At 62.0% G+C, this 112,643-nt stretch carries 111 protein-coding genes and 1 tRNA gene (2 of these 112 cut by a window edge); 51 read left to right on the top strand and 61 right to left on the bottom strand.

Annotated features, from left to right (window positions below; all coding sequences use genetic code 11):
* A protein-coding gene (locus GH983_RS03175; protein WP_153761593.1) for a 4-(cytidine 5'-diphospho)-2-C-methyl-D-erythritol kinase crosses the window boundary here: on the top strand, window positions 1-769 show its 3' portion. The gene continues 131 nt to the left of window position 1, outside the view; only the last 769 of its 900 coding nucleotides appear in the window; the start codon falls outside the window, past its left edge; its stop codon occupies window positions 767-769.
* Window positions 766-1,314, top strand: a complete 549-nt coding sequence (gene moaB / locus GH983_RS03170) for a molybdenum cofactor biosynthesis protein B (RefSeq protein ID WP_153761592.1) — start codon at window positions 766-768, stop codon at window positions 1,312-1,314. Before GH983_RS03175 ends, moaB begins: the two co-directional genes overlap by 4 nt.
* Here moaB and GH983_RS03165 read toward each other — a convergent pair whose 3' ends face one another.
* Complete coding sequence (locus GH983_RS03165) at window positions 1,315-1,836, bottom strand: glycosyl transferase (protein WP_153761591.1); 522 nt, start codon at window positions 1,834-1,836, stop codon at window positions 1,315-1,317. It abuts the gene before it with no gap.
* 131 nt (window positions 1,837-1,967) lie between these two features.
* Here GH983_RS03165 and GH983_RS03160 point away from each other — a divergent pair, with 131 nt between their 5' ends.
* Both GH983_RS03160 and GH983_RS03155 read left to right on the top strand, forming a co-directional pair.
* Window positions 1,968-3,125, top strand: a complete 1,158-nt coding sequence (locus GH983_RS03160; RefSeq protein ID WP_153761590.1) for a PA0069 family radical SAM protein — start codon at window positions 1,968-1,970, stop codon at window positions 3,123-3,125.
* 141 nt (window positions 3,126-3,266) lie between these two features.
* Window positions 3,267-3,944 carry a ribonuclease HII gene (locus GH983_RS03155; RefSeq protein WP_153761589.1) on the top strand — a complete coding sequence of 226 codons (678 nt, stop codon included), beginning with the start codon at window positions 3,267-3,269 and terminating at the stop codon, window positions 3,942-3,944.
* A gap of 173 nt (window positions 3,945-4,117) precedes the next feature.
* Here GH983_RS03155 and GH983_RS03150 read toward each other — a convergent pair whose 3' ends face one another.
* The 5 genes from GH983_RS03150 to GH983_RS03130 all read right to left on the bottom strand — a co-directional run bounded on the left by GH983_RS03150 (window position 4,118) and on the right by GH983_RS03130 (window position 6,744).
* The gene (locus GH983_RS03150) at window positions 4,118-4,597 is read right to left on the bottom strand and encodes a F0F1 ATP synthase subunit B (protein WP_054148837.1); all 480 of its coding nucleotides are present in this window, start codon (window positions 4,595-4,597) and stop codon (window positions 4,118-4,120) included.
* 5 nt (window positions 4,598-4,602) lie between these two features.
* Entirely contained in the window at window positions 4,603-5,193 is a 591-nt protein-coding gene (locus GH983_RS03145; RefSeq protein ID WP_054148836.1) for a F0F1 ATP synthase subunit B, read from the bottom strand.
* Between the two features lie 81 nt (window positions 5,194-5,274).
* Window positions 5,275-5,502, bottom strand: a complete 228-nt coding sequence (locus tag GH983_RS03140) for a F0F1 ATP synthase subunit C (RefSeq protein WP_006726635.1) — start codon at window positions 5,500-5,502, stop codon at window positions 5,275-5,277.
* A 72-nt stretch (window positions 5,503-5,574) separates the two neighbouring features.
* Window positions 5,575-6,324, bottom strand: coding sequence for a F0F1 ATP synthase subunit A (locus GH983_RS03135; protein ID WP_153763538.1), 750 nt, complete (start codon window positions 6,322-6,324; stop codon window positions 5,575-5,577).
* Window positions 6,325-6,381: 57 nt separating this feature from the next.
* Window positions 6,382-6,744 (bottom strand): AtpZ/AtpI family protein, encoded by a 363-nt coding sequence (locus GH983_RS03130; protein WP_054148835.1) that lies wholly within the window; start codon window positions 6,742-6,744, stop codon window positions 6,382-6,384.
* 381 nt (window positions 6,745-7,125) lie between these two features.
* Between GH983_RS03130 and GH983_RS03125 the strand changes: the two genes are divergently transcribed.
* Window positions 7,126-7,320, top strand: a complete 195-nt coding sequence (locus GH983_RS03125) for a hypothetical protein (protein WP_069042037.1) — start codon at window positions 7,126-7,128, stop codon at window positions 7,318-7,320.
* Window positions 7,321-7,325: 5 nt separating this feature from the next.
* Here GH983_RS03125 and GH983_RS03120 read toward each other — a convergent pair whose 3' ends face one another.
* The 5 genes from GH983_RS03120 to GH983_RS03100 form a co-directional block, all read right to left on the bottom strand.
* The gene (locus tag GH983_RS03120) at window positions 7,326-8,501 is read right to left on the bottom strand and encodes a cell wall hydrolase (RefSeq protein ID WP_153761588.1); all 1,176 of its coding nucleotides are present in this window, start codon (window positions 8,499-8,501) and stop codon (window positions 7,326-7,328) included.
* 192 nt (window positions 8,502-8,693) lie between these two features.
* Window positions 8,694-10,595 carry a potassium transporter Kup gene (locus tag GH983_RS03115; RefSeq protein WP_153761587.1) on the bottom strand — a complete coding sequence of 634 codons (1,902 nt, stop codon included), beginning with the start codon at window positions 10,593-10,595 and terminating at the stop codon, window positions 8,694-8,696.
* Window positions 10,596-10,610: 15 nt separating this feature from the next.
* On the bottom strand, window positions 10,611-11,588 hold the full coding sequence (locus GH983_RS03110; protein WP_069042040.1) for a magnesium transporter CorA family protein: 978 nt from the start codon (window positions 11,586-11,588) through the stop codon (window positions 10,611-10,613).
* A 155-nt stretch (window positions 11,589-11,743) separates the two neighbouring features.
* Entirely contained in the window at window positions 11,744-12,898 is a 1,155-nt protein-coding gene (apbC, locus tag GH983_RS03105) for an iron-sulfur cluster carrier protein ApbC (RefSeq protein ID WP_069042041.1), read from the bottom strand.
* A 345-nt stretch (window positions 12,899-13,243) separates the two neighbouring features.
* The gene (locus GH983_RS03100) at window positions 13,244-13,981 is read right to left on the bottom strand and encodes an autoinducer binding domain-containing protein (RefSeq protein ID WP_082347605.1); all 738 of its coding nucleotides are present in this window, start codon (window positions 13,979-13,981) and stop codon (window positions 13,244-13,246) included.
* Between the two features lie 395 nt (window positions 13,982-14,376).
* Between GH983_RS03100 and GH983_RS03095 the strand changes: the two genes are divergently transcribed.
* Both GH983_RS03095 and GH983_RS03090 read left to right on the top strand, forming a co-directional pair.
* Complete coding sequence (locus GH983_RS03095; RefSeq protein ID WP_153763537.1) at window positions 14,377-15,213, top strand: SMP-30/gluconolactonase/LRE family protein; 837 nt, start codon at window positions 14,377-14,379, stop codon at window positions 15,211-15,213.
* Window positions 15,214-15,421: 208 nt separating this feature from the next.
* Window positions 15,422-16,099 (top strand): PRC-barrel domain-containing protein, encoded by a 678-nt coding sequence (locus GH983_RS03090; protein ID WP_054148829.1) that lies wholly within the window; start codon window positions 15,422-15,424, stop codon window positions 16,097-16,099.
* Window positions 16,100-16,164: 65 nt separating this feature from the next.
* Here GH983_RS03090 and GH983_RS03085 read toward each other — a convergent pair whose 3' ends face one another.
* Entirely contained in the window at window positions 16,165-18,207 is a 2,043-nt protein-coding gene (locus tag GH983_RS03085) for an NADH:flavin oxidoreductase (protein ID WP_153761586.1), read from the bottom strand.
* Between the two features lie 17 nt (window positions 18,208-18,224).
* Window positions 18,225-19,766, bottom strand: coding sequence for a trimethylamine methyltransferase family protein (locus GH983_RS03080; protein ID WP_153761585.1), 1,542 nt, complete (start codon window positions 19,764-19,766; stop codon window positions 18,225-18,227).
* 88 nt (window positions 19,767-19,854) lie between these two features.
* Here GH983_RS03080 and GH983_RS03075 point away from each other — a divergent pair, with 88 nt between their 5' ends.
* Entirely contained in the window at window positions 19,855-20,757 is a 903-nt protein-coding gene (locus tag GH983_RS03075; RefSeq protein ID WP_153761584.1) for a LysR substrate-binding domain-containing protein, read from the top strand.
* A 12-nt stretch (window positions 20,758-20,769) separates the two neighbouring features.
* Here GH983_RS03075 and GH983_RS03070 read toward each other — a convergent pair whose 3' ends face one another.
* The gene (locus GH983_RS03070) at window positions 20,770-22,131 is read right to left on the bottom strand and encodes a bifunctional diguanylate cyclase/phosphodiesterase (protein WP_054148825.1); all 1,362 of its coding nucleotides are present in this window, start codon (window positions 22,129-22,131) and stop codon (window positions 20,770-20,772) included.
* Between the two features lie 116 nt (window positions 22,132-22,247).
* Window positions 22,248-23,993: a response regulator gene (locus GH983_RS03065; protein ID WP_153761583.1), complete on the bottom strand. Its 1,746-nt coding sequence runs from the start codon at window positions 23,991-23,993 to the stop codon at window positions 22,248-22,250.
* A 279-nt stretch (window positions 23,994-24,272) separates the two neighbouring features.
* Here GH983_RS03065 and mutL point away from each other — a divergent pair, with 279 nt between their 5' ends.
* Window positions 24,273-26,123: a DNA mismatch repair endonuclease MutL gene (gene mutL / locus GH983_RS03060; RefSeq protein ID WP_153761582.1), complete on the top strand. Its 1,851-nt coding sequence runs from the start codon at window positions 24,273-24,275 to the stop codon at window positions 26,121-26,123.
* 96 nt (window positions 26,124-26,219) lie between these two features.
* Window positions 26,220-26,450 carry a DUF2093 domain-containing protein gene (locus GH983_RS03055; protein ID WP_054148822.1) on the top strand — a complete coding sequence of 77 codons (231 nt, stop codon included), beginning with the start codon at window positions 26,220-26,222 and terminating at the stop codon, window positions 26,448-26,450.
* 3 nt (window positions 26,451-26,453) lie between these two features.
* Here the strand turns inward: GH983_RS03055 and lpxK are convergent, their stop codons facing one another.
* From lpxK to GH983_RS03025, 6 genes are all read right to left on the bottom strand, one after another.
* Window positions 26,454-27,488 carry a tetraacyldisaccharide 4'-kinase gene (lpxK, locus tag GH983_RS03050; RefSeq protein ID WP_054148821.1) on the bottom strand — a complete coding sequence of 345 codons (1,035 nt, stop codon included), beginning with the start codon at window positions 27,486-27,488 and terminating at the stop codon, window positions 26,454-26,456.
* A gap of 113 nt (window positions 27,489-27,601) precedes the next feature.
* The gene (locus tag GH983_RS03045) at window positions 27,602-28,309 is read right to left on the bottom strand and encodes an HAD family hydrolase (protein ID WP_153761581.1); all 708 of its coding nucleotides are present in this window, start codon (window positions 28,307-28,309) and stop codon (window positions 27,602-27,604) included.
* Window positions 28,310-28,331: 22 nt separating this feature from the next.
* Window positions 28,332-29,651 carry a lipid IV(A) 3-deoxy-D-manno-octulosonic acid transferase gene (gene waaA, locus GH983_RS03040; protein ID WP_194842823.1) on the bottom strand — a complete coding sequence of 440 codons (1,320 nt, stop codon included), beginning with the start codon at window positions 29,649-29,651 and terminating at the stop codon, window positions 28,332-28,334.
* 155 nt (window positions 29,652-29,806) lie between these two features.
* Window positions 29,807-30,043: a DUF4170 domain-containing protein gene (locus GH983_RS03035; RefSeq protein WP_153761579.1), complete on the bottom strand. Its 237-nt coding sequence runs from the start codon at window positions 30,041-30,043 to the stop codon at window positions 29,807-29,809.
* A gap of 63 nt (window positions 30,044-30,106) precedes the next feature.
* The gene (locus GH983_RS03030; RefSeq protein WP_194842822.1) at window positions 30,107-30,907 is read right to left on the bottom strand and encodes a 3'(2'),5'-bisphosphate nucleotidase CysQ; all 801 of its coding nucleotides are present in this window, start codon (window positions 30,905-30,907) and stop codon (window positions 30,107-30,109) included.
* Between the two features lie 16 nt (window positions 30,908-30,923).
* On the bottom strand, window positions 30,924-32,270 hold the full coding sequence (locus tag GH983_RS03025; protein WP_153761577.1) for a TldD/PmbA family protein: 1,347 nt from the start codon (window positions 32,268-32,270) through the stop codon (window positions 30,924-30,926).
* Between the two features lie 136 nt (window positions 32,271-32,406).
* Here GH983_RS03025 and GH983_RS03020 point away from each other — a divergent pair, with 136 nt between their 5' ends.
* Entirely contained in the window at window positions 32,407-34,215 is a 1,809-nt protein-coding gene (locus GH983_RS03020; RefSeq protein ID WP_153761576.1) for a monovalent cation:proton antiporter-2 (CPA2) family protein, read from the top strand.
* A 3-nt stretch (window positions 34,216-34,218) separates the two neighbouring features.
* On the opposite strand, the gene GH983_RS03015 is transcribed toward GH983_RS03020, so the two are convergent.
* Genes GH983_RS03015 through GH983_RS03005 form a run of 3 tightly spaced genes read right to left on the bottom strand, consistent with a single transcriptional unit; the run spans window position 34,219 to window position 37,725 of the window.
* On the bottom strand, window positions 34,219-35,094 hold the full coding sequence (locus GH983_RS03015) for a patatin-like phospholipase family protein (RefSeq protein ID WP_153761575.1): 876 nt from the start codon (window positions 35,092-35,094) through the stop codon (window positions 34,219-34,221).
* Window positions 35,095-35,121: 27 nt separating this feature from the next.
* A complete protein-coding gene (gene rsmD / locus GH983_RS03010) occupies window positions 35,122-35,682 on the bottom strand; it encodes a 16S rRNA (guanine(966)-N(2))-methyltransferase RsmD (RefSeq protein WP_153761574.1) in 561 nt (186 codons plus the stop codon).
* Between the two features lie 6 nt (window positions 35,683-35,688).
* Window positions 35,689-37,725 carry a pseudouridine synthase gene (locus GH983_RS03005; RefSeq protein WP_153761573.1) on the bottom strand — a complete coding sequence of 679 codons (2,037 nt, stop codon included), beginning with the start codon at window positions 37,723-37,725 and terminating at the stop codon, window positions 35,689-35,691.
* 69 nt (window positions 37,726-37,794) lie between these two features.
* On the opposite strand from GH983_RS03005, the gene GH983_RS03000 reads away from it, so the two are divergent.
* Both GH983_RS03000 and GH983_RS02995 read left to right on the top strand, forming a co-directional pair.
* Window positions 37,795-38,247 carry a nucleoside deaminase gene (locus tag GH983_RS03000; RefSeq protein WP_153761572.1) on the top strand — a complete coding sequence of 151 codons (453 nt, stop codon included), beginning with the start codon at window positions 37,795-37,797 and terminating at the stop codon, window positions 38,245-38,247.
* Window positions 38,247-38,567 (top strand): hypothetical protein, encoded by a 321-nt coding sequence (locus GH983_RS02995; RefSeq protein ID WP_153761571.1) that lies wholly within the window; start codon window positions 38,247-38,249, stop codon window positions 38,565-38,567. The genes GH983_RS03000 and GH983_RS02995 overlap by 1 nt, the downstream gene beginning before the upstream one ends.
* A 7-nt stretch (window positions 38,568-38,574) precedes the next feature.
* Here GH983_RS02995 and GH983_RS02990 read toward each other — a convergent pair whose 3' ends face one another.
* From GH983_RS02990 to ileS, 3 genes are all read right to left on the bottom strand, one after another.
* Window positions 38,575-39,057: a GNAT family N-acetyltransferase gene (locus GH983_RS02990; RefSeq protein WP_153761570.1), complete on the bottom strand. Its 483-nt coding sequence runs from the start codon at window positions 39,055-39,057 to the stop codon at window positions 38,575-38,577.
* Window positions 39,058-39,125: 68 nt separating this feature from the next.
* Window positions 39,126-39,758 (bottom strand): hypothetical protein, encoded by a 633-nt coding sequence (locus GH983_RS02985; protein WP_069042053.1) that lies wholly within the window; start codon window positions 39,756-39,758, stop codon window positions 39,126-39,128.
* A 147-nt stretch (window positions 39,759-39,905) separates the two neighbouring features.
* Window positions 39,906-42,812 carry an isoleucine--tRNA ligase gene (gene ileS / locus GH983_RS02980; RefSeq protein ID WP_153761569.1) on the bottom strand — a complete coding sequence of 969 codons (2,907 nt, stop codon included), beginning with the start codon at window positions 42,810-42,812 and terminating at the stop codon, window positions 39,906-39,908.
* 317 nt (window positions 42,813-43,129) lie between these two features.
* Here ileS and GH983_RS02975 point away from each other — a divergent pair, with 317 nt between their 5' ends.
* Window positions 43,130-43,414, top strand: coding sequence for a hypothetical protein (locus tag GH983_RS02975; RefSeq protein WP_153761568.1), 285 nt, complete (start codon window positions 43,130-43,132; stop codon window positions 43,412-43,414).
* A complete protein-coding gene (locus tag GH983_RS02970; protein ID WP_069042056.1) occupies window positions 43,411-43,698 on the top strand; it encodes a type II toxin-antitoxin system RelE/ParE family toxin in 288 nt (95 codons plus the stop codon). The genes GH983_RS02975 and GH983_RS02970 overlap by 4 nt, the downstream gene beginning before the upstream one ends.
* 15 nt (window positions 43,699-43,713) lie before the next feature.
* On the opposite strand, the gene GH983_RS02965 is transcribed toward GH983_RS02970, so the two are convergent.
* From GH983_RS02965 to chrA, 6 genes are all read right to left on the bottom strand, one after another.
* Window positions 43,714-43,953 carry a BrnA antitoxin family protein gene (locus GH983_RS02965; RefSeq protein ID WP_054148807.1) on the bottom strand — a complete coding sequence of 80 codons (240 nt, stop codon included), beginning with the start codon at window positions 43,951-43,953 and terminating at the stop codon, window positions 43,714-43,716.
* 101 nt (window positions 43,954-44,054) lie between these two features.
* Complete coding sequence (locus tag GH983_RS02960) at window positions 44,055-44,501, bottom strand: DUF6691 family protein (RefSeq protein WP_153761567.1); 447 nt, start codon at window positions 44,499-44,501, stop codon at window positions 44,055-44,057.
* The gene (locus GH983_RS02955; RefSeq protein WP_054148976.1) at window positions 44,501-44,929 is read right to left on the bottom strand and encodes a YeeE/YedE family protein; all 429 of its coding nucleotides are present in this window, start codon (window positions 44,927-44,929) and stop codon (window positions 44,501-44,503) included. Before GH983_RS02955 ends, GH983_RS02960 begins: the two co-directional genes overlap by 1 nt.
* A gap of 106 nt (window positions 44,930-45,035) precedes the next feature.
* A complete protein-coding gene (locus tag GH983_RS02950; protein ID WP_153761566.1) occupies window positions 45,036-46,016 on the bottom strand; it encodes a bifunctional riboflavin kinase/FAD synthetase in 981 nt (326 codons plus the stop codon).
* Window positions 46,017-46,029: 13 nt separating this feature from the next.
* Window positions 46,030-46,878, bottom strand: coding sequence for a TIGR01459 family HAD-type hydrolase (locus GH983_RS02945; protein WP_153761565.1), 849 nt, complete (start codon window positions 46,876-46,878; stop codon window positions 46,030-46,032).
* A 109-nt stretch (window positions 46,879-46,987) separates the two neighbouring features.
* The gene (gene chrA / locus GH983_RS02940; RefSeq protein WP_069042061.1) at window positions 46,988-48,343 is read right to left on the bottom strand and encodes a chromate efflux transporter; all 1,356 of its coding nucleotides are present in this window, start codon (window positions 48,341-48,343) and stop codon (window positions 46,988-46,990) included.
* A 151-nt stretch (window positions 48,344-48,494) separates the two neighbouring features.
* Between chrA and groES the strand changes: the two genes are divergently transcribed.
* From groES to GH983_RS02925, 3 genes are all read left to right on the top strand, one after another.
* A complete protein-coding gene (gene groES / locus GH983_RS02935) occupies window positions 48,495-48,791 on the top strand; it encodes a co-chaperone GroES (protein ID WP_054148802.1) in 297 nt (98 codons plus the stop codon).
* Between the two features lie 69 nt (window positions 48,792-48,860).
* Entirely contained in the window at window positions 48,861-50,501 is a 1,641-nt protein-coding gene (gene groL, locus GH983_RS02930) for a chaperonin GroEL (RefSeq protein WP_054148801.1), read from the top strand.
* Between the two features lie 793 nt (window positions 50,502-51,294).
* A complete protein-coding gene (locus GH983_RS02925; RefSeq protein ID WP_082347604.1) occupies window positions 51,295-51,735 on the top strand; it encodes a hypothetical protein in 441 nt (146 codons plus the stop codon).
* A gap of 54 nt (window positions 51,736-51,789) precedes the next feature.
* On the opposite strand, the gene GH983_RS02920 is transcribed toward GH983_RS02925, so the two are convergent.
* Window positions 51,790-52,497, bottom strand: a complete 708-nt coding sequence (locus GH983_RS02920; protein WP_069042063.1) for a glutathione binding-like protein — start codon at window positions 52,495-52,497, stop codon at window positions 51,790-51,792.
* 223 nt (window positions 52,498-52,720) lie between these two features.
* On the opposite strand from GH983_RS02920, the gene GH983_RS02915 reads away from it, so the two are divergent.
* Window positions 52,721-53,170, top strand: coding sequence for a DoxX family protein (locus tag GH983_RS02915; RefSeq protein ID WP_069042064.1), 450 nt, complete (start codon window positions 52,721-52,723; stop codon window positions 53,168-53,170).
* A 74-nt stretch (window positions 53,171-53,244) separates the two neighbouring features.
* Here the strand turns inward: GH983_RS02915 and GH983_RS02910 are convergent, their stop codons facing one another.
* The 4 genes from GH983_RS02910 to hisS form a co-directional block, all read right to left on the bottom strand.
* Window positions 53,245-53,784 (bottom strand): trans-aconitate 2-methyltransferase, encoded by a 540-nt coding sequence (locus GH983_RS02910; RefSeq protein WP_371418418.1) that lies wholly within the window; start codon window positions 53,782-53,784, stop codon window positions 53,245-53,247.
* 67 nt (window positions 53,785-53,851) lie between these two features.
* On the bottom strand, window positions 53,852-54,547 hold the full coding sequence (hisG, locus tag GH983_RS02905) for an ATP phosphoribosyltransferase (protein ID WP_069042066.1): 696 nt from the start codon (window positions 54,545-54,547) through the stop codon (window positions 53,852-53,854).
* Window positions 54,544-55,665, bottom strand: coding sequence for an ATP phosphoribosyltransferase regulatory subunit (locus GH983_RS02900; protein WP_153761563.1), 1,122 nt, complete (start codon window positions 55,663-55,665; stop codon window positions 54,544-54,546). Before GH983_RS02900 ends, hisG begins: the two co-directional genes overlap by 4 nt.
* 205 nt (window positions 55,666-55,870) lie before the next feature.
* Window positions 55,871-57,388: a histidine--tRNA ligase gene (gene hisS, locus GH983_RS02895; protein ID WP_153761562.1), complete on the bottom strand. Its 1,518-nt coding sequence runs from the start codon at window positions 57,386-57,388 to the stop codon at window positions 55,871-55,873.
* 154 nt (window positions 57,389-57,542) lie between these two features.
* On the opposite strand from hisS, the gene GH983_RS02890 reads away from it, so the two are divergent.
* The 6 genes from GH983_RS02890 (at window position 57,543) to GH983_RS02865 (ending at window position 60,457) form a co-directional block, all read left to right on the top strand.
* The gene (locus GH983_RS02890; RefSeq protein WP_153761561.1) at window positions 57,543-57,713 is read left to right on the top strand and encodes a hypothetical protein; all 171 of its coding nucleotides are present in this window, start codon (window positions 57,543-57,545) and stop codon (window positions 57,711-57,713) included.
* Window positions 57,714-57,731: 18 nt separating this feature from the next.
* Window positions 57,732-58,001, top strand: coding sequence for a type II toxin-antitoxin system RelE/ParE family toxin (locus GH983_RS02885; RefSeq protein ID WP_153761560.1), 270 nt, complete (start codon window positions 57,732-57,734; stop codon window positions 57,999-58,001).
* A gap of 3 nt (window positions 58,002-58,004) precedes the next feature.
* Complete coding sequence (locus GH983_RS02880; RefSeq protein WP_153761559.1) at window positions 58,005-58,751, top strand: hypothetical protein; 747 nt, start codon at window positions 58,005-58,007, stop codon at window positions 58,749-58,751.
* On the top strand, window positions 58,748-59,200 hold the full coding sequence (locus GH983_RS02875; protein WP_153761558.1) for a hypothetical protein: 453 nt from the start codon (window positions 58,748-58,750) through the stop codon (window positions 59,198-59,200). The genes GH983_RS02880 and GH983_RS02875 overlap by 4 nt, the downstream gene beginning before the upstream one ends.
* A gap of 66 nt (window positions 59,201-59,266) precedes the next feature.
* Window positions 59,267-59,650, top strand: coding sequence for a DUF305 domain-containing protein (locus GH983_RS02870; protein ID WP_153761557.1), 384 nt, complete (start codon window positions 59,267-59,269; stop codon window positions 59,648-59,650).
* 102 nt (window positions 59,651-59,752) lie between these two features.
* A complete protein-coding gene (locus tag GH983_RS02865) occupies window positions 59,753-60,457 on the top strand; it encodes an HAD family hydrolase (protein WP_153761556.1) in 705 nt (234 codons plus the stop codon).
* Here the strand turns inward: GH983_RS02865 and GH983_RS02860 are convergent, their stop codons facing one another.
* The gene (locus GH983_RS02860; RefSeq protein WP_054148975.1) at window positions 60,458-61,087 is read right to left on the bottom strand and encodes a DNA-3-methyladenine glycosylase I; all 630 of its coding nucleotides are present in this window, start codon (window positions 61,085-61,087) and stop codon (window positions 60,458-60,460) included.
* Between the two features lie 211 nt (window positions 61,088-61,298).
* On the opposite strand from GH983_RS02860, the gene GH983_RS02855 reads away from it, so the two are divergent.
* Complete coding sequence (locus tag GH983_RS02855; protein WP_153761555.1) at window positions 61,299-62,120, top strand: L,D-transpeptidase; 822 nt, start codon at window positions 61,299-61,301, stop codon at window positions 62,118-62,120.
* A gap of 91 nt (window positions 62,121-62,211) precedes the next feature.
* Window positions 62,212-62,898: a L,D-transpeptidase gene (locus tag GH983_RS02850; protein ID WP_069042075.1), complete on the top strand. Its 687-nt coding sequence runs from the start codon at window positions 62,212-62,214 to the stop codon at window positions 62,896-62,898.
* Window positions 62,899-62,976: 78 nt separating this feature from the next.
* Here GH983_RS02850 and GH983_RS02845 read toward each other — a convergent pair whose 3' ends face one another.
* From GH983_RS02845 to GH983_RS02825, 5 genes are all read right to left on the bottom strand, one after another.
* Window positions 62,977-63,450 carry a hypothetical protein gene (locus GH983_RS02845; protein ID WP_153761554.1) on the bottom strand — a complete coding sequence of 158 codons (474 nt, stop codon included), beginning with the start codon at window positions 63,448-63,450 and terminating at the stop codon, window positions 62,977-62,979.
* Between the two features lie 61 nt (window positions 63,451-63,511).
* Window positions 63,512-64,825, bottom strand: coding sequence for a glycolate oxidase subunit GlcF (gene glcF / locus GH983_RS02840; RefSeq protein ID WP_153761553.1), 1,314 nt, complete (start codon window positions 64,823-64,825; stop codon window positions 63,512-63,514).
* A gap of 49 nt (window positions 64,826-64,874) precedes the next feature.
* Complete coding sequence (locus GH983_RS02835) at window positions 64,875-65,252, bottom strand: DUF4870 domain-containing protein (protein ID WP_054148783.1); 378 nt, start codon at window positions 65,250-65,252, stop codon at window positions 64,875-64,877.
* 12 nt (window positions 65,253-65,264) lie between these two features.
* Window positions 65,265-66,458: a glycolate oxidase subunit GlcE gene (glcE, locus tag GH983_RS02830; protein ID WP_069043912.1), complete on the bottom strand. Its 1,194-nt coding sequence runs from the start codon at window positions 66,456-66,458 to the stop codon at window positions 65,265-65,267.
* Window positions 66,459-66,466: 8 nt separating this feature from the next.
* Window positions 66,467-67,900: an FAD-linked oxidase C-terminal domain-containing protein gene (locus tag GH983_RS02825; RefSeq protein ID WP_069042077.1), complete on the bottom strand. Its 1,434-nt coding sequence runs from the start codon at window positions 67,898-67,900 to the stop codon at window positions 66,467-66,469.
* A 137-nt stretch (window positions 67,901-68,037) separates the two neighbouring features.
* Here GH983_RS02825 and GH983_RS02820 point away from each other — a divergent pair, with 137 nt between their 5' ends.
* The gene (locus GH983_RS02820) at window positions 68,038-68,934 is read left to right on the top strand and encodes a LysR family transcriptional regulator (RefSeq protein ID WP_054148781.1); all 897 of its coding nucleotides are present in this window, start codon (window positions 68,038-68,040) and stop codon (window positions 68,932-68,934) included.
* Window positions 68,935-68,936: 2 nt separating this feature from the next.
* Here GH983_RS02820 and GH983_RS02815 read toward each other — a convergent pair whose 3' ends face one another.
* Complete coding sequence (locus GH983_RS02815) at window positions 68,937-70,349, bottom strand: DUF6880 family protein (protein WP_153761552.1); 1,413 nt, start codon at window positions 70,347-70,349, stop codon at window positions 68,937-68,939.
* Between the two features lie 67 nt (window positions 70,350-70,416).
* Window positions 70,417-71,688: a DUF3422 family protein gene (locus tag GH983_RS02810; RefSeq protein WP_054148779.1), complete on the bottom strand. Its 1,272-nt coding sequence runs from the start codon at window positions 71,686-71,688 to the stop codon at window positions 70,417-70,419.
* A 163-nt stretch (window positions 71,689-71,851) separates the two neighbouring features.
* Between GH983_RS02810 and GH983_RS02805 the strand changes: the two genes are divergently transcribed.
* The 11 genes from GH983_RS02805 to GH983_RS02755 all read left to right on the top strand — a co-directional run bounded on the left by GH983_RS02805 (window position 71,852) and on the right by GH983_RS02755 (window position 83,472).
* Complete coding sequence (locus tag GH983_RS02805) at window positions 71,852-72,682, top strand: FadR/GntR family transcriptional regulator (RefSeq protein ID WP_054148778.1); 831 nt, start codon at window positions 71,852-71,854, stop codon at window positions 72,680-72,682.
* Window positions 72,679-73,452 carry a (Fe-S)-binding protein gene (locus GH983_RS02800; protein ID WP_069042080.1) on the top strand — a complete coding sequence of 258 codons (774 nt, stop codon included), beginning with the start codon at window positions 72,679-72,681 and terminating at the stop codon, window positions 73,450-73,452. The genes GH983_RS02805 and GH983_RS02800 overlap by 4 nt, the downstream gene beginning before the upstream one ends.
* Window positions 73,453-73,476: 24 nt before the next feature.
* Window positions 73,477-74,901 (top strand): LutB/LldF family L-lactate oxidation iron-sulfur protein, encoded by a 1,425-nt coding sequence (locus GH983_RS02795; RefSeq protein ID WP_153761551.1) that lies wholly within the window; start codon window positions 73,477-73,479, stop codon window positions 74,899-74,901.
* 3 nt (window positions 74,902-74,904) lie between these two features.
* Window positions 74,905-75,582, top strand: a complete 678-nt coding sequence (locus GH983_RS02790; RefSeq protein WP_153761550.1) for an LUD domain-containing protein — start codon at window positions 74,905-74,907, stop codon at window positions 75,580-75,582.
* Between the two features lie 131 nt (window positions 75,583-75,713).
* Window positions 75,714-77,051 (top strand): glycosyltransferase family 1 protein, encoded by a 1,338-nt coding sequence (locus tag GH983_RS02785; protein ID WP_153761549.1) that lies wholly within the window; start codon window positions 75,714-75,716, stop codon window positions 77,049-77,051.
* On the top strand, window positions 77,048-77,806 hold the full coding sequence (locus tag GH983_RS02780) for an HAD-IIB family hydrolase (RefSeq protein ID WP_153763536.1): 759 nt from the start codon (window positions 77,048-77,050) through the stop codon (window positions 77,804-77,806). Before GH983_RS02785 ends, GH983_RS02780 begins: the two co-directional genes overlap by 4 nt.
* Before the next feature lie 174 nt (window positions 77,807-77,980).
* Window positions 77,981-78,490 carry an NUDIX hydrolase gene (locus tag GH983_RS02775; RefSeq protein ID WP_194842775.1) on the top strand — a complete coding sequence of 170 codons (510 nt, stop codon included), beginning with the start codon at window positions 77,981-77,983 and terminating at the stop codon, window positions 78,488-78,490.
* Between the two features lie 177 nt (window positions 78,491-78,667).
* Window positions 78,668-80,173, top strand: a complete 1,506-nt coding sequence (locus GH983_RS02770) for an inorganic phosphate transporter (protein ID WP_054148772.1) — start codon at window positions 78,668-78,670, stop codon at window positions 80,171-80,173.
* Between the two features lie 19 nt (window positions 80,174-80,192).
* Window positions 80,193-80,930: a 16S rRNA (uracil(1498)-N(3))-methyltransferase gene (locus GH983_RS02765; RefSeq protein WP_054148771.1), complete on the top strand. Its 738-nt coding sequence runs from the start codon at window positions 80,193-80,195 to the stop codon at window positions 80,928-80,930.
* A gap of 142 nt (window positions 80,931-81,072) precedes the next feature.
* The gene (locus GH983_RS02760; protein ID WP_153761548.1) at window positions 81,073-82,446 is read left to right on the top strand and encodes a glutamate--cysteine ligase; all 1,374 of its coding nucleotides are present in this window, start codon (window positions 81,073-81,075) and stop codon (window positions 82,444-82,446) included.
* Between the two features lie 111 nt (window positions 82,447-82,557).
* A complete protein-coding gene (locus GH983_RS02755; RefSeq protein WP_153761547.1) occupies window positions 82,558-83,472 on the top strand; it encodes a DUF937 domain-containing protein in 915 nt (304 codons plus the stop codon).
* A 75-nt stretch (window positions 83,473-83,547) separates the two neighbouring features.
* Here the strand turns inward: GH983_RS02755 and GH983_RS02750 are convergent, their stop codons facing one another.
* Entirely contained in the window at window positions 83,548-86,055 is a 2,508-nt protein-coding gene (locus GH983_RS02750) for a methyl-accepting chemotaxis protein (protein WP_054148768.1), read from the bottom strand.
* A gap of 209 nt (window positions 86,056-86,264) precedes the next feature.
* Window positions 86,265-86,576, bottom strand: coding sequence for a DUF1127 domain-containing protein (locus GH983_RS02745; RefSeq protein WP_153761546.1), 312 nt, complete (start codon window positions 86,574-86,576; stop codon window positions 86,265-86,267).
* A 194-nt stretch (window positions 86,577-86,770) separates the two neighbouring features.
* On the opposite strand from GH983_RS02745, the gene GH983_RS02740 reads away from it, so the two are divergent.
* A complete protein-coding gene (locus GH983_RS02740) occupies window positions 86,771-87,724 on the top strand; it encodes a LysR substrate-binding domain-containing protein (protein ID WP_054148766.1) in 954 nt (317 codons plus the stop codon).
* A 6-nt stretch (window positions 87,725-87,730) separates the two neighbouring features.
* Here GH983_RS02740 and GH983_RS02735 read toward each other — a convergent pair whose 3' ends face one another.
* Window positions 87,731-88,360: a TetR/AcrR family transcriptional regulator gene (locus GH983_RS02735; protein ID WP_153761545.1), complete on the bottom strand. Its 630-nt coding sequence runs from the start codon at window positions 88,358-88,360 to the stop codon at window positions 87,731-87,733.
* Window positions 88,361-88,494: 134 nt separating this feature from the next.
* Window positions 88,495-89,634 carry a patatin-like phospholipase family protein gene (locus GH983_RS02730; protein WP_153761544.1) on the bottom strand — a complete coding sequence of 380 codons (1,140 nt, stop codon included), beginning with the start codon at window positions 89,632-89,634 and terminating at the stop codon, window positions 88,495-88,497.
* 186 nt (window positions 89,635-89,820) lie between these two features.
* Between GH983_RS02730 and GH983_RS02725 the strand changes: the two genes are divergently transcribed.
* Window positions 89,821-90,276, top strand: a complete 456-nt coding sequence (locus GH983_RS02725) for a hypothetical protein (RefSeq protein ID WP_153761543.1) — start codon at window positions 89,821-89,823, stop codon at window positions 90,274-90,276.
* Window positions 90,277-90,345: 69 nt separating this feature from the next.
* Here GH983_RS02725 and adhP read toward each other — a convergent pair whose 3' ends face one another.
* The 5 genes from adhP to guaB form a co-directional block, all read right to left on the bottom strand.
* Window positions 90,346-91,374 (bottom strand): alcohol dehydrogenase AdhP, encoded by a 1,029-nt coding sequence (adhP, locus tag GH983_RS02720; RefSeq protein ID WP_153761542.1) that lies wholly within the window; start codon window positions 91,372-91,374, stop codon window positions 90,346-90,348.
* A gap of 158 nt (window positions 91,375-91,532) precedes the next feature.
* Window positions 91,533-92,408 (bottom strand): dienelactone hydrolase family protein, encoded by an 876-nt coding sequence (locus GH983_RS02715; RefSeq protein WP_153761541.1) that lies wholly within the window; start codon window positions 92,406-92,408, stop codon window positions 91,533-91,535.
* Between the two features lie 91 nt (window positions 92,409-92,499).
* Entirely contained in the window at window positions 92,500-92,913 is a 414-nt protein-coding gene (locus tag GH983_RS02710; protein WP_054148760.1) for an MAPEG family protein, read from the bottom strand.
* Between the two features lie 36 nt (window positions 92,914-92,949).
* Window positions 92,950-93,519: a hypothetical protein gene (locus GH983_RS02705; RefSeq protein WP_153761540.1), complete on the bottom strand. Its 570-nt coding sequence runs from the start codon at window positions 93,517-93,519 to the stop codon at window positions 92,950-92,952.
* Entirely contained in the window at window positions 93,516-95,006 is a 1,491-nt protein-coding gene (gene guaB, locus GH983_RS02700) for an IMP dehydrogenase (RefSeq protein ID WP_054148758.1), read from the bottom strand. The genes GH983_RS02705 and guaB overlap by 4 nt, the downstream gene beginning before the upstream one ends.
* Before the next feature lie 301 nt (window positions 95,007-95,307).
* On the opposite strand from guaB, the gene GH983_RS02695 reads away from it, so the two are divergent.
* Complete coding sequence (locus GH983_RS02695) at window positions 95,308-95,619, top strand: ATPase inhibitor subunit zeta (RefSeq protein WP_153761539.1); 312 nt, start codon at window positions 95,308-95,310, stop codon at window positions 95,617-95,619.
* A gap of 46 nt (window positions 95,620-95,665) precedes the next feature.
* On the opposite strand, the gene GH983_RS02690 is transcribed toward GH983_RS02695, so the two are convergent.
* The gene (locus GH983_RS02690; RefSeq protein WP_153761538.1) at window positions 95,666-96,655 is read right to left on the bottom strand and encodes an MBL fold metallo-hydrolase; all 990 of its coding nucleotides are present in this window, start codon (window positions 96,653-96,655) and stop codon (window positions 95,666-95,668) included.
* Window positions 96,656-96,889: 234 nt separating this feature from the next.
* On the opposite strand from GH983_RS02690, the gene GH983_RS02685 reads away from it, so the two are divergent.
* Window positions 96,890-98,296, top strand: coding sequence for a DHA2 family efflux MFS transporter permease subunit (locus GH983_RS02685; protein WP_153761537.1), 1,407 nt, complete (start codon window positions 96,890-96,892; stop codon window positions 98,294-98,296).
* Here GH983_RS02685 and GH983_RS02680 read toward each other — a convergent pair whose 3' ends face one another.
* From GH983_RS02680 to GH983_RS02670, 3 genes are read right to left on the bottom strand one after another with little or no spacing between them, the layout of a single operon-like run.
* Complete coding sequence (locus GH983_RS02680; protein ID WP_054148755.1) at window positions 98,297-98,680, bottom strand: VOC family protein; 384 nt, start codon at window positions 98,678-98,680, stop codon at window positions 98,297-98,299. It abuts the gene before it with no gap.
* Window positions 98,681-98,735: 55 nt separating this feature from the next.
* Window positions 98,736-99,518, bottom strand: coding sequence for an RlmE family RNA methyltransferase (locus tag GH983_RS02675; protein ID WP_054148754.1), 783 nt, complete (start codon window positions 99,516-99,518; stop codon window positions 98,736-98,738).
* 2 nt (window positions 99,519-99,520) lie between these two features.
* On the bottom strand, window positions 99,521-101,179 hold the full coding sequence (locus GH983_RS02670; protein ID WP_153761536.1) for a Ppx/GppA phosphatase family protein: 1,659 nt from the start codon (window positions 101,177-101,179) through the stop codon (window positions 99,521-99,523).
* A gap of 298 nt (window positions 101,180-101,477) precedes the next feature.
* Between GH983_RS02670 and GH983_RS02665 the strand changes: the two genes are divergently transcribed.
* The 7 genes from GH983_RS02665 (at window position 101,478) to GH983_RS02630 (ending at window position 108,582) form a co-directional block, all read left to right on the top strand.
* Window positions 101,478-101,551 (top strand) — tRNA-Gln (locus GH983_RS02665).
* An 850-nt stretch (window positions 101,552-102,401) separates the two neighbouring features.
* Complete coding sequence (locus tag GH983_RS02655) at window positions 102,402-103,409, top strand: 3-oxoacyl-ACP synthase III family protein (protein WP_153761535.1); 1,008 nt, start codon at window positions 102,402-102,404, stop codon at window positions 103,407-103,409.
* A gap of 5 nt (window positions 103,410-103,414) precedes the next feature.
* Complete coding sequence (locus GH983_RS02650) at window positions 103,415-104,392, top strand: NAD(P)-dependent oxidoreductase (RefSeq protein WP_153761534.1); 978 nt, start codon at window positions 103,415-103,417, stop codon at window positions 104,390-104,392.
* Complete coding sequence (locus tag GH983_RS02645) at window positions 104,389-105,210, top strand: MBL fold metallo-hydrolase (protein WP_153761533.1); 822 nt, start codon at window positions 104,389-104,391, stop codon at window positions 105,208-105,210. The genes GH983_RS02650 and GH983_RS02645 overlap by 4 nt, the downstream gene beginning before the upstream one ends.
* Window positions 105,207-106,478, top strand: a complete 1,272-nt coding sequence (locus tag GH983_RS02640; protein WP_153761532.1) for an AMP-binding protein — start codon at window positions 105,207-105,209, stop codon at window positions 106,476-106,478. Before GH983_RS02645 ends, GH983_RS02640 begins: the two co-directional genes overlap by 4 nt.
* Complete coding sequence (locus GH983_RS02635; protein WP_153761531.1) at window positions 106,475-107,596, top strand: GNAT family N-acetyltransferase; 1,122 nt, start codon at window positions 106,475-106,477, stop codon at window positions 107,594-107,596. Before GH983_RS02640 ends, GH983_RS02635 begins: the two co-directional genes overlap by 4 nt.
* A gap of 2 nt (window positions 107,597-107,598) precedes the next feature.
* Window positions 107,599-108,582, top strand: a complete 984-nt coding sequence (locus GH983_RS02630; protein WP_153763535.1) for a Rieske 2Fe-2S domain-containing protein — start codon at window positions 107,599-107,601, stop codon at window positions 108,580-108,582.
* Here the strand turns inward: GH983_RS02630 and GH983_RS02625 are convergent.
* Window positions 108,552-109,688: an ATP-grasp domain-containing protein gene (locus GH983_RS02625; RefSeq protein ID WP_246727485.1), complete on the bottom strand. Its 1,137-nt coding sequence runs from the start codon at window positions 109,686-109,688 to the stop codon at window positions 108,552-108,554. The two genes, GH983_RS02630 and GH983_RS02625, sit on opposite strands and share 31 nt — an antisense overlap.
* 1,048 nt (window positions 109,689-110,736) lie before the next feature.
* On the opposite strand from GH983_RS02625, the gene GH983_RS02615 reads away from it, so the two are divergent.
* Window positions 110,737-111,642, top strand: coding sequence for a trypsin-like peptidase domain-containing protein (locus GH983_RS02615; protein WP_194842774.1), 906 nt, complete (start codon window positions 110,737-110,739; stop codon window positions 111,640-111,642).
* A 950-nt stretch (window positions 111,643-112,592) separates the two neighbouring features.
* On the opposite strand, the gene GH983_RS02610 is transcribed toward GH983_RS02615, so the two are convergent.
* Window positions 112,593-112,643 carry the final stretch of a L,D-transpeptidase gene (locus GH983_RS02610; RefSeq protein ID WP_054148744.1) on the bottom strand. The gene runs 942 nt beyond the window's last position, so the window shows 51 of its 993 coding nt (coding positions 943-993); its start codon lies beyond the right edge, outside the window; it ends in the stop codon at window positions 112,593-112,595.

Genomic DNA, 112,643 nt, shown 5'->3' with positions numbered 1-112,643 from the left:
CGAGGACGGCGACGAACTCACCTTCGAGACGGCAGACACAGACAGTTTCCGTATCGTCGGGCGCTTTGGGGCTGCGCTTTCAGGCGATGACAATCTGGTTCTGAATGCGCGCGATCTGCTTCGGGCCGCCCTCGATGAATGCGGCCAGCCACATGGCGCTGTTTCCATTCTTCTCGACAAGAGCCTGCCGATCGCGTCGGGGATCGGCGGTGGTTCGGCGGATGCCGCAGCGACATTGCGCGGTCTCCTCAGGCTCTGGAAGGCGGAGCTGCCGGCGGAGACGTTGCAGCAGATCGCAGTGCAGCTCGGCGCCGATGTGCCGATGTGCCTTGCCTCGACGCCGCTGCGCGCGCGCGGGATAGGCGAGGCAATCGAGACAGTTGCCATGCCCTCCGTACCGCTGGTGCTGGTCAATCCGCTGAAGCCCGTTTCCACGCCGGAGATCTTTCGCAGCCTTCAGCGCCGCGACAATGATCCGATCGGCGAGATGGACCAATCTTCCAGTCTCTCTGCGTGGATGCAGTCGCTCTCCGCCCTGCGCAACGACCTGCAGCCGCCGGCGGAAGCGCTGGTGCCCGAGATTGCCGAGGCCTGCGATCTGCTGCGGCAGAGCCTGGCAGGTTTTGTGCGCATGTCTGGCTCTGGCGCCACCTGTTTCGGGCTCTACGAGACCGAGGCTGCGGCGATGAAGGCGGCCTTGGCGCTTTCGGCCTATCGGCCGAACTGGTATGTGCTCCTCACACGTACCGTTCAGGGAGAGGGCCGATGAGCCGCATCGACGAAAGCCGCCCCTTCATTCCCGTTGGCATTGCGGTGCTCACCGTTTCCGACACCCGCAGCCTTTCCGACGACAAATCCGGGGACACGCTGGTCGCGCGCCTCGAAGAGGCTGGTCACCGGCTTGTTGCCCGGGCGATCGTCAAGGACGACAAGACGGCGATCCGGGACCAGGTCGAGACCTGGACGAAGACGCCCGAGATCGATGTCGTCATCACCACCGGTGGCACGGGCTTTACCGGGCGGGATGTCACGCCCGAGGCCTTGGAGCCGCTGTTCGAAAAGCGCATGGACGGCTTTTCCGAAGTCTTCCACCGCATTTCCTATGACAAGATCGGCACTTCGACGATCCAGTCCCGCGCGACGGGTGGCGTCGCCAACGCCACCTTCATCTTCGTGCTGCCGGGCTCACCCGGCGCCTGCAAGGATGCGTGGGACGGGATCATCAAGCTGCAACTCGACTATCGGCACATGCCCTGCAATTTCGTGGAAATCATGCCGAGGCTCGATGAGCACCTGCGGCGCAGCCAAGGCTGACTAGCGGCGCGCCTCGCGGGCGACCCAGGACGGAATGATCTCGGAGGCGAGACGGCGCGGCTTGTGCCCGCGCGCCAGCTGAAGCAGTTCCCTGCCCTCGCCAGCCAGCCCCTGTGCCTGACGTTTCGGGATCAGCAGACCATTCTCGAGCAGCGGCGTCGAGCGGGTCAGCCGGCGATAGAAGGGCTGCCGGTAAAGCCGCGATTCGGAGAAACGGGCGGGCGCCTTGTTGAGCGCGACATATTCCGCGACCTCGTCCACCCAGCCCTGGCCGAGCCGCGCACCGGGTTCGATGAGCAGCAGCCATTCGCCGCGCGCCGTCGCCAGCACATGCTTCATGTCCCATTGCTGATAAAAGCGGCATCCGGCAGCATCGGCAACCAAGGACGAACCATCGGTCGAGCCGTGGTCAAGCACGATGACATCGCTGACCAGACCCTCGACAGCGCCGGCCACCAGCACGGACAAGGTCTGTGCGAGCTCGGGTTCCTGGTCGTGGCATTCCATGATCACTGTCAGCATTGCCTATATCTATCGCATTGCACAAAGTTTTGCCACAGACAGTTTTCTGAACTTTGTTCTTGCATTGTTCTCTTTTTGGCTCTAGGAATAAAGTCATTGAGCGAGGCTTGAACGCCCGCGAGGAGCCAAACATGACCGAGCTGTCTCTTGTGAGCCAGGCTGCCTTTCAGCCCGGCAATACGGCAGATATTGCCGATGCGCTGATGAACGCGTCCGGCATGCGGATCGAGATCGATCGGCGGCGCGGACGTGCGGCCGGGATCAATCCGGCCGGCCGGTTCGAGAGCCAGGAGCGCGTCGCCTTCGATGACGGCTGGCATACGCTCGAGGACATGCCGCCCTTCAGGACCGAAGTTCAGGTCGAGAAGCCGCGCACGGTCATCACCCGCAACGATTCACCCGACATTCCCTTCGACCGTTCGATCAACCCCTATCGCGGCTGCGAGCATGGCTGCATCTACTGCTTCGCCCGGCCGACCCACAGCTATATGGGCCTGTCGGCAGGCCTCGACTTCGAGGCGAAGCTGTTTGCCAAGCCGGATGCGCCGCGCCTGCTGGAACGGGAACTGTCGAAGCCGGGCTACAAGGTGAAACCGATCGCGATCGGCACCAATACCGATCCATATCAGCCGATCGAACGGGAATGGCGCATCATGCGACAGATCCTGGAAGTCCTGGACAAGGCGAACCATCCGGTTGTGATCGTGACGAAGTCCGCGCTCATCCTGCGCGATATCGACATCCTGACGTCGATGGCAGAGCGCGGGCTGGTGAAAGTCGGCATCTCGGTGACGACGCTGGATCGCAAGCTGGCACGGACGATGGAGCCCCGTGCCTCGACACCGGCCAAACGGCTGGAGGCGATCAAGACGCTTTCAGAGGCCGGCATTCCTGTGGCCGTTATGATGGCGCCAGTCATTCCCGCTCTCAACGATCACGAGATCGAACGCATTCTCGACAGTGGCAGGGCCGCAGGGGCGACAGAGGCAAGTTATGTGCTTTTGCGCCTGCCGCTCGAAGTGAGCCCGCTGTTTCGCGATTGGCTGCTGCAGAACTATCCGGACCGCTATCGTCACGTGATGTCACTGGTTCGCTCGATGCGCGACGGCAAGGATTATGATGCCGAATTCGGCAAGCGGATGAAAGGGGCCGGTCCCTATGCCTGGCAGATCAGCCGTCGCTTCGAGATGGCGACCAAGCGGCTCGGCCTGATGCGCCGCAGCCTGCATCTCAGGGAAGACCTGTTCATCTCGCCCGATAGCGACGGAGTGCAGCTGTCGCTGCTCTGACTTGGGTTTGTTTTCGTATTCCGGTGCTGTTGTCCGCCGCCTCGCACCGGATTTAGTCCCTGGTAAGCCGCCCCTTTCGCCATGATCGCGATTGGGACCGGGGACTTGCAGGAGGTCGGGTGCGCGTGCGATTTCTGCCGCATGAAACGACGCACGCCACCCGATTCTCCTGGCCTCTTTCCAGACTTGCCCCTCGTCCCGGATTTCTCACTTGAGAGCCGCGCCAAGCGCCAGGGCCTTTGGCCGGTGGCCGGGACCGACGAAGCAGGACGCGGGCCTCTGGCAGGCCCGGTGGTCGCCGCAGCCGTGATCCTCGATCCGAAGCGGATCCCCGACGGGCTGAACGACTCCAAGAAGCTTTCCGCCGCCCAGCGTGAGGTCCTCTATGAGCATATCCTGGCCGAAGCGACCGTTTCGATTGCGTCCTCCTCGCCCAAGCGCATCGATCTCATCGACATCCGCAAGGCGAGCCTCGATGCCATGCGCCGGGCCGTGGCCGGCCTCGATCAGGAGGCCCGGCATGTGCTCGCCGATGGTCGCGATGTGCCGCTCGGCCTTTTGTGCTCGGGTGAAGCGGTGGTCAAGGGCGATGCGCGTTCCGTCTCGATCGCTGCCGCCTCGATCGTCGCCAAAGTGATGCGGGACCGGATGATGGTGAGAGCTGGCCTCGTCTATCCTGATTACGGCTTTGAGGTCCATGCGGGCTACGGCACGGACCGCCACCGCAGCGCGATCGTGACCCACGGGCCCTGCCCGTTGCACCGGATGAGTTTCCGACCGCTGAAGATCACCGCCACGCCAGCGGACGCAGACCCCTAGCCCTCAAATCTGCGCGTACCTGCAACCGCAACCGGGCGTACACGCCACCGAGCACTGACGACCATGCGTCGCGCTTCATCCATCTCGACAGGCTACACATCGAAAAAGAAAACGCCCCGACCGGAGACCGGTCGGGGCGTCACAATCAGCAACTTGTCAGCGGTCGGCCGAACTCAGTTCAGGCGCGACTTCACTTCACCGACGGAGGCCTTGAACAACGACTGCTGCACGGCTTCGTCGGACTTCTTGGCCAGGACCTTCTCGGCAGCTGCGATCGCAAGGTCGACGGCTGCAGCGCGAACGGCGTTCACGGCTTCGGTCTCGGCCTGCTTGATCTTCTGCTCGGAGAGTGCGTTGCGGCGTGCAACAAACTCTTCGGTCTTCTGCTTGGCTTCCGCGGTCAGGGCAGCGGCCTCGCGCTCGGCGGCGGCCACGATGGCTGCAGCCTCGGCTTCGGCTTCCTTGCGCTTGCGCTGGTATTCGGCCAGCAGGTGCTGAGCCTCTTCGCGCAGGCGCTTGGCTTCGGCCAGCTCGTCGCGGATCTTGTCGGCGCGCTCATCCAGAGCCTTCGCCATCATGCCCGGTACCTTCAGGTAGGCGAGCAGGAGGAAGAAGAGGACGAGGGCAACGAGCGCGAAAAATGAAGAGTCCATGATGCTTAGGCCCCCTGCTTTGCGACGCCGGAGACGGCGGCCTTGATGTCGGCCGCGGTCGACTTGGCGCCGATCAGTTCTTCAACGATTGCGCCGACTGTGTCGATCGCGATCGTGTCGACTTCAGCGAAAGCGCGAGCCTTGATGTCGGCGATGCGGCTTTCGGCAGCGGCGATCTTGGCGGACAGTTCCGTCTCGATCGCAGCACGCTCCGCATCGGCCTTGGCCTTGGATGCATCACGAGCGGCAGAAGCGATCTGGCCGGCTTTCGCCTTGGCCGCAGTCAATTCGCGCTCGTAGGTTTCGATGGCAGCATCGGCTTCGGACTTCAGACGAGAAGCCTCGTCGAGATCCTGGGCGATGCGGTCGTGGCGGTTCTCAAGAATGCCGCCGACGCGCGGGACGATGACCTTCTGCATGAGCATGTAGAACACGCCGAACGTGATCACCAGCCACAGAAGCTGCGACGGATAGGTCGAAAAATCGAACGGCGGGAACACGCCGCCGCCATGAGCCTCGTCGTGGGCCACGCCGGTCTCTGTGTGAAGCTGGCCTTCTGCCGGGGTTTCCTGGGCAAAGGCGGGGGTCACAAACATGCTCACCTCCAGGTGTATGCTCAAATGCGCGAGATCACGGCTGCCTTGTCGGCGCGCCGTGATCTCAAACTCCAGCCGTTATCAGACGGCGAACAGGAGAAGGAGAGCGATGAGCAGCGAGAAGATGCCCAGAGCTTCCGTAACGGCGAAGCCGAATACCAGACGGCCGAACTGGCTGTCAGCAGCAGACGGGTTGCGCAGTGCGCCGGTCAGGTAGTCACCGAAGATACGGCCGAGAGCGAGGGACGTACCAGCCATGCCGAGGCATGCGAGACCCGCGCCGATGTACTTTGCTGCTTCCGCTTCCATATGGATACTCCTTCGAATGGGTTGTTGCGGCTGTTTTTGACACCCGGGAAACCGGGGCCAGCGACTTTATTCTCAGTGACCACCATGCACAGCGTCGTTCAGGTACATGCAAGTCAGTACCGCGAAGACGTAAGCCTGCAGGAAGGCAACGAGAAACTCGAGAGCGGTCATGGCGACCGTCATGATGAGGGGCAGGATGGAGCCTGCGACGCCGACGGCACCGGCAGCGCTCATCGATACGACGAAGCCCGCGAAGACCTTCAGCGTGATGTGACCGGCCAGCATGTTGGCGAAGAGACGAACCGAAAGGCTGATCGGGCGCGACAGGAAGGACACGACCTCAATCGTCGACACGAGCGGCAAAAGTGCGCCCGGAACGCCGGATGGCGCAAAGATCGAGAGGAAGTGCAGACCGTGCTTGTAGAAGCCGTAGATCAGGACCGTCAGGATGACGAACAGCGCCAGGGCAAAAGTGACGATGACCTGGCTGGTGATCGTGAAGAAGTAGGGGAACATGCCGAGCAGGTTCGCCGTCAGGACGAACATGAACAGCGAGAAGACCATCGGGAAGAAGTGCATGCCCTTGGAGCCCGCGCCTTCGCGCAGCATGGAGGCAATGAACTCGTAGGCCATTTCGGCGACCGACTGCATGCGCGTCGGGATGAGACCGCGATTGGCGGTCGAGAAGTAGAGGAAACCCGAGGCGGCAGCCACGGTTGCCACCATGAACAGGGAGGCGTTGGTGAACGAAAAATCAATCCCGCCGATTTCGATCGGTACAATCGGCTTCACAAGGAACTGGGAAGTGGGATCGTTTGCCACGTTCTGCTCTTTCGCTTTCGCCGCCGAAGCGGTCATTCTCGTTTCCGGGCCGGCGCGTCAGCGACCGTTGCCCTTGTCGTCCAAGTCCAGTCTGCGATCCGCCGGATGTGGCGATGCCACGATCCCGACGACGCGCATGACGTTCAACACGCCGGCGCAGAAACCGATGAGAAGCATGACGATCATGCCCCATGGCCCCGTGCCCACAAAGTAGTCGAAAAGATAACCCAGGATGGCACCCACAATGATGGCGGAGATGAATTCGCTCGAGATCTTCATTGCCATACCATATCCCTTGCGGGTCTGGTCGGCATTGATCTCGGCTCGCTCCTCGTCCTTGACCTTGGCATCCCGCTCAGCGAGTTCCGTGGTCAGCCGTCTGCGGCGCTCTTCCAGATCTTCTTCCCGGTGGTCCGTCATGGCTTTCTCCGACCGTCGCCTGTCTCATGGGCCGTTTATGCGCCCGAATTGAATGCAGAAACGGCGAGATAGAAACCCTTCTGGCCCGCTTTGAAGTCGGCCGCACCATAATTTTGAGCCCCTGCATAGTCAAGGCGTGACAGCACCAAGTTTCACCACAAATTAACCCCGAAAAATCATAGACTTAAGTCCAAGATGCAGAATCGTCGCAGATGACGGACGACAAATCCGGTCAATCCGTCGCAAGCATGGACCAGAATCTGCCACATTCACGGAGACGTGTGACTTGCGTCATCGTCGGCCCGCATGGGCCATGCTGGGAAGATTGCGGAACGGGGACAGACATGGGACGCTCTTGGGTAAGTCCTGCCCGGGGGAACCATGACACGCTTCATTGTCCGCATTCTAACCAGCCTTGCCCTTGGCTGGATGATCGGCGTGCAGGCGGCCTTCGCGTTTGGCCCGGAGGGCAATCTGACGCCGATGCTTTACATCTTCGTCACGGTGCCACTCACCTATGCGGCATCCTTCCTGATCGTGCCGCTGCTGTCGAACTGGCTCGACCGGCTGCGCTGATCGGATCAGCTCCAGCCGCCTCCATAGGTGCGGTAGAAGATGTGCTTGCCGATCTTTTCAACGCGCTTCATCGTCGGGCCCCAGGCCGGGCTGACATAGGTTGCGTGGTAATGGGTGGCGGAACCGACATCCTTGAACCAGATCTTACCGGCGGTGACAGCCATGGCAATTTCCTTGGCGATCTTCCAATGGCGTGGCGACGCGACGATGTCGGGAATGCGATCACAGGCGAAGGAGAACTGGCAACGGTTGCGCCAGTTTTCGTTCTGATAGACCACGCCGCAAATCGTATCGGGATAATGCGGATTGCGCACGCGGTTGAGGATGACCTGGGCGACCGCGGCTTGACCCTTCACCGATTCGCCCCGGGCTTCGAAGTAGATGCCTTCCGCCAGGCACTTCTGTTCCTTGTCGGAAAATACGGCTCCCGGCAGCGGCGTCGCGGCCCAGGCGTGATCCTTCGGGTCGATATCGGGGATGAAACGGCCCTGGTCTTCCTGCTGGTCGGTCAGGATGCTGTCGAAGGGCGAAACGCTCGCGTAGTCCGGGGCCGGCGGCGCATAGGCGGTCGCCAGCACGTCAGGCACGGAATTGGTCACAAGATCAGCAATCATAGGCGACAGGGAGGGATCGGCGGCCGGCTTTTCGCGCTTGAAATAGAAGCTTGCGAGCTCGACGGGCTTGGTCTTGTCTTCCTCGTGGGCAAAGACGGATGGTGCTCCAAGCTCGGGCTCCATCAGCGAGCTCGTCCGCTGCAGGATAGATCCGGCCGAGAAGGCGCGCGGCGGCAGCATGGGCTCGACGGCCATGACCCGGCCCTTCTTCTGGTCGCGGGTGACACGCATTTCGTCCGGCAACGAATCAGGGGCGGCCTTGCCGCCGTCGAAGGCGATGCGGCGGCCGTCGGGCAGGATCAAGCCAGCGCCACCGGACAGCGCCTCGGACGCCTCCCCTTCCGAGAAGGCAAGATTGGCTTCGTGGATCGAGCCGGCCGGGGTTGATGTCATCACCATGCGCCAGTTGCTGGCACCACGGTCGAGACCGGTCAGAAGGCCCGCCATATCGGCCTGGGCGGCAACGGAGGGGAAAATCAGCCAGGACGCGAGGCCGAAGACCAGGGGAGAGGTCCAGTTCTCCAGTCGGGAGAGGACCTTCTTCGAAGGACGAAACTTGGGACGCAAGGCCACACTCCAACACACGCTGACACGGGCCCGATGCTTCGAACCCAAACAGGATTACATTAGAGGAATATCTCTCGTTAACCTTGATGCTTGGTTAATGCGCGATCACAGCTTTGGGAGCATCCGGACAAATGCGGCAGGACCGCCGGGCGTGCCGACGGTCCTGAAGCTCACGGAGGAACGTTGGGCCGGTCAGATGATGACGTGTGACCCGAGTTCGATCACCCGGTTGGCCGGCAAGCGGAAATAGTCGGACGGGTCTGCTGCGGCTTCCGCAAGCGCGATGTAGAGCCGATCCTGCCAGTGGGGCATGCCCATGCCCTGCCCTGCCACCAGCTTGCGACGGCCGAGATAGAAGGAGGTCGACATGATGTCGAACTTCAACCCGCCGCGGCGCAGGCTGGCCAGCGTCTTGGAGACGTTCTGGGTTTCCATGAAGCCGAAGCGGATCTCGACGCGCGAGAAGCGTTCCGACAATTCCTCGACCTCGAACCTATCCTCCTCGGCAATGCGAGGGCGTCCCAGCGTGCGGATGGTCAGGATGATGTTGCGCTCATGAATGACGTGGTTGTGCTTCAGATTGTGCATCAAGGCGGCCGGCGCGCGGGTCGGGTCGCTGGTCAGGAAGATTGCGGTGCCGGGCACGCAGGCCGGGCTGTGCTCGCCCTTCTTCTCGATCATGGCGACAAAGGCTTCGAGCGGGACATCGTCGCGGCGGGTCTTCTGGAAGAGGATTGCCGTGCCGCGACGCCAGGTCCACATGACCACCGTGAAGGCTGCGGCGAAAAGAACCGGTATGTAGCCGCCATCATGGATCTTCAAAAGGTTGGCGCCGAGGAAGACCAGTTCGAGCAGAAGGAGCGGGGTCAGGACTGCTGCAGCAAGCGCCAGGCTCCAGTTCCATTTCTTGCGGACGAATTCGAAAGCCATGATGGTCGTCACCACCATGGCGCCGGTCACCGAGATGCCGTAGGCCGTGGCCAGCGCTTCCGAGCTTTCAAAGAGAAGAACCAGCGAGAGAACGCCGACGAGCAGAAGTGTGTTGACCGAGGGCAGGTAGATCTGGCCGCTCTGGGTTTCGGACGTGAACAGGATCTGCATGCGCGGCAGGAAGCCGAGGTGGATCGCCTGGCGAACCAGCGAAAACGCACCCGTGATCACCGCCTGGCTGGCAATGATGGTGGCGAAGGTCGCGAGGATGACAATCGGCAGCAGCGCCCAAGATGGAAACATCAGGAAGAATGGATCCGAGGCCGTGGAGGGATCGCTGAGGACCAGCGCGCCCTGCCCCAGATAATTCAGCACGAGCGCCGGAAAGACGAGCGCGAACCAGGCGAGCTGGATCGGCTTGCGGCCGAAATGTCCAAGGTCGGCATAGAGCGCTTCCGCACCCGTGACGGTGAGGAACACGGCGCCGAGGACAACAATGCCGAGGAAGCCTTCGTGCAGCAGGAAGCTTGCCGCATACCATGGATTGAAGGCGGCAAAGATGCCGACGTCGTCGAAGATATGGATAATGCCGCCAGCTGCCATGACGATGAACCAGAGCGCCGTGATCGGCCCGAAGAAGCGGGCCACCGCCCCCGTTCCTCGTGACTGGACCGCGAAGAGGCCGATCAGGATCGCAAGCGAGATCGGCACGATGTAATCGGACATGTCCGGCGCGACGAGTTTCAATCCCTCGACGGCCGACAAGACCGAGAGCGCCGGCGTGATCATGGAATCGCCGAGGAAGAGTGCGGCGCCGATCAGGCCCAGCACCATCAGGACCGGACCGTGACCGTTTGCCGACTTCGAGAGCAGCGCCAGAAGCGACAGGGTGCCGCCTTCGCCGTCATTGTCGGCACGCAGCAGGAAGAGGACATATTTGAGCGTCACGATGATCGTCAGCGACCAGATCATCAGCGAGATGAGGCCAATGATTTCGACGCGGGTGATGCCGTCGACACCGATCGGCTTCAGCGCCTCGCGGAAGGCGTAAAGCGGGCTGGTGCCGATGTCGCCATAGACGACACCGACAGAACCGAGCGCGAGAAGAAAAAGACTGCGTGCATCCTTCGGACCAGCCGCAGGCTGGTGATCGAGTTGTGGCATGGGATACCAGGCTCTTTAGAGCCAGCCTTTCCAACGGAAAAACAAGAACGGGATGATGGCGGAGAGCAGCATGGCAAAAAGCGCCATGGGGTATCCGAAGTTCCATCCGAGTTCCGGCATGAACTGAAAATTCATGCCGTAGATCGACGCGACAAGGGTCGGTGGCAGGAAGACAACCGAGGCGATCGAGAAGATCTTGATGATGGCATTCTGCTCGACATTGATGAGGCCGAGCGAGGCATCGAGCATGAAGGTGATGTTGTTGGCGACAAAAGCCGCGTGCTCGCCAAGCGATTGAAGGTCGCGGACAACCAGGCCGCAGAGTTCTGCGGCTTCTTCCTCCCGGCGCACCGCCGGCTGCGACTGCAGGAAAAGAACCAGGCGAGACAAGGAGACGAGGCTGTCACGCACCTTCCCCACGAGCTGATGATGGCTGGCGATATCGAGCAGCTTGTCTTCCAGGAAGCGCGGCGGACGACGCTTGGCGGCCTTGCGATTGACAAAGACCGTGATCGAGAGCGCATCGAGGCGTGCGGCCAGCGTTTCCAGGATCTCGGCAGTCCGGTCGACGATCGTCTCCAAGAGATGGCCGAGAAGTTTCGCGCCGGTGTCGCACTGTCCGTTCAGGCGCAGGAGACTCGCACTGAAGAGTTCGAAGGCCTTGGGCTCGGCATAGCGGATGGTGATGAGGCGCCCGCGATGGAGAATGAAGGCGACGTCGGTGAGCAGCGGATAGCTGGAATCGGCTCTGTAGAGCAGCGAGGCCGTCATGTAGATCGCATCGTGCTCGACATAGAGCCGGCTGGACGGTTCGATGTCCTTCAGCTCATCCGGTGTCGGCAACGGAATGCCGATCCGGCTCTCGACGAAGTGTTCCTCGTCGCGGCTCGGCTTGATCAAGTCGATCCAGATGATGTCATCGGGGAAATTGCTGGCTTGAGGCTCGATGCCGATGATTTCGGCACTTCCGTCTCGTCGATAGGCCCTTATCAAGGACTGGTCACCTTCATGGCACGCCGCGCGGTTAAGCTCCGGAGACAATCATAGTCCCGAATGGAATGCCAAAGCAATTGTTGCAGCACAGCAATGCAGCCGACGCACGCCTCGACGGGGCAAAGCAATGGCCGGTCGAGGCCGCTGCTCAGCGATTATTCGAAGACGATCGCCGGCGCTGCGCGACCCGATCGAGCCTTGACCTGTTCCCAGGCCTTGGTCGCGATGTCGCGGTAGATCTTCGCCTGCGGCCCGTCCGGTTCGCTCACTACGACCGGAGTTCCCGCATCCGAGGTCTCGCGGATCGAGATGGTGAGCGGCACTTCGCCGAGGAAGGGCACGCCGATCTTCTCGGCCTCCGCCCTCGCGCCACCATGGCCGAAGATATCGTAGCGGTTTCCGGTGTCGGGCGCGATGAAATAGCTCATATTCTCGACGATGCCGAGCACGGGTACTTCGACCTTGTTGAACATGTTCAGGCCCTTGCGCGCGTCGATGAGGGCAAGGTCCTGCGGGGTGGAGACGATGACCGCCCCCGACAGCGGCACCTGCTGGGCCATGGTCAGCTGCGCATCACCGGTGCCCGGCGGCATGTCGACGACCAGCACGTCGAGATCGCCCCAGGCGACTTCGCGCAGCATCTGCATGAGGGCCGACTGGACCATCGGGCCGCGCCAGATCATCGCGGTCCCTTCATCGACGAGGAAGCCCATCGACATGACCTTGATGCCGTAATTTTCCATCGGCACGATGATGCGGTTCTCGATCTGCTGCGGGCGTCCGGTAATGCCGAGAAGGCGCGGCATGGAAGGGCCGTAGACATCGGCGTCGAGAATGCCGACCCGCAGGCCGTTTGCCTTCATGGCCAGGGCCAGGTTGACCGCCGTGGTCGACTTGCCGACGCCACCCTTGCCGGAGGCGACCGCGATGATGGCTTCGATGCCGGGGACGCCGGCCTTCGTGCGCTGAGGTCCGCTCTGCGCCGGGCCATGACTGTGGCCGTGGCTGTGGGTGGGCGCTGCAGGCTGCGGGCGTGGCGGCGGCGGCGTGGAGCCCTGCTTGCGCTCGGCGGTCAGACTGACGACCGCACCGTTCACACCGGGCAATGCCTTCACCGTCCGCTCAGCCGCCTGGCGCAGCGGTTCCAGTTCCTGGGCGCGCTCGGCCGGCACATTGATGGAGAAGTAGACCTTTCCGTCGGAGATGAAGACATCCGAGACCATGCCGAGGTCGACAATGTTGCCATCGAGATCCGGTCCGCGGATTCCCTTCAGCGCCTCAATCACCCGATCACGCGACAGTTCGGCCATTTCAATCTTCTTTCCGCTTACGTCTTTTAAGTCTGGGAAATCAGATAATGGAGCATGAGACATTCGCCAACAACAAATGCGGCTTAGGGCTGCGACCTTTGTGGCAGAAACAGACAAGCCGCCTGCGGAGAGCACCCCCCGCGGCGGCTTGTCAGGCTGCACCCTTTGACGGGTGTCGTGCAACGTCCCCTCTGGACTGACACTAGCAATGCAGAAAGCGTGCCAGTTTTCAAAGGGCGGGAAATGCGGCCTTGAAGCATGCCACGGGCGTCACCAGATCGGGATTGTGCCGGGAAACTAGGCTGACATGATGTGTGGCGCACAAAAATGCACCAGCGTTTACCCTTACTTTATCAAGCCGAGCCGGAGGGCCTTGGCGACGGCCTGGGTGCGGTTGACCGCATCCAGCTTCTTCGTCGCACGGTTCAGGTAGTGGTTGATCGTGTGCTCGGAGAGCGTCAGGATTTCCGCGATCTCGACGCTGGTCTTGCCGGCCGCCGTCCAGTTGAGGCAGTCGAGCTCCCGTTCGGTCAGCATGTCACTGTTGCGGCTGTCCATCTCGCGGATTTCAGCGAGGCGGTTGAACACATGCGTCGCGATATAGGCGAGCTCCATCATCTCGAGCGTGTTGAAGGGCTCGCGGTCGCCAATGAAGGAGACAGCCCCTCGGGCACCCGTTGCATCATGGACCGGGAAATAGGACCCGCGGTTCATGCGGAAGCGGGTAAAGAGCGCCTTGGAGATTTCGCCGGAGCGGCTGTCCCGCTGCTGCGCCACGTCATCGATGTCGAAACGCAAGGGGATCGATGAGCGACGCAGATGGGCCAGCACAGGGCTGCCCGACAACAGGGAAATTTGATCGAACTCGGTCAGGAGATCGGAAGGCCAGTTGGTGATGATCGAGCTGCTGCCGAGTTCCTGTGCCGTAGCACCCGGCATGTTCAGCACCATGAAGGCACGGGCGCCGTAGAGCTCCGTCACCCGCTTCATGAAGCGGAAGACGTCGAACTGGGTCTTGAACCCCTTCACGTCCGTGATCAGACCCTCGACACGCTCCGCGGCTGCCATGTCCTGGTTCGTCATCACACACCCGTCCATACCGGGTCACCGGTCGTGATTATCGAGGAGATTGTCCAAGACGTATACGTCAACTGCTACAATACCTGCCATTGGCTGCGGATCGAAGGCGTGGGTAACCTGGCTGCAGCCGGTCCTTTATCTCGCCTGCTCCCGTGTCAGAGACCTTGCGATCGGAATGCTTGAAGGAACACCCAAAGGCGACATCAAAGCCGAATCTGTTCCCCTGAGTTGGCGAAGCATAGACTTGTAAAGCGCCGAGGGTCCAGATACCCCATAAATTTTACCGTAAACCCCTGTTTGCGACCTTAGTCGCACGGCAGATTTAGAAGAAATCGACAAGGAGGAAGAGTGTGATCGCGACAGAGAGCTTTACCGGCAGGACGCTATCCGAAGAGCGCATGGAACTGGGAGAGGGCCCGACCTATGACCCGACGACTGGTGCGCTGTTCTGGTTCGACATCCTCGGCAAGACGCTGTGCGAGCTCGATGTTGCCGGCGGCCGTCTGAAGAGACACGCCCTGCCCTTCCTCGGCAGCGTGCTCGCTATCGTCGACGAGAAGCGGCAACTGATCGCCTCCGACCAGGGGCTCTTCCTGCGCGATGCTACAAGCGGCACCCTCTCGCCCTATGGAAAAATCGAGGACAAGCCGCAGAACCGCTCGAATGACGGCCGCGTGCATCCGAGCGGCGCCCTGTGGATCGGGACGATGAGCCGGACTGCCGAAACCGGCGCCGGCGCCATCTACCATGTCGCGGGAACGACCGTGACCAAGCTCTTTGACGCCGTCAGCATTCCGAACGGCATCTGCTTCTCGCCGGATGGCAGCGTCGGCTACTTCAACGATTCGAAGATCAACCACATGATGCGGGTCGAACTCGATGCAGCGACTGGCCTTCCCACTGGCGCTCCGACGGTGTTCATCGATCAGTCTCAGCGTCAGGGCGTCATAGACGGATCGGTCGTCGATCTCGAAGGCACGATCTGGAACGCCAACTGGGACGGCGGCGCAGTGGATCGCTATGCGCCCGACGGTCGGCATATCGCCCGCTACGCAGCCCCAATGCGCCGGCCGACCTGCCCGGCATTCTATGGCGTCAATCTCGATCGCCTCGCAGTGACCTCTTGCTGGGAGGGGCTGAGCGACGCAGAACGGGCCGAAGACAGGCTTGCAGGCATGACCTTCGATCTCGGCGTGAGCGTCAAGGGCAAGGCAGAACCGCGGTTCAAACTCTGAGTAAAACGGATTGACGACGCGGGGCCAAAAGCGGCCCCGCAAACTGCTTTCATTGCATTTTGTTCCTGCAACCCCCTCAAAATATTCAGGACTTCGCCAGCGGAACGATCCAGGCCGCCGGACATTTTCCTCTCGAACCGACGCCGCCCAGCACTTCAGCAAGGGCAGTGTCAGTCGCAGACCATCTCAGAGGAAAGGTAGGTCCACCATGAACAAGTCTCTCAAGACCCTCGCCGCAGCCATGCTGCTCGGTTCCACCGCCATGGCCCCGTTTGCCGTCGCTCAGGACGCAACTCCGGGCACAACGACCACGCCGCCGGCTGCTACGGACGGCACCACCACGATGCCTGCTCCGGCCACCCCGGATGCTTCGATGGATGGCACGTCGGGCTCGATGGGCACCACGGCCCAGGCTCCGGCTGACGCCGCCGGCTCGGCCACTTACCTGACGGAACAGGCTGAAAGCCAGATCTCGGTCAGCGATTTCATGGGCCAGGCGATCTATACTGCCGACAACCAGTCGATCGGTGACATCAACGACCTGCTCGTAGAGAAAGACGGTGGCATTGTTGCTGCAGTCGTCGGCGTTGGTGGCTTCCTCGGCATCGGCGAAAAGGATGTCGCCATCCCGTTCGACAAGATCACCATCACCCGCGAAATGGATGATGCAGCAATGACCGGTACGGGCGATGCTGCCACGACGACGACCACCACCACCACCGAGGCCGTCGCTGACGCAGAAGTCCGCCTGACGACCACGGAAACGGCTGACAGCCTGCGCAACGCTCCGGAGTTCCGTACTCTGGATGACCAGGCTGCAGATGCTGGCACCACCGGCACAATGGCTCCGACCGACGGCACCACCACCTCGTCGACGGATAACTAATCCCGGAACGTGGGACGTGTTAAGGTCCTAAGGGGCGGCGCTTCGGCGCCGCCTTTTGCTATGCGCTAAAGCAGGCTGCAAAAGCGCAGGGCATCGTAGACGGCAGCGTGGATGTTGCGGCTTTCGACCGCATCCCCGATGCGTACAAGGTCGAAGCTGGCGGCCTCATCCTTGAGCGGCAGCGGCCCGCGTCTCGCGATCAGCGCGGCATAGTCGACAGCGCCGCGATTGCGTGAAAGCGGCTTGAGTTCGAGATAGAGATCCGCATTGGCCATGGTGCCGTGCTCCACCACCACCTGCGCGACGCGCCGCTCCACCCTCACATCTGAAAAGTCGGAGCCGAGTGTCGCGAGCAGAGCATTACCATCGCGGCGGACGCCAACCAGCTTGGTGTTGATCGTGACGCGGACATTCTTTTCGGCAAAGGTCTTGGCATAGGGCACATGGTTCATGCCGCCCATCTCCGGCGCGAAAAAGCGTTCCGGCGAGACCACTTCGAGTTCGACGCCTGCATTGGCGATGACCTCTGCGGCACTCATGCCGGGATGCCCGCCATTGTCGTCGTAGAGCAGAACCGGCCCCTCGGGCTTCACGCTGCCGGCCAGGATGTCCCAGCTCGAGGTGACGAGATCATCGCCCGTCTCCAGTTCCGGCGACTGGGCGATGCCGCCGGTCGCGATGACCACCAGATCGGGATTGAAGGCGAGCACGTCGTCGGCACCGGCATAGGTGTCATAGTAGATGGTCACGCCGAGGCGTTCGAGTTCCGCCAGACGCCAGTCGATGATGCCGACCATTTCCTTGCGGCGCGGATTGCGGGTGAGCAGGTTCACCTGGCCGCCGGCGCGGCTCGATGCCTCCAGCACCTCGACATGGTGTCCGCGTTCGGCAAGCACGCGCGCGGCTTCGAGACCTGCCGGCCCTGCCCCCACCACAATGGCCTTGCGAGGTTTGTCTGCCTTGAGCAGATCATGCGGGATCAGCGCCTCTCGGCTGGTGGCGGCATTGTGGATGCAAAGCGCCTCGCCGCCTTCATAGATGCGGTCCAGACAGTATGTCGCGCCGACGCAGGGGCGGATCTGCTGCTCGCGGCCCTGAATGATCTTTCTGACGATATGCGGATCGGCGATATGGGCGCGGGTCATACCGACCATGTCGAGCTTGCCCTCGGCGATCGCGTGACGGGCCGTCGCGACATCGGCGATGCGGGCGGCATGGAAGACCGGGAACTTGGTTGCTGCGCGCACGTCGCCGGCGAAATCGAGATGGGGTGAGGCGGCCATGCCCTGGATGGGGATGACGTTGTTCAGCGAGGCGTCGTGCTCGATATGGCCTCTGATGATGTTGAGAAAGTCGATCTCGCCGCCGGCGGCAAAACGCTTGGCGATCTCGACGCCCTCGTCGCGGCTCAGGCCCTTGTCCCAATCCTCGTCGGCGACCATGCGGATGCCGACGATGAAATCCGGGCCGACCGCTTTTCTGACGGCTGATATCACCAGGTTGGAAAAGCGCATCCGGTTGTCGAGCGAGCCGCCGAATTCATCCTCGCGCCGGTTGGTGGCCGGTGACCAGAAGCTGTCCATCAGATGGCCGTAAGCCTCGAACTCGATGCCATCGAGGCCAGCTTCCTGCATTCGCGCGGCGGCTGTCGCGTAATCCTCGACGATGCGCTGGATGTCCCAGTCCTCGATCTCCTTGGGAAAATGGCGGTGGGCGGGCTCACGGATCGGAGAGGGGCTAAGCACCGGCAGCCAGTCCCCCTTGTTCCAATTGGTGCGACGGCCGAGATGGGTGAGCTGGATCATCACGGCGCAACCATGCTCGTGACAGTCGTCGGTCAGGCGCTTCAGATGCGGGACGATCTCGTCTTTCCAGGCCAAGAGGTTGCCAAAGGCCGGCGGGCTGTCGCGGCTGACACTGGCCGAGCCCGCCGTCATGGTGAGTGCAATGCCGCCCTTCGCCTTTTCGACGTGATAGAGCCGGTAGCGTTCGGTCGGCATGCCCGCTTCCGAATAAGCCGGCTCATGCGCCGTCGACATGATGCGGTTCTTCAGCGTCAGGTGCTTAAGCTGAAAGGGCTGGAGAAAGGGATCACGGTTCCCGGTCATTCGTCATGCGTTCCCGTTCAATACCAGGCGTCCGGCTTGGCGCGCTTTGTGCGATCCACATAGTCTAGAAGCGCCTCGTCGATGGCGACATCCAAAGGCGGCGCTTCGTATTCGGCGAGCGTCTTTTTCCAGCGGGCATTGGCACGCGTCGCCATGTCGGTTGAACCGGCTTCCGACCACTTTTCGAAAGGCTCGTTGTCCGAGAGGCCTGAATCCCAGAAGGCGGTCTGGTAGTTGCGCATGGTGTGGGCGGAGCCCAAGAAATGACTGCCCGGACCGACCTCTTCGAAGGCATCCATGGCAAGTGTGTTGTCGTCGACGACGACGCCGGCGAGGTATGAATGCAGGGCGCCGCAGAAGTCGGTGTCCATCACGAACTTCTCGTAGGACATGGCGAGCAGTCCATCGACGAAACCGGCCGAATGCAGGATGAAGTTTGCGCCACAATGCACTGCCGACATCATCGACATGACGCCCTCCTGCATGGCCTGGGCATCCGGCAGCTTGGAATTGGAGAAGTTTCCAGCACAGCGCAGCGGCAGTTTTAGCCGGCGGGCGAGCTGACCGATCACCATGGAGCCGATCGCCGGTTCCGGCGTGCCGAAGGTCGGCGAACCCGAGCGCAGCGACATCGAGGAGAGGAAGTTGCCGAAGATGACGGGTGCGCCACGGCGCTCCAGCTGGGTGAGCGCGCAGCCGGCCATGGTTTCGGCGAGCGACTGGGCAATGGCCCCGGCATTGGTGACCGGCCCCATGGCGCCGCCGAGGATGAAGGGCACGATGACGGCCGCCTGGTTGGCCCGCGCATAGGCGCGCAGTGCCTTCGTCATGGTGCCGTCCCAGACCAGCGGCGAGTTGACGTTGACATTGCCGAGGATGACGCAGTTCCGGTCCACGAAGTCAGCACCGAAGAGGATGCGGGCCATTTCGATCGATTCCTCGGCGCGCTCTTCTGCCGTGACCGAGCCCATGAAGGGGCGGTCGGAATACTTGATATGGCTGTAGACCATGTCGAGGTGGCGCTTGTTGACGGGCACATCGACCGGTTCGCAGATCGTGCCGCCGGAATGGTGCAGCCAGGGCGATGACTGGGCGAGTTTGATGAGGTTGCGGAAGTCCTCAATGGTGCCGTAGCGGCGACCCTTGTCGAGGTCCATGACGAAGGGCGAGCCATAGGCCGGCGAGAAGACGACGGCGTTGCCGCCGATCTCGACGTTGTTTGCGGGATTGCGCGCATGCTGGGTGAAGGTTGCCGGGGCCGAGCTCAGGATTTCGCGCAGCATGCCCTTCGGGAACCGCACCCGTAGCCCATCCATCTCGGCGCCCGCCTTGCGCCAGAGTTCAAGCGCTGCCGGATCGTCACGGAACTCGATACCGATCTCGGCGAGGATGCGATCGGCCACCGCTTCGATCCGCTCGAGGTTTTCTTCCGACAGGATGTCGTAGGTCGGGATGTTGCGTCGGATGTACGGAACCACCAGAGGCGAGACCAAGGCTCCCCCTCGTCGAGCCGATCGCTGCCTGCGCGTGCCCGTGTTTTCCGCAAGTGCCTGGTCCATGACGCTTCCCCTCGTTTTATCGCAAGGTAGTTCAAGACAAATTGGCTGTGACGCTGGAAAATTGCTGGAGATGCAATAAGCTCAACTTATGACAACATTTCGCAGCCTCATCCCCTCGGCCAATGCGCTGGTGATCTTCGAAGCGGCCGGGCGACACGAGAACTTCACCCGGGCGGCGGAAGAACTCGGCATGTCGCAGGTGGCGGTCTCCTATGCCATCCGTGGGCTTGAACAGCAGCTCGGGACGCAGCTGTTCGAGCGGCAGCATCGGGCAGCCCGCCTGACGGAGGTCGGCGAGCGTTTTCATGCCGACGTATCGGCCGGGCTCTCTCGGATCGGCCGGGCGGCGGAGGAAATCCGGATGAAGGGGCGCGAGGTGAATGTGACGCTTGCCGCCTCGACTGCCTTTGCTTCAATGTGGATGCTGCCGCGCCTTTCCGCCCTCAGGGACGATCTGCCCGATATCGATCTGCGAATCCAGACCAGCGTGCGGGATCTCGACCTCGACGAGGAGGACATTCCGCTCGGGGTGCGGGGTGGCAACCCCAAGGACTGGCCGCACTACCACTCCGCCGAACTGGCGCCGGAGATCGTGACGGCGGTGGCGAGCCCCGCCTTTGTCGAGGCGAACGGCTTGCCGGACAGTCCCGAGGCGATCGCGAGGCACCGGTTGATCTGGCTGGAAGAGCCCGTGCGCCAGGCTTGCAGCTGGCCGGAATGGTTTGCCTCGGCCGGCATCGACTATCGGCCGACCGGGCGGCGGCTGGCGATCAACGATTATGTTCTGGTCATCCAGGCGGTACTCGCCGGCCAGGGCATTTCGCTTGGCTGGCGGCATCTGGTCGAGCGGCTGATCGAGCAAGGGCAACTCGTCGAAGTGGGTGGCCATGCGCTCCGGACCGGCCAGGCCTTCCATGTCGTCTGGCCGAGGTCGCGTGAACTCAGTGCGGCGGCGACACGCGTGCGCGACTGGTTGCTGAGACAGACCTGAGGGAACAGAGGATCAGGCGGAAGCGCGGTCGACGAGCGCGAAGTCGTGGTGGTTCTCGGCGAGGTAGCGCAGGGTGGCGGCAGCATCGACCGGCTTGCCGAAATAATAGCCCTGCCCCATGCCGCAACCGAGTTCGCGCAGCTTCTGGGCTTCGGCCTCCGTCTCGATGCCTTCGGCGACCACTTCGAGATCGAGGCCCTCGCACATGCTGACGATCGCCTTGATGATATGTTCGGAGGTGCGGTCCGTGGTGATGGCCGAGACGAAGGCGCGGTCGATCTTCACCTTGTCGAAGGTGAATTCGCGCAGACGGCCAAGGCTCGACTGGCCCGTGCCGAAATCGTCGAGCGAAATGCGTATGCCGGCGTCCTTCAATTCCTTGATGATGCGCCGTGCCGTATCGGCCGAGGACATCACCGCCGTCTCGGTGATTTCCATCTCAAGGCGGCGCGGGTCAAAGCCGACGCTGTTCAGGATCGATAGCGTATTGAACGAGGTCCTAAGGTCCATCAGCTGGACCGAGGAGAGATTGAAGGACAGGAAGAGATCACGCGGCCAGGCGAGCGTCGCTTCGGCTGCCTTGCGCAAAAGCGTCTCGGACAGCGTGTCGATGAAACCGCGCTCTTCGGCGAGCGGCACGAAGACGGCAGGCGAGACGAAGCCGAGATCGGGATCGATCCAGCGGGCCAGCGCCTCGAAGCCGACGATGCGGTTGTCGCGCAGCCGCACGATCGGCTGGAAGTGGACGTCCACCGTATCGTTGATGATGGCATTGCGCAGCGCCTGTTCGAGCTGCGTCGCCTGTTTCATCTCCTGAGCGATCTCGCGGGAATAGACGGTGATCTGGCCACGGCCACGACGCTTGGAGCGGTAAAGCGCCGTCTCGGCACTCTTCATCAGCTCTTCGAAATCCTCGCCTGCAAAAGGATAGACGGCAAATCCGAGGGAGGCGGAGAGGCGCACATTGCGGTCACCGAGATCGTAAGGCGCGGACAGCACATCCTTGATCAACTGGCCGGCGCGCTCCGCACCAATACGCTCGAAGACCAGCGGCAGGACGATGGCAAACTCATCGCCATCGTGACGGGTCACCGTCGCACCGTCGGGCACGCAGGCCTTCAGGCGATGAGCGACCTGGCAGAGGATCTCGTCGCCTGCGGCCTGGCCGAACAGGTCGTTGATCGGTTTGAAGCCGTCGAGATTGACGATGCCGACGGTGAAAGGGGCAGGGTCGGACGCGCGGTCGGCTGCAAGCTGGCGCACCTTGTCGCCCAGCCGATGGCGATTGCCAAGGCCGGTCAAGCGGTCGCTGTAGCCTGTCGTCTTGTGGTCGCTCTGGCCCATGGGGTCAGAGACGATTCCGGCGGCACCCATTCATGCTTCCTGGTACGGTTCTTTCACACGTCCCAGAATGGGTCCAAAACATTAAAATTATCATATCGATGCATGTAAAGCGGCGGCCGCAGGCACCCCAAAAATCGGGTATCGGGTCAGGCTGTGGACGCCAGTCTTGCGATATCGGGAACGAGGCGGCGAATGGCCTGATCGACGACATCAGGGCTTAGCGGCTTCAGGATGACCTCGTTCATGCCCGATGCGAAGCAGGCTTCGCGGTCCCTGTCGAAGGCCTGGGCGAGAACACCGATGATCGGCGTCGGAAGCGATGTGTCCCCCGGGGACTGGCGGATGCGGCGGGCCGCCTCGAAGCCGTTCAGACCCGGCAGCGTCACATCCATGAGCACGATGGCCGGTTTGAGTTCAGAGCAGAGGTTTACCGCCGCTTCGCCGTCGGCGCAGATGCGATAGGCATAGCCCAGACCTTCGAGGATCTGCGAAAAGACGATCTGGTTGATCTCGTTGTCTTCGGCCACGAGCACGAGAGAGGGCTGGCGTGGTGGTGAGACCTTCACCGGAGCTGGCCTTGCCATCGTCTGCGGCGGGATTGCCGAGGGGAACTCCGGTGGTGCGGGACCGTCCTCAGTGGTGATTTCCCAGTCGTCCGCTGGAGATGGTCGCGCCTGCAAGGCGGTCATGCGATCGAGGACGGTAAAGGCCAGATCCGTGGCGATTTCGTTTTCCGCCAGCGTCAGATAATCGATATCGACGGCCTGAAGCAGCTCCAGGCACTGCATGTCGAGGTCGACATCGACGATGGCAAGGTCGATGACCACACCCACCGAGCGGGCCACGGACAGAAAGGCATCGAGTTCTTCATCATTGCGCACACAGCAACTGTCGAGGCCGAGGAGTTGCAGGATCTCCAGCGCGCGCGCCTCAAATTCGCGATCGCCGGTGATGAGCAATGCCTTGCGGCCGTTCAACCGTCCGTCAAGCGCGGCGTATCCACCATCCTCATATTCGCGCGTCTCAGGCATTTCGGCCGGGTATGACTGCATGTCAGCGCCACTGCCGACTTCGCCAAGGCTCGAGACAATCAGGTAGCGGCCGGGCGTCCCGACCCGCTGGACATGCAGGAGGATCGGCCGCGGTAGATCTCCGTAGAGACGCATGGGCAGGGTCAGCGAGGATGTGAGACCGGTTTCCAGCACTTGACGAGAAACCGTTGCGAGGCGCGCGGCGACCTCTGCCTCGAACAAGGACGCGATCGTGCCGCCCAGCGCGTTGTCGGCGCCGACGGAGATAGCCGAGCAGAAGACCTTGTTGACCGCTACCAGCTGAAGGTTGCGGTCCTGAACGAAGACAGGATGGGCAAGATTGTCGAGGATTTCTTCGGTGAGCTGGACGCGCTCGATATCAGCGCGCCACTGCTCTTCCCGACGCTTCTGCTCCGTGATGTCGCTCATGACGCAGAAGCCGAAACCGGAGGGCAGACGACGCTTGGAGAACCGGGTCCAGCGCTTGCTGTCGTCGCAGGACTGAATTTCGTAGCGTTCCTTCCAGTGGGCGGCGATCTGGCGGGTCAGCCATTCCTCGCGACTGAGAATCGCCTCCGACTGGCCGCTCGCCGCCTGGCGCAGGCCGAGGTCATAGGCGGCGCCGAGAATGTCTCTCAGGCGCGTGCCGGGCTCGAAGAAGGAGGCCGGAAGCGGCAGGAACTGACGGGCGCTGCGGCTGGCAAAGATCAGATGATCGTTGCGATCATAGACAATGAAGGCGGAGGAGAAGGCCTCGGACACCGCATCCAACAGGGCAGCATCGAGCGCAGCTTCAGCCGACGGATTGTCGTGCCCCTGCCGTCTCTTGTCCTGGTCGGGGGCCGGTGGAAACTCGCTCACACTGCTGCCTCTTGGAACCTCGTTGCTGAACGCAACGAGACTTTTGTGGGGCTGATGCCATAACGGAGACATGCCGAACCATGCTTCTGGCGGGAACCCACACGAGAGACACCGCGGCTGTGTCCTCATTCCGCTGCCAGCGGACCTGCGCTCAGAGACATTGCAAGTCATTGTTCAGATTAGAGACATTCCGTTAAGGCCCGCTTAATGATGGACATCGTCCGCACGCACTTACGATTTCGTCTTTCGTCGCAGCCAAGAATCCGCGAAAATGGGTTCATGATCATCAAGCAGCTCTCCGAAACGCTCATCAACCAGATCGCCGCCGGCGAGGTCATCGAAAGACCGGCCAGTGCGGCGAAGGAATTGATCGAGAATGCGATTGACGCAGGCGCCACCCGGATCGAGGTGGCAACGGCTGGCGGCGGCAAGACGCTGCTGCGCGTCATCGACAATGGCTGCGGCATGGGGCCTGAGGATCTTGCGCTTGCGATCCGGCGGCACTGCACGTCGAAGCTCAACGAAACCTTGTTCGACATCCGCTCGCTCGGCTTCCGGGGCGAGGCCCTGCCCTCGATCGGCTCGGTCGCCAAGCTGACGATCACCAGCCGTCCGGCCGGCGCCGACAGCGGCGCCGAGATCGCCGTGGTCGGCGGCAAGGTGGGGGACGTGCGCCCGGCAGCAGCCAATCCCGGCACGACGGTCGAGGTGCGTGATCTGTTCTTCGCGACACCGGCGCGGCTGAAATTCATGAAGACGGAAAAGGCGGAAGCCGGCGCGATCACCGAGATCGTCAAGCGCATGGCGATTGCCTTTCCGGCGATCCGCTTCGTGCTCTCGGGAACGGACCGTTCGACACTCGAATTTCCCGGCACCGGCGACGATCATCTGGCGCGCATCGCCCAGATACTGGGTGCCGATTTCAAGGACAATGCGATCGAGCTCGATGCCGAGCGGGAGGATGTGCGGCTCACAGGCTTTGCCGGCGTGCCGACCTTCAATCGGGGCAACTCCGCCCATCAATATGCATTCGTCAACGGCCGCCCCGTGCAGGACAAGCAGATCCTGTCGGCCATTCGCGGCGCCTATGCCGAGACGATCCCGCAGGGACGTTATCCGGTGGCGGTGCTCTCATTGACGCTGGACCCGGCGCTGGTCGACGTCAACGTGCATCCGGCGAAGTCGGATGTGCGTTTCCGTGACCCGGCCCTGGTGCGCGGCCTGATCGTCGGGGCCATCCGACAATCCCTGCAGCGCGAAGGCGACCGGGCGGCAACAACGGGTGCCGGCGGCATGCTGCGCGCCTTCCGGCCCGGGTTCTCGCCGCAGCCGTCACAGGCGTGGTCTCCAGCCAGTTCCCCGTCTCGGCCTCTTTATGGCGGTGCGCCGAGCTTTGGCGGCGGATTTGCGGCAGCTGCCGCACCGTCTGCGCGCGGTTTTGGCGAGGCGGCGCAGGCAGCATTCGACAGCATGTCCGTGCCGACCGCCCGCAGCGAACCGGTCGTGACCGCCCCTGCCCCCGCAAGCGCTTCTGTCGAGGCAATCTCGAACTATCCGCTGGGTGCAGCGCGGGCACAGGTGCATGCCAACTATATCGTCGCTCAGACGGAGGACGGGCTCGTCATCGTCGACCAGCATGCCGCTCATGAACGCCTGGTCTTCGAGCAGATGCGCAAGGCGTTGACGGGCCGACGGCTCCCCTCGCAGGGTCTGCTCATCCCTGAGATCGTCGACCTGCCGGAAGAAGACTGCGACCGGCTGATGACCCATGCGGAAAGCCTGGAACAGCTGGGGCTTGCAATCGAACGCTTCGGCCCGGGCGCAATCGCGGTGCGTGAGACACCGGCGATGCTCGGCGAAATGGACGCGACGCAGCTGGTGCGCGATCTCGCCGACGAAATCGCCGAATGGGATACGGCCGACCGGCTGTCGGCCAAGCTCGAACATGTCGCGGCGACCATGGCCTGCCATGGTTCGGTGCGATCAGGCCGGCGGCTTCGGGTCGAGGAAATGAACGCGCTTCTGCGCCAGATGGAGCAGACGCCGGGCTCCGGCCAGTGCAATCATGGACGACCCACCTATGTGGAACTCAAGCTCTCTGATATCGAACGGCTGTTCGGACGTAGCTGAGCCGCCGCAGATGGTGGGTTTTACGGCGAGCCATCTTTCAATCGCCCGGAGGGCGCTGTATTGCAGTTCCGTGACACGCGGCGCAGGAGAAGAGTGATGAACCGTTTCGAAGGCGGCGGAAACCGCGAGGCCAAGATCCGCTATCTCGATGCCGATTTCCAGATCCTGACACCGGGGACCTTCGTCACCTGCGCGATCACCGGACGGCCCGTGCTGGTCGATGAACTACGCTACTGGAGCGTCGTCCGGCAGGAGCCTTACGCGGATGCAGCAGCATCACTCGAAGCCGAGAAGCGCGCGGGCGCGCTGCCCAACCAGCGGCGCTGAGCCTCAGGCCTTCTTGCCGAGACGCCTGCGTCTGCAGGCTTCGATTGCCCGGTCGATGATCAGGTCCGGCGCCTTCGGGTCGTCGAAGAGCATGTCGACATCGACGACCCTCGATTTTTCCCGAAGCTCCTCCGAACGTCCATGACCGCCTGACAGGCGGACGCTGTCCTTGGCCGTCGTGACGAGTTGCAGGCCCTGTCTTTCGGCGCGAGCGATGAGATCCGATATCTCGTCCTCGGCGAGGTGATGGTGATCGGGAAAATCCTGACGATCGGCGATGACGGCGCCGAGCTCGCCCAAGGTCCGATAGAATTTGTTGGGGTCGGCGATGCCGGCATAGGCAAGCACGGATAAACCGACGAGTTCGCGGCCGGTGCTCGGCACGACATTGGCGACCAGGACCGGCTTGCCGCTGCGGGATGCCTTGCGGACGAACTGGTCGGCGGCGTCGCCCTTGCCGACCTTCAGGATCGCATCAAGGTGGCGCATCTGGATGCCGATCGGGGCACGCACAGGGCCCGACGGAACGACCCAGCCATTGCCGATGCCACGCTGGCTGTCGATGACAATCAGGGCGTAGTCGACCATGAGGCGCGCACTCTGGAAGCCGTCATCCATGATGATGATATCGGCACCCTCGGCTACCAGCTTCTCGGCCCCGGCAACCCGCCGGCGGGAGATGACCGTCAGCGCCTCGCGGGCGAGCAGCAAGGGCTCGTCACCAACGGCCGTCGAACGATGATGATGCGGGTCGACGACCGTCGTTACATCGAGAGAGCCACCGTAACCACGGCTGAGAAAACCGGGCTTCAGTCCACGCGCCTTCGCGGCCCTGGCGATCGCGATCGCGGTCGGCGTCTTGCCGGCGCCGCCGACGGTAAAGTTGCCCACGCAGATAACGGGGACGGATAAGACATGCCGGCGGCGATGGCGCATGACGGCACCGGAAATGCGGCCATAGGCGAAGGAGAGCGGATAGAGGCAGATTGCCTGCCAGCCGGTCTTTGTCCACCAGAAGGGCGGTGCCTCGGATACCATTCTTGTCCCTGTCGTGACCTCAGCGCCCCGCGGACGCCTCCTTACCGGCGGAACAAGAACCATTGCAACGCTTGATGGTCAAGCGCGAGCGTGCCGAAATGGCACGGCGTGTCTCAGGCAAAAAGCGCTTCGAGCCCCGAGATATCGCCCAAGATCATGTCAGAGTGAAGGGTCAGCGTTTCTCGCGAGCCGGTTCCTGAGAGGACACCGATCTTCAAGCCGGCACCGGCATTCAGCCCCATGTGCAGATCGTGATTGTTGTCGCCGACGACGGCGACTTCCGACGGGGCAAGACCCGTTGCCGCGCAAAAGCCGAGCACCATGCCGGCCTCCGGCTTCTTGCCGTGGCCGCTGTCATAACCGGCGATGTAGTCCACGAATGGCATGATGCCGAACCGTTCGGCAGCAACCCGGATCGAGCGTTCGTTGTCGCTGGAGGCAATCCCGAGGCGAAGGCCCTTGCCATGCAGACGGGCAAAGAGCGGTTGAAGCTCTGTAACCGGCACGGAGAACTCGGCGGCCTTGGCGAAGCACGCGTCGATCTTCGGCACCAGAACGTTGAGCGCAATGGGCGAACCCGCCGCAATCATGCCTTCGGCGATCTCGACCGTATTGCCGGCCGCAAACAGGCTGTCAGGCACGATGTCGCCGGACACCGGGTCCATGCCGCAAGCCAGAAGCAACGCATCGGCCAATGATTGATCACCATCCGCCGCCATCAGGGCCACTTCCCGGTTGACCGGTCCCCAGCTCGCGTCAAAATCGAGCAGCGTCCCGTCCTTGTCGAACAGGATGCCGGCAATCCGGGGTTTGTCGTTCATGAAAGAGGTCCTGAGGTGAGTGTCAGCTCTGGCCCGCAGCGCGCGGCTCGAGCTTGGCCTTGACGGAGAGAGGGCTGATATAGGGTTCTAGCCCCTTGAGGGTCGTCGTCAGCGCACCGCGCATTTCCTGCATGCTCTCAAGGCCGGCGTCAATCATCTTGGAGCGGGCGACTTCGTTGTTGAGCAGAAAGTGGACGGCCTTGGCCAGCATTTCGGCATCACGAACGATGCGGGCCGAGCCCTTGCGCACGAGGCGCTGGTAGCTTTCGCGGAAATTGCTGACCTGCGGGCCCGACAGCACGGCGCAGCCGAGCATGGCCGGCTCCAGCGGGTTCTGACCACCTTCGGCGGAGAGCGAACGGCCGACGAATGCGACCTCCGTCAGGCGTAGATAAAGCCCCATCTCGCCGATGGTGTCGCCGAGGAATACGTCGGTCTCGGGCGTGATCACATCGCCGCGCGTGCGGCGCGCGACCACCAGACCCTTTTCGACCAGCATGGCCTCGATCTCGTCGCAGCGGTCGGGATGGCGCGGCACCAGAACGGTCAGCATGCCGGTATGGGCCTTGAGCGCCCGGTGGACCATGGAGGCGATCTTCTCTTCGCCCTCGAAAGTCGAGATCGCCGCCCAGGTCTTGCGGTCGCCGATCTGCTGGCGGTAGCGCTCCAGCACCTGCTCATCGCAGGGCGGCGCGTCGCTGTCGACCTTGATATTGCCCGACACGCTGACCGGCCAGGCGGCCAGATCACGGAAGCGTTCTGCATCGAGGTCGGACTGGGCAATCACCAGCGCCAGTTTGCCAAACAGGGTTTCGGCGATCGAGGGATGGCGCTTCCAGCGATCGAAGGACCGATCGGACATACGGGCATTGACCAGTATCTGCGGGATATGCCGCCGATGCAGTTCGGCAAGCGTTGTCGGCCAGATCTCGGATTCGACACCGATTGCAACATCCGGCTGCCAGTAGTCGAGGAAACGACGGATGCAGGGGAGAAGGTCGAGCGGCACATACTGGTGCAGGACCATGTCGCCGAGGCGGTTCTTTGCGACTTCCGCCGAGGTGACCGTGCCGGTGGTCAAGAGTACATGAATGTCACGACGGCGCAGCTCGCGCATCAGGGCGACGACGGCCGTCGTTTCACCGACGCTTGCGGCGTGGATCCAGACCAGCGGACCGGCGGGTCGGGCAAGGCTCGCATGGCCAAAGCGTTCGCTGCGGCGGGCGCGGTCTTCCTTGCCCTTGGCGGCCCGATAGGCAAGCAGGGGGCGTGACAGCGGATAGGCTGCAAGGCCCAGCCAGCCGTAGGACGTCAGAGCAAGGGATGCGAGACCGTCGCTCAGTGCCATCGATCAAACCTGCTCATCTTCATCGACAATGCCGTTCTTCCCGTTCAGGAGGCGTCGCTACGCAACAAGAGAGATGCAAGAAGACTGAGTTGAAACCGTGACCATTAGAGGTCGAATGCGACGGCGGCCCGGTGGCCGCCAACCCGTCCTTACTTCTCTGAAGGATTGAGCATCCGGTGCATGTGGACGATGAAGTAACGCATATGGGCGTTGTCGACCGTCTCCTGTGCCTTCGCCTTCCAGGCGACAAGCGCGCTGGCATAGTCCGGGAAAATGCCGACGATATCGAGCTTGGTCAGATCACGGAACTGCACCTGTTCAAGGTTTGACAATTCACCGCCAAAAACGAGATGGAGAAGCTGCTTGTTTTCGTTGGATTCCGTCATGTTTGCGGCCTTTTTCTCATTCCTAGTCTGTTGGGAACCATCTGCGCGATTTCGCCCCAAAGGTCAACTCCGGGGAATTCGGGAGATGCTCTTGAGCAAGGCTGGAAGTAGCTCTCGCGATGCTGCGCAGAGCACCGGATGCGTCACCTCTTGCCTGTTGTATACGAGCGCTTCGCCGTCGAGATCCGTGATCGCCCCGCCGGCACGCGCAAGGATCAGATCGGCAGCGGCAAGATCCCAGTCATGGCTGCTCTTCTTCACCAGCGTCGCATCGATGCGGCCGTCGGCCACCAGCGCCAGCCGGTAGGCGAGCGAGGGTATGTGATCGACGCGCTCGATGCGGGGTCTGATCGCCGAACTGAAACTTGCCACCATGTCCTGCGCCGAGGCGAACTTCAGGCTTCCCTCAATGCCGGCCGTCGAAACCGAAATGTCCTGGCCGTTGCGGCGCGCCGGGCCATCGATCGTTGCGGTAAACTCTTCGCCCAGGGGCGGCGCGACCAGAATGCCGGCGACGGGCGCTCCCTTGTGGACGACGGCCACCGAGACGCACCAGGTATCCTTGCCTGCGAGGAAAGCCCGGGTGCCATCGATCGGGTCGATGACGAAAAGCGTGTCGCAGGAGAGCCGTGCCGGATCGTCGTCCGTTTCTTCCGACAGCCAGCCGTAGTTCGGGCGTGCCTGACGGAGGATTTCCTCGAGGATGCGGTTGGCGGCATAGTCGGCCGCGCTGACCGGGGAGCGACCCTCGTTCTTCCACCAGACCTCGGGCGACTGGCCGAAATGCGCCATTGCCACCTTGCCAGCCTCGCGGGCAGCGTCCGTGATCAGCGCAAGGTCCGCCTGCCAGTCGAAGTGCGGCATGGCCTCGGGCTTTAGATCAGGTTCCGGCAAGGGTCATGCCCTCGATGGCAAGTGTGGGAGCTGCGACACCGAACTTGCGGTCGATGTCATTGGCCACCGTGATCCGCATGAACATGTCCTTCAGATTGGACGCTATCGTGATCTCGGAGACCGGATAAGTGAGTTCGCCGTTCTCGATCCAGAAGCCGCTCGCACCACGGCTGTATTCGCCGGTGATCATATCGACGCCACTGCCGATCATATCGGTGATGTAGAGACCCGTGCCGACGCTGCGGATCAGTTCATCAGGCGAAATGTCGCCAGGCTCCAGGGCGAGATTGGTTGAAGACGGCGAGACCGAAGTGCCGCCGCGTACGCCACGGCCATTGGTCTTGAGGCCAAGCTCCCGAGCGGCAGACGAGGACAGGAACCAGTGTTTCAGCACACCGTCCTCGATCATCGTTAGCGGCTTGCCCGAAATGCCTTCGCCATCAAAGGGGCGCGACGAGGAGCCGCGGACCTTCAGCGGATCATCGGTGATGTTGAGGCCTGCCTTCAGGACTTGTTGGCCCATCTTGTCACGCAGGAAGGAGGTCTTGCGGGCGACCGACGCACCATTGATGGCGCCGGCGATCGTGCCCGCGAAGCCTCTCGCGACGCGCGGGTCGAAGACGACGGTGAGGTTGGAGGCGGTCGGCACCTGGCGCGGGTTCAGCCGCCGGATCGCGCGCTCGGCGGCGCGGCGACCGATTTCTTCCGGGCTGAGGAGATCGGCGAAATAGAGGCGGCTGTCGAAATCGTGGTCGCGCTCCATCTTGGTCCCCTCGCCGGCGATGACGCCAACCGAGCGGGAGAAGCGCGAGCCGGCATAGCTGCCGGAAAAGCCATGTGAGGTGACGAGCACGAGGCCACCCATGCCGGCCGAGGCTCCGGCGCCCAGAGAATTGCTGACGCCGCTGACCGAACGGGCCGCTTCTTCCATGGCGAGTGCGCTTTCGCGCAACTGGTCGCCGGAAACTTCCGTCTCATCAAAGAGCTGCAGGTCGGGAATATCACGGGCAAGATCGCTCTCGTCGGCGAGACCGGCAAAGGGATCTTCCGGCGAGACCTTGGCCATCGCGACGGCGCGTTCGGCGAGTGCCTTGAGGTCGAAGCCCGGATTGGCCGACACGCTTGCCACCTGGCGACCGATGAAGACACGCAGCGAAAAATCGTCACTCTCGGATGCTTCGGTCGACTCGACCTTGCCGAGCCGGACGCTGACTCCCTTGGAACGGGAGCGTACGACGACCGCATCTGCCTTGTCGGCCCCTGCCTTGACGGCGAGGTCGACGAGTTGCTCGGCGCGTTCGAGGAGGTTGGCGGAATCGATTTGATTGGGCATAGGTTGGCCTTTCCTTCACGCTCCATTTATTGTGCCTGTGAAGGGGCATCAAGGGTGGATCGGGCTTTTCCGTTCACGAGCCCGGCATAGGTCCATTTCAGGTCAGCCAGATCCGACAAACGAGGAGACAGAAATCTTGGCCAGCGCAACCGAAGCACTGTTCGCCCAACCCCTGCTGCTCCTCGGAGGGGCTGTCATTGCAGCCCCGATCTTCCGCAAGCTCGGGCTTGGGACCGTGCTCGGCTATCTCGCCGCCGGCGTGGTGATCGGCCCGGTCCTGCACCTGATCGGAGGCTCGGGAGAAATCCTGGCGGTCGCCGAACTTGGCGTCGTACTCCTGCTCTTCATCATCGGACTGGAACTGAAGCCCAGCCGACTGTGGCACATGCGGCGCGATATTTTCGGGCTGGGGACAAGCCAGGTCGTGCTCACGGGCCTCCTGCTGACGGCGCTGGTCTATGCGGCAGGCCTGCTTGACTGGCGCGGCGCGTTGGTTGCCGGCTTCGGCCTCGCGCTATCGTCGACCGCCTTTGCGCTGCAATTGCTCGAAGACTATGGCGACATGAACAGCCGCTACGGGCAGCGATCCTTCTCCATCCTGCTCTTCCAGGACCTCGCCATCGTGCCGCTGCTGGCCATGGTCACTATCCTCAGCTCCCAGGGTGGCGAGGCGCAGCAATCTCCGCTGATCGAAATCGGGATCGCGATCGGCGCGGTGATCGGCATGATCCTGGCCGGGCGCTACCTGCTCACACCCATGTTCCAGATCATCGCGCGGACGGGTGCGCGCGAGGTGATGATCGCGGCAGCGCTCTTCGTTGTTCTCGGATCGGCCTATTTGATGCAGGTGGCAGGCCTTTCGATGGCCATGGGCGCCTTCCTCGCCGGCGTGATGCTGGCCGAGTCTTCCTATCGCCACGAGCTGGAGGCCGATATCGAGCCCTTCCGAGGACTGCTGCTGGCGCTCTTCTTCATCGCTGTCGGCCTGTCGATGGAGTTGCAGGTCATCGTCGACAATCTGGTCCTGATTGCCATTGCGGTACCGGTGCTGATGGCGGTGAAGGCGCTGGTGATCTACGCGATCTGCCGCGCTTCGGGCTCGTCGCGCAACGATGCGATCCGTATCGGCATGTTGTTGCCGCAAGGTGGCGAGTTCGGTTTCGTGCTCTTCACCACGGCTGCGGCCGCCGGCCTCTTTTCGGGCGCGCAGTCATCCCTGCTCATTTCCATCGTCACCCTGTCCATGGCCCTCACACCGTTGACGGCGCTCATCGGCCAACGCCTGCTGGCTCGCGAGACATCGGACAAGGAGGAGATGGACGAGGATTTCGAAGGTGCCGGATCGGATGTGCTGATGGTCGGCTTCTCCCGCTTCGGTCAGATCGCCGCGCAAATCCTGCTTGCGAGCGGGCGGGACGTGACCATTCTCGACGACAGTCCGGATCGGGTGCGCCAGGCGGCAACCTTCGGCTTCCGGATCTATTTCGGCGACGGCACGCGCTTGGACATGCTGCGGGCGGCCGGGATCGAAAAGGCGAAGATTGTCGCCGTTTGTACCCACAGGAAGGATATCACCGACAAGATCGTCGATCTCATCCGCTCCGAATATCCCGATGTGCGCCTTTTTGTACGGTCCTATGACCGCATCCACAGCCTGGAACTGCGGGCCCGAGACGTGGAATACGAGCTGCGTGAAACCTTCGAGTCCGGTCTGCTCTTCGGGCGCCGGACACTGCAAGGTCTCGGCGCCACGGAAGACGAGGCCTATGAGATCGGCGAGGACATCCGACGCCGCGACGAGGAGCGCTTAAGGCTTCAGGCGCAGGAAGGCATCCTCGCGGGCCGGGAACTCATGCACAAGCGACCGGTCAAGCCGGAGCCGCTGATCAAGCCGAAGAAGCAGATCCACGCCGTCGAAGACGAAGAAAAGTCCCCGGCTGCCTGATCCTCACCGGCGGACAAAATCCTCGATGCGGGCGGAAAGATCTCGCTTCAGCGGCTCCTTCATGCGGTCGCAGATTTCAAGGATCTGCCGGGCCTTGAAGAAATCGAGGACCTTGTAGCTGTTGACCTCCGGCCGGATATAGATGTCCGGCTGGCAGATCTTCATCTTCAGCGTGATATGCGACTGCATCATCAGCTGCGATGCCCCGAAGAGACTGTCGATACGGTTCGGCATCAGCGAACCATCGCCTTCCGGCGCGCCGATCACATCAATAGCGACCATGATGTCGACCTTGCCGACGAGGTGGTCGTAAGGCACCGGATTGAAGATGCCGCCGTCGATCATCAGGCGGCCACCGATAGTGACGGGAGCAAAGAGCGCGGGAATGGCGGCCGAGGCAGATAGCGCCTCGTGAAGATCGCCCTCGGTTCGGACCAGTTCGCACTGGCCGTAATAATCGGTGGCGATGACGGTCAGCGGTAGCCGCAGCTCCGCAAAGTTCTCGGGGATCTCAGGCGGCAGGAAGGCGCGCAAAAGCCGCGGCAGGTTGAACTGCCCGAGGCGGACGCCACCGAGCGCCCGAATGCTTGCCGGGCGCATGCCCCAGAAGCGGTTGAGCACAAGGCCCCTGTTGTCGGCAAGTTCGAGCGTATAGTCCCTGATGTCGCGGCCGCTCATGCCGGCGGCATAACCGGCGCCGAGGATTGCGCCCATGGAGGAGCCGGCGATCAGCGTTGGCTTAATGCCGAGTTCGTCGAAGACTTCGAGCACCGGGATATGGGCAAAGCCGCGCGCGCCCCCTGCCCCGAGTGCCAGACCGATGGTCGGGTCGGCCTTGACAGCTTCGGAGGGAATGGGCGTTTCGGCGACGAGATCCATGGGCTGAGCCTTTTTCCGCTGAGGGGATCAGGACTGCCTATAGGAAAAGAAGTACATTTTCGTGTCACCGAAAGTCCGCTCCTCGATGAAGGCGAAAACCGGGTCGACAGAAACCTGAACATCGGCGCGCTCTTCGAGGATGACGAGAGCATCTTTCGCCAGCCAGCCGCCCAGATGGGCCGAAAGCAGCGCCTTCTCACCCAGCCCCTTGCCATAGGGTGGATCAGCAAAAACCAGTTCGAAGGGTTCGATGTTGTTGGATGGGCCGAGATCGGTGGCGTCGCGTCTCAACATGCGGGCGCGGCCATGCAGGCCGAACGCATCGATATTCTCCCAGAGCAGGCTGCGACCCTCGACGCTGTTTTCGACGAAAAGCGCCGACTTGCAGCCGCGCGACAGCGCCTCGATGCCGACAGCACCGGTGCCGGCAAAGAGATCGAGGATGCGGGTGCCATCGAGCACGCCCGGATGGGCATGCGCGAGGATGTTGAACAGGCTTTCCCGCGTCCGATCGACGGTCGGCCGGATGTCATTCGACTTCGGCGTGGCCAGGTTACGGCCACGAAACTGACCGCCGACGATGCGCATGACGGCTTACCTCTTGCCCTTGGGGGCGCCCGTGCGGGGACCGGAGGGCTTGCCACCCGGGCCGCCGGAGCGTGGGCCACCTGCAGGGCGTCCGCCCGGCTTGCCGCCGAAGCTTTTGCCGCCACCAGGCTTGCCGCCAAATGACTTGCCAGCAGGTTTGCCAGCCGGCTTGCCGAAGGACTTGCCAGCGGGCCGATCACCAAAGGGACGATCGCCCGCAGGTCTCGCGCCGCGCGGCTTGTCACTAAAAGGCCTGTCGCCGGCCGGACGCTCGCCCCGGGGGCGATCATCACGGGGACGGTCATCACGCGGTCTGGCGTCACGAGGGCGGTCATCACGGGCGCGGTCTGGCGTGAACCGTTCCGTACGCGGACGATCCGGTTTGTCGCCGAAAGGTTTGCGAGGACCACGATCGCCAAAATCCTTGCGAGGTCCGCGGTCGCCGAAGTCCTTGCGCGGACCTCGATCTGCACCCTCGCGACGTGGACCGCCGGGCGCGCCTTCGCGGCGAGGGCCGCGGTCTTCGCCTTCACGACGCGGTGCGCGCTCGGCGCGATCGCCGAAATCGCGCTTGGGGCCGCGATCCGCCCCCTCACGACGAGGTGCACGATCATCACCGTTGCGGCGGGGCGCACGCGCGCCAAAACCACCGGGCTTTGCACCACGATCACCACCGCGACCGCCGGGCTTCTGATCCGGGCCGTCGGCGCGGATCCAATCGCCCTCCTCGTCCCGGGCGCGGGTAATCTGAACAGTGGACGTCGGACGATCGTCGAAGCGTTCGGCAGGCTTTGCGCCGCGCGGATCGGGCTTGCGACGGGCAGCCGCTGCTGCCGCCTTCTCGCCGAGCGGACGAGCGCCAGGCGCCATCCAGACATTGGCGGTGCGGCCCTTGGTGTTGCCTGCCGGGCGCTTCGGCTTGTCGGAGAACTTGTCGCCTGTTTTTGCACCCTCGTCGCGGCGGGTGTCGAGGCGTCCGAGTACCTTCTCGCGGCGGTCGCCCTTGTCGGACCAGTCTTTCGGCGCGCGCTTCTTTTCGGCCGGACGCTCGTCGCGGCCCCAGTCGGGCTTCGCTTCGCGCGCAGGCTTTCTAGCAGGAGCTTCTTCCTCGTCCGTCTCAACGCCGTGGGCATAGATCGGAGCGTCGAAATTGGCCTTTGATTCCTCGATCAGGCGCGGGCCCAGCTGGTCGCGCAACATGCGGCCGCGGACTTCGAGCACCTTGCCTTCCGGGAGGTCGCCAAGCTGGAAGGGGCCGTAGGAGATGCGGATCAGGCGGTTGACCTCGAGACCGAGTGCGCCGAGCACGTTCTTGATCTCGCGGTTCTTGCCTTCGCGCAGACCCATCGTGATCCAGACATTGTGGCCCTGCTTGCGGTCGAGGGTCGCATCGATCGCGCCGTAGAGCACGCCATCGACGGCAATGCCTTCCTTCAGCGCATCCAATGCCGGCTGGTCGACCTCACCATAGGCGCGCACGCGGTAACGGCGCAGCCAGCCGGTCGTCGGAAGTTCGAGCACGCGGGCAAGGCCCCCGTCATTGGTCAGCAGCAGCAGCCCCTCGGTGTTGATATCGAGGCGGCCGATCGACATGACGCGCGGCAGCTCTTCCGGCAGGTTCTCGAAGACTGTCGGGCGGCCTTCCGGATCGGAATTGGTGGTCACCAGGCCGGCTGGCTTGTGATAGAGCCAGAGGCGCGTGCGCTCGATGCCGCGGATCGGCTGGCCATCCACCTCGATCGTGTCGGCAAGCGTGGCGTTGTGGACCGGGGTCTCCAGCACCTTGCCGTTCACGGAAACGCGGCCTTCCATGATCATGCGCTCGATATCACGGCGCGACGCGACGCCGGCGCGGGCGAGCAGCTTGGAAATGCGTTCGGGCTTCATCGTCTCTTCGCCGGCGGGCGCATCGGCGCGCGGCGCGCGGGCGGGCTTGTCTGCGGCGGCTGCGGACGGCTTGGCTGACGGTTTTCTGGTTTGCGGCTTGCCGCTGCGGTCGGAGGACTGTGCCCCCGGACGCCTGGACTTGTCTTTGAATGTCATTTGTTGTTTGCCTGTGGTTTGGGCTGTCGTATCAGGTCGCGCGGCTCTGGTTAAGTGGAAAGTTCGTGCATGGGGAAGACAAACGGCTTCATGAAGGCGGCCTTCGAGGAGGCGCGTGCGGCCGGCGCGCGCGGCGAGGTTCCAATCGGCGCCGTGGTGGTGCGCGACGGCGAGATCCTCGGGCGGGCTGGCAATGAGTCCCGGGCGCTCAGCGACGTGACCGCTCACGCCGAAATCCTCGCCATTCGCCGCGCCGCAGCTGCCGTCGGCGACGAGCGTCTCATCGAAGCCGATCTATACGTCACGCTCGAGCCCTGCACGATGTGTGCGGCCGCGATCTCCTTTGCTCGAATTCGCCGACTTTATTATGCCGCGCAGGATATCAAGGGCGGCGGTGTCGAGAACGGCGTGCGCTTTTACCAGCAGCCGACATGCCACCATATTCCGGAGGTCTATTCCGGCATTCGCGAAAGCGAGGCCGCGGACCTGTTGCGCAGCTTCTTTCAGGACAGAAGAGATTGATGATCTATGTCGTGCTTCCCGTTTCGATTGCGGCCATGGCTGGTATCGCGATCTGGGCCTATCGCAACGTCGCTCCCGATGCCGAGCGGCTGCCGATGCAGTGGTCTGTGCGCGGCGAGATCAACTGGCGGGCGCCGCGCCTGATTGCGATCGCGGTAACCCCGCTGCTGATGCTGACACTGATCGTCGCGATTTTCATCTTCTCGCGCCATGATCATGCCGAGCGGAACCTGGCACTCCTGTGGATCTCCTTCCTGGGGCCGGCGCTTCAGGCCCTGCACATGGCATTGGTGGCGCGGAAGGCCGAGAACGGGGAGTGAGCCAACCTCACTCGGCGCCGGCAAAGGCTTTCAGCTTGTCGCCGGCCAGGCGGTAGCGGATCCATTCGTTCTGCGGCTCGGCACCGACAGCGTCGTAGACGCGAATGGCAGGTTCGTTCCAGTCGAGCACGCTCCATTCGAAGCGGCCGCAGCCTTTCGCCACCGCAACCTTTGCCAAATGCCGGAGCAGAAGCTTGCCGGCGCCTGATCCGCGGTGATCGGGCGAAACATAGAGATCCTCAAGATAGAGGCCATTCTTCGCCTGCCAGGTGGAATAGCTGTAGAACCAGACGGCGAAACCCGCCGGGCGTCCATCATGCTCCAGAATCACCGCTTCGGTGACCGAGCCCTCGCCGAAGATCGAGGCGCGGATCGTTTCCTCCGTCGCCTCCACCTCATGGCCCGCCTTTTCATAGACGGCAAGTTCGGTGATGAAGCCGAGAATGATCGCGGCATCGTCTGGAGTTGCTGGACGGATGGTAAAGGACATGGGTCTACCTCAAGCAAAAGGGCAGGTCGTTTCCGCCCTGCCCTGAAATTCACGATGTCGGAGAAAACTTACTGGAAGGGCATCCACCAGGAGCTGCCCTGACGCGCTGCCTTGGCTTCGGCCTTGCGGCGCTTTTCCTTCTTCAGTTCCGGCTCGCCCAGATCGCTCAGAGCCACGTCCTGGGTCTGACGATATTCGGTCGGCGGATCGGAGAGAAGACGACGCTGGTCGATATAGGCGCCCTTCTGCAGCGCGCGCGCATCACGGAAGGCCTGCCATTTCTGGGTCTCGGTCATCGTGCCGGCCGTGCCGTAACCGGCAAGCAACGGCGAGCGATAACGCGGGTTGTCGGCATTGGCGTCGGCCTCGGCAACGAGACGTTCGCGGGCCTCTTCCGGCGATTCAACCCATTCAGGATTATTCTCGCGGCTGGCAACCGACTGCTGCGGCGCGACGAGCCCGGCCGTCTGCGCACCACCCGGCGGCAGCACGAGATCCGGACGCGGATTGTACTTGGTGCCCTTGTTGGCAGGCTCGCGCGGCGCGAGCGACACGGCCGAGCCGACGTCGTCCACCAGCTGCTCCATCGCCGTCTTGTCGGTGCCATAGGTCGGGCTGCCCACGCAGCCGGACAAGCCTGCCGTGACGCCGAAGAGGCCAACCAGACCGAGGCCAACTCTGAACAGATATGCCGAATTCATGAATGCCTACCAGCCTCGCCGCAGTTTCATCAGTCATGCCGAATGCTCGCGACCAGCCCTGCCGGTCGATTTCGGCCAATTTCAGGCAGTTTTACCGGATGACCCGCAAAAGCGCAAATCATCCGGTCACATTTCCTCAATCTGCCCTTATCGGGCCGCCTGAGCGAGCTCGCGCAGCGCCTGAGCATCACGGGCCGAGACGTCAGGATAGTCAGGATCGGAACCGACATCCCTAGTGATCTTCCAGGAGCGGGCGCACTTGGTGCCTTCGGCAAGCTTCGGCTCAACAGCGACCTTGGTGCCATCGTCCAGACGGAAGGCTTGATCAGGGCCTTCACCCGAGACAACCTGGATATCCGAGGTGATGCAGATCTCGGCGAAGTCGAGACCGTCGAGCGCCTTCAGGAGCTCGGCATCCGCCACATGGACGACCGGGGCTGCTTCCAGCGAGGAGCCGATGCGCTTTTCCTTGCGCTCGATTTCCAGGGCACCAGTGACGACACGACGGACGGCGCGAACGCCCTTCCACTTTTCGGCAACCGCCTCGTTCGACCAGTCGGACGGAACCGTCGGGAACTGTTCGAGGTGGACGGACTCAGCGTTCGGGTCACGCGATAGCCAGGCCTCTTCGGTGGTGAAGGGCATCATCGGCGCAAACCACAGAACCAGGCAGTCGAACAGCTTGCGGATGACGAAGAGGGCCGAGCGGCGCTTCAGGCTGGACGGGGCGTCGCAATAGAGCGTGTCCTTGCGGATGTCGAAGTAGAAGGCCGAGAGCTCGACATTGGCAAAGTCGCTGAGAGCGCGGACGATGCGCTTGAAGTCGAATTCGTCGTAACCCTTGCGGACGACCTGATCGAGCTCGGACAAGCGATGCAGCATCAGCTTTTCGAGTTCCGGCAGGTCGGCATAGGCGATCTCGTCGCCATGGTCGTGGGCGAGCGTGCCGAGCATCCAACGAACAGTGTTGCGGATCTTGCGGTAGCTGTCGATATTGGTCTGGATGATCGTCTTGCCGAGGCGCTGGTCTTCCCAATAGTCGGTGTTCATCACCCAGAGGCGCAGGATATCGGCGCCGGACTGGCTCATGACTTCCTGCGGCGTCACCGTGTTGCCGAGCGACTTCGACATTTTGCGGCCGTCTTCCGCCATCGTGAACCCGTGGGTCACAACGGCATTGTAAGGCGCGCGGCCGCGGGTGGCGCAGCTTTCCAGCAGCGAGGAATGGAACCAGCCGCGATGCTGGTCGGAGCCTTCCAGATAGACGTCGGCCGGCCATTTCAGGTCCGGGCGATCTTCGAGCGTGAAGGTGTGGGTCGAGCCCGAGTCGAACCAGACGTCGAGGATGTCAGTGACCATCTGCCACTTTTCGCCGTCATGCTCGCCGGCCAGGAAACGGTCCTTGGCGCCTTCGGCAAACCAGGCATCGGCACCTTCGACTTCAAAGGCTTCGAGGATGCGGGCGTTGACCTTCTCATCCTGCAGCACATTGCCTTCGGCATCGGCGAAGACGCAGATCGGCACGCCCCATGCTCTTTGACGAGAAAGAACCCAATCCGGGCGCTGCTCGATCATGGCGCGCAGGCGGTTCTGGCCGCCGGCGGGGACAAAGCGGGTCTGGTCGATGGCCGAGAGCGCGCGGGTGCGCAGCGTCGTGCCGTCGGCGAGGTCCTTGTCCATATAGACGAACCACTGGGGCGTGTTGCGGAAGATGACCGGCTTCTTGGAGCGCCAGGAATGCGGGTATTCGTGCTTGATGCGGCCACGGGCAAAGAGGTTGTTCGCCTTGATGAGAGCGTCCATGACGCGCTTATTGGCGTCGCCCTTCTTGCCGTTGTCGTCGAGCACGCGGGCAGCACCACCTTCGGCCGAGGGGCCGAAACCGGGGGCGTCTTCGGTGTAGAAGCCGGCGTCATCGACCGGGAACGGGATCTTGACGTCGATGCCACGGGCTTCGAGCGCGCGGACGTTCGCCATCCAGGCTTCAAAGTCTTCGCGACCATGCGAGGGCGCCGTGTGGACGAAACCGGTACCGGCGTCATCGGTGACGTGGTCGCCGTCGAGCATGGGGACGGCGAAGGTGTAGCCCAAATCGGCCAGCGGGTGGGCGCAGGTGATCGCGCCGAGTTCGCCGCCGGTGACATCGCGGACCAGTTTGAAGGTCACCTTGGCCTTGGTTGCTGCATCTTCGGCGAGGCGCTTGGCGAAGATCAGCTTTTCGCCCGGCTGTGGGCCGAAGTCGTTGGTGGCTTCCGTGATCTCGTAGAGACCGTATTCGATCTTCGAGGAGTAGGAGATCGCGCGGTTGCCCGGGATGGTCCAGGGTGTGGTCGTCCAGATGACGACGGAGGCGGATTTCAGCTCGTCAGCGCCTTCAACCACTGGGAACTTCACCCAGATCGTGTCGCTCTCGACCTCGGCATATTCCACTTCGGCTTCGGCGAGAGCCGTGCGCTCGACGACCGACCACATGATCGGCTTGGAGCCGCGATAGAGCTGGCCGGACATGGCGATCTTCAACAGTTCGCCGGCGATGCGTGCTTCCGAATGGAAGGCCATGGTGGTGTAGGGATTGTCGAAGTCACCCTCGATGCCGAGACGGCGGAACTCGTCCGACTGGATGTTGATCCAGCCTTGCGCAAACTCTCGGCATTCCCGACGGAATTCGTTGACCGGGACCTCGTTCTTGTCCTTGCCCTTCTCGCGATACTTTTCCTCGATCTTCCACTCGATCGGCAGGCCGTGGCAGTCCCAGCCGGGTACGTAGTTGCTATCGAAGCCGCGCATCTGGAAGGAGCGGGTGATGACGTCCTTCAGCACCTTGTTCAGCGCATGACCGATATGGATGTTGCCGTTGGCATAGGGAGGGCCGTCATGCAGGACGAATTTCTCGCGGCCGGCGGCGGATGCGCGCAGGCGCTTGTAGAGACCCATCTGCTTCCACTTCGCCGCCACTTCCGGCTCCTTCTGGGGAAGGCCGGCGCGCATCGGGAATTCGGTTTCGGGCAGATAGAGGGTCTTGGAGTAGTCGGGTTTCTCAGGGGTATCGGTCATGGATCAGCCATCGAATGGGGCGACCTCAAGCGGTCGCAAAATTATGTCATGGATTGGCGGCAAGCGGGCGCTAAGGCTTTCTAACCCAACGCCAAAAACCCGGACCTTCCCGCAGCTCTTCAAGCCGCCGGGAGGGCCGGGCCAATAATTCGAATGATCCGGGCCGCCGAAAGATACGTCATGGCCGCGTTCTTTAGGGGTTTTTCGCGCCAAAAGGAAGGGGCAAGATGGGCGAGATGGACAGGTCGACGGGACATGCCTAGACTGTGTTCATCACCCCATGTCAGCGGGCCACACAGGATCAGGGCGGAGATGGCATGACACGCAAAGCGCAGCTCCAGGTCCACCTAGACGCCAAGCTCGCCAGTGATTTTGCTGCTGCGGTCACAACCGCACAGACGTCGGAAAGCGAAGTTCTGCGGGAAATGGTGCAGGATTATGTCGAACGGCAGAAGGTCGACAGCAACTATCGTCAATTTTTGGAGGCCAAGGTTGCGCGTGGTCGCGACGAAGTGGCAGCAGGAGAGGCCGTCGCGGCGGACGATGCCGAGCGGATGTTTGCGGAGCGCAGGGACCTGGCTCTCAAAGCGAGCCGCTCATGATCGTTCGATGGACGCGCCAGGCCATTCGTGACCGCGCTTCCATCTTCGACTACCTCGTGGCGAAGAATCCGCTGGCCGCACTGTCCATCGACCACAGCTTCGAACAGGCTGCCATCCAGCTTGGCCAATTTCCCCATGCCGGCAAAATCGGCCTGATCCCTGGCACCCGCGAACTTCTGCCGCATCCCAGCTATCGTCTCATTTATGAGGTGACTAACGGCCAGCTGGCCATCCTCGCGATCGTCCATACCTCACGGCAGTGGCCACCGACTGGCCGCGACTGACGCAAACCGCCGCTTTTACTCGCTGCCGTCTGCCTCGATGACCGCACGCAAGGCATCGTTGATGCGGTCCTGCCAGCCGGGGCCGTCCTTCTGGAAATGGGCGAGCACTGCGCTGTCGAGCTTGATCGAGACGAGTTCTTTGACGTCCGGTGCCGAGCGGCGCTCGACCACCGGGGCTGCCGGCTTTTTCACGGGTTTGAACAGGGCCTCGGCCGCATCCTTCGGGTTCACGGGTCTGCGCGGCGTCATGGCCATAGGGTGCCTTTCGGGCTGTCTGAAGTGATTTGCTGGGCCGCACTAGGCTTTAATGTGTGCCAGGCGTCAAGCCGTAATGGCCGACTTGCCATCTGGCCCTCTCAGCCCGAACGTCCGACCGCTTCGGCAAAAAAATCTGCCCTGGCAAGCCTTCGGGCGATCAGAATGCCGACGAGCAGGGCGGCCACGAAGATGGCGGCCGAGGCGTGGCCGAAGCCGAGTGCGGGGATCGAGGCGCCGGGGCAAAAGCCGGCAATGCCCCAGCCAATGCCGAAGACGGCCGAGCCGCCGATTAGCCGCGCATCGATCGCCTTTGCCTTGGGCAGGCGAAAGCTCTGGTCGAAGAGCGGCTTCTCGCGCATCCGGAACAGGATCGCATAGCCGGGGGCGGCAACAGAGAGAGCACCGGCCATGACGAAGGCGAGGCTCGGGTCGAAGCTGCCAGCGAAGTCGAAGAAGTTCAGCACCTTGGCGGGGTTCGCCATGCCGGAAAGGGCGATGCCCGTTCCGAAGAGGGCACCGATGAGGAAGACCAGGAGCAAACGCATCAGATCGCGCCTCCAAAGACGTGACGGATGACGAAGACGGTGAGCACAGCGAATGCCATGAAGGTGGCGGTTGCTGCGATGGAGCGACGCGACAGGCGCGCCATGCCGCAAATGCCGTGGCCCGAGGTGCAGCCGGAGCCGAAGGTGACGCCGATGCCAGCAATGAGGCCGCCGATCACGAGAGCCGTGGTCGAAACCGGAACCGAATACTCGACCTCGTAACCGCCGAGCGTCAGGGCAAGCGGCGCAAGAATTGCCCCGGCGAGAAAGGCGGCCTTCCACGACCAGTCGGAACCGAGCGGCGGCAGGATGCCGCCGATGATGGCGGTCATGCCGGCAATCCGGCCCCAGGTGAGCATCAAGAGGAGCGCCGAGAGGCCGATCAGCAGACCACCGGCAAAGGACATCAGGGGGGTGAATTCGGTCAAGATAAACTCCGGAATTGCCGTTTCGAGACGGGACATCAATCACATAGACGCATCCATATGTGAGGCAATACCGGGCGGCAATTCAAATCGGCGAGACCGAGTTGCCTCAGAACGCGATGGCGGCGTCGAGGGCGCCAATTGGCTTGACGCCTGAGAGCAGCGCCATCGCCTCGTCCGCATCCTTGCGGATCTGTGCCACCAGCGGATCAAGCCCATCGAACTTCCATTCGTCGCGCAGGAAGCCGAAGAGCGAGACCGAACAGATCTCACCGTAGAGATCGCCGGCGAAATCGAAGACGAAGGTTTCGAGCCAGGGGTCACCATTGCTGGTGACGGTCGGGCGATAGCCGAAGCTTGCGACGCCATCACGAATGATGCCATCGGGACGGCGGAAACGGACGGCGTAGATGCCGGGCTTGAGCGTTGCTTCCGGCGGGAGATGCATGTTGGCTGTCGGGAAGCCGAGCGTGCGGCCGAGCTGCTGGCCCTTCATGATTTCCGCCTCGACCGTATAGCGATAGCCGAGGAGACCGGCCGCCTGGGCGACATCGCCGTCGGCGATAAGGCCGCGGATGCGGCTTGAGGAAATGACCTCGGTTCCCTCGTCGCGGAAGGCATCGACTAGACAGACACCAAAACCATGACGACTGCCGGCCTGCATGAGATAAGCGGGGCCGCCTTCCCTGCCCTTGCCGAAATGGAAATCGAAGCCGGTCACGACTTCTTTTGCACCCAGCCAGTCGCCCAGGATCGACTGGACGAAATCCTCGGCCGAGCGCTGCGAGAACTCACGGTCGAAGGGATATTCGATCACCGAATGGAAGCCCATGGCTTCCAGGATGCGGGCGCGAAGAGGCGGCGGCGTCAGACGGAAGACCGGCTTGTCGGGGTTGAAGACAGTGCGCGGATGCGGCTCGAAGGTGAGGACCAAGGCGGGAACGCCAAGCGCTTCCGCGCGCTCCAGCGCACGGCTCAAGACTGCCTGATGACCGCGATGCACGCCATCGAAATTGCCGATTGCGACCACGCCACCGCGCAGGGCTGATGGCAGCGGTTCTTTCTTCTCATTGCGGTGAAAGACGGTCATCGCAGGTCCCGCCTCATGCCAGCCTGTGCATCCAGTATTGCGGCGCGACCTTCTCGCGGTCGAGGAAGAGCTTGAGCCGGGCCTCGTCGGTCACGTTGTTCGTCGCGTAGTCGGCGGCGTGGATGCCGCCCGAGATGTAGAGAAGGTCGAGGCCTGCATCCACCGCGCCCTTGACGTCGGTCGGCATGCCGTCGCCGATGGCGAGCACGCGGGACTTGTCGAAATCCCCGCGAGCTTCGCGGGCAGCCGCCAGCGTCGCGTCATAAATCGGGCTGTGGGGCTTGCCGGCAATGCGGGTCTCGCCGCCGAGTGCGGTGTAGAAGGCAGCGACTGCGCCAGCGCAAGGGATGATGCGGTGGCCACGCTCGACCACGAGATCGGGATTGGCGCAGATAAACGGCACCTTGCGGGCGACGAAGGCGGTCAGCATGTCGCGGTAATCTTCCGGCGTCTCGACTTCATCGTCGAAGAAACCGGTGCAGACGACGCAATCGGCTTCTTCCTTTGACACCACCTCGACGTCGAGACCGTCGAAGAGCGGCATGTCACGCTCGGGGCCGAGCAGGAAAACCTTCTTCGGGCCGGCGGCAATCAGTGTCCGGGTCACGTCACCCGAGGTGACGATGCGGTCATAGGCGGTATCCGGCACGCCGATGGCGCGCAATTGCGGGATGACGCCGATGGCCGGTCGGGGCGAGTTGGTGATCAGCACCACCGTCAGCCCCTTTTCGCGCGCCGCCGTCAGCGCTTCGCCGGCAAGCGGAAAGGCATCGATGCCGTTGTGCAGCACGCCCCAGACATCACAGAGAATGACGTCATAGGAGCCGGTCACGTCGCCGAGGGTGGAAATGCTGCGGGTCATCGTTTGTCCTGACTGGTCAAAGTGTGACCGGTGACATGGCAAAGGACGGGCGGCAAGGCAAGGGGCAAGCGTGATGGAGATCGAAATTGCTCCGGCTTCTCGCCCCGCTTCAGAGCAGGAAACGCGCCGCAAGGCCAAGCGCTGCGGCGGCCAGAAGCGTCTTGCCGATGCCAAGGTGGAAGCGGAAGATCATCACTGCAGAGAGGACGGCGATGACCAATGCCTGCCAGTCGAGGGTCGACCAGACGGGTTGGGGTACCGATAGCGTGAGTGGTCCGAAACTGGCGATCTTGGTCGGTTCCACCTGCATGAAGATCACGTGCAGCGCGAACCAGACCGCCAGGTTGAGGATGACGCCGACCACGGCAGCGGTGATGGCGGAGAGCGCTGCGCTGAGGAGCCGATTGCCGCGCAGTCGCTCGATGTAGGGGGCGCCGGCGAAGATCCAGATGAAGCTTGGGATGAAGGTGGCCCAGGCGGCGATCAGGCCGCCGAGGAGACCGCCAATCAACGGGTCGAGCCCGCCGCTTTCGCGGAAGCCGGCGAGAAAGCCGACATAGGAGAGCACGAGCACCAGCGGTCCTGGCGTCGTTTCCGCCAGCGCCAGGCCATCGAGCATTTCGCCGGGTTTCAGCCAGGCATAGTGATCGACGGCGACCTGGGCGACATAGGCGAGCACAGCATAGGCGCCGCCGAAGGTGACGAGCGCCATCTTGGAGAAGAAGCTCTGGATTTCGGGAAGTGCCGTTTCCGGCAGCAGCAGCCACAGAAGTGGCAGGGGTGCGAGCCAGACGGCGACCCAGAAGAGGAGCGTTGCGAGTTGGCTGAACAGAGGCGGACGGACGCCAATCTCTTGCGAGTTCTCTTCCGCCGCAGATGACGCGCCCCGCGCATGGAGCAGGCCGATCAGGGCAGCCGCAAGCACGACGAGGGGGAACGGCACCGAGAAGAGGAAAAGGGCAAGGAATGCACCTGCGGCCAGCCATCGGTGGAAGCTTGTCTTCAGGGCCCGCTTGCCGATGCGGATGACGGCTTCCACGACGATTGCAAGCACTGCGGCCTTCAGGCCGAAGAACAGGCCGGCGACAAGGCTCGCCTCCTGATAGAGCGCATAGAGCGTCGAGAGGCCGAGGATGACGGCGAGGCCTGGCAGAACGAAAAGAAGGCCGGCAACGATGCCGCCGCGCACGCCATGCAAGAGCCAGCCGATATAGGTGGCGAGCTGCTGGGCTTCGGGGCCAGGCAGGAGCATGCAGTAGTTCAGGGCATGGAGATAACGGGCCTCGTCGACCCAACGTTTTTCCTCGACGCAGATTTTATGCATCAGCGCGATCTGCGCCGCCGGGCCGCCGAAGGACATCAGGCCGATGCGGGCAAAGGCGGAGACGAGCTCTGAGAAAGAAGGCGAAAGTGGAGGATCGATGGCCGCACTGCTTGTGTGAATGTCGGTGGATTTCGCCGGCATGCAGCAGTCCCTTTTTTCACGAGCGAGCTTGACTCGTCCGCAGGCTGTTCTTATCTCAGCCTCGTTGGCACTCTCCAGGGGGGAGTGCTAACAAATTCCGATGCGATGCCCTCCAGGGATCGCGAGTGTCATTTGATCGAGGGATTAGACAATGGCAAGCACCAATTTCCGTCCGCTGCACGACCGCGTTGTAGTCAAGCGCGTCGAGTCCGAAGAAAAGACCAAGGGCGGCATCATCATTCCTGACACTGCCAAGGAAAAGCCGGCTGAAGGCGAAGTCATCGCTGTTGGCCCGGGCGCCCGCGACGAAAGCGGCAAGCAGGTTGCTCTCGACGTCAAGGTCGGCGACCGCGTCCTGTTCGGCAAGTGGTCCGGCACCGAGGTCAAGCTCGATGGCGTCGACCTGCTGATCATGAAGGAAGCCGACATCATGGGCGTCATCGGCTGATTTCAGCGCGATCACCCCTCTTCCTTTTTAACCAAGTCAACAATGGGCTAGAAGCCCGGGAGTTTGAACATGGCTGCTAAAGAAATCAAGTTTGGCCGCACCGCGCGCGAAAAGATGCTGCATGGCGTCGACATCCTCGCAGACGCCGTGAAGGTAACGCTCGGCCCAAAGGGTCGTAACGTCATCATCGACAAGTCCTTCGGCGCACCGCGCATCACCAAGGACGGTGTATCGGTTGCCAAGGAAATCGAACTGGAAGACAAGTTCGAGAACATGGGCGCCCAGATGGTCCGCGAAGTTGCTTCGAAGACCAACGACATCGCCGGCGACGGCACCACGACCGCAACCGTTCTTGCCCAGGCCATCGTTCGCGAAGGCAACAAGGCCGTTGCTGCCGGCATGAACCCGATGGACCTGAAGCGCGGTATCGATCTGGCCGTTCTCGAAGTCGTCAAGGACCTTCAGGCCAAGGCCAAGAAGATCTCGACTTCGGAAGAAGTTGCCCAGGTCGGCACGATCTCGGCAAACGGCGATACGCAGGTCGGCAAAGACATTGCCGAAGCCATGCAGAAGGTCGGCAACGAAGGCGTTATCACCGTCGAAGAAGCCAAGACCGCTGAAACCGAACTCGAAGTCGTCGAAGGCATGCAGTTCGACCGCGGCTACCTGTCGCCCTACTTCGTGACCAACCCGGAAAAGATGGTCGCCGATCTCGACGACGCCTACATCCTGCTGCACGAAAAGAAGCTCTCGAACCTCCAGGCCATGCTGCCGGTTCTCGAAGCCGTCGTTCAGACCGGCAAGCCGCTCGTCATCATCGCTGAAGACGTCGAAGGCGAAGCTCTTGCTACGCTCGTCGTCAACAAGCTGCGTGGCGGCCTGAAGATCGCTGCCGTCAAGGCTCCTGGCTTCGGCGATCGCCGCAAGGCCATGCTGGAAGACATCGCCATCCTGTCGGGCGGCACTGTCATCTCGGAAGACCTCGGCATCAAGCTCGAGTCTGTCACCCTCGACATGCTCGGCCGCGCCAAGAAGGTCTCGATCACCAAGGAAAACACCACGATCGTTGATGGTGCTGGCCAGAAGTCGGACATCGAAGGCCGCGTCGCCCAGATCAAGGCGCAGATCGAAGAAACCTCTTCGGACTACGACCGCGAAAAGCTGCAGGAACGCCTTGCCAAGCTCGCTGGTGGCGTTGCCGTCATCCGCGTTGGCGGCTCGACCGAGATCGAAGTCAAGGAACGCAAGGACCGCATCGATGACGCGCTGAACGCAACGCGCGCTGCCGTTCAGGAAGGCATCGTACCGGGCGGTGGTACCGCTCTGCTGCGTTCTTCCACGAAGATCACCGTCAAGGGTGCAAACGACGACCAGGAAGCCGGCATCAACATCGTTCGCCGCGCGCTCCAGTCGCTGGTTCGCCAGATCGCCACCAACGCTGGTGACGAAGCTTCGATCATCGTCGGCAAGATCCTCGACAAGAACGAAGAGAACTACGGCTACAACGCCCAGACCGGCGAATTCGGCGACATGATCGCCATGGGTATCGTCGATCCGGTCAAGGTTGTCCGTACGGCTCTGCAGAACGCAGCTTCGGTTGCTTCGCTGCTGATCACGACCGAAGCCATGATTGCCGAGCTTCCGAAGAAGGAATCTGCTGGCGGCATGCCGGGCGGCATGGGCGGTATGGGCGGCATGGACATGATGTAAGACCCATCCGGTCTTACCATCGGGTCCATCAAAGCCGCCCATCACTCTAAGTGGTTCAGCGCGTCAAGCGCGCTGAACAGGCGGCATGGACATGATGTAAGATCCATCGGGTCTGACATCTGAGCCATCCGGTTCAGTCTTTCGGAAGGGCGGCCCTCGGGCCGCCCTTTTGCTTGGGTGCCGCGCAAATGCCCAAAATTGGAGCGGCGACTATTGGCTCAGTGCGCTTGACACAAAACTGTCCCCTACTTCATGGTACGCACAATCACTCGGAAGAAGTGCCCCCTAACGGGAATGACCTCTTCTCTTAAAGCTCTTATTTTACTTTATTCTAATATTTGTCTATATTGCATGGCTCAAGAGTCTTGTGCCAAATTCAGACATGAGCCGTTTTCAGGCGAAATAAATCATGGTATCCATTCTATTACTTCCGGGGCACTCAACGTGTTCTTCTTTGACCTTCTTGTGGGGGAAGGTCAAAAACCTGGCGGGTGCAGCAAGCGTCGCCACGGTCAAAGACATGGCTGCGGTCGGATCAATTTGCGGCGATTGACTTCGTCCAGGTCTGTCGGTCGGTCGGCCGCCGGATCTGGATCACGATGCTGTGCAGGCTCGATCAGGGGCGAGTGGGCACGGTGATTGCGGTGGCCGATTTCACCGCGCGATGACCTGAGAGGCGGGATCGTTCTTTCGGGGGGTGCCGGCCGAGGCCGGATGGGGTTCGGCTGCGGGGTTCACACACTCCGGGCCGGGGAAATTGGGGCCAGCGCTGGCTATCGACTTGGGGAACGCCTTGTTCAAAATAGCAAATGCCAATCTTGCGACCACCTTCAGGGTGAGCGAACAGGATGGAAACGGCCTGCTGGGGCAGCACGCCTGCCGCTTCGGGCTGTCCGAGGACTGGACCGGCGACCTGACCAACGGCCTGCTGAAACTCGGGAACCACGCACGCAACCTGCATGGCCTCGAAAACCATGAATGCGGCCTGCTGACCGTGATGCGCTGCTATGATCAGGCCGATCGCGGCCACATCCTTCGACTGTTCGAGCAGGCGGCCACGCAGCCGTCGCGCTTCTGCTATTCGACGACCATCGTGGCTGGCGCACAGCACCGGCAACCGGTGTTCTGCATCGGCGAATCCTCCGGATTCGAAGGCAGCGGCGGCAACATGGTCGGACTGTTCATCTTCCCGCGTTTCCAACTGCCAACGACAGCATCCGTCATGCCGAGCTGAGCGCTCGCAGAGATACGGGAGAAGGCGCCGCGTCCGGCACCTTCTCTCATATAGTCAGTCTCGCGCCGGAATGTTCAACCCCTTCTGGCTTGCGGGACGCGCTTCGGCACGCGCCCACCAGTCAAGCACTTGCGGGAAGTCGGCAAGGCCGAGATCGGTTTCACCGGCATAGAAGATCTTGAGCGCACGCACCCAAGGCCATGTGGCGATATCGGCGATCGTATAGTCCTCGCCCGTCAACCACTGCCCCTTTTCGAGCTGAGCCTCCAGCACGCCCAGCAAGCGACGGGTCTCGTCACGGTAGCGCTCCGCCGGATAGGGATTGTTCTTCACCTTGTCGGCGGCGAACTTATAGAAGTGGCCATACTGGCCGAACATCGGCCCGACACCGCCCATCTGGAACATCAACCATTGCAGGACCTTGTAACGGGCAGCCCCGTCCTTGGGCAGCAACTTGCCGGTCTTGTCCGCGAGGTAGATCAGGATCGCGCCGGATTCAAAGATGCCGATCGGCTCGCCGTCCGGGCCATTGGGGTCGATCAGGGCCGGTATGCGACCATTCGGATTGAGCGAGACGAATTCAGGGCTCTTCTGCGCGTTACTGCCGAAGTCCACCAGATGCGGTTCATAGGCGAGCCCGAGCTCTTCCAGAGCGATGGAGACCTTCACACCGTTCGGCGTCGGCAGGGAATAGAGCTGGATAATGCCGGGATCGGCGGGCGGCCATTTGGCGGTGATGGGAAAGGTCGAAAGATCTGCCATGGGGGAGGCTCCTTTGCGGTTTGAACAGGACAGAGGTAGGGAGCGCGGGTGGCGGCGGAAAGGGTTCGCGGAAAACGAAACCGCCGTGAGCGTTTCATTTTTGTGAACGATCAGTCAAAGACTGTTTACCTATGCCTGCGACAAAAAAGCATGCATCAAGGCGGCACTGACTGAGGCCGCCACCGATGGGGGTTTCAGCGTCAACGCTCAACGGAGTTCCCCCATGTCCGCGACCAATAACGGCCTTCTCGTTCTCGTCCGTATCCTTCTCTCCTTCATGTTCATCATGTCCGGCTTCGGCAAGCTGACCGATCCGGCCGGCACTGCCGGCATGATCTCCGGCGCCGGCCTGCCTGCCGCCGACCTCTTGGCCTATGCCGCCGGCCTCTATGAGCTGGTTGCCGGTCTCTTCATCCTCGTTGGCTTCCAGACCAAGGTCACTGCCTGGACCATTGCACTCTTCTGTGTGTTCACCGGTCTCGTCTTCCATTCCGGTACGGTTGCCATCGAAGGCTGGCCGGAAGGTGCTCTCGGCTGGATCAACACGCTGAACCAGATCATGATGATGAAGAACATCACCCTGGCCGGCGGCTATATCGCGCTCGCCATCGTCGGCGCCGGCGCCTACTCGCTCGATGCCCGCCGCGGTTCGGCCCACGCCGTCGCTGCCTGATATCCCTGCCCCACAAGGCAAAATGAAACCCGCTGGAGCGATCCGGCGGGTTTTTTTCGTGTCTGCATTTCCAACTAAGACCTTTGCGTCAGCCAGACTGTCGCGCCACCGCATAAGGGATCTTCGACCACATGTCGCAGGACCACAAAGCCGTTTTCCGACAGGAGGGACCGATACTCTTCGGGATCGAGGCTCGCGTGATAGAGTGGCTCGCCCTCGAACTCGCCGGTTGCCACACCGGCTACCGGTCCCGATGTGAACATCAGGGTGCCGCCGCTGGCCGCATGTGATGCGAAGCGCGGAAACATGGCCCGCTGGGCATCGGGCGTGAGATGGAAGAAGCTGTGCCAGGCCACGATCGCCTCGAATGTCCGACCGAGGGACAGATCCCGCATGTCCCCCACCCGCCAGTCATGCGCCGGGAACCTCTCACGGCAAAGACGGATCAGAGGTTCGGAAACGTCCAACCCGGTGACGAGAAAGCCCCGGTCGATCAGATCCGCGGCGATGGGTTCGCCGGAGCCGCATCCGAGGTCGAGCACATGGGCACCTGCATGCAACGGCGCGACAAGGAGGTCCAACCAGGGACGCTCGAAGCCGTCCTTTCCCCGCACGCGATCAAAGGCCTCAGCGTGACGCGCATATAATCCGGGGATGGCATCCGCGTGTGACATGGGGCCCTCAGAGCACGCCGCGCACAGCCTCGATGATGCGGCCGATCATGGGATTGCCGTCATGCTCGGGCTTCCTGGCGCGCACGAGGCAAGCTTCGGAGCGCAGGATCACACCGTCGGAAAGCACCTTCAGGTGATTGGCGCGCAGCGTCGAACCGGTCGAGGTGATGTCCACGATGATGTCGGCCTGGCCGGCAGCGGGCGCGCCTTCGGTCGCTCCTAAGCTTTCGACGATGCGATAGAGCTGGATGCCGTGCTGGCGCGAAAAGTGCTGCTGCGTCAGGCGCCAGTATTTGGTGGCGATCGCGAGGCGCCGGCCATGGCGTGTACGGAATTCGGCGGCGACATCGCCGAGGTCGGCCATGGTGTCGACGTCGTACCAGACCTCGGGAACGGCAACGATGACATCGGCATGGCCGAAGCCCAGGCGGGCGGAGATTTCGACACGGGCGTCGGCTTCCGCCAGACCTTCGCGGATCAGGTCTTCGCCGGTCACGCCGAAATCGACGGTGCCATTGCCGATCTCGCGCGAGATCTCGGAAGCCGAGAGATAGGCGATCTCGACATCGTCGAAGCCTTCGACGCGGCCGCGATAGGAGCGGTCATTGCCAACGGCGACGATCTTCATGCCGGCCTTTTCGAAGATGGCGGAGGCATCGTCCTTCATGCGGCCCTTGGAGGGCAGACCGATGGTGATGGTCATGACGCGCTCCTCTCGCTCTCAATTCGATCCAGCCAGAGCGAGAAGCCGACGGCCGGGATATGCGTCTCGGCGCCAAGTAGGGTGAGTAGCCGGTCGAAACGACCGCCACCGGCGAGGACGGCGGGTTTGTCCTTCACCGCCACCTCGAAAACGAGGCCGGTGTAATAGTCGAGCGGGCGACCGAAGGCGGCGCGGTAGGTGATCAGGTCGAGATCGACGCCGGTGCTGGCGAGTGCCGCAACGCGCTCGTCGAAGCGGCTGAGAGCTTGCCCGAGCTTCAGGCCGGCGGCATCAGCAAAACCGGCAAGGGCTGCCGAGGCATCGGCGAGCGGCAATTCGAGCGAGAGGAATTCACGCAGGAGCAGGAGGGCCGCACCATCGAGCCGCGTCTCCGAGAGCTCCAGCTTCTCCTTCAGGCGACGGGCGATTTCGGCGGGCGTGCGGCTGGCATTGGTGAGATAGCCGGTTTCCTGCATGGTCGCATCGATATGGGCGATCAGGGCGTTCTGGTCACCGCTTGCGAGCAGGGCGGAAACCTCTGGGTCGAGCCCTGGAACCGGCGTCGGGGTCGCAAGCCGGCGCAGGAGTTGGTCGATCTGATCGGGATTGCCAAAGGCCTGGATCAGGCGCTTCTGCCAGCCGGCGGGCAGGCCGAGAGCCTTGACCACGGCTTCGAAGACGGCCTGGTCGCCGAGGGTGACGGCAAGCGGCTTTGTCGGCAGCAGGCGGGTGAGGATGGCGACGCTATCGGCAATCGCCCGAGCGTCGGCAGCAGCGGTTGCGATGTCGCCGAGATCTTCGATGCCGGCCTGGTAGAATTCCTGCGGGCCTTCGCGGCGCTGGCGGAAGACCTCGCCGAGATAGGCATAACGCTTCGGGGTACCGGTAGCGGTTTCGATGTGGCGCAGGCAGACGGGGATGGTGAATTCCGGGCGCAGGCAGAGGCCTTCGCCGCGCTCATTTTCGGTGAGGAAAATGCGCCGGCGCAGATCCTCGCCCGCCATGTCGAGGAAGGGGGCAGCCGGCTGGATCACGGGCGTGTCCACCCGCGTGGTGCCGCGCGAGACGAATTCCTGCAGGATGGTGCCGGCGAAATCGGGCATGTCGGTCAGGGGCATGGGGAAGGTCCTGCGAGTGCGGTTAGCTGCCCCTCATCCCCGGCGCAAAATTTGCGCCTGACCTGCCGGCACCTTCTCCCCGCAAGCGGGGAGAAGACGAAAACCGCAGCGTATAGACCAGACGCCGTCAGCGCCTGGGGCACGTCCCCTCTCCCCGCTTGCGGGGAGAGGGTTAGGGTGAGGGGCAAGCTTCGCATAGGGTGCTTTATCCCTTCGCCCGACGACGATCTTCCGCCTGGGCGGACAGGATTTCCTTGACCTTGGCGACCAGATCCGCCTCGGCCACGACGTCCTGGGCAACGCGGGCCTCGCGCCATTCGGCGTTGTCGGTGATCTCGCCGGAGAGGCGCTTGCCCTCGATCAGGTCCTTGATCTGGACGACGCCTTGCGCCCGCTCGTCACCGCCCTGAATGATCGCGATCGGGGCTCCACGGCGGTCGGCATATTTCAGCTGGTTGCCAAACTTCTTCCAGTTGCCCTGGTACATTTCGGCGCGGATGCCAGCATTGCGCAGGTCCTGCGTGAAGCGCTGGTAGCGGCCCATGCTCTCGACATCGCCATCCATGACGGTGACGAGCACAGGACCAAGCACTTCGTCCTGACCGAGCTTGCCGAGGTTCTTCAGCGCCGTCATCAGGCGCGAGACGCCGATGGAGAAGCCCGTGGCCGGCACCGGCTGACCCATGAAGCGCGAGACGAGACCATCATAGCGACCACCGCCGCCAACCGAGCCGAAGACGACCTTTTCGCCCTTTTCATTGGTGACGTCGAAGGTGAGTTCGGCTTCGTAGACGGGGCCGGTGTAATATTCGAGACCGCGGACGACGGAGGGGTCGATCTTGATCCGGGTCGCATCGTAGCCGGCGCCCGCAACAAGTGCGCCGATCATGTTCAGCTCCTCGACGCCCTCTTCGCCCTTGGAGGTTCCGGCAACGAGAGCGGCAAGTTCGGCTGCGCTTTCGGCATAGGACTTGATGCCCACGAAAAAGAGGACTTTGGCGATCTGGTCTTCGTTCAAGCCAGCACCCTTGGTGAAGTCGCCGGACTCATCCTTACGGCCTTCCCCGAGCAGCAGACGCACGCCTTCAATGCCGAACTTGTCGAGCTTGTCGATCGCCCGCAGCACGTTCAGCCTACGCCCGGCATTCTCCTCGCCGCCGAGGCCAATAGCTTCCATGACGCCGTCCAGAACCTTGCGGTTGTTGACGCGGATGACATAGTCGCCGCGCTTGATGCCGAGGGCTTCCAGCGTGTCGGCCATCATCATGCACATCTCGGCATCGGACTGGACGCCCGGCGCGCCGACGGTATCGGCATCGAACTGCATGAACTGGCGGAAGCGGCCCGGGCCCGGCTTCTCGTTGCGGAAGACATAGCCGGCGCGATAGGTGCGGAACGGCAGCTGGATTTCCTGGAAGTTCTCCGCGACATGACGGGCCATCGGTGCCGTCAAGTCGTAGCGCAGCGACATCCACTGGTCGTCGTCGTCCTGCAGCGAAAAGACGCCTTCGTTCGGGCGGTCGCTGTCGGGAAGGAACTTGCCGAGCGCATCGGTGTATTCAAAGAGCGGGGTCTCGATCGGGTCGAAGCCGTAGCGCTCATAGACCTCGCGGATGGTCTCCATCATCTGGTTGGCGGCACGGATATCGGCAGCCTCGCGATCGACGAAGCCCCGCGGCAGGCGGGCCTTCAGCTTCTGGGGCTTCTTGTTCTTATCGCTCATGATGACAACCGGAATTCTCGTTTCTAAAAGGTGCCGGTGTCTTAGAGGATCAAGGATTTGGCGGCAAGGGCGAAGGCAGGCGGGCGCGAGGGCGGATGCTGGAAAATGGGCGGGTGCGGTGGTATGTTTGCACGCGAAACCAGAGGTTGGACCGATGAACAAACGCGTTACCATCCAAATTCCGGATGATCTGTATCGGGTTATTTCCCGGTATGGAGACCTTCATGGGCTCGATCCGGATGACTACGCGACGATGGCGCTGCAGCGACATCTGGAGGACCTCCAGGATATCGCCGCCGCAGAAGCGGTGAAGACCGCGTTGTGAGTTCGAAAGAATTCTGGCATGGCCTGGACGATTGAGTATCGCCAGAAAGTTCGGAAATCACTGGAAAAACTTGACCCGGTTTCTCGCAAGCGCATCCGGAAATTCCCAGAAGAGCGCGTGGCAGGGCTCGATGATCCCAGACAAATCGCCGATCGCCTGCAGGGCTCTGAGCTGGGTCAGTTCTGGCGTTACCGTGTTGGCGACTACCGCATCATCTGCGATATCCAGGACGGCAAACTCATCGTGCTTGTGGTCGAGATCGGCGATCGCAGCACCGTCTATCGGTAAGACATGATCCTTGAAGCTCTGAATTACGCCGCGACATGGCCGCTGACCTCGGCTGGCCATCGTCCGTTCATCCGTTCCTCCGTCAATCTCTGGGCGCGTGCCAATCGCTGTCGTGCGGCGTGGGCCGAGCACGAGCGCCGGACGAAGGCGGCCATTCTCGAGGCTGCGCAGGCGTGCCGGCAGCGGCGGACGGTGGTGGTGCTCGGTTCCGGGCTGTTGCGGGATGTGCCAGTGACCGAGCTTTCACGGCTGTTCGACACGGTGGTGCTGGTCGATCTCGTGCATCTGGCGAGCGTAAGAAGCTGGCTCACGGTCAAGCGGTTGAAGAATATCCGGCTGATCGAGCGGGATCTTTCCGGGCTGGAGGCGCTGCTTGCCGGCCAGCCTTTGGAGCCGCTCGCGTTTCTCCGACAGGTGCCCTATCTCGATCTCGTCGTCTCAGCCAATCTGCTGTCGCAGATCGGGATCGGCATGAGCCGGCGTCTCGAAGGTCACGCCGAGGAAGAAGCGCTGATCCGTCAGGCGATCGCCGCGCATGTAGAGGGGCTGGCACAGGTTTCGGCCGAGACCTGCCTCGTGACAGACGTGAGCTGCACCGTAAACGACCGCTCCGGAGCTGTGCAGGAGACTGTAGACCTGATGCACGGCGTCGATACGGGCGCAGTTCGGGAGCGTTGGGACTGGCCGGTGGTTCCCTTCGGTGAGGAAAGCCGCGACTATCAGATCGTGCATCACGTGATTGCGCATTGAGCGGCGGCACTGTCGGCCTTGTATTCGCCTCGATCCAGCATCATCTTCATCGCATGCAATTGCTCGCCCGCCTCCTGCTGCTGATCGCGGCTTTAGCCTATGGCACCATGCCGATGACCGGCATGTCGGTGATGGCAATGCCCGTGGCACATGCGATGGACGCCAGCAATCCGCATGGGACGGTTTCCGCACCCAAGATCCAAGACATGGTCGATGTCGATTGTCCTCATTCGGTCAGCCGTATGACGGTTGCCGATGGTGGTGATGCTAGTGAGCACAGCTCCAAGCCGATGAAGATAAGCTGGCATTGCTCAGCCTGTCTGACGCTGCCGGCCCTTCCCGTCGTTGCCGACAGCGGAAAGCCGGCGCGCGCCGCCGAAGCAGCCACTCTTGCGCCAAGGCTCGTGTCACAGCTGATGGCACCGCAGACGCCGCCTCCCCGCGCCTGATCCGATGACACCGCGCGGCCTTTGGCTTCGCGCATTTTCCTCATCAGATCACTACAGGAGACTTCAATGCTTAGGAACATTCTCGTTGCGGCGTCGCTTGCGACCGCGCTTTCCGCCTCTGTCCTTGTTGCGCAGGACAATACCATGCATCAGGGGCATGACATGTCAGCCATGGGCCACGGCATGATGGATGAAAGCCCATCCTCCATGGCCTTTGCCGAGGCCAATGCCAAGATGCACAAGGACATGGCCGTGCCGCTCACCGGCAATGCCGATGTCGATTTCGTGCAGGGCATGATTCCGCACCATCAGGGTGCCATCGACATGGCGAAGATCGTACTCGAGCACGGCAAGGATCCCGAGATCCGCAAGCTGGCCGAAGAGGTGATCGCTGCCCAGGAAGGTGAGATCGCCATGATGAAGGCCTGGCTTGCCAAGAACGGGCAGTAAGCTCTCAAACCCATATAGAAACTGTGATGGCGCCTTTGGGCGCCATTGCTTTGCCCGAGAGAGGGAATATTCTCTCGCTTCCTGATCGAAAAAGGAGGCGTCATGTCCAACCGCCCTGTCTCCGTCATCGGCTTCGACGCCGACGACACGCTCTGGCAGAACGAGCAATACTACAAGCTGACGGAGCACCATTTTCGCAGTCTGCTCTCCGAGTTTGCCGAGGGCGAACATGTGTCCGAGCGCTTGCTCGAGGCCGAGAAGCGCAATCTTGCCCACTACGGCTTCGGCATCAAAGGCTTCACGCTATCGATGATCGAGACGGCGCTGGAGATCACGGAGGGGCGCGTGCCCTCTTCCGTGATCAGCGAAATCCTTGGCATCGGACGCGATCTGCTCAGCCACCCCGTCGAATGCCTGCCGCATGCGCGTGATACGCTGGAGGCGCTTTCGGGCAGATATTTCCTGGTGCTGATCACCAAAGGCGACCTTTTCGACCAGGAACGCAAGCTCGCACAATCCGGCCTCGGCGACTATTTCGATGCGGTCGAGATCGTCTCGGACAAGACGGCCACCACCTATCGTCGGGTGTTCGGTAAACATGGCGAGGGACCTGAGCGCTCGATGATGATCGGAAATTCGCTGAAATCCGACATCGTGCCGGCCATCGCCGCCGGCGCCTGGGGTGTCTTCGTGCCGCATGAACTGACCTGGGTGCTGGAGCATGTCGACAAGCCCGAGGAGGCGCCGCGCTTTCGCGAGATCCCGGATCTCGGGCATGTGCCTGATCTCGTCGCCAGCCTCGCCTGATCAGGGGCGAACGAGGCGGATCCGTAATTCCTCGGTCGGCGCACGTCGGCAGCAGCCTTCGATGTGGTCATTGACCAGGCCCATGGCCTGCATGAAGGCATAGACGGTGGTCGGGCCGACGAAGGTCCAGCCGCGTCTCTTCAGATCCTTCGACAGGCGGATCGAGGTGGGCGATGTCGGATTGGCCCTTAGAGTGGCATAGTCCATCCGCTCCGGGCGTTCCGAGGCGTCGGGTTCGTAGCTCCAGAAGTAACCAGACAGCGAGCCGAATTCCGCCGTGAGGTCGATCGCGCGGCGGGCGTTGTTGATCGTTGAGACGATCTTGCCGCGATGGCGGATGATGCCGGCATCGGCGAGGCATCGGGCGATGTCGTCATCGCCAAACGCGGCCACTGCGTGAAAGTCGAAACCGGCAAAGGCTGCTCGGAAATTTTCCCGCTTCCTGAGGATCGTCAGCCAGGACAGGCCGGACTGGAAACCTTCGAGGCAGATCTTCTCGAACAGCCTCACATCGTCGGTGACCGGTCGCCCCCATTCCTCGTCATGGTAGTGGCGATAGTCTTCGAGGCCGCCATGCCAGAAGCAACGGTCAAGGCCGTCGTCTCCCCGGATCAGGCCTTCCGCGATCATGTCCATGCGATTCTCTCCGATGCGGAAATTCGTTTACCATTTGTTCACGATTTTTCCAAACCAGACGCTAACCCTTCCGAAAGGTTTACAGCCTTGATCGCATTTTCATGAACGCCTCTTTACCAATTGGCGGCCTTCGCTCTGGCACCATCGGCTCGAATTGGCGGCATGTTGTGCCGCCGCATCCGGTCCCTAGTTCGTGAGTTGTCCGATGTCGAAGAGTTCCCTGTTACTGGCCTTGCTGACCAGCCTGTCGATTGCCCTGCCTGTCCATGCGAGTGATCGCTACAAGAGCCGTCCGCCTGTGATGGTCAGTCCCGACCTCCAGGCATCCTGGGTCCTGCAACTCGGCGGCGTTCCGGCACAGACGCGCAGTTCTGCCACGCCACAGCGCATGCGTCAGGCCGTTCCGGTAGGGCGCCAGCGGGTGGTGCAGCAGCCGCAACCGGTGCTGCGCCAGCAGCCGGTGCAGCAGCAGCGTCGTCTCGTGCAGCAGCGTCGTGTGCTTTTCCCGCAGCAGCAGCCAGCGCCGCAACAGGTCGCGATGCGGCCGGACAAGCCGGTGCGCACGCAGATCGAGCCCAAATTCCTGCCGCAGATGGTCCAGTACCAGACCAAGCACAAGCCGGGTACGATCGTCATCGATACGCGCGAGCGCTTCCTGTACCTGGTGATGGCCGACGGCATGGCAAAGCGCTACGGTGTCGGCGTTGGCAAGCCAGGCTTCGAATGGGCCGGCACGCACAAGGTGACCGCGAAGCGCGAATGGCCGGACTGGCGCCCGCCGCAGGAGATGATCGCCCGCGAGGCAGCCAAGGGGCACTTCCTGCCTGCCCACATGCCGGGCGGCCCGGAAAATCCGCTGGGTGCCCGCGCGCTCTATCTCGGCTCGACGCTGTATCGCATTCATGGAACCAACGCGCCTTGGTCGATCGGCAACGGCGTTTCCTCCGGCTGCATCCGCATGCGCAACGAGGATGTGACGGATCTCTACGAGCGCGTGAAGGTCGGCACCAGGGTCATTGTGATCTAAGGCACAGGCAATATCACAATACATCGATTAGCGCTTGCTTTGATAGGCGAAGCGGCTAGGCTTTCAGCCCTGAAAATCAGGGGGATTGTCTATGTTCAACACGACTCTTCGCAAGGCGGCGGTGGCGGTCATCGCGCTTACCATCGCCTTGCCGGCGCCCGCCAGCGCCATCAGCCTTAATCGCATTCAGACGACCAGCGATGTGACGCTTGTTGCCCAGCAGCGCAAGGAAGTGCCTGAAAAATTCAAGCGCAAGGTCGTGCGCCTGACAACGGACGAAAAGCCGGGCACGATCATCATCGATACGAACAACAAGTTTCTCTACTATGTCGAGGGCAACAACCGCGCGACCCGTTACGGCGTCGGCGTCGGCCGCGAAGGCTTCGGCTGGTCGGGCGTGGTGAAGATCGGCCGCAAGGCGGAATGGCCGTCATGGCGCCCGCCGGCAGAAATGCGCCGCCGCGAAGCCGCCAAGGGCCATATCCTGCCGGTGGTGCAGGAAGGCGGACCGGACAATCCGCTCGGCGCGCGCGCCATGTATCTCTACAAGGGTGGCCGTGACACGATCTTCCGCATCCATGGCACGAACCAGCCCTGGACCATCGGCCTCAACATGTCATCCGGCTGCATTCGCATGATGAACAAGGATGTCGAGCATCTCTACGAGCGCGCCGATATCGGCTCCAAGGTGATCGTGATCGGCCCGGGCAATCGCCAGGGCGACGTCTCCTTCGACGACAAGGGCGTGGACATCCTGCGCACGATCTTCGGCGGCTGAGCCCAAACATTACTCATGAAATGCAGACGGCCGCATCGCCAAGATGCGGCCGTTGTCGTTTCGGTTCGTGTCACTCGGTCAACGCTTGATGTCGCAGAAGATATCACCCTCGTGGGAGAGGATCTGCTCGCCGCCGACGGCGCTGCCCATCTTCAGCTTGACGACCTTCAGGTCGTAGCGCCCGGTAAACCGCTTTGTGGTGCTCGAACCACGGTCGGTGATCATCGCCACAGACACGCGATAGAGCGGCTCCCTTTCCGGGGCGAAGGCATGAATGCTGAAGCGCAGGTCGCGCTCATCGATCCAGTATTGCTTCAGCATTTTCGAGGTGATCTGGAAGCGCTGGAAGCCCGCTGGCGCCGCCTTGTCCTTCACGCCAGCCATGCCGCGGAAATGGACGATCCTTTCCTGATCCTTGTTGCTGAAGCCACTTTCCAGCGACATGTCGAGAATCGGGTCGGAACTGGCGCAATAGATGCGCTCTATGGCTGCAGCCGGCACCGCCATGGGACACAGAAACAGGAATACAAAGGGCAGTGTTCTCTTGGCCATGACGATCTCCCGGGATGCTTCATCCCGGGACAAGTCTTACAGAAACCGCTTAACAATTCGCCTAAACCGCCGTGCGGCGATCCAGCGCTTTCGGACGAGGACCGCCATAGGCCCAGTTCAGAAGCTCGACCGTATGGACGACGGGAATGCCGGTCGCCGAGCCGATCTGGGTCATGCAGCCGATGTTGCCGGCAGAGATTATATCGGGTTTCGTCGCCTCGATATTCTTCACCTTGCGGGCCTTCAGCCTGGCTGAAATCTCAGGCTGCATGATGTTGTAGGTGCCGGCTGAACCGCAGCAGAGATGGCCTTCCGGCGGATCCTTGACCGTGAAGCCGGCCGACTTCAACAGAAGTTTTGGCGCCATCGTCACCTTCTGGCCATGCTGCAGCGAGCAGGCGGAATGATAGGCGACGGTCAGCCCCTTCGTCTCCGCGAGAGGCAGATCGAGGGTCGAAAGATACTCGGTGACGTCCTTGGCGAGTGCCGAAACGCGCGCTGCCTTTTCAGCATAGGCCGGATCGAGGCGCAGCATGTGGCCGTAGTCCTTGATCGTCGTGCCGCAGCCCGAGGTCGTGACAATGATCGCGTCGAGACCGCCCGCTTCGATGGCGCGGGTCCAGACATCGACATTGCGGCGGGCGCTGTCGAGCGCCTGTTCCTCACGGCCCATATGGTGGACGAGCGCGCCACAGCAGCCCTCGCCCTGGGGTACGATAACTTCGACGCCCAAGCGGGTGAGAAGCGAGATCGCGGCTTCGTTGATGCCGGGATCAAGGACGGGCTGGGCGCAGCCTGTGAGGATCGCGACACGGCCACAGCGGGTTGCAGCTGGGGCATGGATAGCGGGCTTGGCGAAGTCCGAGGGTGGCGCGACCTTGGAAGGCGCGAGCCTCAACATTGCGGCCATCGGCTTGAGTGACTTTACCTGATCGAAGATGCCGGCGAAGGGGCGTCCGAGGGCGGCGAGCTTCAAGGCCAGACGGAAGCGGCCCGGATAGGGCAGAACCATGGCCAGCATATTGCGCGTCAGCCGGTTCATCAGCGGGCGGCGATAGGTCTTTTCGATATGGATGCGGGCATGATCGACCAGATGCATGTAGTCGACGCCGGAGGGACATGTCGTCGTACAGGCAAGGCAGGAGAGACAGCGGTCGATATGGGTGACGATCTGGTCATCCGCCGGACGGCCGTTCTCCAACATGTCCTTGATCAGGTAGATGCGGCCGCGCGGGCTGTCGAGCTCGTTGCCAAGCGTCACATAGGTGGGACAGGTGGCAGTGCAGAAGCCGCAATGCACGCATTTGCGCAAGATGGCTTCGGCTTCCGCGACATGGGGATCGGCGAGCTGCTCGGCGGTGAAATTGGTCTGCACGCAAATCCTCCCAAAGCGCGGCCGGCAGGGCCGCTCCCTTCATTCGTTTTCAGATCCACCAGCTGGTGGGACGGGCGATCGGCTCGCCGGCCGAGGCCTTCTGCAGGCCGATGACGCAGCGGACGACGATCCAGATGGCGACGCCGAAAATCAGGATGACGCCGACGGCAACAAGCATCAGGATGCTTGATATCAGCGCATAGAGCAGCCCGATCCAGAAGGTTCTGATGGCATAGGTATAATGGGTGTCGACCCAAGGCTCGCTCTTGCCGCGGTTCACATAGGCCATGATCAGCCCGACGATGCCGGTGAGGCCGACGACGAAGCTGACGAGATAGAGGCAGTAGACCACCTGCACATTCATACGCCCAGGGGAGAACCAGCCCTCGCCGGATGAAACGGGCGGCTGGTAATTCGGATCAGTCATGACAAAACTCCTTCATGCAATCAGTCCGGGATTGAAAATCCCGTGAGGATCGAGTTTTGCCCTGACCCGGCCCGAAAGCAAGGCAACCGCCGGAGCCTGCGGCTCGAAGCTGGCCACTTCGGCGCGGATCTGAGGTGCTGCCCGGAGCAGCGTCGCATGGCCGCCGCCAAGGGTGCGGATGCCATGGCGCAAGACCTCTGCCTCGGGATCAGCCTCCATACGCATCCAGACGAGACCGCCCTGCCAGTCGTAATAGGCGTCGATGCCGGCGCGGAGCCTGAGGCCCGCGACCAGCTTCCAGGCTTGCGACGGAGCCATGGACAGGCGCCAGAGCGGCCGGGCCGTGCCATCGGCATAGGGCATGACATCGCGGATTTCTGCCCAGAGCGCTTTGGTGTCTTCAGCGTCGAGACGGCTGACCGGGCCGAAACCAGCAACGGCGGCCATCAGCTTTTCGGCACGCACGGCTACCGAGGCTTCGAGCCCCTCCAGGCGCATGACCGTGGCCGCACCTTGAGGAAGCTTGCCGCCAATGAATCGGCCACGCACGCTTTCCGGCAGATGGGCCGCACCGGAGACCTCGACGGAGAGCGACAGGGCAGCGGCGAGCGCCTTCATCGCCTGTTCGTCTTCCAGGCCCGAGAGAACGATGGTGGTCGCCGTTTTCGGCACGGGCAGAACCTTGAAAGTGACTTCGGTGAGAAAGCCGAGCGTGCCGTGGGAGCCGGCGAGCAGCTTGACGAGATCGAGGCCCGTGACGTTCTTCATCACCTTGCCACCGGCCTTCACGACGTCCCCTGCCCCGTTGACGAAGCGCACACCGAGCAGATGGTCACGGGCGGCACCTGCCGTGAAGCGACGCGGACCGGAGCTGTTGACCGCAAACAGGCCGCCAATGGTGGGCGTGCCCGAGGTGCCCATGGCACCCCGATGGTCCATGGGTTCGAAGGCCATGCCTTGCCCGTTTTCGGCAAGGGCCGCCTCGATCTCCGCAACGGGTGTGCCGGCACGGGCCGTGATGACCATTTCGGCGGGATTGTATTCGACGATGCCGGTGAGGGCTGCGGAAGAGAGAGTGGCGTCTGCGGCTGTAGGATTGCCAAAGCCCGCACGGCTGCCACCGCCGCGGATGTGGAGCGGGGTCTTGCGGGAGGCATGATCGCGGATGACGTCGGCGGCTTCGATTTCGGTCGAGGGGTTCAGCATACTCGTCATCATCCTCTCCCCTCCAGCGGAAAGACCTTCGACGGATTGAGAATCCAGTCCGCATCGAAAGCCGAGCGCACGGCCATCTGCTGGTCAAGGTCGACTTGGGTGAACTGGTGCAGCATCAGGTCTCGCTTCTCAATGCCGACGCCGTGTTCGCCGGTGAGGCAACCGCCGGCGTCGACGCAGAGTTTGAGGATCTCCATGCCGGCGGCTTCGGCCTTCGCTGCGTCATCAGGGTCGTTGATGTTGTAGAGGATCAGCGGGTGCATATTGCCGTCACCGGCGTGGAAGACATTGGCGACGCGCAGGCCGTAGCGGTCGATGATCTCGGAAGTCTTGCGCAACACGTAAGCGAGCTGGCTGAGCGGCACGGTTCCGTCCATGCAGATATAGTCGGCGATGCGGCCGGTGGCGCCGAAGGCGGATTTGCGGCCTTTCCAGATGAGGGCGGCCTCATTGGCGGACTGGCTTTCTCGCACGGTCTTGACCCCATGGCGCTTGGCGATCTCGACGATGGCGGCCAGCATCGCGTCCATCTCGGCTTCGGAGCCCTCGACCTCGACGATCAGCAGGGCCTCCACGTCGAGCGGATATCCGGCCTTGGCGAAGGCCTCGCAGATCTCGATCGCGGGCTTGTCCATAAATTCGATGGCGACCGGAATGATGCCGGCGCCGATGACATCGGCGACGCAAGAGCCGGCTTCCTCGGCGCTGTCGAAACCGAAGAGCACGGGGCGCGCGCCTTCGGGTTTGGCGAGGAGGCGAACGGTGGCTTCGGTGACGATACCGAGCTGGCCCTCGGAGCCGCAGACGAGGCCGAGCAGGTCATAACCCTCGGCGTCCAGATGCTTGCCGCCGAGATCGACCACCGTGCCGTCGACGAGGACCAATTTCACGCCGAGCAGGTTGTTGGTGGTCACACCGTATTTCAAACAGTGGGCGCCGCCAGAATTCATGGCGATATTGCCGCCGATGGTGCAGGCGAGCTGCGAGCTTGGATCGGGAGCGTAGAAATAGCCGTCAGAGCCAACGGCATCCGATATCGCGAGATTGGTGACGCCGGCCTGAACGGTCGCGCAGCGATTGGCGTAGTCGACCTCAAGGATCCGGGTCATGGCGGAGAGGCCGAGCACGACGGCATCTTCCTGCGGAATGGCACCACCCGAGAGCGAGGTGCCAGCGCCACGGGGCACGACGGGGATGCCGTAGCGATGGCAGTATTTCATGACGGCGGCCACCTGGGCTGTCGTCTCGGGCAGGACGACCGCGAGCGGGCGGCGGCGATAGGCGATGAAGCCGTCGGTCTCGAAGGGGACGAGTGCGTTTCGCTCCTCGACGAGGCGCCCTTGCGGCACCAGCTCCTTCAAGTCGGCGAGGATCTCGGCGCGGCGCGACAGGACGTCGGGCCTCGGCGGCAGAAAGGCGATGGCTTCGCTCATGAAATGTCTCCCCTCTTTGCCCAGATCCTAGCTGCGCAGCGCCCGCCGCTCAACTGGTCTATTTTTATTACCACTAGGACTTTCGTGGAGCAAATGCTATGCACTTATGACCAAATCGGAAACAGTGGCGCTCACTCATGACCAATCTCGGTGATCTCGAAGTCTTCGTCCGTGTGATTGCGGCCGGCAGCATGTCGACCGCGGCACGCGACCTCGGTCTGTCGCCCGCCGTTGTGTCCAAACGCATTAAGCGGCTAGAGGACAAGCTCGGCACACGGCTCCTGCAGCGCACGACACGGCAGATCTCGCTGACGGAAGCCGGCCAGGGATTTCACGAGCGGGTGCTGACCGTGCTGGGCGGGCTGGAAGAGGCCGAAGCCTTCGCGTCGGGTCGCTCCTCGGAGGTCAACGGCACGCTGAAGATCTCGGCATCGACCTCGTTTGGCCGCATGCATGTGGCGCCGCACTTGAAGCCCTTCATGGAGGCGCATCCGGATCTCGCGATCCATCTGGTGCTGTCGGATGACTTCACCGACATCGTCGGCGGCGGCTTCGATCTCGCGATCCGCATCGCGGAGTTGAACGATTCGTCGCTCGTTGCGCGCAGGCTCGCACCGGTGCGCCGTGTGCTCTGCGCGGCTCCCAGCTATCTTGCTGCGCACGGGACGCCTGAAACCCTCGACGACCTGAAGAAGCATCGCTGCCTGCCAGCACACAATCACGATTCATGGCGCCTGGAAGGTCCGACCGGGCCGGTGACACTCAGGCCCGAGGGCATGCTGATCACGAATTCCAGCGAGGTGCTCCGCGAAGCAGTCATTGCGGGCCTCGGGATCGCGCTGCGCTCCACCTGGGATATCGGCGCGGAACTGAAGAGCGGCAAGCTGGTGCAGGTGCTGCCGCAGTATGAAAGCTCGCGTAACGTGGCCCTGTCGGCCGTCTATCCGAGCCGCCAGTTCCTGCCCGCAAAAGTACGGCTGTTCATCGACTATCTGGCGGAGCTTTACGGGCCGGTGCCTTATTGGGAGCGTTAGCACTAGCCCGATAGCCCGCCCGGCACCGAACTCCAGAACCCGTATTTCTTCGAATGATTGCGCCGCAGCTCCGCGAGGAAGGCGGCATGGGTCGAGAGGCCGTGGCCTTCAGGCAGGTTCGGCATGAGGCGCGCGAGCTCGCCGACGTAACGGCCAGCATGGGGATAGGCCACGCCGATGCCGCGCCTGAGGATATCTTCAACTAGTACACGGTAGAGCACGACGGCGGCCAGCGGCTCCTTTGCCGACAGCGCTTCGGCGGCTGGGGCGAGATCGTCGTAGTGGCGGCCTTCCCAATCATGCTGGTGGCGCAGGACGTGGGCGGCGGCAAGATCGAGACGCGGCCAGGCGAGGAAGAAATCAAGCGCGAGATAGATGTCCTCGTGCTCTTTCGCCAGCGCCAGTGCCCGGTCGAGCTCATCGAATTCGGCGAAATCGTCGAGCTTCGACAAATAGAGTTTCAGTACGGATGGATCGAGGGTTTCGCCGAATTCGCGCCAGCGCAGTTCCTGCGCGTCTTCGCGGCGCTTCAGCTTTTCGAGGATCTCGGCTTCCAGCAGACGGCGCTCATGGGCGCCATAATCCGGACCGACGGAGGCAAGAACTCCGTTGACCGGGATCAGGCGGACGCCACGCGGGCGCTCGCGCACCCATTCCAGCGCGGCCTCGAAACGACCGGCCTGATGCAGCAATTCGGCGACAGCGAGCGTATCGCGGCGGTTTTCGGGCTTCTGGCGTTCGAGCACCAGGAAATCGTCGATATCGCCCTGATGCAAAGCGAGCGACTGCAGGAGAGCCAACGCGCCGAGCTTCAGGGGTTCGGAGGGCAGGACTTCCGCCAGCACCGTTCGCCATGCCTTCGCGGCCGGGCCTGAGACGACGCCGGTCAGCGCACGCAGGAAACCGGTGTGCTCACCGTAGCGATCGCGCAACCGCAGGCGCTCGATATGCGGCACGAGAAGGACCTGCTCCTCGGCCCCAACTCCCTTGATGAGCTCAAGCGTGGCAATTTCTGTATCCTCGAAGACCTTCCAGAGACGGGCATTGTCGGTGGCCAAACGTGCGGAGACCGGAAAGCGCAGGCCGAGGAAACGAACAATACGCTCGGCTGCGGCCTGAGGATCGGCTGACCCAAGTTCGGAGAGGATGTTGCGGGCAAGGGCTGCAAATTCCCCGGCGAGATCACGGGCGCGTGCCTTGTTGATCCGCGTCGTCGCCTGGTCGATCGCATCGAGGCGCTTGTCGATCAGGCGGGCCATCTCATCCGGCCCGGTTTCGCCGGCGAGCGCCGTCTGGAGGCGTGCCTTCAGCGCCTTGTTGGCCGCGGATTCCTCCAAGAGGATATCGACCAGTTTCTCGAGCCCAAGGCCTGACAGCCCCTTCTTGTCGAGTTTCGCCTTGGTCTGCTTCGCCATTCTGCCTGTCATCCGCCGCTTGTCTGGGATCATATATCGATCCGCAGGGCGCGTCAGCAAGAGCTGATCAGCCTTGCCGTTCGTGGCTCCTACGGATCCGTCGAACCACCCACCAGACGCCAAGCACGGAGAGCGGCACCGAAATACCGGTGATGATGGCCGTGTCGAAGGGCAGGAGGTCGTGCGGGATGGCTTTGGCGGCATAACCGACGAGGCCGACGACATAGTAGGAGATGGCGGCGACCGAGAGGCCTTCGACGGTCTGCTGCAGGCGTAGCTGCATTTCGGCGCGGCTGTTCATGGCGGTCAGCAGGTCGGAATTCTGCCGTTCCAGCTCGACATCGATCCAGGACCGGACGAGAGCCGTCGCACGCGAGAGTTTCCGCGAGAGGTTGGCCTGACGTTCCTCGATCGACTGGCAGGTGCGCATGGCGGGCGCCAGGCGCCGTTCGAGGAAGGAGCCCAGCGTCTCGTGACCGGGCACCGGCGTTTCATCCAGCGTCTTGATACGCTCGCGCACGATGCCGTCATAGGCGCGGCTGGCCCCAAACCGATAGAGGCTCAAGGCGGCATTGGCCTCGAGTTCGGCGGCAAGGCGTGTGAGCTCGGAAAGCATCTCGTCGGATTCGTCGCGGGCGTGTGCCTTCATCCGCTGGGTGACGGCGGTCAGACCGTCCTCGATGCGACGGATCTCGGGCGAGAGTGTCTGGGCGAGCGGCAGGCCGAGCATGGCCATGGTGCGATAGGTTTCAATGTCGAGCAGGCGCTGGACCACGGCGCCGCGGCCAGCTTCGGTCATGCCTCTGTCAATGACAAGGATCTGGGTGAGGCCATGACCGTCCTGGCGAAAGTCAGTGAGCACAGCCGCCTGGCCGTTCTTCAACTCGCTATAGCAAAGGCTTGCCGGATCGAAGGCGGCATGGGCATCGGCGATTTCGGGACCATCAGGGCGAAGTTCGAGGCGGATCCCCGAAATCAGCGGACCGGGGGCGATGAAGCCGTCGCCGAAGGGATGGATCGGCACTTCGCCACCGAAGCTCTCCGGCAGCGGCCCATCCCAGAACCAGGTGGAAAACTCGGTATGCCTTTCCCAACGAAGCGTCCCCTGCCCCCAGGCGAGCGAATGATAGCGTCCATTTTTCTCCGGCGGGGCGACGCCGCGGGCGCGGGATAGTTCGGAAATGGCCGCGTGATGCACGGCCGAACCGCCATCCATCATGAAGGCAAGTTGGAAGATGACCCGGCCGGATTTGACCAGCGCATAGGGTCTGGCATGGATTTCTCCGAGCGCCAGCGCCCGCTCCGGCGCCATTGGAAATGCAAAATCACCCTTTGCCACGCCGACCGTCTCCCTTGCCCTATCGCAAGCTAGCAGTGCGCTCGCGTCAGCGCAAAGGTGCAAACGTCACAGCCCCGCTTTCGACGAATTGCGCAGCAGTCAACTGGACAACAAAGTTGACCACTTGTCATTCCGCTTGCTATGAAACGGCATGGAGAGGGTAATGATCGAGAGCGACCAGACACTGTTTTCCGGCGTCAGCCACAGCCGCACCGCCGACGAGGTGGTGCAGCAGATCGAGCTTTTGATCCTCGACGGCGTGTTGCGTGATGGTGACCGGCTGCCGGGCGAGCGGGAATTGTCCCAGTCGCTCGAGGTGTCGCGGCCAATCCTTCGCGATGCGCTCAAGGAGCTGGAAAACCGGGGACTGCTGATCAGCCATCATGGCGGCGGCACCTTCGTTGCCGACATCATCGGCCAGGTGTTTTCCAAGCCGATCACCGATCTCATTTCTCGGCATGCCCGCGCCACGCGCGACTATCTCGAATATCGCCGTGAACTCGAGGGCCTGACGGCAGAGTTGGCGGCCCAGCGGGCGACGGAGACCGACAAGGCGCTGTTGTCCCGGATCATCGAGGACATGCGTCACGCCCACGGGACCCAGGAGCCGGAAGACGAACTCGCGGCCGACGTGGAATTCCACAATGCCGTCGGCGAAGCGGCGCACAACATCATTCTCCTGCACACCATGCGGGCCTGCTACCGGCTCCTGTCGGAGGGCATCTTCTTCAACCGCAAGGCCGTCTTTTCGCTGCCCAATGCGCGGGAGAGGCTTCTTGATCAGCATGTGGCGATCCATGACGCAATCCTCGCCGGCGATCCGGAAGCGGCCAAGGCTGCAGCCCAGGCGCATATCGATTTCGTCATGCGGGCGGCCGACGAAAGCGCGCGAGCCGGCGAATGGGGACGGGTCGCGAAACTCAGGCTTATCCGGCGCGACGGCGGTCGCACGGGCCGTACCGCTAACCTTTCGAAAACGGAGACAAAAGCGTGAGCCAAGCCCAAATCCGGCCGAAGGTCGGCCTCTTCGCGACCTGTCTTGTGGACCTCTTCCGGCCGAGCGTCGGCTTTTCTGCGGCAAAGCTGATCGAGGATGCCGGCTGCGACGTGCACGTGCCGATCGCCCAGACCTGTTGCGGTCAACCGGCCTACAATTCCGGTGACACCAAGGATACGCGTGATCTGGCAAAGCAGGTGATCGAGCAGTTCGAAGGCTTCGACTATGTCGTTCTCCCCTCCGGGTCCTGCGGGGCCATGCTGAAGATGCATTATCCCGAGCTCTTCAAGGGCGATCCGCTCTGGGAGGAGCGCTGTCGGCGCTTCTCGGACAAGGTGTTCGAGCTCGTTTCCTTTCTCACTGATGTCAGAGGGATGACCGAGGTCAAGGTCCAGCTCGGCAAGAGCGTGACCTATCACGACAGCTGTTCTGGCCTCAGGGAACTCGGCATCGCAAAGCAACCGCGCGCGCTTCTGTCCAGCGTCGAGGGGCTGGAACTGAAAGAGATGACAGGCTCGGATGTCTGCTGTGGCTTCGGCGGCACCTTCTGCGTCAAATATCCCGATATCTCAGGCAAGATCGTGTCGAAGAAGACGGCGATGATTGGGGAGACCGGCGCCGATCTGCTGCTCGCCGGCGACATGGGCTGTCTGATGAACATGGCGGGCAAGCTCAAGCGCGAGGGCTCGACCATCGAGGTTCGGCACGTCGCGGAAGTGCTGGCCGGGATGACCGACAGCCGGCCGATTGCCGGCAGCGGCAAGTAACGGACACCAAGGGAGGAGGAAGGCATGCAATTCACCGCCCCGCAGTTCAAGGACAATGCAGCCCGAGCGCTGGCCGACGGCCAGTTGCAGAAGGCGCTGACAAATGTCGAGAAGGGTTTCATCGCCAAGCGTGCGGCCGCAGTCGCTGCCCTTCCCGAATTCGACGCCCTGCGTGACAAGGGCCGCGAGATCAAGAACCACACGCTCGCCCATCTCGACCTCTATCTCGAAGCCTATGAGCACAAGGTGACGGAATCCGGCGGCCATGTGCACTGGGCCGAGAGCGCCGAGGATGCGCGCCAGCTGGTGCTCGACATCTGCCGGCGGGTCGGGGCAAAGACCGTGACCAAGGGCAAATCGATGATCACGGAGGAGATCAATCTCAACGACTTCCTCTCCGAACATGCGATCGAACCGGTCGAGACTGATCTCGGTGAATACATCATCCAGCTTCGCGGCGAGCATCCGAGCCATATCATTGCGCCTGCGGTGCATCTCAACAAGGAGCAGGTGGAAGAGGATTTCCGCCGGGTGCACACGCATCTCGACCCGAAGCGCGACCTCACAGCACCGGAAACGCTTTTGTCCGAAGCGCGGCAGGTGCTGCGCAAGCGTTACTTCCAGGCAGATGTCGGGATCACCGGCGCCAACTTCCTGATCGCCGAGACCGGCACCTCCGTGATCGTCACCAACGAGGGCAATGGCGACCTGACACAATCGCTGCCGAAGGTGCACATCGTCGTCGCCTCGATCGAGAAGCTGGTGCCGACGCTTGAAGACTGTTCGCAGATCCTCAGGCTTCTCGCCCGCTCGGCGACCGGCCAGGACATTTCCGTCTATACGACCTTTTCCACCGGGCCGCGCCGGGCCGAAGATCCTGATGGGCCGGAGGAGTATCACGTCATCCTGCTCGACAACGGCCGTACCGCCATGCTCGGCAGCGAGTTCCAGGACATGTTGCGCTGTATCCGCTGCGGCGCCTGCATGAACCACTGTCCAGTCTACCACGCCGTCGGCGGCCATGCCTATGGCTCGGTCTATCCGGGGCCGATGGGCGCTGTTCTCACACCGTCTCTTTTCGGTGTCGACATTTCAGGCCATCTGCCGAATGCCTCGACCTTTTGCGGGCGCTGCGAGAGCGTCTGCCCCATGCACATCCCGCTGCCGAAGATGATGCGGCACTGGCGCGAGCGCGAGTTCGAGAAACATCTGAACCCGGCCACGGCGCGCTACGGGCTGGGTGTCTGGGCCGTCTTTGCCAAGCGACCGAAGCTCTATCGTATGGCGACATCGATCGGCGCGCGTATGCTGAGCTTGATCGGCGGCAGTCGGGGACGCATCGCGTCCCTGCCCTTTGCCTCGGGCTGGACCGACATTCGCGATCTGCCGGCACCGGAGGGGCAGACCTTTGCCCAGCAATGGGCCGCACGCCAGAAGCAGGGAGCCTGAACCATGGACAGCCGCCAGGCCATTCTTTCCCGCATCCGCACCTCGCTGAAAGCGACCGGAGGCGACGGCGAGCGAGCAGCAGTCGTAGCAAATCGCCTTGTCGAGCGCCCGCAAGGAATCATTCCGAAGCGCGGCCAGCTTCCGGCCGATGAGCGGCTCGCCCTCTTCATCGCCATGGCGGAAAAATACAATGCGACGACGGAGCGGCTCGGGACATCCGGCAGCCTGCCGGCTGCCGTCGCGGAGTATCTGAAGCAGCGCAACCTGCCGGCCTCCATCCGCATCGGTGGCGATCCCCGTTTGACATCACTTTCCTGGCAAACAGCCGGCACGCTGGAGGTCCGATCTGGCGCGTCCGACGGCAATGACCTTGTCGCGGTCAGTCATGCCTTCGGCGGGATCGCCGAGACGGGTACGCTCTGCGTTCTCTCTGGGCCCGACAACCCGGTGACACTCAACTTCCTGCCCGACCATCACATCGTCGTCGTCGAGGCGGCCGCGATTGTCGGGGATATGGAAAGCCTCTGGGCGAACCTCCGGAAGGGTCAGGGCGAGACGATGCCGCGCACGGTGAACATGATCACCGGGCCGTCTCGCTCTGCCGATATCGAACAGACATTGCTGCTGGGTGCCCACGGCCCACGGGCACTCCATATCGTCATCGTCGGGACGACGGCGTGAGCGCTTGCGAAGGCCCGGACGTAAAGGTTCCGGGTCATCGCGAAAATTTCATCTAAAAAACGAAACAATTTCCGACCTAGTGCGTTACTATTCCCGCTTCTTAAGAACGAAATTTTCAGAAGGTGGGGATTATGGCACTTCAAACGGATCCGCATGAGACGCCGCGCATCGCGCTCGTCTCAACGCATGGCTACGTCGCAGCCCAGCCGCCACTCGGAGCCGCCGATACCGGCGGCCAGGTGGTCTATGTTCTCGAACTTGCAAAGAAACTCGCCCAGCTCGGCCACAAGGTCGATATCTTCACCCGCCGCTTTGAAGACCAGCCTGAGATCGACGAGGTGGACGAAAACGTGCGCGTCGTGCGCATTCCCTGTGGCGGACGGGATTTCATTCCCAAGGAATATCTGCACCGGCATCTGACCGAATGGAACGAGAAGGCCCTGCGCTGGATCAAGCGCGAGGGACTGACCTATCTCTTCATCAACAGCCACTACTGGGATGCCGGCGTTGCCGGACAGCGCCTGTCAGAAGCGCTTCGCGTGCCGCATATCCACACGCCGCATTCGCTTGGGATGTGGAAAAAGCGGCAGATGGAAACCGACTATCCGGAGCGCGCCGACAGGTTCGACGAGGAATTCAACTTCAAGGAACGCATCCAGCACGAGTTGATCGTCTATCGCAGCTGCCAGCTGGTGATTGCCACCACGCCGATCCAGCTGGACATGCTGACCGAGGATTATGGACTGGCACGCAATCGCGTGCACATGATCCCGCCTGGCTATGACGACAATCGCTTCTATCCGGTCTCGGAATCCTCTCGGCAGATGGTGCGCCAACGCTTCGGCTTCGAAGGCAAAACGGTTCTGGCACTCGGGCGACTGGCAACCAACAAGGGCTATGATCTCCTGATCGACGGCTTTGCCGTCATGGCGGAGCGCGTGCCGGACGCGCGGTTGCGGCTGGCGCTCGGTGGGGAAAGCCTCGATGCGCAGGAAGAGACGATCCTTGCCCAGCTCAAGCAGCAGGTGACCGATCTCGGCATCTCAGACAAGGTAGAATTCTCAGGCTTCATTCCCGACGAAGACCTGCCTGACATGTATCGCGCCGCCGATCTCTTCGTGCTCTCCAGTCGCTACGAGCCCTTCGGCATGACGGCCATCGAGGCCATGGCGAGCGGCACGCCGACGATCGTCACCATCCATGGCGGCCTCTTCCGCGCCGTCAGTTATGGTCGTCATGCGCTGTTTGCCGACCCCTTCGACAAATATGATCTCGGCATCACCATGATGAAGCCCTTCAAGCATCCGAGGCTTTACGGGCGATTGTCGCGCATGGGTGCGCACAAGGCTCGCAGTCTTTTCACCTGGACCGGGATCGCTCAGCAACTCGTGGCTCTTGTGGAAGGCCGTCCGGTGGCGCAAGCTCTTGAAGAAAGCGACTGGGCAGAACCATGGAACGACGGGGATTGAAACCGATCCGGCTCTTTTCGTCCGATCTCGACGGGACGCTCGCGGGGGACCGCGATGCGTCAGTCGAGTTCGCGCGGCTGTGGCAGACCTTGCCGGACGGCGAGCGACCGCTGTTGGTCTACAACAGTGGCCGCCTGATCGAGGACATCATGGAATTCACATGGGAACAAGGTTTGCCGCAAGCCGATTTTCTGATCGGCGGCGTCGGCACCATGGTGCATTCGTATGACCATCCTCATCTGTCGGACCAGTATACGGCGCTGATCGCTGATGGCTTCGATGTCGACCTGATCGAGGCGGAACTCGTGATGATGGAGCGGCTGACGCGGCAACCGGCACAATATCAGCATGACTACAAGTCGAGCTGGTATCTTCATGATGCGACGGCGCAGGATATTCTGGAACTGGAACAGATGCTCGCCAGTTCTGGTCATCGAGCACGGGTCATCTATTCCAGCGCCCGCGATCTCGACGTTCTGCCTGATGTCGCCGACAAGGGAAAGGCGCTCACCTGGCTCTGCGGCGAGCTTGAGATCGGCCTGGACGAGGTGGTGGTTGCGGGCGACACCGGCAATGACAGGGCGATGTTCGAGCTCGATGGCGTGCGCGGCATCATGCCGGGCAATGCGCTTCCCGAACTCGTCAGCCTCGCGCAGGCACGGCCGGGCATGATCGCCACTCAAGGGACCGCGGCCCGCGGCGTGATTGACGGGCTGAAGGAATTCGGCGTGTTTGCGACGTCGAAAGACAACTAGATGTCGGCAAATGCGACTTTCGAGTACCGAATGTCGCATTGAATCGAACACATGGCGCCTACACCTGATAGGCAGCGATAACCATCGTGTGAAAAGCGTATCATCCGCGCAAGATTGGCCGCAAGCGCGCGGCGTTTTGGCGTAGTCTTAAAAACGAATCGAGGTGCAAGTTCATTGGGTATCATTGGCCGTATCACATCTGACCTCAGGCTCATGCTGCAGCGTCCGCCGCGGCAGCAGTTTGCTGCGATCTGTCACCGGACGCGCAAGAAGACCGGCGAGCTCGAGGTGCTGCTGATCACAAGCCGGGATACCGGGCGTTGGGTCATTCCGAAGGGTTGGCACATGCCGGGCAAGCAGCCCCATGCCATCGCCGAGCGAGAGGCCTTTGAAGAGGCTGGCGTCAAGGGCAAGGCGGGCATCGAGCCCGTCGGCTATTATACCTACATGAAGAAGATGCGTGGCGGGCACAAGGTGCCGACCCGCGTTCAGGTCCACGCGCTCGACGTGAAAGGCTTCGTCAAGGAGTTCCCCGAGAAGGGCGTTCGTCGTCTCGAGTGGGTCAGTTGCGCGGAAGCAGCCACCCGCGTCGAGGAACAGGAACTCAAGTCACTGTTCCTGGAATTCCCGAAGCTGACACAAATGCCCGCGCCAATCCCAGAAAAGGCTGCAAAACGGGCCTGAAAGCGACTGTCACAAAACTGTCATATTGCAGCGCAGCCCCTTTGTCGCTAGGGGCTTCTGCGACCCGATGAGATATGCCGTGACGTGCCTGTGGCCCACGGACTATGCGTCATCATCTGCCGCTACAACAAGAGAATGAGGAAACCGGACAGGGACCCTCTTCCGGAGACACCCGCCATGGGCAAGCCAAAGCCAAAACTCGTGAAGCCGACGCTCGACAAGGATCTCGACAAGATCGCCCATGTCGAGGAAGCGGCGCAGCACGTCTCACGAGGTTTTGCACCGCTTGGCATCGCGCTTATCTTCATGGTGCTCGCCACCGTGTTTGCCGGAGCGCTCGCCATGGACCGGCCGGGCGCGTGGATCATCGTCGCTGCGGCCGCGATCGGCGCCTATATGGCGATGAATATCGGCGCCAATGATGTGACCAACAATGTCGGACCTGCCGTTGGATCACGCGCCATGACCATGGGCGTGGCTCTGACCATCGCCGTGATCTTCGAAACGGCAGGGGCGCTGATTGCCGGCGGTGACGTCGTGTCAACGATCTCACGCGGGATCGTGGATCCGGCCAAGATGCCGAGTGCCGATGTCTTCATCTGGGCGATGATGGCGTCGCTGCTCTCCTCGGCGCTCTGGGTCAACCTTGCGACCTGGATCGGCGCACCTGTATCCACGACCCATGCCGTGGTGGGCGGCGTGCTGGGCGCAGGTGTCGCGGCAGCGGGCATGTCTGCCGTCGACTGGGGCGTCATGGGCGGCATCGCGGCAAGCTGGGTCGTTTCGCCTATCCTCGGCGGTGTGATCGCGGCGCTCTTCCTCGCCTTCATCAAGGAATTCATCGTCTACCGCGAGGACAAGATCTTGGCGGCACAACGCTGGGTGCCCTTGCTGATCGGAATCATGACCGGCTCCTTCACTGCCTATCTGGCGCTCAAGGGCCTCAACAAGCTCATTTCCATCAGCCTGTTGCAGGCCTGCCTGATCGGCCTTGCCTTCGGCTTCCTGTCGTGGTGGCTCAGCGTGCCGCTGATCCGCAGACAGTCGCGCGGGCTGGAGAACCGAAACCAGTCGCTGCGCAAGCTCTTCCAGCTGCCGCTGATCTTCGCAGCTGCCCTGCTTTCCTTTGCCCATGGCGCCAATGACGTGGCGAACGCCATCGGTCCGCTGTCTGCCATCGTGCATGCCGCGCAGGACAGCGAGATTTCCGGGCAGGTCACAGTGCCTTTCTGGGTTATGATCATCGGTGCTGCCGGCATTTCGCTGGGACTTCTGCTCTTCGGTCCGCGCCTGATCCGGCTCGTCGGCGAACAGATCACCAAGCTCAACCCGATGCGCGCCTTCTGCGTCTCGCTTTCGGCAGCCATCACCGTCATCGTCGCCTCCGCGCTTGGCTTGCCCGTCAGCTCCACGCACATCGCCGTCGGTGCCGTGTTCGGTGTCGGCTTCTTCCGTGAGTGGTACACGCGCAATTCCAAGCGGCGCATGGAATATATGCGCAACAAGGCCGAGCGCTTTGTGATCGAGCCGAAGCCGGAGCGCAATCCGGAAGAGATCCGCCGTCGCTATCTGGTGCGCCGCTCACACTTCATGACGATCGTGGCGGCGTGGATCATCACCGTTCCGGCATCTGCCGGCCTTGCAGCCGTGCTGTATTGGGTTATGTCTCTGATCGCTCTTTGATCCCGGAGACGAGACCATCATGCGTGCCAATTACCGGATGCAGCGGCTCTACGTGACCGCCGACCTTGCTCTTGCCCAAGCCTTCGAGGCGACCGCGGAGCAGTTCAACTACCTCGCCAATGTGCTTCGTTTCGAAGAGGGTGCCGAATTGCTCGTCTTCAACGGACGGCATGGCGAGTGGAAGGCGCGCGTGCATTTTCCGACACGCAAAAAGATCATGATCACGCCGGCCGAAGAGACGCGTCCGCAGCCTGATGATTGCGATCTGCATTTCCTGTTTGCGCCGCTCAAGGTCGGTCGTATGGACTATCTGGTGCAGAAGGCAGTCGAGATGGGCGCCGGCATCCTGCAGCCGGTGATGACGCAACACGTCCAGGGCAAGATCGGCAATATCGATCGCCTGCAGGCGAATGCCGTGGAAGCTGCCGAGCAATGCGGTGTGCTTGCCATTCCGAAGGTCACCGAGCCGGTGAAGCTTCGCGACCTCCTCGAGCGCTGGCCCGCAGAACGCCGGATCATCTATTGCGACGAAGACAGCACCACGCAAAATCCCCTGCCCGCGCTGTCGCGGATCGAGGAAAAGTCGCTCGCGCTTCTGGTCGGTCCAGAGGGCGGCTTCTCCGACGAGGAGCGTCAGTTGCTGAGGTCCCTGCCCTTCGTGACGGCCATTCCGCTCGGACCCCGCATCCTCAGAGCCGACACGGCCGCAGTCGCCGCAATGGCCGTCGTGCAGGCCGCCATCGGCGACTGGCGCTAAGCTTTATTTCCGCTTCACTTCGTTCCAGTTTTTTGAGCCGAGCATGAGAGATTTTCACTTGCACGGCACAGAAATCCGGTTCAATCAGCCTCAGTGATGGGCTCAACTGTGCCCACCGACGACGCCCAGCAAGGTAGCTTCCATGGCCCGTGACACGACCGACCAGACCCCTCTCGGCACTCTCGACGATATGGCGGCCTATATGGCCGAAGGGTCGAAGCCGAAGGACCAGTTCCGGATCGGCACCGAGCACGAGAAGTTCGCCTTCTTCCGGGCCGACAACAGGCCCGTTCCCTATCATGGGGAAGCCAGCATCTCGGCGCTCCTCAAGGGCATGCAGTCCAAGCTCGGCTGGGAGCCGATCATGGACGGCGATAACATCATCGGGCTCGGCGAGCAGCATGGCATGGGCGCAATCTCGATCGAACCGGGCGGCCAGTTCGAGCTTTCCGGTGCACCCGTGGAAACGCTGCACCAGACCTGCAAGGAATCGAACCAGCATCTCGCGGTGCTGCGGGAAATCGCGGAGCCGATGGGCATCCGCTTCCTCGGGATCGGTGGCAGCCCGAAATGGACGTTGGCCGAGACGCCGCGCATGCCGAAGTCACGCTACGACATCATGACCCGCTACATGCCGAAGGTCGGCAGCCAGGGGCTGGACATGATGTACCGGACCTGCACGATCCAGGTGAATCTCGACTTCTCCTCGGAAGCCGACATGCGGCAGAAGATGCGGGTGTCGATGAAGCTGCAGTCGCTGGCAACCGCGCTGTTCGCCTCCTCGCCGTTTACGGAAGGCAAGCCGAACGGGCTTCTCTCCTGGCGGGGCGACATCTGGCGCGACACCGACAATCGCCGCGCCGGCGTGCTGCCCTTCACCTTCTCGAAGGACTTCTCGTTCGGCGATTACGTCGCCTGGGCCATCGATGCCCCGATGTATTTCATCGTGCGCGACGGGCGCTACCACGACTGCACCCACATCACCTTCCGCCAGTTCATGGACGGCGCACTCAAGGGCGAAGTCGCCGACTGGGCGCCGCAACTGGGCGACTGGACCAACCACCTCTCCACCCTCTTCCCCGACGTGCGCCTGAAGCGCTTCCTCGAAATGCGTGGCGCCGACGGTGGCCCGTGGCGGCGCATCTGCGCGCTGCCGGCGCTCTGGGTCGGCCTGCTCTACGATGATACGGCGCTGGCTGCGGCCGATGATCTGACTGCCGACTGGACCGTCGAGGACGTGATTGCCATGCGCGATGCGGTTCCGGTCCAGGGGCTCAAGGCTTCGGTCGCGGGGCGCCCGCTGATGGAGGTAGCACGCGAAGTCGTCGAAATGTCACGCGCGGGGCTAAAGGCGCGCGGCCAATTGAATTCCGAAGGCCAGGACGAGACGGTGTTCCTAAACACACTGGACGAGGTTCTTGCCAAGCGGATGACGCTGGCCGATGACATGCTGGCTCTCTACCACGGACGCTGGAACGGGTCGGTCGAGCCGGTATTCGAAGACTATCAGTACTGAGCAAGCGGTCGCGCCGCGCCTGGCATTGAGCCATCCGTCAAAAAGCGGTTTGCCTGATGGCCATTCCGGATATAGTGCTGAATCAACTGCACGCATCCGGGGAGAAATGCCATGCTGCCACTGTTCGACATGATGATGCAGGCGCAGAACGGCATGGCGATGGACGCCATGGCCAAACAATATGGTCTGGCGCAGGAACAGGCCGCCAAGGCAGTTGCCGCGCTGATGCCGGCCTTCGCCTCGGGCTTCAAGCGCAACACCACCAATCCTTACGATTTCTCGGCCCTCGTCCAGGCCATGACTTCGGGCAACTATGCCAAATATTTCGAGGACATGAGCTCGGCCTTCACGCCACAGGGCATCGCCGACGGCAATCAGGTTCTGCAGCAACTCTTCGGCTCCAAGGAAGTGTCGCGGGCCATCGCCGCGCAGGCCGCCCAACTGACGGGCGTTGGGCAGGACATCCTGAAACAGATGATGCCTGTCATGGCGGATACATTGATGGGTGGACTCTTCAAACAGACCACCGGGCAGTTCTCTGGCGCCAATGCCTTTGCCGGAACACCGATGGGCGCGATGATGCAGCAATGGCTGGAAAATACCGGGCTGCAGCCGAAGCCTCAGCCCCAACCGGCGGCAATGGCAGCGGCGATGTTCGACAATCCATTCATGCGCGCCTTCCAGGACATGATGGGCGGACAGAAGAAGCCGGAACCACAGGCAGCGGCCAACCCCTTCATCGACAACCCCTTCACCAAGGCCTTCCAGGACATGGCGGCCGCCTATACTGCGCAAATGACCGGGCAACCGACTGAGGCAGTGAAAGCTCAGCCAGAGCCGGCAAAGGCTCCGGAGAAGGAAGCGCAGGAAAGCTTTGCGGCCATGGTCAACACCATGTTCGACAGCGGGCTTGAAGTGCAGAAGAGCTACCAGAAGAGCATGGAGCAGATCTTCGACACCTATCTTTCCGCTTCGCGCAAGGAAACGCCCGAGCGTTCCGATCAGGCTCCGGTCGACAAGGCCTGAGCGGCCGAAGCATCGCAGGCAAACGAAAACGGCGCGGTTTCCCGCGCCGTTGTGCATTTTAGCTGTTGTAGCGGCTCAGAATTCTTCCCATTCGCCGTCCGGCTTGCCGTCCTTCGCCTGGTTCAGCTTGGCGCCAAGGCCGATCGAGATCTTGTCCATCAGCGAGCGCGCCGGAGAGGCAACGGCACGGCTTCCGGCTTCTGCCGGTGCCACCTTCGGCTTGAGGAAAGATCGCGTTGCGGGTTTCGCCGCGCTTCCGGCAACAGGCGCCGGCTGCGGCGCTGACGGCGGAACAGGGCGGCCGAAGCTCGTGTCGCGCTGGTCGGCAAAGCGGTTCTGAATGGTCGTGGCATTTGCTTCGAGGGTGAACTGCCCCACGAGACCGGAGAGCATCTCGGCATCACGGGTCAGCCCCGCCATGTCGGCATTGGTCTGCTCAGCCGCCCGTGCGTTCTGCTGGGTGACGTTCTCCATGCGGGCAACCGCATCATTGATCTCGTTGAGGCTTGCCGACTGCTGCTTGGCAGCCGAGGCGATCGAGTGGATGTGATCGCCGATCTGCACCACCTGGCCTGCGATCGAGGAAAGCACAGTGCCAGTCTCGCGAACCATTCCGACCCCGGTTGCCACTTCCTCACCCGATTTGGTGATCAGCGCCTTGATGTCCTTGGCTGCGGTCGCCGAACGCTGCGCGAGTTCGCGGACCTCCTGGGCAACGACGGCAAAGCCCTTCCCGGCTTCGCCGGCACGGGCTGCCTCGACACCTGCGTTCAGGGCCAGCAGATTGGTCTGGAAGGCGATCTCGTCGATGACGTTGATGATCTTGGAGATCTCGCTTGAGGCATTCTCGATGCGCTGCATGGCATCGACGGCGCCGCCGACGATTTCGCCCGAGCGGTCGGAATTGGCACGCGCTTCGCGGGCGAGACGCGAGGCATTCTCAGCGCGTTCCGACGAATGGCGGATCGCATCCATGATCTGCCGGATCGCGGTCGAGGTCTCGACCAGGGCGGCGGCCTGCTGTTCGGTGCGCTGGCTGAGGTCGGCTGTGGACGAGCTGACGGTGCTGCTCTTGCGGTTGATCTCGATGACGTTGCCGTGCACGGCGGCAACGGTGCCCGACAAGCGTTCGAGCGAGGCATTGAAGTCGAGACGCAAGCGGTCAAGATTGCCGGCGAGCGGCTTGCGGATCGTGCCGGTCAGATCACCATTGGCCAGACGCTGCAGCCCTGCTCCGAGCACGTCGATCGCTTCGGTCAGCTCTGCCTGGGCGGCGGCACGTTCTGCCTCGCGCTGGTGACGCTCGCTTTCGGTGGCCGTGCGCCGGCTTTCGTTTTCCGCCTCGAGTTGGCGCTTGTCGATCTCGGCCTGACGGAAAACGGCGACTGACCGCACCATGTCGCCGATCTCGTCGGAGCGGTCGATGCCCTTGAGGTCGATACCGGTATTGCCGTCGGCAAGCTGCCCCATGGAGGTGACCAGCTCGGAAATCGGACGGGTGAGGCTGCGGGAGAAGATGAAGCCGACGAGCGAGCCGACCAGCACGAGCACCGCACCGATGCCGACTGATTTCAGGCCCGCGGTGACCAGCTGCGCGGCGACTTCGTCCTCGCCGATGAGCGCCACGACGGACCAGCGGACATCGCCGAAATCGAGCGGCACGACGGCGGCATAGCTCGTCATGTCGCGATAGCCGGTGATGTCGCCGCTCGCATCCTGGCCACTGATGGCACTGGCCACCATCGACGATGACAGGCTCACCTTCAAACTCTCGACGTCTGCCGTCCGAGGGCTATCCGAAACCAGCATGCCGGACTTGTCGACCAGCACCGTTTCCCCGGTCTGACCGAGGCCTCGGGTATTGGCAAAGATGGTGTTCAGCTGATCGTTCGGCAGCTGGTAGGCAAGCACACCGAGCTTGCGCTCGTTCATGATGATGGGAACAGCGACGAAGGCCGCCGGCGCGCCAGCAGAAGGCTCGTAGGCCTCGAATTCCGAATTAGCAAAACTCTCGGGATCGTCGCTCGCGATCGCCTTCTTGAAGACCTGTGCGAGGCCTGTATCCTTGTAGGGGCCATTAAGAAGGTTGGTACCGAAGTCGCGCTCCTTCATGACGGTGTAGACGATGTTGCCGTCCGCATCGATGAGGAAGATGTCGTAATAACCCTGCGCCTTAAGATGCTTGAGGAAGGTCGCGTGCCCCTGGCGGTGGGCGCGGTCGTAGCTGTCCTTCTTCGCGCTGTCGAGATTGTACTTCTCACCGACTGGGTTCGGGTTTTCGTCGATGTAGCGCCTCTGCAGTTCGCCGGCCGGATCGTCACCCAGCTTGGTCCAGGCACCGGTGATGCCGAACAGCGCCTGCTGGGTCATCATGTCGGCGGCGGTACCACGGGCATCGAGCCTGATGGCTTCGAGGAAGCGGCGTGCCTCGTTGCGGCGACCGTCGGCTGTCGCCTCCAGCTTCTGGTAGACCTGCTCATCGAGGATGCGGCTTTGCTGAACCAGACCGATGGCCACGGAGGCACTCAGGATCACGAGGGCAAACAGCGTGGCGGCCAGGGGCAGCTTGGTCGATATACGCATGAGGGGTCTCCGAAAAAGGTAGCACGTCAGGCATTTTCATCGCTGACATACGCTCGTTAGCAACAGGTTACTTCCGGTCGCTTTTCCCCTCGTATTTCACACCCTTCATAGTTATTTTAGCGTTTACAAAAAAGCCCGGTCCAGAATAATCGGACCGGGCAAGAGGCAGGGCTATTGGCTATCACCCTGCGGGGTTGGATCAGAGTGTCTCAATCGGTCTTGTGACCGCGAAGGGATCGCTCGGCGCGGCGGCGCGCCAGGCGGGTCAGCTGCTGCGAAGGATCGTCAGCATAGCCGTGTCCACGCAGCACATCCTGGACATCACCCCGGCTGAGGCCGAGGTCGTTCAGAAGGCGCTCGTCGAGATCGGCGAGTCTGTTCGCGGCAAGTCGGTTGCGCACGCCCACGCGAAGGGATCCGATCCAGGCCTGAAGGCGGAACAGACGCGCGGCAAGCGTCCGGGCCGGCCGGTCAACGGCGAGGTCGAGGTCAAAGTCGAGGATCCGATCGTTCGTGCGCATGGCTATTTCCTTTCAGCGGGCACGAGAAATTGCTCCCGTCCGCGAGAAAGCGGACAGGCGACGAGGGTTGGAAGTGGATGCTTGGCCGGAGACCGGTCGGTGAGGATTACGATCATGAAGATGCCGAAAGGATATTGATCAGTCCAACGAATGTTTCTAATGGTAGCCATCAACCCTTCTGATGGATCACTCTCATGTCGGCTCCCCTCGATATCGATCAGTTGCAGACCTTTATTGCCATCGTCGATACCGGCAGCTTCACCAAGGCTGCTGGGCGTGTTTTCAAGACACAATCCGCCGTTTCCATGCAGATGCGCCGCCTGGAAGAACGGGTCGGAAAGCAGCTGTTCATCAAGGACGGCCGGGGCAACCGGCTCACAGCCGATGGCGACAAGCTGCTGAATTACGCGCGGCGCATCATCCGGCTGAATTCCGAGGCGATCGCGGCCTTCGACGACAACAGGCTCGAGGGAACGCTGCGGATCGGCACGCCGGACGACTATGCCGACCGCTACATGCCCGAGATCATCGGTCGCTTCGCCAAGACCCATCCGAATGTAGAGCTCTACATCGTCTGCGAGCCCTCCATGGATCTCGCTGACAAGATGGGCAAGGGCGAACTCGATATCGCGCTCGTCACGCACAATCCGCTGCTCAGACAGTCCGATGTCGTGCGAACCGAACCGCTCTGCTGGGTGGGATCGGCCAATCATCCGCTGAAGGATGATGCGCCCGTGCCACTCGCGGTCGGACGACGCGACTGCCAGTGGCGGCAGCTCGCCTGCTCGGCGCTGGATGCGGATGGTCGTGACTATCAGATCCTGTTCACCAGCTGGTCTTCGACGGTCGTCGCGGCAGCGGTGCTCGCCGGCATGGCGGTGTCGATCCTGCCGGAATCGGCCCTGCGAACAGGCATGAAGGTCCTGACGGCCAATGACGGCTTCCCGCCGCTGCCGCCGGTGCAGATCGGCCTGATGAAGCGGCCAGGGCTTTCGACCTCGCTCGTCAATGCGATCACAGACCACATCACTGCCTGCCTGGACAACATTACGCCGGCACAGGTCGAAGACGACATGGACGGCGAGCCGAAGACCTATTCGCGCTACTATCCACGGCTGCGCGCCGGCAACATGATCCCCGGCTGGTGAGGCGGATCAGAAGGCGAAGATGCTGCCGCGTACGATGCGGCGCCACTGGTCGAGGTGAACCCGGGCGACTTCGTCCGGCTGCTGGGTGGTGAAGCGAATGACCTCGCCGGTTGCAAGGATCATCAGCTTGATGTTGACCCGGAAACGCTCGAATTCGCTTTGCGGGACGAGATGGGCCAGATCGCGGTAGAAGCTTGCGATGAGCTGTTCGTGGAATTCGTTCGACAACTGGGAAAGGTCCTTGTTGACGACGATCGCCTGCCACAAGGCCATGTAGATGCGCTGCTCGCGGAACATCGCATGAAGCTCAATCAGACTTTCGGAAGCGCGCTCCGCCGCCTCGTCCAGCGTCTTCACCTCTGCAAAGATCTGGCGGATGAAGCCTTCCAACTGGGCCGAGAAACGTTCGTGCAGCGCCTTGATGACGGCCGCCTTCTGGGGAAAGAACTGGTAGAGCGAGCCGATCGAAATGCCGGCCCGCAAGGCGATTTCGCTCATGGTTGTCTCGACGACGCCCTTTTCGAGAAAAAGTTCGACGGCGGCCTCGAGAATCGCCTCCAATCGCTGGATGCTTCGTTCCTGCTGCGGCTTCTTGCGAAGTTGCAGCCGCCCCTCCACGGCGTGGTCGTTCATCATTCTTCCCCATCCGCTGCAACCATCATGGCTGTCAGACTTGTGTCATCGACATAAGTGAGCGGTCTGGCAAAAGTGTTAATGGCAGAGGGAGCACCCATCTTTGGTTGCTTCCCCCACAAAAAAGATCGCGATCCTCAGGCTTCCAGTTGCAGATGACGCTCGCGCGCGAGGTCGAAGATCTGGATGCCGTCCTTCGGGCGACCACGATTGCGCCACTTCGAATGCTTCAGCGTATAGGAGGCGTCGTCGTAACCTGCCTTCCAGTGCTCCTCGATCGAGCGGCGGGAGAATTCCGCATCCATGGCGTGGGTGGCGTGCGAGGCACGGCGGTGGATCAGGTGAACGATGGTAACGTCATACTCGTGACCGATGGAACGGAGGATCTGCGCGTCCTCGTCGTCGCGGAATTCCGGCGGCAGCTTTTCGAGGAGACGCTTGGCGGCGCGGCGGACAATCTGACGCCTGGCAAAATCGTCGGTGTTCATGCGTGTGCGGCTGGAGTAGCGGATCTCCTTGATCCGACTTTCCACCTCGAACTGGTCGCGCGGCATGTCGCCCCGCGCATTGAAGAGATCCACCTGGAAGATTTCGAGATCGCGCGAGGCATCGTTGACGTTCAGGACATGCTGCAACGGGGTGTTGGAGACGAGACCGCCATCCCAATAGCAGCGGCCATCGATTTCGATTGGCGGAAATCCCGGCGGCAGGGCGCCGGAGGCTGCAATATGGCGCGCGTCGAGACGGCCCTTGCGATTGTCGAAATAGGCGAAATTGCCGGAGCGGATTTCCACTGCACCGAGGCTCAGCCGCGTCTGGCAGTCGTTGAGAAGGTCAAAGTCGATCAGACGGTCGAGCGTCTTCATCAACGGCTCGGTGTCGTAGAAGCTGACGCGGTGATCCGGATTGGCGAACAATTGCTGGAAGGTCGGCAAACGCGGCGAGAAGAAACCCGGAATGCCAAAGGCCATGGCGGCCGTGGCCGCGGCGTCGTTCTGCATCCGGCGCAGCGTATTGTCCTGAGCCGCCCAGCCGAAATCGAGGTTGGACGAAACGGTGTGCCAGAAGTCCCGGAGATTGGCGATGCGCGTTTCGCGCGGGCTGCCGGCGATGATAGCGGCATTGATGGCGCCGATCGAAATGCCAGCCAGCCAGTCAGGCTCCACCTCGTTTTCATGCAAGGCCTCGTAGGCGCCCGCCTGATAGGCGCCGAGCGCGCCACCGCCCTGAAAGACGAAGATCCTGTCCGTTGCGGCGTTGGTCTCTGCTTGCGTCATTTGACAATCCCTATCTTGCTGCAGTGCAATATATAGCGACCTGTCAGGCCGGCAACCAGACCCGCCTCCTTCACTCTGCGTTCACAATTGCCGCGCTCTATTGCAGATCCCTCCAAAAGTGATGCGATGCACCGTCGCAGATCTGGATTATCAGGTGGGTGAAGCTTGTTTGGGGACCAACATCACATGATCAGATCGACTGCCATTTTCTTTTCCGCCGCGCTCGCCGCAGCTGTCCTTACAACCCAGGTCGCGCGAGCCGACGAAGCCTCGGTCGATCAACAGATCGAAACCCTTCTCGGGGATGTCGCAGACTACAAGGAGCTGTTTTACGCCTTCAAGGTGGCGCTCGAGGAAGGCAAGTCCGACATAGTGGTCAGCCTGGTGAGCTATCCGATCACCGTGTCCATCGACGGCGAAGAGGCGACCTATAGTTCGGAACAGGAATTGCTGGACGGCTATGACAGCGTGTTTACCGAAACGATCGTCGAGGCCGTATCGAACCAGAACTATGGCGATCTCTTCGTCAATTCCGAAGGCGTCATGATCGGCAATGGCGAGGTCTGGCTCTCGGGGATCTGCGAAGACACGGCCTGCACCAGTGCTCTTCCGCGCGTCGCCGTCATCCAGTCGGGCAACTGACCCGCGCGTCGGACGAAAACGTACGAGGGGCGGCATACGCGATGCCGCCCCTCGACTTGTCGTTTTGAATCAGGCTGCGAGATCGAGGACGATACGACCGTCGATCTTGCCTTCTTTCATGCGGTCGAAAATCGCGTTGATGTTCTCCAGCTTGTCCCAGCTGAAATGGGAGGCGACCTTGCCTTCGCCAGCAAACTGCAGGCTCTCCTCGAGATCCTGACGCGTGCCGACGATCGAGCCACGCACCGTGATGCGCTTCAGCACCGTCTCGAAGACCGGCAGCGAGATGAAGCCGGGCGGCAGACCGACCAGCGCCATGGTGCCCTTGGAGCGCAGGAAGCCATAGGCCTGCTCCATGGCCTTGGGCGAAACCGCGGTGACGAGCGCGCCATGCACCCCGCCGGTCGCCTTCTGCACTTGTTCGATCGCATCTGCCGCCGTGCCGTTCACGACGACATCGGCGCCGAGATCCTTGGCAAGCTTCAGCTTGTCCTCGAAAATGTCGGCGGCGACCACATGCATGCCCATGGCCTTGGCATATTGCACCGCCATGTGGCCGAGGCCGCCAATGCCGGAGATGACCACCCATTCACCGGGCTTCACCTCGGTTTCCTTCAGGCCCTTATAGACAGTGACACCGGCGCAGAGAATGGGAGCGGCGGCGCCAAATTCGAGATTGTCCGGGAGGCGTCCGACATAGTCGGGATCTGCGAGGCCATATTGGGCAAAGGTGCCGTTCACCGAATAACCGGTGTTCTGCTGGCTTCCGCAAAGCGTTTCCCAGCCAGTGCGGCACGGCGAGCAGCAGCCGCAGGCGGTGTGCAGCCACGGTACGCCGACGCGATCACCTTCCTTGATGCGCGAGACGCCGGCACCAAGCTTCGCAACATAGCCGACACCCTCATGGCCTGGAATGAATGGCGGGTTGGGCTTGACCGGCCAGTCACCATTGGCGGCATGCAAGTCGGTGTGGCAGACGCCCGTCGCCTCGTATTTCACCAGGATCTGGCCGGGGCCCGGATCCGGGATGGGCATTTCCTCGATCACCAACGGCTTGCCGAATTCGCGGACCACCGCAGCCTTCATCATCGATGCCATGTCAATCTCCCTCGCTTGATTGCGCGCGGCGCGTGTGCCGGCGAATTGAGGGCAAGCTAGGCGCAGGAGAGGTGAAGCGGTTTGATCGGTGTCAAAGGCAGGGAGATTTCATCGAAATGTCATGGATGGGGGGGAGCGCGACGCCCCCCCCCATCCGATCAGGCAAGGTTCTTCTTGAGGAACTCGATAGTGCGCGACCAGGCAAGGTCTGCGGCGGCCTTGTCGTAGCGGGCAGACGAGGTGTCGTTGTTGAAGGCGTGGTTGACGCCCTCATACATGTGCAGCTCGTAGGTCTTGCCGTTGGCGTCGAGGGCTGCCTTGTAGGCGTCGATGCCGGCATTGATGCGCTCGTCGAGGCTCGCATAGTGCAGCATCAGCGGGGCCGTGATCGACGGCACCTGATCGGCTGGGGCCTGCGAGCCGTAATAGGCGACGCCGGCGCCAAGCTCCGGAGAGGCGACCGCCATGCGGTTGACCATGCCGCCGCCCCAGCAGAAGCCGATCGCACCGACCTTGCCATTGGTCTTCTCATAGCCTGCGAGGAAGGCGCGTGTTGCCTCGCCGTTGGCCGTGGCACCGGCCATGTCCAACGACTGGAACATGTTGCGCGCCTCGTCCTCATTGGCGGGCGTGCCGCCATTGGGCGACAGGAAATCCGGTGCCAACGCGACGAAACCTTCGAGTGCCATGCGGCGGGCGACATCGCGGATATGCGGGTTGAGGCCACGGTTTTCGTGGATAACGATCACGGCGGGTAGCCGGCCGGCGGCATCCTTCGGGATCGCCAGATATCCCTTCATCTCGCCGGAGGCGCCGGGATAGGTCACGTCCGACACGTCGAGCCGCGCGTCGTTCTCCTCGACCATGGCGGCATTTGCCTGGTTAGCGGCGAGCATGGGCATGATGGCAGCGGCGGCGGCACCGGAGCCGGCGAGCGCCGTCAGCTTCTGCATGAAGCCTCGGCGATCGAGGGTCAGGTGGGTGTATTCGTCATAGGCATCGATCATACCTTGTGTGATTTCGGGCTTCGACATGACACTCTCCTCGGGGGATGGATGGGATGCCACGCCAAGATAGGGCCGAGGCACGGAGCGCCCAGACACGTTGCCGTGAAGGGTGAAGTCGTCAGCTGGTGGCCATCCAGACGACAAGCCACAGCCACATCAGGAACAGCGTCGCGAACCCGACCATGAAGAACAGGCGGCGCAGCGGCAGATTGCCGATCAGCTGCATTGCGGCCTGAACGTAACGTGCTGCGACGAAGATCCAGGCGAGAACAACGGCAACGATATTGTCGGCCTCGGTGATGAAGAGCAGCACCGAGAGTGCATAGAACAGGACCGGCAGCTCGAACTGGTTGGCGATTGTCCTGTTCACCACCCTGCTTTCCTCTGGTTCGGCCAGGTTCTCGCGGAAGGCGATGCGCTCGACCTTGCCCGAACGGACGACCGAGGCGCGGCGCATGACCAGCAGGGCATAGAGGCAGAAGACGAGGAAGGCATGGGCCATCAGCGGCCAGAACATCTCAAAACCGGTCATGGAAAATCACGTCCTTAAATTGATGCGGCGGAGGAATCAGGGCTCGATTGCGGGCTTCGGGCCAAACGTCAGCCGCAGAATGAGGATGCCCGAAATGACGAGAGCGGCAAACTTCAGACGCGTGAGCCAGGAGATGGCTTCCGCAAAAAGGTCTGCGGTGCCCGGCGCGGGCATCGCGGGGGGAAAGAGCATCAGGCTCAGGATGTTTTCGGCATAGTCGACTGCCACATAGGCCACGGGCAGAGCCGTCAGTGCCGGCAGCAGACGCTCGGCCGCGCGTCCGTAGAGGCTCGCACCCGGCGCGGCCTGTCGCATCAGCAGGAAGAAAAACAGGCCAAGCACCGCCGGTAGCAGGAGGTCGGGACCGAGATGCATGGCGCGCAAGAGTTCGGCCGCTTCCGGCCTCGTCTCCAGAAGCGACTTCAGCGCAAGCAGCCCCTGCCCCGTGCTCTCGATATCCAGGTCGGGCATGGCCCGTCCGCCGGTCAATCCAGCGAACGGTCGTGCGAAGCCGATATGCATCCAGGCAAGCAGCCCGGCCGAGAGGACGCCGCTTGCCCAGAGCAGCGGCGCCCGGCGCGGTCCGGGTGTTCGTTCCAGGATCACGCGGCGCCCGGGTAGTTCGGGCTTTCGCGGGTGATGGTCACGCCATGCGGATGGCTTTCACGAAGGCCGGCGCCGGAGATGCGCACAAAGGTCGCCTTTTCCTGGAAGTCCTTGATGTCCTTGCCGCCGACATAACCCATGGCGGCCTTCAGGCCACCGGCGAGCTGGTGCAGCACGGCCGAGACCGGGCCCTTGTAGGGCACCTGGCCTTCGATGCCTTCCGGCACCAGCTTCAGCGTGTCGCGCACTTCCGCCTGGAAGTAGCGGTCAGCCGAACCACGGGCCATGGCACCGACGGAGCCCATTCCGCGATAGGCTTTGAACGAACGGCCCTGGTAGAGATAGACCTCGCCGGGGCTTTCATCCGTGCCGGCGAGCAGCGAGCCGACCATGACGGCCGAGGCGCCGGCGGCAATCGCCTTGGCGACATCGCCCGAGAACTTGATGCCACCGTCGGCGATGACCGGGATGTCGTGCTTGTTGCCTTCTTCGACGGCGGCCATGACAGCTGCGAGCTGCGGCACGCCGACGCCGGCGACGACGCGGGTAGTGCAGATCGAGCCCGGGCCGATGCCGACCTTGATGCAATCTGCGCCGGCATCGATCAGCGCACGGGTGCCCTCGCTCGTGGCGACGTTGCCGGCGATGATGCGGATGGCGTTCGACATCTTCTTTACATGGGCAACGGCATCCAGGACCTTCTGACTATGGCCGTGGGCGGTATCGACGACGATCACGTCGCAGCCGGCATCGATCAGGCGCTCGGCGCGCTCGACGCCATCATCACCGGTGGAGATGGCAGCGGCGACGCGCAGGCGGCCTTGCGCATCCTTGGCGGCATGCGGGTTGAGCTGCGACTTCTCGATATCCTTGACGGTGATCAGGCCAACGCAGCGGCCTTCATTGTCGATGACGAGGAGCTTCTCGATGCGGTGCGAATGCAGCAAGCGCTTGGCTTCCTGCTGATCGACACCGTCCTTGACCGTCACGAGGTTCTCGCGGGTCATCAGTTCGTAAATCTTCTGGCTCGGGTCAGACGCAAAGCGCACGTCGCGGTTGGTCAGGATGCCGACGAGGCGACCGGGGCGGCTTGCACCCTCGACAACCGGAATACCGGAAATGCCGTGTGCGCCCATCAGCGCCTTGGCTTCCGCCAAAGTTGCCTCTGGGCCGATGGTCACCGGATTGACGACCATGCCGCTTTCGAACTTCTTGACCTGGCGGACTTCTTCAGCCTGCTCGGTGGGTGTCAGGTTGCGGTGGATGACGCCGATGCCGCCGGCCTGGGCCATGGCGATCGCCAGCCGGCTTTCGGTGACGGTATCCATGGCGGAGGAGAGGATCGGAAGGGAGAGGTCGATATCCCGGGCAATCCGCGTCGCGATGTTGGTCTGCCCCGGCATCACTTCGGAGTGCCCCGGCTGCAGGAGGACGTCGTCAAAGGTGAGCGCTTCTGCGCCAGTTGCCGACATTACGATGCGTGCCATTGCCAATTCCTTCGTTTGAATAGGCAGAATCCGGCCGGAAAACGAGAAATCCCGTTCGGTCGCTTCTGCATGAAATGCTTGGAAGTTGGCGAGGGCTGGTAACACGTTCATGACAGGAAAGGAATAGCAAAAGCTGGCAAAGTTTCCAGGTCGCGGATCGAGGCTTCGCCAATACAGAAAAATCCGCGATCGTTAGAATTGTATCGACCCGCTACACGGTCCTTGAAGCCCTTGCTTATATAACGGGTCTGCTCTCGGGGCTGGGGGCACAACCAAGAACAAGAAGACCAGGGGATCGACAATGACTGCATTGAAGAAGCGTGCTCAGGCACTCGAAAACCAGTTCGCCCGCCAGGCGGAAATCCAGTTCAAGGCCCGCGTGCGCGGCAGCAAGATGGTCGGCCGATGGGCTGCCTATACGATGGGGCTCGACGATGTCGAAGCCTATGCGCGCACCGTTGCCGTCAAGCAGGTCGTGGAGCCGCATCGGCTGTTTGAGCAGTTGCGCCAGGACTTTTCCTCGGCAGGTGTCGTTGTGAGCGATGCCGACCTCGACAGCCGCATCCATCAGTTCATCGAGCAGGCAACCGACGAAATCTTCGCCGGTCAGTGATCCTCAGAATAAAGGGGCCGCACCTCGGCGCGGCCCCTGATCAGGCTCAGATATCGAACTGGTAGGCCTTCGGCACGTAGCGATAACCCTGGTCAACCTTCTCGACGAAACCGACGGCCGGGAACGGCATGTGGTAGCCGAGGAAAGCGAGCTTGTCGGTCGCCAGCATGTCGAAGACCTTGGCGCGGGTGGCGGCGGCTGCGGCCTTGTCCATGTCGAAGCGGACTTCCCAATCCGGACGCTGCAGCGAGAGGACGAAGTGGTTCGCGGTGTCGGCCGTTAGAACCAGCTGGCGACCTTCCGACTCCAGGCGGTAGATCATGTGGCCCGGCGAATGGCCGAATGCCGCCATGCCGGTAATCCCGGAGACCACCTCGCCACCGTCGCCGATGAAGGTCATCTTTTCGGCCATCGGCTGGACATTGGCGAGCACACCCTTGTGGCCGTTCTCGGCCGGTGTTCCGACGCGGGCCGGATCGGCCCAGAAGTCATATTCGGCCTGGCCCGTCACATAACGCGCATTCGGGAAGGTCGGCTGGCCACCTTCCATCAAACCGCCGATATGGTCGCCATGCATATGGGTGAGCACTACAGTTGTCACATCTTCGCGCTTGTAGCCGGCGGCCGTCAGGCCTTCAACCAGGCGACCGAGGCCGTTTGCACGTCCGCCCTCACCGAGACCGGTGTCGAACAGGATCACGTCGGAACCGGTATTGACCAGCACCGGGGCGAAGCTGTTGACGAACTTGTCGGAGGGCAGGAAGTTTGCCTCGAGCAGCGCGCCCACGGTGTCCGGCGACTGGTTGGTGCCGAAGGTTTCCTGCGGATTTTCCGAGGGGCGCGCGCCATCCTTGACCACAACGACCTCGAACTTGCCGACATTGAAGCGGTGCGTTTCCGGCGGCATTGCATGGTCGATATTCATCGAGGTCTCCGCACCCGACTGCTGCGCCACAGCAGCACGCGTCATGATCATGGGAGCCGCCAGTGCTACACCGGCACCGCCGAGCAGCATACGTCTTTTCATAGAAATCATCGCAATCTCCTCAAACAAATTTCGCCTAGGCCCTGCGCAGGCTCACCACGACATAGGGGAAAGGCGGGCGGCGGGTAGCGGCCTCACACCATCGTGATGCTTTCTGATCCAGACGACGGGAACCTCGCTTCCTTGGGGGTCCGTTTCGCTGGCGATCGGCGGTTTCAACCCGGGCTTGTCTGCGCTATGTGACGCTTAAGACCGGCCGCAGTCGCGGCATCTTCCGGAATGCCGATGAATCGCATCACACCGCTTATTCTCGCCGTAGCCCTGTTCATGGAACAGATGGACTCGACCGTGATCGCCACGGCCCTTCCGACGATCGCGGCCGATCTCGGCGTGGGGCCGATCACGCTGAAGCTCGCACTCACCTCCTATATGGTGGCGCTTGCGATCTTTATTCCCGCGAGCGGCTGGATGGCGGATCGTTACGGCGCCAAGCGGGTGTTCCGGGCGGCGATTGTCGTCTTCATGCTCGGTTCGCTGTTCTGCGCCATCTCCGATTCGCTTCTTACCTTCGTTTCTGCCCGCTTCCTGCAGGGTATGGGCGGGGCAATGATGACGCCGGTCGGACGTCTCGTTCTCTTGCGTACCACGAAGAAGAGCGAACTGGTCTCCGCAATGGCGCTGCTGACTATTCCCGGACTACTTGGCCCGATTACCGGGCCGCCGGTCGGCGGGTTCATCACGACATTCTTCAGCTGGCACTGGATCTTCCTGATCAATCTCCCGATCGGTCTCCTCGGCCTCTGGCTGTCCAGCGTCTACCTTCCCGAGATCGAGCCGGTCGAGACGGCGCGGATCGACTGGAAGGGCTTTCTCCTGAGTGCGGTGGCGGCATCCGGACTGGTCTTCGGCCTTTCGGTGATGAGCCTGCCGGCTTTGCCCGTCTGGGTCGGAGCCATCGCAACCTTGATCGGCATCTTGTCGATGATCCTCTACGTGCTGCATGCCCGGCGACATCCCGCACCAATTTTGAACCTCACCCTCTTTGCCAACAGGAGCTTCCGCGCCTCGATCGTCGGCGGCACGCTGTTCCGGATCGCGGCCGGTGCCACGCCTTTCCTGTTGCCGCTGATGCTGCAACTTGGCTTCGGCATGACCGCCTTCGAATCCGGCATGATCACCTTCATTGCCGCCGTCGGAGCGATCACCACCAAGTTCATCGCAAGACGTGCCTTTGCCGCTCTGGGCTTTCGCAATGTGCTGATCATGGCCGGCATCTTCGGGGCGCTGACGACGGCTGCCAATGCGCTGTTCACACCGGCGACACCTGTTCTTCTGATCATGGCGATCCTGCTTGTCGGCGGTTTCTGCCGCTCGTTCTTCTTCACAGGAGTGAACACTCTTGGCTATGCGGAGATCGAGGATCGGGCCGCGTCCCAGGCGACCTCGCTTACCTCCGTGCTGCAGCAGGTGAGCCTGGCGCTCGGCGTCGCCGCCGCTGCCTCGATCCTCGAAGCCAGCACGCGGATGTCCGGTCAGGGCCTGTCGCTCGGTGATTTCCACCTGGCGTTTGCGATTGTCGCGGGTCTTTCGCTGTTTGCGGTCGTCCCCTTCTTCGGCCTGCCACGCGATGTCGGCTCGGCCGTCTCCGGCTACCGGCGGGCAAGCGAAGACGAGACGATCAACGTCAAGTGACTATTCCGGTCGCTCGCAAAGCGCCGAAAGCTTGTTGCCGTCGGGATCCCGGACGTAACAGGCATAGAAATTGGGGTGAAAATGGCGAATGCCGGGGGCGCCGTCGTCAGTGCCGCCATGGGCGATTGCTGCGGCATGGAACGCATCGACTGCCGCGCGCGAAGACGCCTCGAAGGCCGGCATGGAGCCATTGCCCACCGTTGCCGCGCGGCGATCGAAGGGATGATTGATCCAGAAGCGGCAGCGGCTATCGCCGGCGGTGGCATAACCCGCCTCGTTCTCGTCCGTTTCACGGCGCTCGATGCCGAGCGTCGCCAGGACAGCATCATAGAAGCGGATGGCGCCGGGCAGATCGTTGATGCCGACGGTGATGTAAGTAAACATGACAGATGCCCCTCCGCTTGGCCCAGGCTTAAGACACGGCGCTTCCACCTTGACTTCAGTCCTGATCCAGATCCTCGGTGGCGGGCATATCTTCGCGCGGATCGCGGGCGAAACCTTCCTCGTCGAGTTCGACAACGCCTGGGCCATTGCGGCCCTTGAAGCCCTTGGCGAGCAGGAACATCTCGACCGATTCCTGGCGCGACGAGGCTGGCTTGATATGCAGGACCTGGCGAAAATTCTGCTTCAACATGTTGAGCAGATCCTTTTCCGTGCCGCCCTGGAAGGTCTTGGCGAGAAAATGGCCGCCTTCCGCCAGAACCTCGACGGCAAAGTGTGCCGCCACTTCGCACAGATGCATGGTGCGAATATGGTCGGTCTTTTGGTGGCCAGTGGTGGGGGCTGCCATGTCCGACAGGACCAGGTTCGGCGTGCCACCGACGGCCTCGATCAGCTGGCGGGGTGCATCCGGATCAAGGAAGTCGAGCTGCAGGATCTTCACGCCCGGAATCTGCGCCATTTCCAGGAAATCGATCGCGGCGACGCGGATATCGTCGTCGGTGGAATCGGTGACCTTGGCGGCGATCTGCGACCAGCTTCCGGGGGCCGCACCTAAATCGATGATGCGCTTGGCCCCTTTCAGGACCTGATGCTTCTCGTCGATCTCCAGCAGCTTGAAGGCTGCACGGGCGCGGTAGCCCTCGAGCTTTGCCCGCTGGACATAGGGGTCATTGATGTGGCGCTCGAGCCAGCGTCTGGACGAGGCCTTGAGCTTGCCCTTCTTGACCTTCTGGCCGAGCTTGCGGCCCGTGCGGTTACCGCCGATGGGTGGTTTCGCCATGGTCAGCGCTCCCTGGATACTGGAGGACGTCGATTGCGGCCGCGGCGCCAAACGCCGTCATCGGCCATCATGTCGGTGAGCAGGCCTTCGCGCAGACCGCGGTCGGCGACGCGCATGCGGCTCGAGGGCCAGCGACGGCGGATCGCTTCGAGGATCGCGCAGCCGGCCAGAACGAGGTCGGCGCGATCAGGGCCAATGCAGGGATTGGCGGCGCGACCGGCATAATCCCAGGACAGGAGTTTTGCCTGCATGGCGGTCACCTCGGCATCGGAGAGCCAGAGGCCATCGACCTTGCGGCGATCGTAGCGCGGCAGATCGAGATGCACGCCGGCGAGCGTCGTCACCGTTCCCGAGGTGCCGATCAGGTGGAAATCGTCCATGCTGCGGGGGATATCGGGGCATTCGAACTTGGCCAGCATGCCTTCGACCTCGCGGGTCATCCCTTCGAAAACATCAGGCGTGACGTCGCGACCGCCATGCCGTTCGGAGAGCGTCACCACGCCGACGGGCAGCGATGTCCAGTGGGTGATGTGGTTGGCGAGCCGGCTGGAGCGGTTGTCGTGGATGCGGATGACCGCAATCTCCGAGGAGCCGCCGCCGATGTCGAAGAGCACCACGGAGCGCGCTTCCCGGCCGACGAGCGAAGAGCAGCCGGAGACGGCAAGCCGCGCCTCGGTCTCGCGATTGATGATTTCGAGCTGCAAGCCTGTCTCGGCGGTGACCCGCTCCAGGAAGAGCTCACCGTTTTCCGCCGCACGGCAGGCTTCGGTTGCGATCAGCCGCATGCGCCTGATGTCACGGCCGGACAGCTTGCTGGCGCAGACGCGCAGGGCATCGACCGCGCGGTCCATGGCGTCCTGCGACAGGCGGCCGGTGGTGCCAAGGCCTTCGCCGAGACGCACGATGCGGGAAAAGGCATCCACGACACGGAACTGGCCAGGCCGGGTCGGCTGGGCAATCAGCAGGCGGCAATTGTTGGTGCCAAGATCGAGTGCCGCATAGAGGTCATCCGGTCCGCCGTCCTGGGCCGGGCGGCCTCGCTCAACAGCGGGCACGGTCTTTTGCTGCACATGGGCAACCGGATGCGCGTTGGGTGCAGCATGCGCCTGGGCTCGACCCGGCTTTGCCGCGGCGGCCGAGGGCGGCTCGGAACCGGCCAGCGGGCGAACATGGCCCGGCTTCTGGGCTACCGCATGGCGGTTTCGATTGCGCTTGCGCTTGCGACCGGGGCGCGGGCTTGCCGGATCCGACCCGCCTTGCTCTCCGATCCGCGCCGCACGCGACTGAGGCTGCATGCCCTGCTCGCCGCGGCCGCTGTTCCGCAGGTTCGTGGACGCCACAGTCTCTGTGCTGCCCGTCGCACCACGGTCATGGATCTTGCCGTTGGGATTGCCAATGGTCGTATCCGCAGCGCCGGGACCGCCGCCCTTGCCGCGACGACGGCGCTTTCGCTTGCGGATGGGACCATCCGCAAAGACTGATTCGGAACGTCGCTCGGCGACTGGCGTGCCCGCCGATCCTGCCGAGGCAGAAGCCTCGTGACCGTGTTTAACCGGCCCCGTCTTCTTGCCCTTGCCGCGCCGACGGGGAGACCCGCCCTTGCGCTTGCCTGTCGACGCCCCCTCGCTGTTCGGCTGTCCGCCGCGATTGGGGTCTGTCACTGAAGTTTTCCACTGCACCGCGCAAGGCGCCAAGATCGACGCATGCCGCTGGTGTCATCATTCGTTTCGTTGGGCAAAGCATACCAGCGCCTGCCCGGAGCACCAAACGGTTTTTCAAAAGGGCCGCCGGGAGCATGGGGCACGGCTGCGAGCGGCCGGCCACGGCGGTCATCGAGTGGCCGCCGACCTCGCGTCACGCTCTTTTGCGAAAGCTGTCATTTTTTTTGAAATTCAGTCTTTGCAATGCCGGATGTTTTGGCTATAAGCCCGCTCACCGATCGCCGCGGCGATACCCTGGTGGGGAATAGTTCAACGGTAGAACGACGGACTCTGACTCCGTTAATCTTGGTTCGAATCCAGGTTCCCCAGCCAATTCTCCCGAAAAGCCTTGATTCTCATGTTTTTCCGTCGTGCCGGATCACGTTTTGGCATCATCGGCGACCTGATGCCCAAAACTGATGCCCAAAGGTGATGCCCAAGCTGAAATCGGCATGGGGTGACCTTCGGGCCTGATACAGGGTGTCTTCGTCATGGCAGTCCGCCAAGGCACAAAGATGGTGTCCATGGTCGCTTGCGGCAGTAAAACAGAGGAAAATCAAAGGCGAATTTTTTAAGTCTTTGAAATCATGTGAGAATCCACGTTCCCCAGGCGAGCCATTTTAGGCCGGTTTTTCGCTGAAAATCAGCGACTATTTCTCACAGAAAAAAGCGACGCCTTCTCAACAACTTGAGCAGTCACGGCTGCTGTTCTTCAGTCCATCCGTCGTGCTGCCACGGGTCTCGCGAAAAAGGCTGGGGACCCAAGAACGATAACTGCAAAGGGGCCGAGAGCAGACTGGGTGCTGGGTTGCTGCATTCACCCAACGGATCGATCATTAACAGGTCCTGTTGACTAAGTAAGGCAGCCAAATCTTTGCGGCGGCCCGAGCAAGAAATGCGGAGAAGGATTCTCGGGTTTTGTCAAATCGGGTCGCATGCGACGAAACTGCTTGAGACGATTGCACATCCGCTCGATGATCATGTCCCGCCGCGAGCCCAATTTGCCTGCCAAAAAAGCAGTCTTGAATTACGTTTCCCTTGATTTTGGAACCAATTTTGACAACAGTTCCTGTAATCAAGCCGGCACAGCCAAACTCTGCTTTGGCCGAAGCCTATGCAGTTCCGGCCTTGTTTGCGAAACCGGATGTGACCAAGTAAAGCTTCCAATATGGACCTTGGTCGAATGAGCGGCGATATTCGTCGGTTGCGTATAGCCGGGACGGGACATTTTGTTCCTTCCCGGGTCCTTTTGTCGACGGACCTCGATCGGGAACTGGGCTTAGAAGAGGGTTCTCTTGAGCGACTATCCGGCGTGTTCAGCCGACATGTGTGTCAGGCAGAGGACGATCAGATTGCAATGGCTGTCGCCGCTGCAAACCTTGCGATGCAAAAGGCGGGCATGGGCCCTGAGGACATTGATCTTGTCATCGGCGCTTGTGGTGTTCCCTATCAGCCCCTGCCGACAACCGCCCCGCTGGTGATGGACCGGCTCGGCATTGCCGCTGGCCGTGCTGCCGCCTTCGATGTCAATGCGAGCTGTCTCAGCTTCCTGGCCGCTGTTGATCTAGCCGCCGACCGTATCGAGATGGGACGGGCACAGGTCGCCATTGTCTTTTCTGCAGATATTGCCTCGAGGGCGCTGCCTTGGCACGACCAGCCGGATGTTGCGGCATTGTTCGGCGATGGGGCGGCTGCAATCGTGCTGGCGGCCGCTTCCGAGGGTGACAGTTCAATCCGTGCCAGTCTCATGCGCAGCTATCCTTCAGCCTATGACGCTTGCGGAATCGGTGCGGGCGGTACGCGCTTCGATTTTCACCGGCAGCCGGATGAATTCGCCGCCCATGCCTCCTTCCGTATGGATGGCAAAGCGCTGTTTCGCGTCACGCATCGTCATTTCCCCCGCTTCGTCGACGAGCTTCTCACCGCTGCCGGATGGACGGCCGATGATGTTGATCTGGTGGTGCCGCATCAGGCCAGCCCTTTGGCCCTGGAGCACATGATCAGGCAGACCGGGATGGCGGCTAATCGGGTGGTCAATATTACGACGCGATTTGGCAATCAGATAGCAGCCTCTATTCCGACGGCGCTCGATATCGCCTGGGCTGACGGGCGGATCAGCAAGGGAAGCAAGCTTCTCATGCTCGGCACATCGGCCGGTGTGTCCTTTGGCGGCATGGCGATAGAGGTTTGAATCCCATGCGTGTTCTCGTCACAGGCGCCACGGGTTTTCTGGGCGGTCGGCTGATCCGGTATCTGGCGGCCCGCGGATTTGAGACGGTCGGGCTCGGTCGTGATGAGGCCCGTTGCCGTCATCTCCAGGATCTGGGTTTCGCGACCGTTTGCGCGGATATGTCCCGACCCGTGCTTCAACTTGTCGATGAGATCGGCAGCGTGGATGCTGTGGTGCATTGTGCGGCACTCTCGGCATCCTGGGGAAAGCCTGCAGCCTTTCGCCTGGCCAATGTCGAGGGCACGGGCCATGTGCTTGATCTGGCTCATGCGCTCAAGGCTCTTCGCTTCGTCAACATATCCTCGCCAACGGTTTATTTCGAACTCAAGGACAAGACCGACGTCGCCGAAACGGCGCCACTGCCGCCTCCGATCAACGCCTATGCCCGAACCAAGGCCGAGGCCGAAGCAATGGTTCTTGCCCGAGGGAGTGTCGGCCCGGTGAACCTGCGGCCGCGTGGCATCTATGGCCTTGGCGACCAGACGCTGCTGCCTCGGATCACGGCTGCTGCCCGCCATGGTCCCCTGCCGCTGTTGCGGTCCGGCGCGGCCGCCATCGATCTTACCCATGTTGATGATGTTGTGCAGGCCATCGAGGCGGCTTTGACGATCAGTGATATCGAGGGGCAGACCTTCAACATTTCGAGTGGCGAAATGGTGCCGGTGCGTCACATCGTCGAGCGTGTTTGTTCAAGGCTTGCAATCGAGCTGCGCTGGAGACGCGTGCCGTTTTATCCGGCGCTGGCGGCTGCTCGCCTGGTGGAACTGGTGAGCCTTGCCCGTTCGGCCTCAACCGAGCCCCTGGTTACGCCCTATACGCTCGGTCTATTTGCGTTTTGCCAGAGCCTCGATATCTCCAAGGCCCGCCGGATGCTTGGCTGGCGACCTCGGATCTCATTCGAAGAGGGGCTTGCAATGACGATTGCCCAGGGGCGCGGGCCATGAGACCGGTGTTTGCCAACGGCGCCTTTGTCAGCGCGCCGGAACGCTTTTATCTTCGCGGCGGGGGCTGGCGGCCCGTGCCTCTGAGGGTGCGCTATGGTCTTTTCGAGCATCCGACAGCGGGGCTTGTGCTGATCGATACGGGCTATGGGCCGCGGGTGACGCAGGGCAAGCGCAGCCTCGGCTTGCGCCTCTATAACGCAATCCTCGGTCCGGATCTGGTGACGAGCGGGCAGCCCGCAGCGGTTTTGCAAAGGCTCGGATTTACGCCCGATGATGTCTCTATCGTCATCGTCACCCATTTCCATGCCGATCATGTCGCGGGTCTCGATGCGTTTGCCAATGCGCGGATCATCGCAAAGCAAGAGATGCTGGGACGCGTCCTGCGGGCGCCCGTTCGGGCCAATCTGCGCCACGGCATATTCACCGAGCTTCTGCCTGCCGGCCTTCTTTCGCGAACGGTCGATGTCGACGGATTTGCCCTGATCGAGGCGCCGCTTGGCCTTGGGAAAGGCCGCGACCTTTTCGGTGACGGCAGCGTGCTTGCCATCGATCTTCCGGGGCATGCCGCCGGCCATTTCGGTCTGTGCTTTAGCGCCATGCCACGGCCACTTCTCTATGCAGTCGATGCACAATGGTGCGGGGATGCATTGGTGCCGGAGCGGCGTCCGGGCTTTCCCGCAAGCCTCGTGGCTGACGATCCCTTGGCCCTTGCCGAGAGCACCCGTCGCGTCCTTGCCTTTCAGGAGGCGGGCGGTGAGGTACTTTTGTGTCACGATCCTGCGGTCAGCCCGCACGATCTGAGTAAGGGCATGCCGTGACCTCCCGCCTTCGCATTGCATCCGCCTTTGCGCAAACGCTCTGGACCTCGCGGGCCGGGCGCTCGCGTGCCGCCTTCGAGCGCTGGCAGTCCTTGGCGCTTCAGCGCTGGCTCGACCACAGCCTGTCCGCCGTCGATTTCTACCGAGGTGCAGCACGTCGGCTGGAGATGCTGCCCATCATCGACAAGGCCGTGGTCATGGGCGAGTTTGCCGCCTTCAACCGAGGGCGGATCAGCGCTGAAGAGGGATGGCGCGCTTTTGAGACCACCGGCCAGATCGGGGAGGTCAGCCTTGGCGCCAGCACCGGCACGAGCGGCAATCGGACGCTTTATGCTGTTGACGCCTGCGACAAAGACCGCTGGCTGGGCGCCATTCTCGCAAAGGCCGTGCCGCGGTTCCTCCTTGATCCCGAAAGGGTTGCTGTCATCCTGCCGCAGAACTCCGCGCTTTATGACGGCGCCAATCGCTCCCGCTTGCTGCGGCTGATGTTTTTCGACCTCAACCGGGGTATCGAGGCCTGGCTGCATGACCTTGAGAGGTTTGCACCCACCACCATCGTTGCGCCGCCTCGGGTTTTGCGCCATCTTGCCGAGCACGCCGAACGGCTGCAGCCGAGACGCATCTTTGCCGGAGGCGAAACGCTGGATCCCTTCGACCGCACAATCATCGAGACCCGCTTTGGCAAGAGGCTGGGGCAGATCTATATGGCGACGGAAGGGCTTTTCGCTGTCTCCTGCTCGCATGGGACCCTGCATCTTGCCGAAGACGCCAATTTCTTCGAATTCGAGGCGGTGGAGAGCGGGCTGGTTTCGCCCCGTGTGACCTGCTTCCGGCGCCAGTTCCAGATCATGGCGCGGTACCGCATGAACGACCTTCTGCGCCTGTCCAACAGCCCCTGCGCCTGTGGATCGCCGCTCCGGGTTGTCGACGAGATCGTCGGTCGGCTGGATGACGCGTTTGTTTTTGACCGTGCGGATGGCATGCGGCTTCTGGTGACGCCTGATGTGATGCGCAATGCAGTGCTGGGGGCCGATCGCTCGATCACCGATTTTCGCATCCTGCGGGAGGCGGCTCAGCAGATAGCGCTTGTTCTGGAGCCGAAACTTGCCGCCCATGGTGCAAAGGCGGCCCGGGATGCACTCGCCGATGTGTTTTCGCGGCGCGGGCTGTCCCCGACACTTATCCTTCGACAGCAGGCGATGGAATTTGAGCCTCACCGGAAGCTTCGACGGGTGGAAAATCGGCTTCCGCCTGAGGATGCACGATGATGACACTTTCTGGAGCGGGTAGCGCGGTGTCGAATGAGCCGGAGGCGGTTCGTCGTTTCGTGGCGCTTTTCAACGCCTATCCCGTCCCGGACCTCATTGGCAACCTCTCGACAAAGGTTGATGCAATCGACGTGGAAGGGCGTCATTTTCCGATTACCCTTAACGAGCAACGCGATGCTCCGACCTGCTATATCTGTTGCCCAAGCAGCGCCTATATCGACTATGCCCTCGACGAGACACGCAATTTTGCCAGCGCTCCCCTCTTGCGTTGGGCTGCATCTGGCCTGATCCGTGCCTGCGGCCCGCTTTTGAGGGCCAGTGGGCTCGATCAGCAGGTGCAGGTCAACAACTGGCTGCTGTCCACCAATCCGGTGCCGGCCATCAGCGCCTCGGGGGCCTCCGGGCTGGTGGCAGAGTTGTGCGAGCGATATCCCAATCGGGCGATTATCATCCGCTCATTGAACGAAATGGCTGACGGGTCTTCGATCCGTCATCTGAGGGCGGCGGGATTTCGCATGATCGCGGCGCGGCGGATCTATCTGTTTTCCGGCAATGACGGACGCAAGACGCAGAACCAAGGGTATGACCGCAAGCTCATCAGTCGGACAGCCTACCGGTTTGCTGCCGGAGAAAGCTTTACCGAAGCGGATTACGAGCGTGCAGCCGAGCTTTACGCGCTGCTGTATCTGGAAAAATATACCCCGCTCAATCCGCAATATACCGCGCTTTACATCAGGGAGATGCACAGGCGCGGCCTGTTTGACCTCGTAGGCTTCCGGGACGGCGCGGGCAGGCTTGCGGCGGTGTCCGGCTTTTTCGCCAATGGTCGCACGCTGACGCAACCGATCGTCGGCTATGATACGAGCCTGCCGCTGAAGGATGGACTTTATCGGCTGGTCATGGCGACAGGCCAGATGATCGCGGCCGAGCGTGGGCTGTTTTTCAACATGAGTGCCGGGGCGGGCCGTTTCAAAAGCCTGCGCGGAGCAGTACCCGTCATCGAATACAATGCCGTCTATGTCGCGCATCTTCCGGCACGCCAGCGCCTGGCGGTGCGGGTCATGGAGGCGTTGCTGCGGCGTATAGGCATTCCGCTTCTGGAGGGTTTTGACCTGTGAGCATGTCTCCCGACACCTGGCAGGCCGTTGCCATTGCCTCTGAGATTGGCAAGAGACCGCGGCGGATATTGCTGGCAGGACTGCCTGTGGTGCTGTTTCGCAGCGGCGAGACGATTGCCGCTTTGCATGATCGCTGCCCCCACCGGCATGTGGAACTCTCGAAGGGCAAAGTCAAAGACGGTGAGATCGAGTGTCCGTATCACGGCTGGCGATTCAACGCGGCAGGTTTCTGTACGGCCATTCCCGGTCATACGGGTGCCGTGCCCGGCTATCGCGTGCCACGATTGACGACATTCGTGAAGGAGGGTGTGGTGTTCGTGGCAAGCGGCGCGCCCAAGGACGAGCCCTATCTGCACTGCGCCGAGGGGCAGAAGATCATCGTCAAGCTTGTGAGCAGCAGCACGCGCTCGACGCTGGTCGATGCCGCCGAGAACATTCTCGATGCAACACACACCCATTTCACCCACAAGGGCCTTCTGCGCGGATTGAGCAGCGAGCGGCAGCGCGTGCGTGTCGATGTCACCGGCGGTCCCGGCTGGGTCGAGGCGTGTTATACCGGCGAAGATCGGCAAAACGGCCTGATCAGCCGTTTGCTGGAGGGGGAGCGGGTGAGGACGATTGGGCGTTTCCGCTATCCCGGTATTGCCGAACTGGAATACTGGGGGCCGAAGGGCCTGGTGCTTGCGACGACATTCCATCTCCGACAGGCGGCGGAGAGCCAGGTGGATGGGATCGGTTGCCTGATCGGGCCGCAGGGCGGTCTGCTTGATCACCTGAAGTCTCTGGCTTTCCAGCCCATGTTCCGCGTTGCCCTGGAACAGGACCGGCGGGTACTGGCATCGGCAAGCCTGAATGCGGCTTACTGGCCGCAGGCATCGGCGATCATCGGACCGCTTGATTTCCTGCGTCGAAGCATCGAGGCAATCATGGACGGTGCAGCGCCGCCTGCTGCCAATCAGCCGGAGAGTTTCTCTTTCGAACTCTGATCCGGCCCGTCCCATTCGATATCGCGGGTGGAGGCGCGTTGAAGGGAAATGCGGTGGCGAAGGGCGAGCGCCGCGATTTCGCCAAGCGCACGCCATTGCGCGCGTTTTGGTTCAGGGTCTTGCGGCCAGTCGAGAAGCTCCTCCGCACTTTTGAGGTCATGCATAAAGCTGCGGAGATCGCCACGGCGCAGAGCGGCTGGCAGCCCGTAGATCCACAAGGCAAGGCGGACTGTCTGCGGGCTGGATATATCCGGTTTCAGGCTGCCTTCGCCTGTCCAGATCGCCTGTGCGAATGGCTTTGGATCGCAGAAGAAATGCAGCCCGCTTGTAGCGCGCGGATTGCATTCAAGCGGCAGTACGGCACCGTCGGTCTTGAGGATCAGGTCGAAGGAAAGCTGGCCCGTCCAACCGGTGCCGGCGGCAAAATCCGTCACGAAAGCCTTGGCCGCCTCGTTCTCAACAGGCTTGAAATAAATGCCCGCGCCCTTGCCGGCACGGTAGATTGAGCTGTAGAGCGAAAGCGCCTGCAGACGGCCATTCTGCGCGATGGCGTAGGCACTGATCTCCTGTCCCGCGATGAATTCCTGGGCGAGCCAGGGTGCCTGAGGCGTTGGCGCAAGAGCGTCTACCTCTTCAGGTTTCGGCTGAAGCAGCACCCGGCTCGCAAAGCGCGACCAGGCGGGTTTGAAAACCATCTGAGACGCCATCGAGCGGATAGAGGCAAGGTCGGCTCTGTTCTGCAGGAGCACGGTATGCGGCACTGCCAGTTTGAGGCTTTTGCAGATTTCGATGAAATCAAACTTGTTGTGCGCCCGTGTAAGGACATCTGCGTCTGGCGCGAACAGCCGTGCCGTCATCCCCCGTTCCCGCCAGAGTGCAGCCAGATAAAAGATCTCCTCGCAGGTCGGCACGACCAATGAGACATTTTCCCGTTTCACCAGGTCTTCGACCACATCGGCATAGCTTTTCGGTTCAAAACGCGGCGGCGGCAAACGAAAATAGCCATCGCAGGCACGGCTGGTGGCTGAAATCGGTTTGGCTGGCGTGTCGGCAAGCAGCACGCGCCAACCTGCGCCGTGGAAGAGCCGCGCGAGGTGCAATGCCACCGGTGCCCTCGCCCCCGTGATTAAAACTGACCGACTTAAAACCGAAGCCACCATCGTTGCTGCGTCCTACTGTACTGGTGTCGTAGCGGAGATACTGGCATGCCGCAGAGCTTTGCCTGACGCATTAGCCAACAGACGTTCCAGGCACAAGATCATCGAGCCGCAACGTTGCGGTTGCTAGGCCCTGTTGACAAATTGGCGGCTTCACGACGAAAATCCACGCCCGAGCAGACGGTCATCCTTCTCATTCGAGGTCAGGACGTGGATGCACAGGCCGAGTTTAGCCGCCAAGCAATCCCAGCCACCGTCGCCAATGCGGTTCCGGGTCTCGCAGGGCCCGTGACAACGAGAATGGGCATCACACCTATCTCTAACGACGATGCCTTGACGACCTTGTATGAACGAGCGGACAAGCTTCTTTACGAAGCCAAGAGTGCGGGACGAAATAGAACCCGCAGCGCGATAGGTCCCACGCATTCATCGAAATCCGCCCAGATCGATAGGGTCATGATTGCATAGCCCGCGGCAGCGCCGGCCATGCGGTTCATAACGACGAACTGTTTTGCAGAGATCTCACTGTCTGCAAGTGGCGGAAAGGCTACGAGCCACTTGCGCGAGCCGCGTCTGATTTCAGGTGCCTGCCGCGAAGTTTCTACGACCGAGATGGTGGAGGGTTTCGGGTGCCGTCAGGCGTACGAAAGCATCCACCATTGCCGTCATTCGCTTTTGCAATTCGCTAAATCGAAAGCTGTCGTTCAATTAATTGCGCTGGTAATAGGATGAAACGGGGGGAAACCCTCGGCGTTTGGGCCGAAACAACAGAGACTAATCGATGGTATTGCCCACGGTGTATTGCGACTATTGGCTGTGGGCCAAGGGGCAAGTCCATCGCCTCCAACAGCCGTCCCCCTTCACCCAACGTACCGCTGTTCGAGGCGCACGGCTTTGTCTCGCGCGAAGCTGGCATCACCACGACACCCTGCATTCTGAATACCAACCAGAGCGAAACATTGCACAAATGCCCAGTGAGACACCCAAGGGGAGAGGCATGACATCAAGGATCGTATCGGCGCTGCTGGGCACGGCGCTGCTGAGTTTGGCTGCGGCGGGTCCAGCCCAGGCGGTGATCATTCTCGACAGCACCTGGGCCGATCAGGGCGGGGCGGCTGGTGCGGAAGGCGACGGATTCGGCGCCGCCAAGGCGCTGGCCATGGAGCCACAATTTTGCGCCATCATGAGCTTTTTCGACGGCGAGCAGATTGGCGGCTCCGGCACCTGGATCGGCAATGACCAGGACGGCACGGCTTATGTATTGACTGCGGCGCATAATTTCGGCGATGGTAACGACCCCGCCACCTGGACCTATTACACCCGCGCTGGTACCGAATTTACCGCCAAGGCCGTGCATATCCATCCCAATTACGACGCCAATAGCGACGAAACGCCCGGCTATGACATGGCCATCGTGGAATTGAACGGGCCCGTGACGGATTGCGATACGCCGCCACTCCTTTATGGCGGGGACGATGAACTGGGACAACGCGCCACCATGGTCGGCTTTGGCTCGAGGGGCATCGGCTCGGTCGGCCAGGATGACAAATATTACAGTAGCGAAGATGCCGCTGCGGCGCGCAACATCATCGACGTGGTCGAGGACCCCGCCCCCGACGGCAAAGGCGGCAATCAGTTGCTGGTCGACTTCGACAGCGAGGACGGTTCCACCAATGTCTTCGAGGACGGCAATTCCCTGCCGGTTGATGAATATGAAGGCGTGCTGGGCTCGGGTGACAGCGGCGGCTCGCTCTGGATCGAGACCGACGAGGGTTGGGCTATTGTCGGGGTCAACGCCTGGGGCGACGATGCGGTTTATGGTTCGACCGGCGGTTTCGGCCGGATCAGCACGCAATATGACTGGGTCAAGTCCATCTTCGATGCGAACTTCACCAACGAGTAAGCACAGGTGCGGCGAACGCCGCCTGACCGTTTGGCGACCCACCACGGGCCTTTCGCCCTTGAGACATTTGCAAGCACGACATTCGGTTACCGAGCCATTGAACCACCAGGTTCAACGTCCCGGCACGACCGTTCAGCTAGGCCAGTGATCATGGCTGATAGGGCGATTTTCTGCCTGTCCGCCGGCGGCCCTCTTTCGCCCATCTCCCTATGTCCGCTTTTCAAGCAGTGGAACCATTAACGGACAGGCAGGCCCCCCATCACGGACATCGGAGTTACGCAAACAGACCAGCAGCTTTCCACTATTCGGCGTTTCGGCTTGAATGGCCGACATGAAGGCGCAAAGCTGCCAAGCGAAAATGCTCACCTCGTCTCCAGCTTTACGCCCCCGAGCGGAAATTATTGCCGCTCTCCGCCATGTTGACGTCAGCCCAAAGCCAGGGGACAAAGATGGCATCCACGGTCGCTCGCGGCGCAAAAATATAGGGAACTCAAAGGCATTTTTTATAAGCCTTTGAAATTATGTGAGAATCCAGGCTCTCCATGCGGGCCATTTTAGGTCGGTTTTCCGCTCAAAATCAGCGACTGTTTCTCACAGAAAAAAGCGACGCCTTCTCAATAACTCGAGCAATCATGGCTGCGGTTATTCAGGCCATCCGTCTTGCTTGATCGGGTCTTGCAAAATCGGCTGGGGACCGCCAAGCGATGTACCTTATGGGGCCGTTTCCGGACATCCAGTTCCAGCTACTTCTTCCGAAAAGCAGACACTTGGCGCCCCACTTGCTTGGGGCCATGGAGGACAAGCGCGGGCAAAGGCCCAGGCTCGCTGCTTGAGATATGATTCGCCGGAGGTCTTCACTGCCGAATAGGTCGCCAAACCGATCGCGAGCTTAAGCAGGATATGTTTGGCGAACAGCCGTCAAGACGACCCGCCTTCTTGCAGCGACCCAATCAACTCATGATCACGAAATCCGTGCCAGTCCGGCTGTCTGGAGCAAGCGG

It is taken from the genome of Agrobacterium sp. MA01 (assembly GCF_009650195.1).
In the GTDB taxonomy this organism is placed as follows: Bacteria; Pseudomonadota; Alphaproteobacteria; order Rhizobiales; family Rhizobiaceae; genus Allorhizobium.
This window is presented reverse-complemented; position numbering and strand designations above follow the sequence as displayed.

What these genes read in the sequence shown, in the direction of transcription:
- moaB (WP_153761592.1), top strand. Translation starts at nt 766, where the DNA reads ATGAGCCGCATCGACGAAAGCCGCCCCTTCATTCCCGTTGGCATTGCG.
- GH983_RS03165 (WP_153761591.1), bottom strand. Translation starts at nt 1,836, where the DNA reads ATGCTGACAGTGATCATGGAATGCCACGACCAGGAACCCGAGCTCGCA.
- GH983_RS03160 (WP_153761590.1), top strand. Translation starts at nt 1,968, where the DNA reads ATGACCGAGCTGTCTCTTGTGAGCCAGGCTGCCTTTCAGCCCGGCAAT.
- GH983_RS03155 (WP_153761589.1), top strand. Translation starts at nt 3,267, where the DNA reads ATGAAACGACGCACGCCACCCGATTCTCCTGGCCTCTTTCCAGACTTG.
- GH983_RS03150 (WP_054148837.1), bottom strand. Translation starts at nt 4,597, where the DNA reads ATGGACTCTTCATTTTTCGCGCTCGTTGCCCTCGTCCTCTTCTTCCTC.
- GH983_RS03145 (WP_054148836.1), bottom strand. Translation starts at nt 5,193, where the DNA reads ATGTTTGTGACCCCCGCCTTTGCCCAGGAAACCCCGGCAGAAGGCCAG.
- GH983_RS03140 (WP_006726635.1), bottom strand. Translation starts at nt 5,502, where the DNA reads ATGGAAGCGGAAGCAGCAAAGTACATCGGCGCGGGTCTCGCATGCCTC.
- GH983_RS03130 (WP_054148835.1), bottom strand. Translation starts at nt 6,744, where the DNA reads ATGACGGACCACCGGGAAGAAGATCTGGAAGAGCGCCGCAGACGGCTG.
- GH983_RS03125 (WP_069042037.1), top strand. Translation starts at nt 7,126, where the DNA reads ATGACACGCTTCATTGTCCGCATTCTAACCAGCCTTGCCCTTGGCTGG.
- GH983_RS03115 (WP_153761587.1), bottom strand. Translation starts at nt 10,595, where the DNA reads ATGCCACAACTCGATCACCAGCCTGCGGCTGGTCCGAAGGATGCACGC.
- apbC (WP_069042041.1), bottom strand. Translation starts at nt 12,898, where the DNA reads ATGGCCGAACTGTCGCGTGATCGGGTGATTGAGGCGCTGAAGGGAATC.
- GH983_RS03100 (WP_082347605.1), bottom strand. Translation starts at nt 13,981, where the DNA reads ATGACGAACCAGGACATGGCAGCCGCGGAGCGTGTCGAGGGTCTGATC.
- GH983_RS03095 (WP_153763537.1), top strand. Translation starts at nt 14,377, where the DNA reads ATGGAACTGGGAGAGGGCCCGACCTATGACCCGACGACTGGTGCGCTG.
- GH983_RS03090 (WP_054148829.1), top strand. Translation starts at nt 15,422, where the DNA reads ATGAACAAGTCTCTCAAGACCCTCGCCGCAGCCATGCTGCTCGGTTCC.
- GH983_RS03085 (WP_153761586.1), bottom strand. Translation starts at nt 18,207, where the DNA reads ATGACCGGGAACCGTGATCCCTTTCTCCAGCCCTTTCAGCTTAAGCAC.
- GH983_RS03080 (WP_153761585.1), bottom strand. Translation starts at nt 19,766, where the DNA reads ATGGACCAGGCACTTGCGGAAAACACGGGCACGCGCAGGCAGCGATCG.
- GH983_RS03075 (WP_153761584.1), top strand. Translation starts at nt 19,855, where the DNA reads ATGACAACATTTCGCAGCCTCATCCCCTCGGCCAATGCGCTGGTGATC.
- GH983_RS03070 (WP_054148825.1), bottom strand. Translation starts at nt 22,131, where the DNA reads ATGGGTGCCGCCGGAATCGTCTCTGACCCCATGGGCCAGAGCGACCAC.
- mutL (WP_153761582.1), top strand. Translation starts at nt 24,273, where the DNA reads ATGATCATCAAGCAGCTCTCCGAAACGCTCATCAACCAGATCGCCGCC.
- GH983_RS03055 (WP_054148822.1), top strand. Translation starts at nt 26,220, where the DNA reads ATGAACCGTTTCGAAGGCGGCGGAAACCGCGAGGCCAAGATCCGCTAT.
- lpxK (WP_054148821.1), bottom strand. Translation starts at nt 27,488, where the DNA reads ATGGTATCCGAGGCACCGCCCTTCTGGTGGACAAAGACCGGCTGGCAG.
- GH983_RS03045 (WP_153761581.1), bottom strand. Translation starts at nt 28,309, where the DNA reads ATGAACGACAAACCCCGGATTGCCGGCATCCTGTTCGACAAGGACGGG.
- GH983_RS03035 (WP_153761579.1), bottom strand. Translation starts at nt 30,043, where the DNA reads ATGACGGAATCCAACGAAAACAAGCAGCTTCTCCATCTCGTTTTTGGC.
- GH983_RS03030 (WP_194842822.1), bottom strand. Translation starts at nt 30,907, where the DNA reads ATGCCGCACTTCGACTGGCAGGCGGACCTTGCGCTGATCACGGACGCT.
- GH983_RS03025 (WP_153761577.1), bottom strand. Translation starts at nt 32,270, where the DNA reads ATGCCCAATCAAATCGATTCCGCCAACCTCCTCGAACGCGCCGAGCAA.
- GH983_RS03015 (WP_153761575.1), bottom strand. Translation starts at nt 35,094, where the DNA reads ATGGATCTCGTCGCCGAAACGCCCATTCCCTCCGAAGCTGTCAAGGCC.
- rsmD (WP_153761574.1), bottom strand. Translation starts at nt 35,682, where the DNA reads ATGCGCATCGTCGGCGGTCAGTTTCGTGGCCGTAACCTGGCCACGCCG.
- GH983_RS03005 (WP_153761573.1), bottom strand. Translation starts at nt 37,725, where the DNA reads ATGACATTCAAAGACAAGTCCAGGCGTCCGGGGGCACAGTCCTCCGAC.
- GH983_RS03000 (WP_153761572.1), top strand. Translation starts at nt 37,795, where the DNA reads ATGGGGAAGACAAACGGCTTCATGAAGGCGGCCTTCGAGGAGGCGCGT.
- GH983_RS02995 (WP_153761571.1), top strand. Translation starts at nt 38,247, where the DNA reads ATGATCTATGTCGTGCTTCCCGTTTCGATTGCGGCCATGGCTGGTATC.
- GH983_RS02990 (WP_153761570.1), bottom strand. Translation starts at nt 39,057, where the DNA reads ATGTCCTTTACCATCCGTCCAGCAACTCCAGACGATGCCGCGATCATT.
- GH983_RS02985 (WP_069042053.1), bottom strand. Translation starts at nt 39,758, where the DNA reads ATGAATTCGGCATATCTGTTCAGAGTTGGCCTCGGTCTGGTTGGCCTC.
- ileS (WP_153761569.1), bottom strand. Translation starts at nt 42,812, where the DNA reads ATGACCGATACCCCTGAGAAACCCGACTACTCCAAGACCCTCTATCTG.
- GH983_RS02975 (WP_153761568.1), top strand. Translation starts at nt 43,130, where the DNA reads ATGACACGCAAAGCGCAGCTCCAGGTCCACCTAGACGCCAAGCTCGCC.
- GH983_RS02970 (WP_069042056.1), top strand. Translation starts at nt 43,411, where the DNA reads ATGATCGTTCGATGGACGCGCCAGGCCATTCGTGACCGCGCTTCCATC.
- GH983_RS02965 (WP_054148807.1), bottom strand. Translation starts at nt 43,953, where the DNA reads ATGGCCATGACGCCGCGCAGACCCGTGAACCCGAAGGATGCGGCCGAG.
- GH983_RS02960 (WP_153761567.1), bottom strand. Translation starts at nt 44,501, where the DNA reads ATGCGTTTGCTCCTGGTCTTCCTCATCGGTGCCCTCTTCGGAACGGGC.
- GH983_RS02950 (WP_153761566.1), bottom strand. Translation starts at nt 46,016, where the DNA reads ATGACCGTCTTTCACCGCAATGAGAAGAAAGAACCGCTGCCATCAGCC.
- GH983_RS02945 (WP_153761565.1), bottom strand. Translation starts at nt 46,878, where the DNA reads ATGACCCGCAGCATTTCCACCCTCGGCGACGTGACCGGCTCCTATGAC.
- chrA (WP_069042061.1), bottom strand. Translation starts at nt 48,343, where the DNA reads ATGCCGGCGAAATCCACCGACATTCACACAAGCAGTGCGGCCATCGAT.
- groES (WP_054148802.1), top strand. Translation starts at nt 48,495, where the DNA reads ATGGCAAGCACCAATTTCCGTCCGCTGCACGACCGCGTTGTAGTCAAG.
- groL (WP_054148801.1), top strand. Translation starts at nt 48,861, where the DNA reads ATGGCTGCTAAAGAAATCAAGTTTGGCCGCACCGCGCGCGAAAAGATG.
- GH983_RS02920 (WP_069042063.1), bottom strand. Translation starts at nt 52,497, where the DNA reads ATGGCAGATCTTTCGACCTTTCCCATCACCGCCAAATGGCCGCCCGCC.
- GH983_RS02915 (WP_069042064.1), top strand. Translation starts at nt 52,721, where the DNA reads ATGTCCGCGACCAATAACGGCCTTCTCGTTCTCGTCCGTATCCTTCTC.
- hisG (WP_069042066.1), bottom strand. Translation starts at nt 54,547, where the DNA reads ATGACCATCACCATCGGTCTGCCCTCCAAGGGCCGCATGAAGGACGAT.
- GH983_RS02900 (WP_153761563.1), bottom strand. Translation starts at nt 55,665, where the DNA reads ATGCCCCTGACCGACATGCCCGATTTCGCCGGCACCATCCTGCAGGAA.
- hisS (WP_153761562.1), bottom strand. Translation starts at nt 57,388, where the DNA reads ATGAGCGATAAGAACAAGAAGCCCCAGAAGCTGAAGGCCCGCCTGCCG.
- GH983_RS02890 (WP_153761561.1), top strand. Translation starts at nt 57,543, where the DNA reads ATGAACAAACGCGTTACCATCCAAATTCCGGATGATCTGTATCGGGTT.
- GH983_RS02885 (WP_153761560.1), top strand. Translation starts at nt 57,732, where the DNA reads ATGGCCTGGACGATTGAGTATCGCCAGAAAGTTCGGAAATCACTGGAA.
- GH983_RS02880 (WP_153761559.1), top strand. Translation starts at nt 58,005, where the DNA reads ATGATCCTTGAAGCTCTGAATTACGCCGCGACATGGCCGCTGACCTCG.
- GH983_RS02870 (WP_153761557.1), top strand. Translation starts at nt 59,267, where the DNA reads ATGCTTAGGAACATTCTCGTTGCGGCGTCGCTTGCGACCGCGCTTTCC.
- GH983_RS02865 (WP_153761556.1), top strand. Translation starts at nt 59,753, where the DNA reads ATGTCCAACCGCCCTGTCTCCGTCATCGGCTTCGACGCCGACGACACG.
- GH983_RS02860 (WP_054148975.1), bottom strand. Translation starts at nt 61,087, where the DNA reads ATGATCGCGGAAGGCCTGATCCGGGGAGACGACGGCCTTGACCGTTGC.
- GH983_RS02855 (WP_153761555.1), top strand. Translation starts at nt 61,299, where the DNA reads ATGTCGAAGAGTTCCCTGTTACTGGCCTTGCTGACCAGCCTGTCGATT.
- GH983_RS02850 (WP_069042075.1), top strand. Translation starts at nt 62,212, where the DNA reads ATGTTCAACACGACTCTTCGCAAGGCGGCGGTGGCGGTCATCGCGCTT.
- GH983_RS02845 (WP_153761554.1), bottom strand. Translation starts at nt 63,450, where the DNA reads ATGGCCAAGAGAACACTGCCCTTTGTATTCCTGTTTCTGTGTCCCATG.
- GH983_RS02835 (WP_054148783.1), bottom strand. Translation starts at nt 65,252, where the DNA reads ATGACTGATCCGAATTACCAGCCGCCCGTTTCATCCGGCGAGGGCTGG.
- glcE (WP_069043912.1), bottom strand. Translation starts at nt 66,458, where the DNA reads ATGCTGAACCCCTCGACCGAAATCGAAGCCGCCGACGTCATCCGCGAT.
- GH983_RS02825 (WP_069042077.1), bottom strand. Translation starts at nt 67,900, where the DNA reads ATGAGCGAAGCCATCGCCTTTCTGCCGCCGAGGCCCGACGTCCTGTCG.
- GH983_RS02820 (WP_054148781.1), top strand. Translation starts at nt 68,038, where the DNA reads ATGACCAATCTCGGTGATCTCGAAGTCTTCGTCCGTGTGATTGCGGCC.
- GH983_RS02815 (WP_153761552.1), bottom strand. Translation starts at nt 70,349, where the DNA reads ATGGCGAAGCAGACCAAGGCGAAACTCGACAAGAAGGGGCTGTCAGGC.
- GH983_RS02805 (WP_054148778.1), top strand. Translation starts at nt 71,852, where the DNA reads ATGATCGAGAGCGACCAGACACTGTTTTCCGGCGTCAGCCACAGCCGC.
- GH983_RS02795 (WP_153761551.1), top strand. Translation starts at nt 73,477, where the DNA reads ATGCAATTCACCGCCCCGCAGTTCAAGGACAATGCAGCCCGAGCGCTG.
- GH983_RS02790 (WP_153761550.1), top strand. Translation starts at nt 74,905, where the DNA reads ATGGACAGCCGCCAGGCCATTCTTTCCCGCATCCGCACCTCGCTGAAA.
- GH983_RS02785 (WP_153761549.1), top strand. Translation starts at nt 75,714, where the DNA reads ATGGCACTTCAAACGGATCCGCATGAGACGCCGCGCATCGCGCTCGTC.
- GH983_RS02770 (WP_054148772.1), top strand. Translation starts at nt 78,668, where the DNA reads ATGGGCAAGCCAAAGCCAAAACTCGTGAAGCCGACGCTCGACAAGGAT.
- GH983_RS02765 (WP_054148771.1), top strand. Translation starts at nt 80,193, where the DNA reads ATGCGTGCCAATTACCGGATGCAGCGGCTCTACGTGACCGCCGACCTT.
- GH983_RS02760 (WP_153761548.1), top strand. Translation starts at nt 81,073, where the DNA reads ATGGCCCGTGACACGACCGACCAGACCCCTCTCGGCACTCTCGACGAT.
- GH983_RS02755 (WP_153761547.1), top strand. Translation starts at nt 82,558, where the DNA reads ATGCTGCCACTGTTCGACATGATGATGCAGGCGCAGAACGGCATGGCG.
- GH983_RS02750 (WP_054148768.1), bottom strand. Translation starts at nt 86,055, where the DNA reads ATGCGTATATCGACCAAGCTGCCCCTGGCCGCCACGCTGTTTGCCCTC.
- GH983_RS02745 (WP_153761546.1), bottom strand. Translation starts at nt 86,576, where the DNA reads ATGCGCACGAACGATCGGATCCTCGACTTTGACCTCGACCTCGCCGTT.
- GH983_RS02740 (WP_054148766.1), top strand. Translation starts at nt 86,771, where the DNA reads ATGTCGGCTCCCCTCGATATCGATCAGTTGCAGACCTTTATTGCCATC.
- GH983_RS02735 (WP_153761545.1), bottom strand. Translation starts at nt 88,360, where the DNA reads ATGATGAACGACCACGCCGTGGAGGGGCGGCTGCAACTTCGCAAGAAG.
- GH983_RS02730 (WP_153761544.1), bottom strand. Translation starts at nt 89,634, where the DNA reads ATGACGCAAGCAGAGACCAACGCCGCAACGGACAGGATCTTCGTCTTT.
- GH983_RS02725 (WP_153761543.1), top strand. Translation starts at nt 89,821, where the DNA reads ATGATCAGATCGACTGCCATTTTCTTTTCCGCCGCGCTCGCCGCAGCT.
- adhP (WP_153761542.1), bottom strand. Translation starts at nt 91,374, where the DNA reads ATGGCATCGATGATGAAGGCTGCGGTGGTCCGCGAATTCGGCAAGCCG.
- GH983_RS02715 (WP_153761541.1), bottom strand. Translation starts at nt 92,408, where the DNA reads ATGTCGAAGCCCGAAATCACACAAGGTATGATCGATGCCTATGACGAA.
- GH983_RS02710 (WP_054148760.1), bottom strand. Translation starts at nt 92,913, where the DNA reads ATGACCGGTTTTGAGATGTTCTGGCCGCTGATGGCCCATGCCTTCCTC.
- guaB (WP_054148758.1), bottom strand. Translation starts at nt 95,006, where the DNA reads ATGGCACGCATCGTAATGTCGGCAACTGGCGCAGAAGCGCTCACCTTT.
- GH983_RS02695 (WP_153761539.1), top strand. Translation starts at nt 95,308, where the DNA reads ATGACTGCATTGAAGAAGCGTGCTCAGGCACTCGAAAACCAGTTCGCC.
- GH983_RS02690 (WP_153761538.1), bottom strand. Translation starts at nt 96,655, where the DNA reads ATGATTTCTATGAAAAGACGTATGCTGCTCGGCGGTGCCGGTGTAGCA.
- GH983_RS02685 (WP_153761537.1), top strand. Translation starts at nt 96,890, where the DNA reads ATGAATCGCATCACACCGCTTATTCTCGCCGTAGCCCTGTTCATGGAA.
- GH983_RS02680 (WP_054148755.1), bottom strand. Translation starts at nt 98,680, where the DNA reads ATGTTTACTTACATCACCGTCGGCATCAACGATCTGCCCGGCGCCATC.
- GH983_RS02675 (WP_054148754.1), bottom strand. Translation starts at nt 99,518, where the DNA reads ATGGCGAAACCACCCATCGGCGGTAACCGCACGGGCCGCAAGCTCGGC.
- GH983_RS02655 (WP_153761535.1), top strand. Translation starts at nt 102,402, where the DNA reads ATGAGCGGCGATATTCGTCGGTTGCGTATAGCCGGGACGGGACATTTT.
- GH983_RS02650 (WP_153761534.1), top strand. Translation starts at nt 103,415, where the DNA reads ATGCGTGTTCTCGTCACAGGCGCCACGGGTTTTCTGGGCGGTCGGCTG.
- GH983_RS02645 (WP_153761533.1), top strand. Translation starts at nt 104,389, where the DNA reads ATGAGACCGGTGTTTGCCAACGGCGCCTTTGTCAGCGCGCCGGAACGC.
- GH983_RS02635 (WP_153761531.1), top strand. Translation starts at nt 106,475, where the DNA reads ATGATGACACTTTCTGGAGCGGGTAGCGCGGTGTCGAATGAGCCGGAG.
- GH983_RS02630 (WP_153763535.1), top strand. Translation starts at nt 107,599, where the DNA reads ATGTCTCCCGACACCTGGCAGGCCGTTGCCATTGCCTCTGAGATTGGC.
- GH983_RS02615 (WP_194842774.1), top strand. Translation starts at nt 110,737, where the DNA reads ATGACATCAAGGATCGTATCGGCGCTGCTGGGCACGGCGCTGCTGAGT.